Consider the following 115,343-nt stretch of genomic DNA (forward strand, 5'->3'; position numbering starts at 1 on the left):
ACTCCCTTTCTCCGAGAAGAGATAGTCGCTGTGGGAACTTTTGGCTGCTTTTTGTAATTCACCTCGATCGACAATAAGGCTGCAATATTTTCCTTCTTTGACTATCGGGGCTGGTTCGTGCCAAAGTGTAATTTCACTGGCAGAGGCAGAGCCAACTTCCATTGCATGGCTCATAAGTAACATTAATGTAATTGTGGGAGTTTTCATCAGTAAGTTCCTTCTTAATAAGAGTTACATTATAAAGGTAAATAACGATGGTATAATAATATAATACCTACATTTATAGGGGGATACACTGAGTGAACAGGGTCGTACAGTTAAGTATAATACACGGCTAATGACTGAGACTGAAAGCGCTAAAATGGAAATAAACATTTTAAATGCTAATCATTTAATTTTTAATTGATATTTGGTTGTAAATTTCGGGGCTGTAATAGCGATTGGATAAAATGGGGTAATAGGAGTGGTTATGTGAATAGAAAGACGCCTTATGCGCCTTTCGTTGTCAATCATAACGCGCGGCTATTTCTTCTTACGGCCAATAAACTTAGCGACTCCTAATAGGAATATCGCACCAACAAGAATCAGTAATCCATCAACCCAGAATGTCAGTGATGCTAGATTTTCATCATGAATATCAGCTAAACCTGCCGCTATCAAAAATACACCGAAGATAATACCAAAAATTGTTGTTCCCATAATAATACCTATAAATCCACTTTATTGAAAACATGCTAATAATTATAAGATAATAATTAATGTGATAGGATTTTTTTTACTACTATTTAGGCCTTGTTTAGGTTTTTGTGGCTAATGTCTAAACTCATTGAACTCCCCAATCCCGCTATATACGAGAGTGTCTAGATTTTTTTATAAACAACCGCTATCTTAAAAATACGGCTTACAGCCACCGCATTCCTTGTTTTCACTAGGAAGTGTTTACCTTTGGGCAGTGATTAGTCAGCTTTAATCTTTGTAACAATCATTTGAAGAATGTGTGATGCATAGGGCATTACTGTAATTTATAATGCGCTGGACCAAGCACAACCACTCCCAAATAACCTATTTAAGCTGATGAACATGCATGTAAAAATCCGTTCTGCACTATTAAGTATTTTGCTTTTATCTACTGGTATCAGTGCTGTTCCTTTAGCCGCAGCCAGTGGTGGAACGACTGAGATTAAAGGGAAAGCACCTTTGGAACTGGCGTCTGGGAGTGCAATGGTGGTTGATTTACAAACAAATAAAGCCATTTACGCCAATAATGCGGATGAAGTCGTGCCGATCGCATCAATCACCAAGCTGATGACCGCAATGGTGGTATTGGATGCCAAATTGCCGCTTGATGAAATTATCTCAGTCGATATTCATCAAACTAAAGAGATGAAAGGGGTATTTTCGCGAGTCCGTGTAAACAGTGAAATTAGCCGAAAAGATATGCTACTGCTGGCATTGATGTCGTCAGAAAACCGGGCTGCGGCCAGCCTGGCTCATCACTACCCTGGCGGCTATAACGCTTTTATTAAAGCGATGAATGCGAAAGCTAAATCTTTGGGAATGACGAAAACGCGTTATGTCGAGCCAACCGGCTTGTCGATTAATAATGTCTCTACTGCCCGCGACCTGACAAAATTATTGATAGCGACCAAACAGTATCCCCTGATTGGGCAGTTGAGCACCACGACAGAGAAAATGGCGACTTTCCGTGAGCCTAATTACACACTGCCTTTCCGTAATACTAACCATTTGGTTTATAATGATAAATGGAATATTCAGCTGACAAAAACGGGTTTTACTAATCAAGCTGGGCACTGTTTGGCTATGCGTACTGTGATTGGTAATCGCCCCGTCGCACTGGTCGTGTTAGATGCCTTTGGTAAATATACCCATTTTGCTGATGCAAACCGCCTGCGTAGCTGGATGGAAACCGGCAAAGCGGCACCGATTCCGGGTGCTGCGAAAAGTTACCGCCAACAAAAAGATACGCAAGCACGGCTAGCTCAGGTCTCAGAATAAGTATCACAAAGTCATTGAGTGGCAGAATTTGCAGTGAGGGCTGTAAATTCTGCCTATAGCTTTAGTCTGAGTGAAGACAATATAGGGCTAACATTCGGACAACAGCTTATTCGACACGATAAGCAAGTATCACTTTCAATACTGTTATTTTTCTTGCCAGTATTTTAATTTGGACGTTTTACCTATCCCCGGATTAAAACTATTAGTTGGATCTATCTGCTGATAAAACGTCTTCAATGCGTTTTTTGCTATATAAAGATGCCCGACATTATGTTCCGCTGGGTATTCCGCCCCTTTGTCACTCAACAACTCCAGCATTTTTTGCTTCAATGCTTGGGTATCGACGCCTTTTTTCACAATATAATCTTGATGGAATACATGGCAGAGGAAATGGCCATAATAGAGCTTGGCGACCAGACATTGATCTATTTCGGGTGGAAGTGTCTCAAACCACTGATCTTCATTGCGTCGTAAGGCAATATCCAGCGCGAGAATGTCTTCCACTTTGTCGGCGTGGATGGCGTGATAGCGCACCGCTGCACCTGCCGCCGCAAAGCGGTGTAAAAATGCTTTTTTGCCCTCATCTGCGGTGCAAGTGATAAAGTTACCTTCCGCTGTAGCAAAAAAGTCCTTCAAAAATTGCTGTGCTTCAGGGATACCTCCACCTGACATTTTAAGCATCAAATGATGTTCATACTTATGACGATACATTTTGAGGCGCTTAGGGAGATGATTAGGCAGTACTTGACTGAAACCTTGCATTATCCGATCAGTTAAGTGATCAATGAGAAAAGGAACTTTGCTCAGGCGGGCATCAATTTTTCCTTTTAAAGTAAAGAAGTGGGGGATGTTATTGGTCCCCATGCTATTGATCATGACAAAAGTATCTTTGCCGTAAACTTCGGCAATATCAAAAATGTCGCGGTGCATATATTCACCCGCTACGGGCAAATGCTTGAAGTCACGTAAAATAGCGCGACGTAATTCAGTCAATACTTGGGTTTGATTGGTGCCGATATAAAAAACTTGCTGCTGTTTTTCACTCGGAAAAGTATCCAGCCGTACTGCAAATACGGCTAATTTACCGGCGCACCCGGAAGCTTCAAATAATCGTCTGGGATCAGCATTAAAGCGGGAAGGTGTCGGCGCATCAATATCTCTCACGCGAGTGGCATATTCTTGGTCTGAGGTTTGCTGTGTCCCTTGCTTAATATCACTGGCTCGATATTTACCTCGTTCCAGGCGTTGCAGGATTTCTTCTGGCGTATTGCCTAAATTTATTCCTAAGTGATTAATTAATTTTAATTCGCCTTGTGCATCAATTTGCGCATACAGTGCCATTTCAGTGTATGCCGGTCCTCGTTGAACCAAAGATCCACCCGAGTTATTACAAATACCGCCAACCACGGAAGCACCAATACAAGATGAACCAATCACTGAATGCGGTTCACGGTCATAAGGTTTCAGCAGCTTCTCCAACTGATTTAGCGTGCTACCAGGGAAACCAATGACTTGCTTGCCATCATTCAATAACTGAATTTGATTGAGGCGCAAAGTATTTAGTATGACTATCGGTCTGTCGTAATCATCGCCACTAGGAGTGGACCCTTCGGTCAACCCGGTATTCGCTGCCTGCATAATAACAATGATATCGGCTGCCACACAGACTTGCAGTAACTGCCACTGTTGCCATAACGTTGAAGGAAATACGACGGCGAGGGCCGCTCCTACCCCGGAGCGGAAACCCTTACGATATCGCTCGGTTTGCCGCTCGCTGGTGAGCAAGTAGCGTGCACCCACAATCTGCTGTAACTGATCCAGCAAGGTCTGCGTTTTCTCATCATTGGCGTGATTCATTGGCGCGGTTTCCTGTAATGACATTGACTTTTTATATCATCGGGCATGACACCCACGTTCAGATCCCTATGAAACAGAGAGAGTCGTGCCATGATGTAAGCATGAGGGAGGAGAGGCTTTCTCGATAAATCGTTTGCTTTGTGAGAGGCTTCACATTATTAGGCTTAAATGGCTTTCAACTTTCGTTGTCATCACGGTTTTATTGTTAATGAAATTAATGCTTGAGCCAAAAAGTGATTAGATAAATGTGGGTTAGGAAAATTAATTCTATATTTCGATAATATTTTTGATTATTTTCCGATGGGGTATAAAATCTGATTAAATCATTACATGGGGCAGTTAGGTATTTTATGGGTGAGCATTTTGTTGGCAAATATGAAGTGGAGTTAAAATTCCATATTTCGGATATAGACTCAATACATGAACAGCTGAGAATATATCAAGCAATCCCCTTTACGCTTAATAATCATGAAAAAGACATCTATCTGGAAGCTAATGGCGATGATTTAGCCGCTAACAAGATCAGTATGGTTTTGCGGGAGATGAGCCCATCTGGCATACGGTTATGGATAGTCAAAGGACCTGAAACCGAGCGTTGTGAAGCCAGTAATATTGATGATATCGATAAAGTGAAAAGCATGTTGGGCACTTTAGGGTATCAACCCGCTTTCACATTAGAAAAACAACGTAGTATCTATTTTATTGGGAAATTTCACGTCACGATAGATAACTTGGCTGGGCTTGGTCACTTTGCCGAAATAGCCATCATGACTGATGATGCAACGGCGCTTAATAGTCTGGAGAGTGAATGCCGATATTTAGCTGACAAACTAGGATTATTGCCAGAACAACAAGAGCACCGTTCATACCGGCAATTATTGGGTTTTTAACCACTCCATACCCATTAAGCAATATTGGTCGCCATAAATTTGCGACCAGATAGACTTATTTTTTCATCAACGACTTTAGGTTGGCGAATGGATTGTGGGTTGCTACTCCTTGGTCATTCTGGGCGTCATCGCCAGCGATCACGGTTGAACCATATTGATCCGCTTCGGTATATTTAGAATGTTCATGATCATGGCAAAAAAGGCATAACATCTCCCAATTGCTACCATCTTCGGGATTATTACTGTGATCGTGGTCAATATGGTGGACTGTCAGCTCCCGCAGATTGGAATAGACGAATTCCCGAGAACATTTCCCGCAAACCCATGGGAAAATCTTTAGTGCTTTCTCCCGATAACCACTCTCCAGACGGGTGTAATTCTTCGGTATATAGGCCATGTGAACCTTCAATTTGGCGAAAAATAATACCTCTATTTTAGCGTGAAATCTGGTTGTAGACTACCAACTATTGATTATAAATATCTCAATGTCGGTCTATAAATCCCGCAGGGTTACATAGGAATATACTGAATCCAGTATAAAAATAGAAAATGTGGATATTTATCGCACCCAGCAAATTTTTGAGACTTTTGCCAATGCTTTGAAGGACAAGGGCGCTTTACACTGTCACTCAGTTTTACACTATGCCCAAGTTTTACCCTCTCATGCTGTGAGTACCAGCATGTTTACATTATCAGTATAAAGTTATTAGTATGAGATTATCAGTAACCCGCTAATAGACTTATTTTACGGCAGGCATGCAGTGTGTTTCGCCTGAAATCCTTTGCCGATACAGTTGAGGCGATATGAAAGAATCTGAAGTGCTGGCCGAAGTCAGTAATGAAAACCAGACGTTAGTCGCCGTGGTGCAGCAGGACCAGCGAGTGGTGTACTTCTATATCTATCCGCAAGAGGCGTTTGAAGAGCGTTTTCCTGTTCGTGCCTGCTGGGTAAGGAATTTGGTCGCAGCACCTCAATCGGCTGACAATGCGGCCCTCGAACAAGGTTTAGCCCCCCGATTAGCGGCTGAGTTTTGCCGTAATGTGGCTGGTGAGGCAGAACTTGACCCACAATTTATTACGGTAGTCTGGTCTGAAAGTGATGATGGTGCGGCATTGTGGTATCAAGGCCAATTACTGGCGATCATTCCTGGCTGGAGTTTATATATTGACCACTCTATTTGCTATTCTGCCAGCTGTATCAAAGATAACCCCCTAACATTACCTCTTGGCTCAGCGTCAACCAATACTCAATATGCTATTGCACAAAATACACGTCAATTTTGGCGGACTTGGCAGCAGGAAGAGGGGAATCCGTGGCCTGTATTACAGGCCGAATATATTCAATGTTATGAACAGCATTTCGGTCCATCGTTAAAATATTATGCCATCGATCAAGGAAAGTGGCCGCCAATGGCCATTTCCCAGCATGAAAAAGAGGGAATATATTATTTTCTAACATTGGGTATCAGTATTCGCCCTCAGCCATGGGTCGAAATATTATTCAATGATGATGCCGCTAAATACCGGCGTTTGGAGATGGCTATCGCGATCGATGGGCAATATGTCAATGAGGACAATGCCATTCATATGGCGAGTGCTTTAGCTGGATTCTCTCATGTTCCCTGGAGCAAAATAACCTGGTTAGGGGAGGGACATACATTGGAGTCGTCTGTTGCCCCGCAGGGTTACGAAGGCTACATCTTATCGTCAGCATTATATGCTGATGCAGACAATCTTACATTACCTCTACAGCAAGGTGATCCGGTCAATATATATTGGGCCAGCCCTATCTTTACCAGTGAAAGGGAGTTGGCTCATAGTGCCCCAAATGGGGGGATTGATCTGCTGAAAAGGTTACAACAACAGGGTGTTAACCAGATTTTCGTCCCACGTCAGCCCGTTATTTGATTTATGCTGAACATTGTCTGATCTGATTTGCAGATTTTGTTAATCGGGTCTTAACTTAATGATGATGATGATGATGATAGCTGTTTGAGTTTGTAATACAGAGAAACGAAACTCGCTATCAGCGAAGATTAATTTTATGGAGGTGTTTATGGGCATACTATCTTGGATTATTTTTGGTCTTATTGCCGGTATTCTGGCTAAATGGATAATGCCCGGAGAGGATGGTGGTGGCTTTATTATGACCATCATTCTCGGTGTGGTCGGTGCTCTGGTTGGGGGTTATATCAGCACCTTCTTTGGCATGGGTAGAGTTGATGGATTTAACATTGGTAGCTTTGTGGTTGCCGTTATCGGTTCGTTGGTTGTCCTATTTGTCTACCGAAAGTTAAGAAGTTAGCGCTACCTAGCAGACCTGTGATAATGATATAAACTAATCATGACTCACTAAATATATACTCTTAAAAATATCAGAAAGGTGACTATTTTTTGTCACCTTTCTCTCATAAAACTATCATCAATATGCAATAAAAATATCCGTTAATGGCTCATGACTACAGGCAATCTGAGAGACATGACATGGGCCAGGCATTACGTCAATTCACTGTGGCTGATTATCCGGCTGTGGTGCAAGAACCGCGTAAAAAGGTACTTGCCGTTAAAGGATTAGTTAAGGCGTATAAATCACAGCATCGCGTTTTGGATGATATTAATTTTGAACTTCATGCGGGTGAGTTTGTCGCTATTATTGGCCGTTCGGGTGCCGGTAAATCCACATTACTGCATGTCTTAAATGGCACGATTCCCAGCAGTGCGGGTGAAATTCTCAATTATCATGATAATGGTGATACGCAGAATATAGCAGCACTTACCGCAAAGCAGATGCGTCAATGGCGTGCTAAATGCGGCATGATTTTTCAGGACTTCTGTTTGGTTCCCCGTCTTGATGTGATGACAAATGTCTTATTAGGCCGCCTCAGCTACACCTCAACCCTCAAATCATTTTTCAAAATATTCGCTGAGCAAGATCGGGCCAGAGCAATCGAATTATTACAATGGCTCAATATGTTGCCCCATGCCTTACAGCGTGCAGAGAACCTCTCTGGCGGTCAAATGCAGCGAGTGGCTATTTGTCGCGCCATGATGCAGAACCCCCAAATATTATTGGCCGACGAGCCTGTTGCGTCTTTGGACCCCAAAAATACAACACGCATTATGAATACATTACAGAAAATAAGTGAAAACGATATTGCAGTGGTCGTAAATTTACACTCAGTTGATTTAGTTAAGGATTACTGTACACGCGTTATTGGTATTGCACATGGAAGAATTGTTTTTGACGGGCCTCCATCGCAACTGAATGACACTATTATTCAAGATATTTATAGCGATGAGTCTACTGATCTTTTGCATTAATCCCTACTTATCCCTTTACCAGAATAGGTTATTTTAATGAAAAAAGTACTTTGTCTTACCTCATTATTGGCAAGCATGATGGTATTTAATGCCACAGCAGCGGATGCACCTAAAGAAATTAATCTGGGTATTCTTGGTGGGCAGAATGCGACACAGCAAATTGGCGATAACATGTGCGTCAAAGAGTTTTTGGATAAAGAGTTAAATGTAAAAACGAATTTGCATAACGCATCTGATTACTCTGGCGTGATCCAAGGTCTATTGGGTGGGAAGATTGACTTAGTATTAAGCATGTCACCCTCCTCTTTTGCTTCTGTTTATATCAAAGATCCTAAAGCTGTTGATATTGTGGGTATTGCAATCGATGACACTGATAAATCGCGTGGTTATCATTCAGTTGTCGTGGTAAAAGCAGATAGCCCGTATCAGAAAATTGAAGATTTGAAAGGTAAAGCATTTGGCTTTGCTGATCCCGATTCAACATCGGGCTTCTTAATACCGAATCAAAGCTTTAAGCAGAAATTTGGTGGGACACCAGACAATAAATATAACGACTTCTTCTCCAGCGTGACTTTTTCTGGCGGTCATGAGCAAGATATACTCGGGGTTATTAATGGTCAGTTTGCCGGTGCGGTGACTTGGGCATCAATGATTGGTGATTATAATACCGGTTATACCAGCGGCGCATTCACCCGCATGATTCGCATGGACCACCCTGATTTAATGAAGCAGATCCGGATTATATGGCAATCTCCCTTAATTCCTAATGGCCCAATTTTAGTTCGCAGCGCGTTGCCATCTGAATTTAAAGCGCAATTAGTCGCGGCGGTTAAAAAATTGGACAAAGAAGATCACGGTTGCTTTATTAAAGCGATGGGCGGAAAACAGCATATTGGTGAAACATCACTCAGCGAGTATCAAAATATCATTGATATGAAGCGCGAATTAACCAAAGGCGATCGTTAAGTCGAACCAGTAGATAAAACAAAATAGCTCTGGCTTGGCCGGAGCTATTGCTCTTAGGTGGTAACTAATTTTGAATACAGATTTTAACCACTACTATCAGCAGATACGCGGTAAACAGAAACGTGAAACGTTGATTTGGTCATTAACACTGGCAATTATCTATCTTGGCGCGGGAAGTATTGCTGAGTTTAATCTTCATACTGTTTTTATTTCCATTCCAAGTTTCTTTGATTATCTGGCTGAAACCATCCCCATACTTCATTGGCATAATTTGTTTGCAGATGGTCGTACCGAAGGCTCTTTTGCTTATTGGGGCTATCGGCTACCGATTCAGTTACCGCTAATTTGGGAAACACTGCAATTGGCGGTGGCATCAACTATTTTGTCAGTGATAGTTGCCACTATTCTGGCCTTTTTGGCGGCGAATAATACGCAAAGCCCACCTTGGTTGCGCTTGTTTATTCGAACCTTCGTGGCGTTTTTGCGTACCATGCCTGAATTAGCCTGGGCGGTAATGTTTGTTATGGCCTTTGGCATTGGCGCTATTCCTGGTTTCCTTGCACTGGCCTTACACACGATTGGCAGTCTGACTAAGTTATTTTATGAGTCACTGGAAACAGCATCAGATAAACCGATTCGCGGTTTGGCCGCTTGTGGTGCCGGTAAATTGCAACGAATGCGTTTTGCTCTCTGGCCGCAGGTAAAACCTATTTTCCTTTCTTACAGTTTTATGCGTCTGGAAATTAACTTCCGCCAATCAACCATTTTAGGATTGGTGGGGGCTGGGGGGATTGGACAGGAGCTGATGACCTCGATAAAGCTGGATCGTTATGATCAGGTCAGTATGACATTATTGCTCATTATTATTGTGGTTTCATTGTTGGATTATGCATCCGGTAAATTACGGAAGCGAGTTGTAGAAGGAGTGTCATAATGTTGGCTTATCATCTGACAACGGAGCAGATATCAGCGCTCAAACAACAACATCCTCAGCTTTTTTTACAGCAAAAGCGCTATGTCAGGCTGGTTGCTGCTATTGCTATAGTCATTTTTCTCTATTATCTTTTCTTCTTCAAAGTTTTTGGTATTCCGTGGCAGACCTTTACCCACGGAAGCCAGCAAATAAGCCGCTATTTTTTACGAATGTTTGTTTGGCATGATTTTATTAACTGGCCATTTAAATATTATTTCAGTCAGATATTTATCACTTTAGCCATTGTCTTTGCTGGGACACTCACCGCGACATTAATCGCGTTACCCTTATCATTTTTGGCCGCACGGAATGTTATGTCGACACCAGGATTGCGTATTATTTCATTTATGATTCGCCGCTTCTTAGATATCTTTCGAGGTATTGATATGGCCATTTGGGGGCTAATTTTTGTTCGGGCAGTGGGCATGGGGCCATTGGCTGGGGTGCTGGCTATTATTATGCAAGACGTGGGATTACTGGGTAAACTCTATGCTGAAGGGCATGAAGCCGTGGATAAATCGCCTAGTCGTGGGCTGACGGCAATGGGAGCCAATGCACTGCAAAAACATCGCTTTGGTATTTTTACTCAATCCTTTCCAACATTCTTGGCGTTAAGTCTTTATCAAATTGAATCCAACACCCGTTCGGCTGCCGTATTAGGTTTTGTGGGCGCGGGCGGTATTGGTTTAGTTTATGCTGAAAATATGCGGTTATGGAACTGGGATGTCGTAATGTTTATTACATTAATCATGGTGGTTATCGTCATGATTATGGATAAAGTCTCTGCGACTTTACGTCGAAAATATATCCTTGGCGAAGAGGTTTCACTTTATCAGCCCGCCAATAGCATTAAGGCCGGTATCTGATGTCATTATAATAATGAAAGATTAAGATAAGAGTTAAATAACACATTATCTTAATCTTTCATTAGTTAGCTTAATATTCTATTAGTTGTTCTCTATGAATAATAGTGTTAACGGCTGTATATTATCTATTTTGAGGTTTGTCCATCAATCAGATTTACATTGAGAAAATCAACGTTGATCTATACAATACGGCCCGCTAGACGTTAAAGAAATATTTTGTTTTTCTTGCGATTTTCGCCACGTCTAATCTAAATAATAGGAATAGGGCAGTAATATGATGAACAACGATGTGCTCCGTAGTGTTCGCTACATGCTTAACGTCAATGATACCAAGATAACAGAGATCATTAAGCTGGCTGATTTTGATGTGAACAATGCGGATGTCGTTAATTTTCTTAAGAAAGAAGACGAAGCTGGTTATCAGGATTGTCCTGATCTGGTGATGGCACATTTCCTTAATGGCCTGATTTTCTTTCGTCGAGGTAAAGATGACAAGTTCCCCGCACCTGCGGTAGAACCCATCATCACCAACAATATTGTGCTAAAAAAACTGCGTGTTGCATTTGAGTTGAAAGATACTGATATGCATGATGTGTTTAACGCGGTTGAATTCCCAGTATCAAAACCTGAGTTGAATGCCTTGTTCCGTAAAGAGGGCAGCAAAAACTTCCGCCCTTGCGGTGATCAGGTTTTACGTTATTTCCTAAAAGGTTTAACTTTACGTATCCGTGGCCCTAAAAAGTAAAAATAATAATATCGGCCAACAGTTACCATATTGATATAAGTAACTGATACGGTTTAGTAATAAGAAGACAGGAGTGGCAATTCGCCATTCCTGTTTTTCGTTAAAATTCGTGCCCCCATCGCTGAGTTGATTCAAACATTTTTTTCCCCGTACGCCTTAATGGCTCTTCACATTAAGATTCTGATCTTTTGCACTGTCTGTGCCCATACATTGCGCATTAATGGTGCAGATAATTAGCCTATATCTTCGACTAATTGGCCGGAATATATCTATTCTTCAATTAAATTATCAAGATATAAAATTGGCATGGCGATTGCGCAGAGTAATTTGATCTTGTGTTTTTTACTCAACGACCAGAGGTTAACGCTATGCAACATCGTAACTTAATTAAGGTTTTTGCACTTTCGGCTTCGGTTATCAGCATGGGGGTGGCTTTTGGCTCGCTGGCTGCGGATACCATCAAAGTGGGTATTTTGCACTCGTTGTCCGGCACGATGGCTATCTCTGAAACACCATTGAAGGATATGGCTCTGATGAGTATTGATGATATTAATGCTCATGGTGGTGTATTGGGTAAACAACTCGAGCCCGTGATTGTGGATCCCGCCTCTAACTGGCCGTTATTTGCGGAGAAAGCGCGGCAATTGTTAACACAAGATAAAGTCGCAGTGGTATTTGGTGCTTGGACTTCTGTTTCCCGTAAATCTGTCTTACCAGTATTTGAGGAGTTAAATGGCTTACTGTTCTATCCGGTGCAATATGAGGGCGAGGAGATGTCACCGAATGTTTTCTATACCGGTGCGGCACCCAATCAGCAAGCTATCCCCGCAGTAGAATACTTATTAAGTGAAGATGGCGGTGCAGCAAAACGCTTTATTTTGCTGGGGACTGATTATGTTTATCCGCGTACTACTAATAAAATTCTGCGGGCCTTCCTACATACCAAAGGTATTCAGGATAAAGATATTGAGGAGATATATACCCCGTTCGGATATAGCGATTATCAAACTATTGTTGGCAATATTAAGAAATTCTCCGCTGATGGTAAAACGGCGGTTATCTCCACCATTAATGGTGATTCAAATGTCCCCTTCTACAAAGAGTTAGCAAACCAAGGTATCAAAGCAACTGATGTTCCAGTGATTGCTTTCTCGGTGGGAGAGGAGGAATTACGTGGCATTGATACTAAGCCATTGGTGGGTAATCTGGCTGCCTGGAATTATTTCCAATCTGTAGATAATCCGACGAACAAGAAGTTTGTTGAGCAATGGAAAGCCTACGCTAAAGCGCATAAGTTGCCGAATGCTGATACTGCCGTGACCAATGATCCGATGGAGGCGACGTGGGTCGGTATGCATATGTGGGCACAGGCGGTGGAAAAAGCTAAATCAACAGAGGTGGACAAAGTCCGTGCGGCTATGGCAGGGCAAACTTATCCGGCACCTTCAGGGTTTACTCTGACGATGGATAAAACTAATCATCACCTGCATAAACCCGTGATGATCGGCGAAATTGAGGCAGACGGGCAGTTCAACGTCGTATGGCAGACTGATGCGCCAATTCGAGCTCAGCCATGGAGCCCGTTTATCGCAGGGAATGACAAAAAACCAGACCATCCAGTAAAAAGCACTCAGTAGCAGTGACTTTCCAGAGTCGGCTTTTGTTGATGACGGCGAGCTGGCTCTGGATCTCTTTTGCCATATATCAGTGATGAGTGAGCCTATGAAATCATTAATTCCTGTCTGGGGTCGAGCCGCTAATTATGCGCTCAGGCTATTGATTGGCCTGTTATGGGGAATTTCAACATGGACAGTTGCAGGGCCAGCCCATGATTTTGCTGTGGCTAATCGCTCACAACAAGCCACTTTGCTACAGCAATGGGCGACAGAGCCAGATGCCAGTCGATTGCCCTTATTGCAGGCACTGAAACAGGAAACCTTGGTAATGGACAGCACAGGGCAGGTTTTCGTCCAGAGTCATCAGGGGTTCACTCCACTAGAAGGGCAATTACAGCCATCCGATACACCCAAGAAAATCTGGCTTAACAATCGGTTACGCATCTTGATTGCCAATGCATTGGCAGCCCAACGGCTGGTGAGTGAAGATGCATCGGTGCGCTTACAAGCCGCATTGGCGTTACAACAGCAGGCAAAAAGTGAGCAGTTGCCGCTACTTAACCATCGCCTGACATTAGAAACTGATAGCAAAGTCAAAGACGCATTGAGCATCGCACTGGCCAATTTACAGTTGGCTGACAGCAATCCGCAGGTACGGTTAAATGCCGTACAGTTGTTAGGGCAATCCGGTTCACCACAGACACAGTCACGGCTGCAAAACTTAACTGATGCCAAAGTTGAACCTGATGTGCAAGTCCGCGCTGCTGCGGCCACTAGCTTAAAACAGGTACAAAATCGCCTATTGATTAGTGATGTTATCGGGCAGGTATTCAGCGGATTATCACTGGGGTCCATCTTATTACTGGCGGCACTGGGGTTGGCTATCACATATGGTTTATTAGGTGTCATCAATATGGCCCATGGTGAGATGCTGATGCTGGGGGCCTATTCCGCTTATTGGGTGCAATCGCTGTTTCAACAATTTGCGCCGCACTGGCTGGCACTCTATCCGTTGGTTGCTTTACCGGTCGCCTTTTTTATCACTGCCGGTATCGGTATGGCATTAGAACGTACCGTGATCCGGCACCTGTATGGGCGGCCGTTGGAAACGCTGTTAGCGACGTGGGGGATCAGCCTGATGCTGATTCAGAGTGTACGCATGATCTTCGGTGCACAAAACTTGGAAGTGGCCAACCCTGGCTGGCTCTCTGGCGGGCTACAAATTTTACCGAATTTGATTTTACCTTGGAATCGCATTGCTGTGATTGCATTTGTTGTGATTGTTCTGCTGTTCACTTGGTTACTGCTGAATAAAACCCGCTTGGGGCTACAAGTGCGAGCTGTCACACAAAACCGAGCTATGGCTGCCTGCTGCGGCGTGGCGACAGGGCGGGTTGATATGTTGGCTTTTGGCCTTGGCTCAGGAATTGCTGGATTAGGCGGTGTCGCGTTATCGCAGTTGGGCAATGTCGGCCCGGAATTAGGGCAGGGATATATCATCGACTCTTTTCTGGTGGTGGTGCTCGGCGGGGTTGGACAATTAGCGGGCAGTGTCGTCGCAGCGCTGGGGTTGGGGATGTTGAATAAAATTCTGGAACCGCAGATGGGGGCAGTGCTAGGTAAGATTTTGATTTTAGTGCTGATCATTTTGTTTATTCAAAAACGACCACAAGGTCTGTTTGCTCTCAAGGGCAGGGTGAGTGACTAATGAATCAACCTTTAACTATTACTCTGACACAAAAAGCACCTGTCATCACTCTGTCATTAGGGGCCGTGGTGGTGGTGGTGCTGATTATTTTGCCATTCTTGGCGCTGCTGCCAGCGGATAATCCATTGGCCATATCAACTTATACCTTAACACTGATTGGCAAAATTCTGTGTTATGCGGTTGTCGCTATTGCACTCGATCTGGTGTGGGGATATGCCGGATTATTGTCACTCGGTCATGGCCTGTTTTTTGCTCTTGGCGGTTATGCCATGGGGATGTACCTGATGCGGCAGGCGGCAGGTGAGGGGCTGCCCGCCTTTATGTCTTTTCTGTCATGGTCCGAATTGCCCTGGTTTTGGAGTGGCAGCCAATATTTTGTTTGGGCGCTATGCCTGATTGTACTGGTGCCCGGCATACTGGCTTTTATTTTTGGCTATTTCGCCTTTCGTTCCAAAATAAAAGGGGTCTATTTCTCCATAATGACTCAGGCATTGACCTATGCAGGGATGCTACTGTTTTTTCGCAATGAAACTGGCTTTGGTGGTAACAATGGTTTCACGGGTTTCACTACCATGCTGGGTTTTCCGGTCTCAGCAACATCGACTCGTATCGCCCTGTTCCTCGCGACACTCGTACTGTTAATCGCCAGTCTGGCACTGGGGTTTGCATTGGCACGTACCAAGTTTGGCCGAGTGCTGACCGCAGTGCGTGATGCCGAAAACCGCCTGACCTTTTGTGGTTATGACCCGAAAGGTTTCAAGTTGTTTGTCTGGACACTGTCCGCCGTACTGTGTGCTTTAGCTGGTGCACTCTATGTGCCACAGGTCGGCATTATCAACCCCAGTGAAATGTCGCCGACGAACTCTATTGAAGCCGCTATCTGGGTCGCATTGGGTGGGCGCGGAACTCTTATTGGCCCTGTTCTGGGGGCGGGAATTGTCAACGGTGCAAAAAGCTGGTTCACCATGGCGATGCCGGAATATTGGCAATTTTTTCTCGGTTTAATCTTTATTTTAGTCACCTTGTTCTTGCCGAAAGGCGTTATTGGATTGCTGAAACGAGGGAGAGAAAAATGAGTCGATTTCAAATTACGGAACAGCTGATTTATCCCGAGATCATCGATCAGGCACCCGGAGCCATTGAGTATGCGGCTGACAAGTATCGCCAACAACGTGACCCGGTGCTGACATTGGAGAATATCAATGTCAGTTTCGATGGCTTTCACGCGTTACGTGACCTCTCATTGCAGATTGGTGTTGGAGAGTTGCGGTGCCTTATCGGCCCAAATGGGGCAGGTAAAACGACATTAATGGATGTGATAACCGGCAAAACGCGGCCACAGACTGGCAAGATGATGTATGACCAACACCATGATCTGGCAACGATGAGCACGATTGAAATTGCCCAAGCGGGGGTCGGCCGGAAATTTCAGAAACCCACAGTATTTGAAGCGTTAAGTGTTTTTGAAAATCTGGAGCTGGCGCAAAAAAGCACGAAAACCGTTTGGGCGAGTCTACGAGCCAAGTTAAGCAGTGAACAGCGGGATCAAATTGATGAAATGCTGACCTTGTTGCGCCTCAGTGATATGCGGCAACGGCAGGCGGGGCTATTATCTCACGGTCAAAAGCAATTTCTTGAGATCGGCATGTTATTGGTGCAAGACCCCCATTTACTGCTATTAGATGAGCCAGCCGCAGGGATGACGGATGCAGAAACCGCCTATACCGCCGAATTGTTCAATCAATTGGCAGGAAAACATTCGTTGATGGTGGTGGAGCACGATATGGGATTCGTCGAGACTATAGCCGATCATGTCACGGTGTTACATCAAGGGCAGGTGTTGGCCGAAGGGTCATTAGCAGAGGTGCAGGCTAACGAGCAGGTGATCGAGGTCTATCTCGGTCGTTGAGTTACCCCCTTTTGGGTAAACCAGATATCGGGCGAGCCTGAATTGAGTTTTTTGTGACTCACTATTATCCGTTGAATTGAGGGAGAAATATGCTGCAAGTAAATGAACTCGAACAGTATTATGGCGGTAGTCATATCTTGCGTAGCTTATCATTCGAGGCAGAAGTAGGGGAGGTGACCTGCTTATTGGGCCGTAATGGCGTCGGTAAAACTACCTTGCTTAAATGCCTGATGGGATTAGTGCCCCTCAAAAATGGCAGTATCAACTGGGAGGGTAAGAATATAAGCCACCAGTCTCCACACCAACGGGTAAAAAGTGGAATTGCCTATGTGCCACAAGGGCGAGAAATCTTCCCTCGACTCACAGTAGAGGAGAATATCCTGTTAGGGCTGTCACGTTTTCCTGGCTCACAGAGCAAAGTTGTGCCAGAGAGCATTTATCAACTTTTCCCCGTCTTACAAGAGATGAAGCAGCGTCGTGGCGGGGATTTATCCGGTGGGCAGCAGCAGCAACTGGCGATTGGCCGAGCATTGGCTTGCCAACCTCGGTTACTCATTTTGGATGAGCCTACCGAGGGAATTCAGCCCTCGGTTATTAAGGAGATCGGCGTGGTGATTAAGCAACTCGCAGCCCAAGGGGATATGGCCATTCTGTTGGTTGAGCAGTTCTACGATTTTGCCGCAGAACTAGCTGATAACTATTTAGTGATGTCCCGTGGCAAAATTATTCAGCGAGGGCGTGGCACCGATATGGAACAGGATGGCGTCCGTGGGCTGGTTGCTATTTAGCTTTCTTTTACGGGAGGCGAGACTCCTCAATTGGCAAGGAATCCGATGCACCCCATTCGGCCCAAGAGCCGTCATAGAGTGATACCAATGGCGCGTTTAGGGCCGCCAGTCCCAGAACCACGACGGCGGCGGTTACGCCAGAACCGCAACTGGCAATAATAGGTTTGGTTAAATCTACCCCTTGGGCGGCAAAAATTTTTGCCAACTCTTGCGATGATTTTAGATTGCCATTTTCTACCATGCTCCCCCAGGGAATATTGATACTGCCGGGGATACGCCCAAGGCGCAGGCCGGGGCGCGGTTCTGGTTCCTGTGCTTTAAATCTCCCTGCTGGGCGGGCATCTAAAATCTGTATTTCATTATTGCCAAGTGCGGCGATAACCTCATCAACACTTTTGACGGCTGCTTTATTAAAGCTCGCATTAAAAGTCTGGCGGATGGATTTTGCCGGGCCGCTTTCCAATGCATAGCCCGCCTGTAGCCATCCGTTAATACCACCGGCCAAAATGTGTACATTTTTGGCACCGAATATACGGAACGTCCACCAAACTCGTGGTGCAGAAAAGAGGTTGCCGTCATCATAAATCACTAAAGTATGCTGCTCACTGATCCCTAATTGGCCGACCATTTCACTGAACTGCTGTGGCGATGGCAGCATATGAGGTAAGTCGGTGCTGTGATCGGCTATTGCATCGATGTCAAAATAAACGGCTCCGGGAATATGCCCCTGCTCAAACTCGGCCTGAATATCCCTTTTAGGTGTCAATCCTGGCGGTGACATTCTGGCATCCAAAATAGCGATCTTTGCATCGTGCTTATGTTCCGCCAGCCACTGTGGTGTAACCAGAAAAGGTGAGCTCATAGCAAAATACCTGTAGAAGTTAAAAAGGAGCGATTGAGTGACCGCTTCATCGTGGCACTTACTATATAACGATTTTCCGCGATTGAAACCCCGACTTATCAGCACTGCGCAACACTTCGCATTTTTTGAAATCTATTTTTCAACAGATTACATAATGAAAATAAATAATCTATTTTTAGTGCTAGTAGATCTATTTTTGTGAACTCGATACCGAGATTTATCTCTAATTTATGCAAATTTTCATAGGTTAACAATATTCCTCGTACAGCCTCGCAAAAAGAAGTTTTCATTCTATTTTTACCTTGATGGCGAAATTTTAATTTCGTATAACCGTTGGCATCTAAAGCCCCTGATCGGGCCTTAACCTATAAACAAGCAGAGGAATAGTATGCAGAAGGTTCGAATTGGCCTTATCGGCACGGGTTACATCGGTCGTTGCCATGCCATTGCTTATGCGCAGGTCGCGACTGTTTTCCCATTAAAGGGGCGACCCGTATTAGAAATGCTAGCGGAAGCCACCTCAGAACTGGCTCAACAACGCGCCACGGAGTTTGGATTTTCCCGTGCTACTGCTAACTGGCGGGAGTTGGTGGCTGATCCAGATATTGATGTGGTGGATATCTGTGCACCAAACTTCCTGCATAAAGAGATGGCACTCGCCGCTATTAGCCATGGCAAACATGTCTATTCAGAAAAACCGCTGGCACTCAACGCAGCAGACGCCAAGGAAATGGTCGATGCGGCATATGCAAAAGGTGTAAAAACGCTGGTGGGATTTAATTATATGAAAAATCCGACCAGTCAATTAGCACGAGAGATTATCGCCAATGGTGAAATTGGTGATGTTGTTCATTTCTACGGGACTCACAACGAAGATTATCTGGCCGACCCACTGACGCCTTTAGATTGGCACTGTACCAAAGCGCAGGCCGGACTAGGGGCTCTGGGGGATTTAGCTGCGCACATTATTAACATGGCTCATTATCTGGTCGGCGATATAGCGAGTGTCTCTGGTGATATGCAGACCATCATTAAGCAGCGGCCCGATCCGCAAAATCCGTCATTGCTCCGAGCGGTAGAAAATGAAGACCAAGCCAGTGCGCTGGTGCGTTTTGCCAATGGTGCTATGGGAACAATCGAGACTTCACGCATTGCTTGTGGCCGCAAAATGGGGCTGACATACGTGGTCACAGGCACTAAAGGGACTATCAGCTACTCTCAGGAACGCATGGCGGAATTACAGCTCTATCGCCATGATGATCCACTGGCGAGACAAGGGTTTAAAACAATACTCACGGGGCCACAGCATCCTGATTATGCCGCATTTTGTATTAGTGCTGGGCATGGCATAGGGTTTAACGATCAAAAAACGGTCGAGATCCGCGATTTGATTAATGGTATTGCCGCTGGAGATCGCATGTGGCCCGATTTTGAAGAGGGCTGGAAAGTCTCGAAGGTACTGGATGCTATTGCTGTCTCTGCACAAGAGTTGCGCTGGAGAGAAGTCTAAATAGAAATATTTTAGCTATATATAGTGTTTTAAGTTAGTTAGCCGTGGGCGCTATTCAACTGATACTGGCACTCATTATGTCTAGTATGAGCCATTTATATGCCGTCAACTGGCACCCAAAGTGATAACCGTCCTACAAGCATTGCTCACTACCTTAGTGAACAACAGCGGGGGCGAGTAAAGCAGTTGTCTCGCTCTTGCATATGGCGATTGGAATTGCCGACCTGGATACTTATTGGTGTTATTTACACGGGATGGTTTGTCACTGTTGTTTACTGGCAGCAAGTGGGCGTTGTGATGGGTAGCGTACTGCTAATTTTGTTGAGCACTTGGTATATGTCGCTACAGCATGAGTTAATCCATGGGCATCCAACTCGTTGGCGGTGGGTTAATCAGTTATTGGGGACTTTACCGCTTGCGGTGTGGTATCCGTATGGCCTCTATCGTGACTCCCATATACAGCATCATTGTGATGAGAATCTGACCCATCCGGAGAAAGATCCCGAGAGTTATTACTATACAGGTGAGCAATGGAAATACCTTTCTCCATTGTTTAAGCGAATCGTACGTGCCAGCAATACTTTTCTGGGGAGAGTGGTGCTCGGTCCAGCACTGGATATCATTGATACCATCCGCAGTGCCGCCCGCGCTTTTCTTTCCGGTGATCGTCAAGCCATAGCGATGTGGCTGGTTCATTTGGGGTTACTTATCGGCTTGTTTCATTGGATGGCGAGTTATGGCATTTCCACCCTTTTTTATCTTCTGGTGGTGAGTTATCCGGCACTTAGCCTGACCAAAGTAAGATCTTTTTTTGAACACCGCGCAGTTGAAAATAGTGCAGCACGTTCAACGTTGAATGAAGCGGCATGGCCATGGCGTCTGCTATTTCTAAACCTCAATTACCATCTGGTACATCATGATTTACCCTCCTTGCCTTGGTACGGGTTACGACAGATTTATTTGGAAAATCGAGTTGAATACCAGCATCGCAGTGAGCAGTTTGTTGTCCACGGCTATAATCAATGGATTGAAGCACATGCCTTTACTGCGTTGGAAATAGAGGTACACCCTTTTTACGATAGCGGGAATAGAGCTTTGGTAGGGCAGGAGCAGCATGGCGTCATTGAGAATCGTCGTCATGCTCCATCAATCGAAAGCAGCTAATAGACTTAAAGAAGGATGCTGATTTTGACCACAAAGTTCTTTTCAATCTCTCCCGTCACTTGAAATTAACTGTTGTTATATACAGTCATTAATGTAATCTTACTCAAGATCTTGAGTAAGGATATGCTGCTTAAGTACTTAGCAATCATACTGTTGTACCTAAAATAGGTTAGCCTGCTAGGCCAATTTTTAACTAACAATATATTTAATATCAATTGGTTATTTGGCTTGTTTTAGACTAAATCTAATATGGTTACTGATTTGTTAATGGCAACTGTTCTTCGTACTTTCAGATGCCCACGTTCTATAGATAGTCACGTTTGAACTTTAACTAACCCTTGAGCATATAGAGGTAAACATGGCAAAGGCCCTACCCCGTAGCGGGATTTTTGCGCTGCTTGCAGTCATGGTGGCAGCAGTTAGTGGTGTATCTCACGCGGCAGATACTGTCCGTGTTGGCTCAAAAATTGATACCGAAGGCTCATTGTTGGGTAACATTATTGTGCAGGTTCTGGATGCTAATGGGATAAAAACTACCAATAAATCACAGTTGGGTACAACCAAAGTGGTGCGTGGTGCTATCACTGCGGGTGAGATTGATATTTATCCTGAATATACCGGTAATGGTGCCTTTTTCTTCTCTGATGAAAAAGACCCCGCGTGGAAGGATAGTAAGGCGGGTTATGAAAAAGTAAAAGCGCTGGATTACGAGAAAAATAAATTGGTGTGGCTCTCGCCCGCGCCAGCAAATAATACTTGGACCATTGCAGTGCGTCAGGATTTAGCCCAAGCGAATAATTTGAAAACGTTGGATGATCTCGGTAAATGGATTAACGCTGGCGGGAAATTCAAATTGGCGGCTTCTGCTGAGTTTATTGAGCGCCCTGACGCCTTACCTGCTTTTCAGCAAGCCTATGGCTTTAAATTGAATCAAGACCAGTTGTTGTCATTGGCGGGTGGCGATACTGCTGTGACGATTAAAGCCGCCGCTGAGCAAACCTCGGGGGTTAATGCTGCCATGGCATATGGGACAGATGGCCCGGTCGCCGCTTTGGGGTTGCAAACACTGGGAGACCCCAAAGGTGTGCAACCTATTTACGCGCCAACACCGATTATTCGCGAAGCGACACTGAAAAAGTATCCAACCATACCTGAGTTACTCAATCCGGTATTTGCCACTCTTGATGGCCCGACATTACAAAAGCTGAATGCGCGTATCGCGGTTGAAGGCCAGGATGCGAAAAAAGTGGCAGCCAATTACCTGAAAGAGAAAGGCTTCGTAAAAGGATAACTGTGTACGTTAGGGACGGCGCTATAGCCAGTTGTTTGTAGCGCCATCAAATACACAGGTAGTCAGCTATTGCGATAAAGATTACCTGTCATGGAGATGGATTTTTATGGCTGTTAAAAACCGAGTTTTGCTAGCACTTATGATTTTGCTGGTTTTATCTGGGGTAGGGCTCTCTTTTGTCAGCCATGCGCCGAATCGGTTGATATCCGGGCAGGGAGTCTCGCTAACGTCGTTGTTCACTGGGCCGGTCTGGTGGTTGTTAGTTCCTGTGGTGATACTGTTTACCCTCGCCTTTTTTAAACAAAATAGTGTATTGCATTGGTCTACCGTTTTATTTGCCGAAGTGCTGCTATTTGGCTTGCTGTTGCTGGCGGGAAGAACCGCCACACAACTAACAGGAGGTGAAGAGAGCCTCGCCCGCACCTCACTTGGTGGTGGGTTTTGGTTAATGAGTGGATTAAGCTTATTGATTGCTGTGGATAGCTTGTCCCGCGCCATTGTAAACCCTGTTTGGCGCAGTCTGGCCAATGTCTTGCTAGTTTTACCCGTAGTGATATTGCTGGCAACAGGGCAACTTGATCAACTGTCTTTATTGAAAGAGTACGCTAATCGTCAAGACGTGTTTGATGATGCTCTATGGCAACACCTTCAGATTCTCTTGGCTACAGTCGTACCTGCCGTGCTTATTGGCATCCCCCTTGGCTTACTCTGTTTTCGCTCTCGCCGCTTTCAAGGCACTATCTTTTCAACATTAAACATTATCCAAACTATCCCATCAATTGCCTTGTTTGGCTTACTCATTGCACCTTTAGCAGGTCTGGCAGCAGCTATTCCATGGCTAGCTGAGCACGGCATTAGTGGTATTGGTCTGGCGCCGGCAATTGTGGCGCTGGTACTTTATGCACTATTACCGTTAGTGCGCAATGTGGTGGCGGGATTAGAGTCTGTTCCTGACAGTGTTGTAGAGTCAGCCCAAGGTATGGGAATGACACGCAGCCAGCTATTCTTTTGGGTGCAAATCCCTATTGCGCTGCCACTCATTTTGTCTGGTATTCGAATTATTGCCGTGCAAACGGTGGGGCTAGCTGTAGTGGCCGCATTGATTGGTGCCGGTGGGTTAGGGGCGATCATGTTTCAAGGCCTGCTCAGTAGTGCTTTGGACTTAGTGCTACTGGGCGTGATACCCGTGATAGTGATGGCAGTCATGGTTGACTCACTGTTTAAATTCATCGTTATTTTTATGGATACTTCAAACCGATGATTCATTTCCATCAGGTCAGTAAATATTTTGCCGGCAAACGGGCGGTAGACAACCTGACGTTGCAGATTGCCAAAGGGGAGTTCACCGTACTGATTGGGACTTCTGGCTCTGGTAAGTCGACCACACTGAAGATGATTAACCGACTGATTGAGCACGACGAAGGGGAGATCCATTTCGCTGGTGAAGAGATCCGTAACTATAAGCCTGAAGATATACGGCGGCGGATGGGGTATGCCATTCAATCTATAGGTTTATTTCCCCATTGGACTGTGGAGCGCAATATTGCCACTGTGCCACAGTTACTCAAATGGCCACAGGATCGTATCCGCCAGCGGGTTATTGAGTTACTCGAGTTATTGCATCTGGACCCAGAACAATTCCTTCATCGCTATCCCCATCAGCTCTCAGGTGGGCAGCAGCAGCGGGTTGGTGTCGCTCGAGCTTTGGCCGCTGATCCGGAAGTTTTATTGATGGATGAACCATTTGGCGCGCTAGATCCCGTAACCCGAGCAGCGTTGCAGTTCGAAATTACCCGTATCCATCAATTATCGGGCCGGACCATCGTGCTGGTCACCCATGATATTGATGAAGCGTTGAGTTTAGCTGACCGCATTGTCCTGATGGATGAAGGGAGAGTCATACAGCAAGGGACGCCGCTTGAAATGTTAACTCAACCCGCCAATGATTTTGTCCGTGATTTCTTTGGTCGTAGTGATCTCGGTATTAAGCTGCTATCACTGGGATGGGCTGAGCAACGGGTTAGGCGCGGTGAAACGTTTATTGGGTTGCCGATACTCGGTACGACCACTCTGCGTGAAGCGCTTTCCCTGTTTGTATCAAGGCAGACGGATAAATTACCTGTTAGCGATGAGCATGGGCAGCCATTGGGCGTGCTCTATTTCTCTGATTTGGTAGCCGATAAGGGGGGCGTGTGAAACTTGGGGCGACCAAAGCCAGTCATATCAAGAGAGCAGTCTCTAAGCGCGAATCATTTCAGGTACTAAGTTGGTTAAAAGACCCACTCTGCTGGGCTGTGCTTCTGTTAGCGGGTCTAGTTTTTGGCATGACCTCCCTGCACAGTGTTTTCGCTGCACTATTTCCTGATCTCGATAGGCCCATTTATCTGCAAGATACATTTTGGTCACTGGTCGTCGTTCACGTCATGCTGGTACTGGTTTCCAGTATCATCGCTGTTTTGATTGGCGTGGGTGCCGGAATTGCAATCACGCGCCCCGCAGGGAAAGAGTTTCGCTCAGTGGTCGAAACTGTTGTCGCAATGGGCCAAACTTTTCCACCGGTTGCCGTACTTGCCATCGCAGTACCTGTGATGGGGTTTAGCGAAAAACCTGCCATTATCGCTTTGGTGCTATATGGCCTATTACCAATCTTACAAGGCACGATTACCGGTATTGAGTCTGTTTCACGCGGTATCCGCGAGGTGGCTCAAGGGGTGGGAATGAGTACCAGGCAGATTTTGTGGCGGGTTGAATTACCTCTTGCCGCACCTGTTATTGTTGCGGGTATTCGAACATCGGTCATTATCAATATTGGTACTGCTGCTATTGCCTCCACGGTCGGGACGAAAACGCTAGGTTCTCCCATTATTATTGGTCTAAGTGGCTTTAATACCGCTTATGTTATTCAGGGCGCGGTTGTTGTTGCTCTACTGGCAATAATTACGGATATGATTTTCTCTCGTTGGAGTCGACGGTTATCGCGTTGGCGCGAATTGCAAATGCTTCCCGTAGAGAACCGCGGCTGATTATTTTTTTGTTGTTCTGATGAACAGTAGGAACCTATGCTGATTTCACTTCCGATGTACGGTATTCAGCCGCAAGATATCCAGCCTTTTGGTCAACTATTATTGCAGCAATTACATCGCTATGGTGTCACTACATCCGATCAGCAATTAGCCTGGCCCTCGGATTTACTGCAACACTGGCATGATCCCAATCTGCTTCTGAGCCAGACATGTGGCTTCCCTCTGGTGACCCTATTACAGCAACATGTGCAACTGGTCGGTGTATTCAGCTATCAATCACCTTATTGTACGGCAGAGTATTACCGCAGTTTAGTTGTGGTTCGAGCGGATGAAAAAGGGGAAACACTGGCCGATTTTCGGCACCGGCGAGTCGCGTATAACAGCATAGATTCTCAGTCTGGGTACAATGCTTTACGAGCTTTGATTACACCCTTGGCTATTAATGGGCGATTCTTTTCTCATGCATTAGCTTCTGGAAGCCATTATCAGTCAATTGAAATGATCCGACAGCAGCAGGCTGATATTGCTGCGATAGATTGTATTAGCTTCGCGTTATTACAACGGGCAAATCCATCCGTAGTTGCCGGATTAAAGATCATAGCGCAAACAGAAGCCGCACCTGGGTTGCCGCTGATTACTTCGCTGTCGACATCCCCAGAGCAGATGACCCGTATAAGACAAGCAATCAATGACACGGTCAATGCGCCGGAAGCCGCGTCAGCCAAGGATACATTATTGATTAAAGCATTTAGCGTATTACCTTGGTCAGCGTATGACGTCATTAAGCAGATGCAAGCAACCGCTTTTACATCGGGCGTAACAACACTTTAAAGAGGGATATACCCACTGTATATCAAGGTATTGGGATATATCGAGGCATTGGGGCCGTAGCGGTGACGAGTATGTTGGTAACAGACATAATGACAACAGATGTCGCTATAGCGGGGATTTTTTCATGAATCACACGGGGTAATGATTGCTCCGTGTGATTCATGGGCACTACGGAGACTCTTGGCCATTGTTCGATAAGCCCGCAGGGCCAATATCAGACAGTGGGGAGGATTCTGTCGTTTCAGTTTCATGTGGGGTGGTCGAACGAGTATAGATGTTCAGCCCGGCGAGAAAAACGCCGCCTAATGAACTCAGAGCCATTATCGCAATCAGGATAATGAGTGCTTTTCTCAGCATAATTATTTTCACTTTTTATCTAACCAGCGGGAATTATAGCCTGTTCACTCAATGAAACAACTGTGTTGCATTCTTGATGCGAAGAGATTAACGCGGTTTGAACAGAAATTTCCCCAATGTGACCAATACCACTGCAGAAACAATAACGGCCAATGCACACCATTCGGTTGTCGACAAACTTTCACCAGCAAAACCGATACCCAGTAACACAGCAACCACGGGATTCACATAGGCGTAGCTCGTTGCCACCGCCGGACGGACATTCTTCAGTAAGAACATATACGCACTGATGGCGAGCATTGAGCCGAAAACAATTAAGTACAGCAATGAAAGAATGCCGCCCATACTTGGCATTTGGTTCAGCTCTTCGCCACTTAAGGTACTGGCGACTAACAGCACCACCCCTGCAACCAACATCTGCGCAGCACCGGACATTGCACCACTTGGCAGTGCCAGACGTGAACTCCAGACCGAACCAAATGCCCAGCTCGCAGAAGCCAGTAATATCAGGACTGCGCCCATTGGGTTACCCAATAAGTTACTGCCAGTATTCAGCAAGATAATCCCGACCAGCCCGAGTGCAATCCCCGACCATTCCAGTTTTGTGTTTCGCATACCCCATAACATACTGAAACATAGAGTGAATAGCGGTACGGTTGCGACCATGACGGCGGCAATACCAGAAGGGACGTGCTGATGTTCGGCGATGGTGACCAGCCCATTGCCGATCGCCAATAATAAGATGCCGATTGCACTGGCCCCCATCCATTGACGTAATGTGGGTAGGGCATGTCCTCGAATGGCAAGGAAGCTAAACAGCAACACCCCAGCGATCAGGTAGCGTAAGCCCGCCATCATCAGTGGCGGCCAGCTCTCCACACCGATACGAATGACCAGATAGGTTGAACCCCAGACGAAATATAAGGTGAAAAGTGAACCGATCAGTAACCACAGATTACGGCTATTTTGCTTTGGCATAGTTATTCAATAAGAAAAGGGCAGTAAAACAGAGATGCACCAGTAAACATGAGAATAGTGTCCGTAGGCAAAGGTTTTTATCGTTTTTTTACGTTTTAATTTTCCGTCTAAAATTTACGCTAAAACAGGGGCTTATTCTTGAAGTTGAGGGTGGGTGGGCGGATAAGCAGTGACAAAATCTAGGCTTTCCATGCAAGCTAAAAATGCTTCAGGCATGATGCATAAAGCTCGAATCAACGCTTAGGGATGACTTTGTATCTATTTCTGACTATCAGACGAGGCGAATAATTTATGGCTGTAATCTCTTTATCCCAGAGGCGCTTATTGGGTATTAACCCCATCTTTTTGGGAGGTTTTTACACTGGGCTAATGCTGCTATTGATGCTGTTTGCTGTGCCTGCTGATGCCGCGCAAAATGAGTATGCTTTTTTATCAGCCAGTGAGTTACAGCATAATAAACTCACAATTGCACAAAAACAGGCATCGAAGGAGACCCTACAGGCTTATCAGCAGTTATTACAGCAAGCGGATAAAGCGCTGAAACGCCCGGATCAAAGTGTCATGGATAAAAGCATAGTGCCGCCCAGTGGTTCTAAACATGATTATCTAAGTCTTAGCGCATATTGGTGGCCAGATAGCGAAAAAAGTGATGACCTACCTTGGGTGCGCAAAGATGGGCAGATTAATCCGGCGAGTAAAAATGGGGACAGTGATGGTGTGCGCCTTGCTGATTTTACCGCCCAAGTACAAACATTGACACTGGCGTGGTATTTTTCCAGTGAGCAGCAATATGCCGATAAAGCCATCAGCTTGATTCGGGCTTGGTTTATTGCGCCACAAACGCGCATGAACCCGAATCTCAATTTTGCTCAGGGGGTGCCCGGAATCGCTGCCGGACGAGGTACTGGAGTGTTGGATGGGCGCTATTTTGCTACCCGTATTGTCGATTCGCTGATGATGCTACGACAAAATCAGCACTGGACCGCAGAAGATGAGAGTCAGATGCGCCAATGGATGACGGCCTATCTACAGTGGTTACAAAATAGCCCCGCCGGTAAAAAAGAGGCGTCGGCGCAGAATAATCATGGCAACTGGTATACGGCCCAAGTCGCAGGTATTGCCTGGTATCTGCAACAGCCAAAAGTGGTGGCCGAAATGGCTGAATTACTGAAAACCAAACTGGACACCCAGCTAGCCGCCGAAGGGGCACAGCCGCTGGAGTTAGCACGAACTCGCTCTTTCCACTACAGCTATTTCAGCTTACAAGCGGCGGTTTTGATGGCCCAACTGGCCGATAAAGTCCATATCGATCTGTGGCGTTACCAAACACCGAATGGCAGCGGTTTGATTAAAGCGCTTGATTTTATGGCCCCTTTTTCGGATGAACAGAAGAAATGGCCCTATCGCAGCCTTGATCACATCGGCATTCGCTTGGTGCCACTGATGGTTCAGGCGGATAAAGGTTTAGGTGAAAATCGCTATCAGCAATGGATTCAGCGCGCGGATTTTTCTGCTATGGACGATTCGAAGCGAAGAGGTGCGGTCGCTGAGGCACTGCGCGAAACAGCGTTATTGGCTGTGACTACCGCTCAATAGTCTGCTCACAGCGAGTTGTTTGCGGGTAAAATCATCACTTATTGTTAAATAAAGAAGTGTTAAATAAAAAAAAAGCCGGGAGTTATCCCGGCATAATCACAAGTCACATATTAAATTCACAAATCACAATGAAGCATTCAAACAGTAAAGCAATGAGGATAATACCGATGCAAGGTAATTAGAACTGATAAACCAGACCCACAGCGACCACGTTATCGGTATTCAATTTCAACTTATTATTGTCATCCAGTTGGTTGATTTTATAATCAACGTAAGTGGACATGTTCTTATTGAAGTAATAAGAAGCACCAATATCAACATATTTAACTAAATCAGCATCGCCGATACCTTCGATATCTTTGCCTTTAGACTGAACATACGCCAAAGAAGGTTTTAAGCCGAAGTCGAACAAGTATTGTGCAACTAACTCGACGTTTTGTGTTTTATTAGCGAAACCACTCACGCTGGTTGACACATTATTAATCACCGCAGTGCCGGAAATAGGGGTCATATTACGGGTTTCAGCATAAGTTGCTGCCAGATACACACCGTTATCATCATATTTCAGACCGGTAGTCCAAGCGTCTGCTTTATCGCCTTTGCCGAAGGTGCCGTTCTTCTGTGCGGTGGTTCGGTTAGATGAGGCAAAGGCCGCACCCACACTTACACCCGCACCAATTTCATAGCTGGAAGACATGCCGAAGCCGTCGCCATTTTGTTTGGTCGCATCGGCACGGCCGTTGTTGCTCTCGGATTCGCTGCCGTTTTTGCCTTGATATTGCAGCGAGAATTTCAGGTCATCAACCAGACCGAAGAAATCGGTATTACGGTAAGTTGCCACGCCAGTGGTACGGCCAGTCATAAAGTTGTCAGTTCGGGTGTAACTGTCGTTGCCGAACTCAGGCAACATATCGGTCCAAGCGGCGACGTCATATAATACGCCGTAGTTACGACCATAATCGATTGAGCCTAAATTACCGTAACGTAAACCAGCAAAAGCTAAACGCGTTTTATTATCTTTTGTTTCTTGGCTCTCTGCATAGTTAGCGGCAATGTTATATTCCCATTGGCCGTAACCCGTCAGTTCGTCAGTAATTTTGGTGGCACCTTTAAAACCAAAACGGACGTAAGACTTGTCGCCATCACTTTTATTATTGTCAGAGAAGTAATGCAGTGCTTTTACTTTTCCGTATAAATCAAGCTTGTTGCTATCTTTATTATAAATTTCTGCTGCGTGTGACGTAGTGGCAACTAATAAAGCCGGTACTAGGATTGCCAGAATATTACGTTTCATATTTTGCCCTGTTTCTCTTATTTGAAAAAACGCGAATGGTAAATTTTTTTGCTGTATCCAATATCTGTCTGAATTCGTCCAGCGCAGAATTTTTACCGCATCTGTGTGATATATTTATGACAAAATATAAATAACTGCGACATTGCGTAAATTTCATTCCGCTCTCATTGGCACAAGTCGCGGATTTCAACTACTGTCACGCCGCTTTCAGGCTGACGTGAGCGTTGCGGTGTGGGACAATAGGGCAACATCCAGTTTAGATAAGATATGCATGGCGTTGTCCCCAGCAGTAAAAGAACAAATAAGTCAGTGGTATAAGGCGCTTTCGCAGCAGATCCCCGATTTTATTTCTCGTGCGCCACAGCGCCAGATGATAGCCGAAGTGGCGAAAACACTGGCGGGGGATGCTGGCCGCCATTTGGCTATTGAGGCCCCGACCGGTGTCGGCAAAACCTTGTCCTACCTGATTCCCGGCATTGCGGTTGGCCGAGCAGAGAGCAAGCCATTGGTGGTCAGCACCGCGAACGTGGCATTGCAGGATCAGATTTACAGCAAAGATTTACCGCTGCTGAAGAAAATTATTCCCGATCTTAAATTCACCGGCGCTTTTGGGCGTGGGCGGTACGTCTGTCCGCGCAATTTGGCCGCTATGTGCACGGATGTTTCTGGGCAGGGGGATCTCTCCCTGTTTCTCGGTGATGAATTGGCCCCGGCCAATGGTGAAGAGCAAGCCACCTGTCTGGCGCTCTCTAAATCACTGAACAGCTATGTCTGGGACGGGCTGCGTGACCATCATCAGTTGTCGCTCAGTGACAGTTTGTGGGCCAAATTAAGCACCGATAAGGCCAACTGCCTTGGGCGCAATTGCCATTATTTTCGTGAATGCCCGTTCTTTATTGCCCGTAAAGAGATAGAGAGTGCTGATGTGGTGGTCGCTAACCATGCATTGGTGATGGCGGCACTGGAAACTGAATCTGTGTTGCCCAATCCCAAAGAGCTGCTGCTGGTGTTGGATGAAGGTCACCATTTGCCGGATGTGGCGCGGGATGCCCTTGAGATTGAAGGTGAAATTACTGCCGTTTTTGCCAATATGCAGTTGGATATGATTGTGCGGCTGGTGGATCAATGCATGGTGCAGTATCGGCCAAAAAATCCCCCTAGTTTATCCAATCCGGATCGGCTGAAAGACCATTGCGAGCAGCTGCGTGAACTGATGTTGAGTGTCGAGCAGCAAGTGAACCAGTTGCTGCCAGCCGATGGCAGCCCGGCGGTGTACCGCTTTGAAATGGGCGAATTACCGGGCAGTTTGACGGAGGATTGCGCCAAATTATTCAAGCTGACGGATGCCTTACGCGGTTTGGCCGAATTTGTACTCAATGATCTAAGCGAACAAACGGGTAAACACGACATTGTCCGTTTGCATCGTGCAATTATCCAAATGAGCCGGACGCTGGGTTATCTGGAGGCCATGAGCAAGTTGTGGCGGCTGGCGGCGATGGCAAAAGCTTCGAATGCGCCTATTTCCAAGTGGATAACCCGCGACTACCGCGAAAATCAAACGCACCTCTATTTTCACTGTGTGGGCATTCGGGTCAGTGATCAACTCGATAAAATGCTCTGGCGTAAAGTGCCCCATGTGATTGTGACCTCTGCGACACTGCGCTCACTGAATAGTTTTGCGCGTTTGCAGGAACTGAGCGGCCTGAGCGAAAAGGCCGGTGACCGGTTTGAAGCACTCTCATCACCGTTTAACCATATTGAGCAAGGGAAGCTGATCATTCCCAAAATGCGTTTCGAGCCGACCATGGCCCACGAGGCTGAACATTTGGCAGAAATGGCGCACTTCTTCCGTGCCCAGCAAGCCAGTGGGCGGCATAAGGGGATGTTGATTCTGTTCAGCAGCCATCGGGCGATGCAAACTTTCCTCAGCCACGTGACGGATTTGCGCCTGATGTTGCTGGTACAGGGCGATCAACCGCGTTATCGGCTGGTGGAAGAGCATCGTAAGCGGGTCAATAATGGTATCGCCAGTGTATTGATTGGTCTGCAATCATTCGCCGAAGGGTTAGATTTGAAGGGTGAATTATTGACTCAGGTTCATATCCACAAAATATCGTTCCCGCCGATCGACAGCCCGGTGATCCTCACGGAAGGTGAGTGGCTGAAGTCACTGAAACGCTACCCATTTGAAGTGCAAAGCTTGCCAAGTGCCTCGTTTAACCTGATTCAGCAGGTCGGGCGGTTGATCCGCAGTAATGAGTGCCATGGTGAAATTGTGATTTATGACCGGCGCTTATTGACCAAGGGCTATGGTTCACGGTTATTGGCGGCGTTACCTGTCTTTCCGATTGAGCAGCCCGAGATGCCGGAGGGGAAAATTGCGCCAGCACCGACGATACCTGCGAAGACAGCAGGGAAGAGAGGGCGCAAAAAACGGGGATAAAGTTTGATGTTTTTGCTCATTGCTCTCTTTTTGACTGAATAATTCATTTAAGACCTTATATCACTCGAAAACTTTCCCCATCGGTATAAAACCAGTGACTAAGATTAAATAAGCCGCTGGGGAGCTGATCCTGACAAGTTAAGCCTGGTAGTACCTTCGGCGTAAATAGCTGGTGATGGGTTAGCGGCAGCGCTAACTGCTATCGACATATTTATCAGGCAGGGGTGAAGCAGCATGAAACAGCTAATGGCAGAGTTTATTGGCACTTTCTGGTTGGTGTTAGGCGGGTGTGGTAGCGCCGTCTTGGCGGCGATGTTCCCAGTGGCGGGGATTGGATTTCTTGGAGTGGCGTTGGCATTCGGCCTAACTGTCGTCACTATGGCTTATGCATTGGGGCATGTTTCTGGCGCGCATTTTAACCCAGCGGTATCACTGGGCTTGTGGGTTGGTGGCCGCTTCTCTGGTTCACAATTGGTGCCCTATATTGTAGCGCAAGTGCTGGGTGGGTTAGCGGGGGCGGCTATTTTGTATCTGATCGCCAGTGGCAAAGCGGGTTTTGATGTCACTGCCGGATTCGCCAGTAATGGTTTTGGTGCTCGCTCGCCGGGGGGCTATAGCTTACAAGCCGTGCTGGTGGCTGAGGTGGTTCTCACCATGGGGTTTGTGATGGTCATTATGGGGGCGACCGATGTTCGTTCCCCGGCTGTCGCGGCTCCGCTGGCGATCGGGCTATGTCTCACTCTGATTCATTTGATCAGTATTCCAGTGGATAATACCTCGGTAAATCCTGCGCGTAGTACCGGTGTGGCTATTTTTGCCGGAGGCGTTGCCTTGCAACAATTATGGGTCTTCTGGCTCGCTCCTTTGGTGGGGGGAGCTTTAGGCGGTGCAATTTATCGTGTTCTGTTCAGCCCACCGGAAGAACTGGGTAAACCGCGCTAATCTTCTGGCCACTGCCTCTATTTTATTTGGGGTGTGGCCTGTTTCCCCGCCAACTAATGGTTAATAAGTCGATAAGTGACACCGTCACTGGAAGCAACATGGCCGATTGATATCCTTGATCAAATAGCGTGTGAAATCAGCGGAATACCACCGTAACAACTATTTCGGGTATATCTATTACTATCAGTGATAGAGTTTCAGTAATATCTAACCTGATTTATGTTTAACGCACCGTGACAGGGGTAGTGCCGCACCATGGATTACAGCAAAATTATCAAAGAGATTGGACGCGGCAAGAACCATGCCCGCGATCTAGATTATCCGACAGCTTATGCGCTGTACAAAGCCATGTTGGCAGAGCAAGTCCCCGCGCTGGAACTGGGGGGCATCCTGATTGCTTTTCGGATCAAAGGTGAGTCTGAGCAGGAGATTTTGGGGTTTTATCAGGCGATGCAGGAGCAGGTGATGCCTCTGCGTGCACCGGCGGGCCGCCCGCTACCGGTGGTGATCCCAAGCTATAATGGTGCTCGTAAGCAAGCCAACCTGACTCCACTACTGGCTCTGCTACTCTGGCGTCTGGGTCTGCCGGTGGTGGTCCACGGTGTGACGGAAGACAGCAGCCGAGTGACCAGTGCCGAGATTTTCCAACAGCTAAATATTCCGTGGTCACTTACCGCAGCAGAGGCTCAACAGCGTCTGGATGACGGATTGCCAGTATTTATCCCCGTGTCAGCACTCTCCTCGTCGTTGGACAATCAATTGCAGCAACGCTGGCGTATGGGGGTCAGAAACAGCAGCCACACACTGGCAAAACTGGCGACTCCATTCATTCACGACGAAGCACTGCGGCTAGCCAGTGTGTCCCACCCTGAATATATGCAAAAAGTGGGCGGTTTCTTCCAGGCGATCAATGCGCCAGCACTGTTGCAGCAAGGCACCGAAGGTGAGGTCTATGCCAGCCCAGTACGTAGCTCGCCGATTCATTATATTAATGGGGGCGGACAACAAATTCTACTTGATCGCCAATCAGAGCCGGCGGAGTCTGAACTGCCCACGTCGAAAGACGCGGCGATCACGGCAGCTTGGATTGAGCGCTGTGTGGCGGGCGAAGTTCCAATCCCTGAGGCGATTCAAAAACAGTTGGCATGTTGCCTAGTGGCGACGGGGCAGGCCGACTCTGTTGAGCAGGCGCTGGAACACATTAACAGCCTCTCATAGCAAAAAGCCCATCAGATTGGCTGATAGGCTTTCAAGGAGAATAACTATCTCTTTCGGTGCTGTGGTGATGTGCTTATTAGTTATAAATTACCGCAGTACCATGCATCAAATTATTGCCTGTTGCTGAGGTGATAGTGAAGGCTTTAGCACCAGCAGCATCGGCTTTTTCTGCCAGTTGTGCTTTCAAGCTACTCAGGTCAGTTGCGCCGCTGACGGTGATGATTCCCGCTTGTTCTAATTTAGCGGCATCTTGGCTGTTAACGTATTCTGCGGCGAAGCTACCGAAAGACAAAGTAGACAGGGCGATAACTGCAACGAAATTTTTGATGTTTTTCATGATGTATTCCTATTCGGTTTTAAGGTTGAAAGGGCGTTCCCTTTCGATAGGAGCTATAGTACTCCCCTGCCGTTATTTTAAAACCGGATAGAATTGATAATGTCATTCAGTTTTTTTGATTGTTGTGGTGAGGTGCTATTTTGCGCCGTTCTAATCGCGCTATCGCTCCTGGTACCATGCCAATCAGTACAGCACCCGCTTTAGGGCGATTTATGCTATCTTACGCGCCAGAAAATGCCGATCAGAGAGTCAGTACGATGGAAAACAAAAAAGTATTCCCCAAAGAAAAAAGCGGATTGCATCCCCGAAATCGTCATCGCTCGCGTTATGACTTTGATGCGCTTTCAGTGAGTTGCCCAGAGTTAATCCCTTTTTTGGCCCCGACGGCCTACGGTGATATTTCTATCGACTTTGCCGATCCTTTGGCCGTCAAAATGCTGAATCGGGCGCTACTGAAACATTTTTATGGGATTGAATATTGGGATATTCCCGCTGACTTTTTATGCCCGCCAATCCCAGGGCGCGCTGATTATATTCATCATTTAGCTGATTTATTAGCCAGTTGCAATGACGGGGTGATCCCGGAAGGTAAAAACATTGCACTGCTGGATATTGGTGTCGGTGCCAACTGCATTTATCCCATTATTGGTCAGCGTGAATATGGCTGGCGTTTTACTGGGACTGACATTGATCCACAAGCATTGAGCGCGGCAAAAATGGTGGTATCCATGAATCCGACACTGAGAAATACCCTGCGGTTGAAACAACAAAAAGATCCGCAGGCTATTTTCGAGGGTATTTTGGCGGTGAATGAACGTTACGATGCCACGCTGTGCAATCCCCCGTTCCACGGCTCGGCAGAAGAGGCCGCCGCCACGACACGTCGCAAGCTGCACAAATTGGGTAAAGGTGAGGTTGCCGCCAAGCCAGTACAAAACTTTGGTGGCAAAAATAGCGAACTGTGGTGTGAGGGCGGAGAAGAGGGTTTTGTCAGTCGCATGGTGGTTGAAAGCGCGACTAAAGCGAAGAGTTGTTTCTGGTTTACCTCATTGATCTCCAAGAAAACGACGTTACCCGCCATCTATCATGCTTTGCGCTACGCCAATGCAGTTGAGGTTCGTACCATCGATATGGCGCAGGGGCAGAAAGTGAGTCGTTTTGTGGCATGGACTTTTCTGACGCCGGAAGAGCAAGCTCGCTGGAAAGCAGAACGCTGGACCCCTTCGTCCTTGAAGCCGTAGGGTTGTTAGCTGTGCTCACTCACCCGAATCACTGACTTGAGTCAGCTCATCGGGATGAGTTCGCTTGCTGCCTACCTACGACTCCAATGACTTTGGGGTCACCCTTCGATCTTGAGGCCGTAGGGTTGTTAGCTGTGCTCACTCACCCGAATCACTGACTTGAGTCAGCTCATCGGGATGAGTTCGCTTGCTGCCTACCTACGACTCCAATGACTTTGGGGTCACCCTTCGATCTTGAGGCCATAGGGTTGTTAGCTGTGCTCACTCACCCGAATCACTGACTTTATCTTGAAGCCGCAGGGGGTTAGCCTCCTGCAAATCTCAATACTTTAGTCTATGCTGATTAAGATAAATCTTAGTCAGGCAATATAGCCGACAAGTACACGCTTATTTTTGTTCTTTTGTCGTGTTTTGATTTCATCAATGCAAATACCTCATCGTCCAGGGTGAAGAATAAAATCTCAAGGGAAGCCATTAAGGTTCTCCGAGTTTTACCGTGCAAGTTCATTACAAGCACGTTGAAAAGCACATTACGAATTTGCTGCTCAATCATTCACCAGAAGGACTCCACTTATGTTGTTCAACTTCAGCTCATCTCATGCGTCCTCTCGCGCTGAATTAACATCGATTGATAACGCTGTCCCAATGATTATCTTTAAGCCTGATGGCACGGTAAAGCACGCTAATAAGCTGTTTTTACAGGCGATGGGCTATCAGCAGGATGAGGTGATTGGTAAACACCATAAATTGTTTTGTGACCCGCAATATGTGCTCAGTGATGCCTATCGTCGTCACTGGAAATTGCTCAATGAGGGGCGGCCAATAACCGATAATATTAAGCGAATACGTAAAGATGGCAGCACTATCTGGTTGCAGGGGACTTATACACCGGTACTGGATAATCAAGGGCGCGTGATGGAGATTATAAAGATCGCTCATGACGTCACTGAGCGAATTTTGCAATCTCAGGAACACCAGAGTTTATTAAAAGCGCTTAATCGTTCGATGGGAATGATTACCTTCTCCCCGGAAGGTATTATTTTGGAGGCAAACGATAATCTGCTGAGTGTGATTGGCTATTCACTGGCTGATATTCAGCATAAGTCGCATCAGATTTTGTGTACGCCAGAATTTGCCCACTCAGATCAGTACCGCCAACATTGGCAGCGTTTAGCCCGTGGTGAGTTTATTATCGGACGTTTTGAACGTGTGAACAGTCGGGGTCAACCGGTATGGCTGGAGGCGAGCTATAACCCGATAATGGACAATGAGGGGCAGGTGATCAAAGTGGTGAAAATTGCGCAAGATATTACGCAACTGATGCTGCAACAAGAGCATGAGGAGAACCTGATCCGTGATGTGCATCATTTGTCACTCACGACCGACCGATCCGCTTCGCAAGGCGCTGAGATTGTTCAACAGGCCGTGCGCGGTATGCAGGAAGTGGAGTCTATTGCGCGCGAAACCTCGGATGTGGTGAGTGATCTTGGCCGCTGCTCGCAAGAGATTGGCACCATGGTCGAAGCCATTCGGAAAATCTCGTCGCAAACCAATTTATTGGCGATCAATGCCTCGATTGAGGCCGCCCATGCCGGTGAACATGGTAAGGGTTTCTCTGTGGTGGCAAGTGAAGTTCGCTTGCTGGCAGAGCACTCACGTAAGGCGGCAACAGAGATAGAACAGATGACCAAGACCATTCAGCGCGGTGTGATGGCGGCGATGAAAGGCATGGGAACTTGTGTTGAGCAAGCAGGGGGCGGGGTGACGCTAACGCAGGATGCGGGCGAGGTGATCAATCAGGTCAATATTGGCATGCAGGATGTGGTGAAGCTAATGACCGCCTTTGCTCAGGTCAAGAATCAACAAACTCATGTTTGATCGGATGCCATAAGAAACGGGCGGGGATCATGAAGATGCCCGCCCGTTTTGTTTTAGGATGTCAGCTTTGGTTTAGAATAATGCTAAACCGCTCCTCAAGAGACGTGTTGCAGGAATTCCCGTAAACGTTCACTTGGCGGGTTAGTGATCAGACTGTCTGGATCACCATCTTGCGCCACCCGCCCTTTATCGATAAAGATCAGGCGTGATGCCACTTTTTGAGCAAAGCCTACTTCATGGGTGACGATGACCATGGTCATGCCCTCTTCAGCCAGATCTTTCATTACGGTCAAGACTTCATGGCGTAATTCTGGGTCCAGTGCCGAGGTTGGCTCATCAAACAGCATTAGCTTGGGTTTTACCGCCAGAGCACGAGCGATTGCCACTCGCTGCTGTTGACCGCCCGACAATTCTGACGGGAAATGGTGAGCACGATCTGCCAGTCCAACCTTGGTCAATAACTCCATCGCTAGCTTATTCGCCGCCTCTTTAGAGGCTCCACGCACACGGATTGGGCCAAAGGCCACGTTTTCAAGTGCGGTCAGATGCGGGAACAGGTAAAACTGTTGAAACACCATCCCCGCTTCTTGGCGGATCAGGCGCTCATCGACTTTAGGATCATTAACATCCAGACCATCAACAATCAATTGACCACTGGTAATCACTTCTAGCTTATTGATACAACGCAGCAGGGTAGATTTACCCGAGCCAGAAGGACCAATAATCACCACCACTTCTCCCTTGGTGATATTTAGATTGATGTCGTGGAGCACTTGGGTTTTGCCAAAGTGTTTGGAGACGTTTTTGAATTCAATCATATTATTTTCAGCTTTCTTTCTAACCGGCGCAGAACGAAGCTCAGAGCCAAGGTGATTATCAGATAGATTACCGCCACCGCACTCCAGATCTCCATGGCGCGGAAGTTACCGGCGATAATTTCCTGACCCTGACGAGTCAGTTCTGCCACGCCAATCACGATAAACAGTGAGGTGTCTTTGATACTAACAATCCACTGGTTACCCAGTGGTGGCAGCATGCGGCGCAGGGCCAGAGGGGCAATCACGTAACGCAAGGTATCGCGTTTGGATAACCCGAGGGCCAGACCGGCTTCACGGAACCCGTTGTGGATTGACAGCACCGCACCACGGGTAATTTCCGCGATATAAGCGCCTGAGTTAATAATTATCGTCACAACGGCGGCTGAGAAAGGATCGATGCGCACGGGCATCATCATCGGCAATGCAAAGTAAATAAACATCACCTGCACCACGATTGGCGTGCCACGGATCAGCTCAATAAACACTAATGCGACATTTCTGCTTAGCCAACCACCATAAGCGCGGGCAAAACCGGCTATAACCCCAATAATTAGGCCGCCAAGCAACCCTAGGACCGAAATCCATAGGGTTAACTTGGCGCCTTCAAGCAGGATTGGGATGGCGGGCCAAATAGCGCTCCATTCAAACTGCATGGATATTCTCCTGGTCTAAAAACGGCAAAAATGAATTACTTAGGTTCTACGCCGAACCATTTCTTATAAATCGCAGCGTAAGTGCCGTCTTCTTTCAGAGACTTAAGAGCTACGTTAACTTTGTCACGCAGGTCACTGCCTTGCGGGAATGCTACGCCATACTGCTGAGCTTTAATGGAGTCGCCCACCGCTTTGAACTGACCATTGCCAGCTGTTTTGATGAAGTAAAGGATGTTAGGGGTGTCATGCAAAACTGCATCAGCACGGCCTGTTCCTAACTCCAGATAGGCGTTATCGATATTAGGGAATTGGCGTAAGTCTTTGGTTTTGATGTTGGCTTTCGCATAATCAACAGAGCCGGTGCCGCTTTTCACTGCGACGACTTTGCCCGCCAAATCCGCTTCGCCTTTGATTTCGTTGTTGTCAGCTTTGACCATGACCAGCAGGCCGCTGTTGTAATAGCCGTCAGAGAAGTCGACTGCTTTTTTACGTTCGTCGGTGATGGTGATACCGGCCAGTGCCAGATCCACGTTCTTGGTTTGCAGCGCAGGAATGATGCCACTGAAATCCATCGGCTTCAGGGTGTATTTCACATCCAGTTTTTTCGCGATGGCATCCCATAAGTCGATATCAAAACCGACGTATTTATCGCCTTGTTTGAACTCAAATGGGACAAAAGCGGTATCTGTAGCAACAATCAATTCTTTTTCTGCGGCGTGGGAACTAACGGCAAAGGCCAGCGCGAGTGCGGCCAATGAAACTTTAACAAGTGACTTCATAAGTGGGTGTTCCTTTATGCTTTTGTGGATATACCTTTTGTACCGACGTCACGGGTAACCTGCGACGCCAATTGCTTGGGGCAAAGAGATCCATTTTTATATTTCAGGGAGCAATATGAAAAGATCGTGCCAGAAATGCAAGTTATTTAAAAATAAAGAGTTTGATCTAGGTAGTTAGCCTGAAATTACTTAGTTAGCTCTGTTTGCACCATCGTGACTCACCAAAATGGTGCGGCAATGTCATTGTGGTGCAATGGGCTATATGTTTACTTATTATTAACTCGGCAATCAAGAATAAACAATCGATAAACAACACCGATGTAACAATATTGTTAACTGTATCGAATTTTTGTCTGAAAAGAGTGCAGTCTGGGAGAGGGGAGTGCGGGGGAGATAGCAGGGCCGCTTGACCGACCCTGCCTATTATTTTTCAAATACCGATTATCTTTCAACTTATGATGTATTGGATAAAAAATGCGGGTGTTTACTCAATGTTGGCTTCAAGGAACCACAGGAATTTATCCAGATCACGAGATGCGGCGGTGAACATGTCAGCGCTGGCCTCATCGTCGACTTCAGTGATGGCTTTGCGGATGAAGTTTGCGACGACACCATAGCGATCGGCCAACTCTTTTAGGTGCTCTTGCACACTATGAATATGGGTCGGATAGCTCTTCAATGGGGTTTTATCGGTGACAAGTTGTGTAGTACCGAGCGCCACGCCGCCTAATTGAACCGCTCGCTCTGCAAAAGTATCCAGATGGTCGTTAATGGCGGTACGGAAGCCATCCAACATTTCGTGGACTGCGATAAAGTTAGCACCGCGCATATTCCAGTGCGCCTGTTTGGTGATCAGCGACAGGTCAATAAACTGTATAACCATCTGGTTTAATAGCTTAATCGTCAGCGCCTTAGCATGTTCATCAACGTCATTACGTGTATAGATTAGTTCAGAAGATTTTGCTTTTACCAGTTTTGCTGTACTCATAATAGGTATCCCTTTATTGAGTTGATTGCCAATTTCTTCACCGCAATAAGTATAACAAAGATATTTAAGTTTGCAGGTCAGATAGCGCCTATCAATTAAATAGCTAACTACCGAAAGTGTTTGAAAATGTAATTTTTTGTTCCTTTAATAGGATAGTGTCACTTTTAATTTCAGGTCTAATTGATAATGACTATCGCTGTGATTTATATCTATTTTATTATTTAAAAGTTTTCCAATATGTTGAGTGGTTATTTCATGCTGCTACTAAATTCACATGTTTTAAATTAATGAAATGGCAGGACGGTAAGTGAATAATAAATAAAATAATTCACTAGCTAATAGTTTATAATATGGACTATTTTGATGCGGTTTTATCCGTGCGATATACCGGTTAATTAATTTAACCGGTATATATTGTGAGGTTATGGGCGGGCGCGGGCGACGATAAATAAGCGCGGAAATGCCAGTAAGCGTCTGCCATCAACGAGTGGTGGATACGCAGCATCAATGAGGGCCAGATAATCTTGCAGGAAATCCAATCGCATAGCTTCAGAGAGTGGCTCCAGAAACGGTCGTAAGCCAGTGGAGCGTAACCAGTCAACAATCGCTTGAGCAGAAGGCATTGGATGATAATAGGTCGTGCGCCATATATTCACCTGCTCAGCGGCGGGGGCCAGTAAATCATAATATTGGCTGGCAGTGAGCACTTTTGCCCGAACCGCTCCAGCCTCTTGCAATGTCTGTTGCCACGGCCCATTTTCCGCGACTTTTCGCATAGCCCGATGGCTGGGTTGGTCCAGATTATCCGGCATCTGCACAGCCAACACGCCGTTAGGTGCCAACTGAGCAAGTAGATGCGGAAACAACTGCTGGTGATCAGTTAGCCACTGTAATGATGCATTGGCATAGATGATATCTTGTGGCTCCGAGGGCTGCCATTGGCGGATATCAGCCTCAAGAAAGGCGCAATCAGGTAGGCGCTGCTGCGCGCTCGCTAACATCGCTATCGAATTATCAATGCCGACAAGCTGTGCGTTGGGGAAACGGTGGTGCAGTAATTCAGTGGAGTTACCCGGCCCACAGCCTAAGTCACTGATATAGCGTGGTGTCACAACATCAATTTGCGCTAACAAGTCGGTAGCAGGGCGGGTGCGTTCTGCTTCAAATTGGCGATATAAATCAGGGTCCCAGTCTTGCATGCATGGCCTCCGAGATAAAAAATGCGGTGATAGGGATACTTAAATGCTGCGAACAGGCTCGCATTAAAGGCAAGTCGCTGTGCTCAGCAAAAAGCATGCTACAGATTCTGCAATGGCCCGCTAAACAAGACTGCCCCTGTTGGCTGACCCGTTGGGGAACCCCCATGAGGCTCAAGGCTAATGGCCAGCAGTGAATGATCGGCGAGCTGGTTTTCAGCCAATCTTAGTTGGGTCGGCCCTTGGGCATTGAGCAACCCCAATGAGTGCGGCTTTTCACCGGCAGGAATGCTCCATAGCTCAAGGCTATTGTTGCTGCTTACCACGACGGGATTCAGTGGCGTTAAGGTTAAATAGCGGGTCGATTTTTCCAGACTGACGACCCACTGGCTGTTCTGCTGGCTATTCGATAGGACGGCTATCGGTATCGCAGTGGGGGACTCCACCCATAGGCGCGGCACGATGAGGATCGCGGCCAGACAGGCGGCGAGCGCCCAGCCCATATACGACCAACGATTACGTTTGATGTGGCGAATATTGATCAGGGGTAACTCCAACTCTAAGCGCTTCCAAACGCGCTCAGGCGGCTCTAAAGGCGCGAGCTGATTGTCCAGTTGGGTAAACAGACTCTGCCAACTCGCCACATCTGCCGCCAGCCGTGGGTCACGACGAAATCGGCGCTCAAATCGCATTCGGGCCAGACCGCGCAAGGTGCCTAGTGCATATTCTGCGGCCAGTGCTGAGTCATACTCACGTCTGTTTTTCATAAGCCTACACAGCCCTTTAGGTGGTCCAGTGCACGACGTATCCAACTTTTTATCGTACCAAGGGGTTGTTGTAAATGACTAGAGATTTCCCCATGAGAAAGCCCTTGATAATAAGCCAGCATAATACTTTGACGTTGTTCTGTGGGCAGATGCGCTAAACACTCTGCGAGTTGTTTCGCCTCGCCGTCTTGCTGTAATTGCGCCAGAGGTGTTAGCGCATTATCGGTCAGCACATCAGTTTCATCGCCGTCGAGTGTTTGCAGACGATTATCACTGCCGCGCATCAGATCGATTGCCCGATTGCGAACGATATGGGTCAACCAAGTCAGTGGTGCGCTGAGCTGTGCATTGTAGTTATCAGCCCGATTCCAGACGGTAAGAAAACTGTCGTGTAAAACTTCTTCTGCACGGGCGTGGTTACGTAGCATTCGTAAGGCGACCGCGAATAATCGAGGAGAGGTCAGGCGGTAAAGCTTTTCAAACGCGGACTGATCGCCTTTAGCAATGGCTTCTATCAGTCCGATTTGTTGTTCCAGAGAACACTCATTCATGCGCCAATCCCTAAAAAATCCATCAGGTGCAGTGAGACACTGCACCCAGTATAGACGGGATTTATTTAGGCATCAGGACAGTATCAATCACATCGATCACACCATTTTTCTGTTGTACATCATAGGTGCTGATATTAGCGATATTGCCTTTGCCATCTTTAAGCTGAATGTTATGTGGACCATTATTCATAATCCATAGTGGTTGGCCGTTGACGGTTTTCAGTTCAGCGCTGCCGCCACCGGCTTTAATTTTACTCTCTAGCTGCTTCATATCGTACTTACCTGCCACCACGTGATAGGTCAGAATTTGGGTGAGCATGGCCTTATTTTCTGGTTTGACCAAATTCTCAACCGTACCTGCTGGCAATTTTGCAAATGCGGCATTGGTGGGCGCAAACACGGTGAAGGGGCCGGGGCCTTGCAGGGTGTCAACCAACCCCGCAGCTTTAACAGCAGCGACTAATGTGGTGTGATCTTTTGAGTTCACCGCATTCTCAATAATATTTTTGCTTGGGAACATTGAAGCTCCCCCCACCATGACAGTTTCGGACATCATAGCGGCCATAGAAACAGTGCTGAATACCAAGGAAGCACAGATTGCAGTACGGATAAGCGTTTTCATAATGTATTCCTTTTAGGATGGTAGAGGTGAAGTCTTGCCTCACCTCTATCTATACGAATCAGCCTGCCGTTTTGGATGCAAAAAAATGAAAAAAAAAACCATAAAAGAACGCCAACCCGCGAAATAGCTGGGCTGGCGTGTCATAGATAAAAGTGCCTTTGGGAGTCAAAAGGGCAATTAGGGTGAGCTTGGCTCTAACACCCTATGCATCACATAAGCATCGACATAGCCGAGTTGGCGATGGTTAAAAGCTTTTGGCAGGGTGGCAATAATCTCAAAACCTAGCTTTTGCCATAACGCGACAGCTTGAGTATTGGTGCTGACAACAAAGTTAAACTGCATTGCCCGATAACCCAGCGCGGTCGCCTGCTCAATACAGTGAATGCCGAGTGCTTTGCCGATCCCCAAGCCACGCGCTTGCCCATCAACCATAAATGAAGCATTCGCTACATGGGCACCCAAGTCGCGCTGGTTATTGATGAGTTTATACATCCCGACAATCCGCTGTTGGTGCACGGCGACAAAACAGCGAACACCCGTGCCAAACCAGTAGTCGTAGGCATCTTGCTCAGGTGTATCGGGGCTGAAGACGTAGGTGTCTCCGCCACTGATAACAGCCTGAAATAGAGGCCAAATTTCGGCAAAATCTGCTGCTGTTGCAGGTCTAATCTCCACCTTATGCCTCTTGTCAGTTAATGTTATCAAGCTTTGGTTTAGGTCTGATGGTCAGTGTCGCGCCGATAGAGGCGCAGATGATTGATGCCAGTGCCAGCCATTGAATCAACGTCAGATGTTCATTTAAGAACACTAATCCTGAAATTGCTGCCAATGCAGGTTCCAGACTCATTAATGTTCCGAATGTACGAGTGGGAAGGTTGGTTAGTGCAACCATTTCCAATGAATAGGGCAGTGCTGTGGACAAAATGGCGACAGCTAAGGCAATGGGCAAAATTGCGGGGTCAAACAGCGCCATCCCATTATAGGCCACGCCAATAGGGCAGAATACCAGTGCGGCAATCAGAGAACCTACCGCAACGGTTCCCGGCCCATGGTCACCGCCAGCTTTTTGCCCTGAGATGATATAGAGCGCCCAGCAAGCACCAGCACCCAGTGCGCACGCCGCGCCGAAGGGATCGATAGTGCCCACGTTGTGCCCCAGTGGTAGCAGGAACCATAGGCCCAGTACGGCTAATCCCACCCAGATAAAATCTACCGGGCGGCGAGAGGAGAGCATCGCCAAGGCCAAAGGGCCAGTGAACTCTAACGCGACAGCAATGCCCAGCGGCACCGTTTTCAGGGAGAGGTAAAACAGAAAATTCATGCCACCGAGTGTCACGCCATAAACCAGCAGAGGCAAACGGCTACCGGCTGCAAACCGCATCCGCCAGGGCTTAAAAATAACAAACAAGATCAGTGTGCCGATGCCGAGCCGTAGCGAGGTTATCCCCTGTGCGCCAACTAACGGGAACAAGCTTTTCGCCAGTGATGCACCACTCTGGATAGAGATCATGGCGATCACCAGCAAGAAAATAGGGAGCAACGGAAGTGAATGTTTGGATGGGGGAGACAAAGACATCCTTTTGAGCCTCAAAGAAAATTATTAGGTATTAGTCTTTGCCAGTGTAAATGAAATGTCAGCGGAGTGTTTAAAAATCACCAACACGCAGCCAAAAGAGATAAAAAAATAATTATTTTTATCGCTGTTGTTTTTTTACGCTATTTTTGGCGCTTATTTGAGCTTAAAAATTAAGAATAGTCTGGAATGACTTTTGGTGATGGGGGTCACATAAAGGTGTAAGATAGGGGAAAATCGCAAGCGTATTAGTAAGATGGAAGATACTTGTAATTCTTTGTTACACCAAATAAATGATTAGACAATCATTAGTAGGCAGAGTTTCCTACTGATTGTTGTTATAATTTCATGGTGTTTTTGTTTCATCTAAAAATTTGCGTCTTTCGAGGTGGTTATGATTAAAATTACATGTCTTTCAGCGGTAGCAGCTTGTGTATTAGCAGTGACTGCAGGTTCAGCTTTTGCAGGTCAAAGCACCGTTTCTGGTGGTTATGCCCAGAGCGATTACCAAGGTGTTGCTAACAAATCTTCAGGCTTCAACCTGAAATACCGTTATGAGTGGAGCGATTCCCAACTGGGCTACATCACTTCTTTCACTCACACTGAAAAAAGCAGCTTCGGTGACAGCGCGTCTGTTTACAAAAAAGCGCAATATAACGCAATCACTGCGGGTCCAGCTTTCCGCATCAACGATTGGGCTAGCATCTATGGTCTGGTCGGTGTGGGTTATGGTCGTTCCAGCCAGAACTACCCAACGTCTATGAACGACAAAAACAGCACCAGCGATTACGGCTTCACTTATGGCGCAGGTATGCAGTTCAACCCAATCCAAAACGTTGCTTTCGACGTCTCTTACGAGCAGAGCCGTATCCGCAATGTTGACGTGGGTACTTGGGTTGCTGGCGTAGGTTACACCTTCTAAGCAACTGCTTAGGATGATCAGCTTCCATCTTTAACGGTGAAATGCTGTGCTTAATAAAAATCCGCTCTCGGGCGGATTTTTTGCGTTTATCAGTCTCGGGTGGTGATGGGTTTTGAATCTGTACTACGGTCATTTCAGTGTGGTTGTCAGCGCGAAAATTATCTCACTGCGTTCGCCGCATCGGCGATCAGGGCAATGATCTGCTGTGGATGAGAGATATGTGAGGCGTGGCTGGAGGGCAATTCAATCACTTTTTGGGCCTGAATTCGTTTGGCGAACTCGCGCTGTGTTTCCACTGGCAACATTCTATCTTCCGTCGAAACTTGATACCAACAGGGTTTTACCCGCCAGGCAGGCTGGGCAGACTTATCAGTAAAAGTACGTGCCGCTAAGGGTTTTTGCACCAAAGCCATCACCAGTGCTTCGTCTTCATCAACATCGTGGCACATGTTCTCATGGAACTTATCGGTATCGATCCACAGAAACCCATTATCATCGGGACGAATGTATGCCGCACCAATGGGGGCTTTTCGCAATGCAAAAAGAGTCGATAAGCTTTCACCTGCATCGGGAGCAAAAGCCGCGAGATAGACCATACCGACCACATTTTGCAGATGGCCGACCTGAGTAATCACCATTCCACCATAGGAGTGACCGACCAATAATGTTGGGCCATATAAGACGGTTGTCAGCTTAATCGTACGCTCAACATCATCCGTCAATGAAGTTAACGGATTCTGAATAGCCATCACCCGATGGCCCATAGCATGTAGTGCTGGGAGAATATGCCGCCATTGTGAGCCATCAGCCCACGCGCCATGCACTAACAGAATATTAAGCTTAGTCGTCATATTTCCCCCGAGACGGGTATTACCCGAAACCTTGGATAATATATTTATGCAGAAATAGCATTCTTGACGAATAACAACTTCTACTCATTTTCTGGTGATAATTATTTTTTCTAATCCTGTGGGGATGTTATTAGAAATAATGAAATCTGTTATTAGCGTTAAGTATAAAACTCTACTGGCGGGAGGCTCTAGGATTAAGATGAAAATGAAAAGTTTATACATGCTATCCGGTGAGGATTGATGGCATACAAATTGTGGATAACAAAAACCATAAAACTTAAAATAATAAAAACAACGAATTAACAATGCATCCTGTTGAAGACGGCAGTCTAATTTACTGGTAAAAAAAGAATTCTATGACTAACTACTATTAGCTTTGATTTACCGTCACTGTGCTTATCGTGATTCACATATCAAGCTGAATTAAAATAAAAAAACAATAGTTCGTAATAAAACAATAGGTTGCAATAAAAATAGGCTGTAATCATGACGACACTCAGTGAGCAGGTTCCAATCATGCTACATGACACTAAACTTGAACAACAAATTTTACGGCGATCGATTTTTTGTACTTTGATTATTGCCGTTATGGGGATTGTTTTCGGTATTGTTTGTGGTTCGATGTCGATTATTTTTGATGGCATGTTCTCTGCTTTAGATGCGGGTATGTGCAGTTTATCCTTACTGGTTTCCCGCTTACTGGGTCAACCGAATAGTCGGCGTTTTCAATATGGATTTTGGCATGTAGAACCGTTGGTATTGGCTTTTAATGGCAGCTTATTGGCTTTCCTCTGTCTGTATGCATTTGTTAACGCTATTAAAGGTATCATCGATGGCGGTCGGGAATTAGAACTCGGCTGGGCAATTGTTTATGCTCTGGTGGTTAGCATTTTCTGTTTCACCATCTTCTTAAAACAGCGCCGTTTGAATAAGCGGGTTAAGTCTGAGTTAATTGCGCTGGATACCAAGAGTTGGCTGATGTCAGCTTGCATTAGTTCTGCTTTATTGGTGGCTTTTTTACTTTCCTGGAGTATGGAAGGTACTCGATATGAACATTTGATTGTTTATACCGACCCCACTGTTTTGGCACTGTTAACTCTGATACTGATACCTGTTCCGATAAAAACGGTGATTGCAGCAGTGCGTGAAGTATTACAAATGACGCCAGATACATTAGATACCTCGATGGAGAATTTAATGGATAAGCTGATGGCGAAATACAATTTTGTTGATTACTCACATTACGCCACGCGTATTGGCCGAGGCTTATTTGTTGAAATTCATGTTGTTATACCGCCTGAAATGGAAAACAGTGGCGTGCCTTATTTTGACAAAATACGTGATGAAATATCCCATGCGATTGGTGAATCAGGCCCCCATCGCTGGTTAACTATCTCCTTTACCCGTGATGCTAAATGGTTGTAACACAATGCAATAAACCAAAATGTGGTTTTAAATTAACTCACGAGGGTCATTATTGTTATGGATAAGATGATTGCTAAGCGCCAGATAAAACTTAACCCTATTGATACCCCATCAAGATTTAACGCTGTCTCTAAGGTCGCGATTAGCGATAGCACCATTGCTGCTCGGAAAGCCAAAATCATCAGCAATATGGTCCGGGCTGATATCGATTATCTATTCATTTATGCCGATAAAGAGCATGGTGGCAACTTTGAGTATCTGGCTGGATTTATTCCCCGATTTGAAGAGGCGGCGATGGTGTTACATACCTCAGGGGAAATTTATCTATTGCTGGGTAACGAGAATTTAAAATTATCTCACTATGCACGAGTGAAGAATGTCGGGGTTCATGTTCCCTATTTTTCTCTGCCAAATCAGCCGATGGAAAACAGCAAAACAGTGGCTGAATTGTTGGCGGACACCGGCATTCAAAGGGCTAAAAAAGTGGGCGTCGTCGGGTGGAAACTCTTTACCAGCAAACAGGACGATAATAGTCAGCTGTTTGATATTCCCTATTTTATTCTGGAGGCGATTAAGCAATCTGTTTCACCTAGCACGGCGGTTATTAATGCCACCGCACTCTTTATTGGCAGCGATACGGCTGCCAGAGTAATCAATAATGCTAATGAACTAGCACATTATGAATATGGAGCGAATCTGGCCTCTAATTGTATTCTTAATGCGCTGGCTGCCGTCGATATTGGTAAAACAGAAAAACAACTGGGCAGTTATCTGGCTGATGAAGGGCAACCCAATACAGTCGTCATGATTGCCGCGACGGGCGCTCGTTTTGAACAGGCTAATTTGTATCCCGGTGATAAAGTGGTTCAACTTGGCGATAAGATATCGCTGACCACTGGATTTAAAGGGGGGCTGAGTAGCAGAACGGGCTATGCTGTCCATCAGGCAGATGAACTGCCTTTGGCGGAAAGAGATTATCTCGATAGGGTTGCTATCCCTTATTACACCACCGTCGTGGCTTGGCTGGAAAATATTCGTATTGGCATGTTAGGCAAAGAGATGTATTCGCTCGTTGAGGCGGTATCCCCTAAATCACAATATCACTGGTCGTTAAATCCCGGTCATTTAGTGGCTGATGAAGAGTGGTTGTGTTCCCCTATTTATAGTGGTTCTGAAGAGAGAATCAGCAGTGGCATGTTATTCCAAATCGATATTATCCCTTCAGTAAAAGGTTATGCTGGTGTGAGCGCGGAGGAGTGTATTGCACTGGCAGATCAACAGTTACGCCTCGATCTGGCGACCCATTACCCAGAGGTTTGGCAAAGAATAGAGCATCGGCGTCACTATATTAGTCATGTGCTGAATATACGCCTTAGCGAAGAGGTGTTACCGATGTCGAATTCAGTGGGCTATTTACGGCCTTTCTTGCTGGATAAGCAGCGCGCATTGCAATGTTGCGATAAGGCATAGCACTGATAGTTTAGGTGTCTCGCTAGTTAATATAAGGGGCGATTTCGCCTCTTTTTACGTTCTCTAGCGCCGCTGTAATCTCCGCTTAAATCTCCGTTCACTTGCAGAATTGCTCCCTTGCTGAGATTTCGTGCAAAACTGGAGGCGATACTCTCGCCATCTTGTGGCATAATGCGCGCCGAATCACATTTTCTATAATTCTTGAATATCCCTATTCAGAAATCCAATCGAGAGCGAGCTCTGTGCTAAGTACTAACAATATCACCATGCAATTCGGCAGCAAGCCGCTGTTTGAAAACATTTCAGTAAAATTCGGTGGCGGTAATCGCTATGGCCTGATCGGCGCTAATGGTTGTGGTAAATCCACATTCATGAAAATCCTTGGTGGTGATCTGGCACCTAGCGGCGGTAACGTATTCCTTGACCCGAATGAGCGTCTGGGTAAATTGCGTCAGGACCAATTCGCTTTTGAAAACAACACAGTGCTGGACACCGTTATTATGGGTCACGGCGAATTGTGGGAAGTAAAAGAAGAACGCGACCGCATTTACGCCATGCCTGAAATGAGTGAAGCAGACGGCTACAAAGTGGCTGATCTGGAAGTTGCCTATGGTGAAATGGATGGTTACAGCGCAGAAGCCCGTGCCGGTGAATTGCTGCTCGGTGTGGGTATTCCGGTTGAACAACATTATGGTTTGATGAGCGAAATCGCTCCCGGCTTTAAATTGCGTGTGCTGTTGGCGCAGGCCCTCTTCTCAGACCCGGAAATTCTGTTACTCGACGAACCTACCAACAACTTGGATATCGATACTATCCGCTGGTTGGAACAAGTTCTGAACGAACGTAGCAGCACCATGATCATTATCTCCCATGACCGTCACTTCCTGAACATGGTGTGTACCCACATGGCGGATCTGGATTACGGCGAACTGCGTGTTTATCCGGGTAACTATGACGAATACATGACGGCTGCGACTCAAGCTCGTGATCGTCTGCTCTCTGATAACGCTAAGAAAAAAGCCCAGATCTCTGAGCTGCAATCTTTCGTTAGCCGCTTCAGTGCCAACGCCTCGAAATCTAAACAGGCAACTTCGCGCGCCCGTCAGATTGATAAAATTCAGCTTGATGAAGTGAAAGCCTCTAGCCGCCAGAACCCGTTTATCCGCTTTGATCAGGATAAAAAGTTGTTCCGTAATGCGCTGGAAGTTGAACTGTTGACCAAAGGTTTTGATAGCGGTCCTCTGTTTAAAAAGCTGGATCTGCGCCTGGAAGTGGGTGAGAAAGTGGCTATCCTCGGGCCGAACGGTATCGGTAAATCGACTTTGCTGAAAACGCTGGTAGGGGATTACGAACCCGATTCTGGCACCGTGAAATGGTCTGAAAACAGCAGACTCGGTTATTACGCGCAGGATCATGCCAGCGATTTTGAGATCGAACTGACAGTATTTGACTGGATGAGCCAGTGGAAACAGGAAAAAGACGACGAGCAGGCTGTGCGCAGTGTGCTGGGCCGTTTGCTGTTTAGTCAGGACGACATCAAGAAGAAAGTCGGGGTCTTGTCGGGTGGTGAGAAAGGGCGGATGTTGTTTGGTAAGCTGATGATGCAGCGTCCTAACATTCTGGTGATGGATGAGCCAACCAACCATTTGGATATGGAATCAATCGAAGCGCTTAACATGGCATTGGAAATGTACGAAGGCACATTAATCTTCGTTTCCCATGACCGTGAATTCGTTAGTTCATTGGCGACCCGCGTGATTGAAATGACACCTAGCAAGCTGATTGACTTTACCGGTAACTACGAAGATTATCTGCGTAGCCAAGGTATTCAGTCCTGATTATTTGACGGTGTATCGATAAGAGAGCTGATGCATTGCATCAGCTTTTTTTATGCCCTGAAACCCGCTAAACCTTGCTGCAAACCTCACAATGGGCATCTTTTGTCAGTGTTAAACTGCGAAATTCTGCCGTCATGGCGTCATACATCAATATCCGGCCCGAGACCACTTTCCCATAATCTGTCAGTAATTTTATGGCTTCCATCGCCTGCAAGTTACCAATAATTCCCACCAATGGGGCCATCACCCCAGCTTCAACACAGGTGAGCGCGTTATTGCCGAACAGCCGACTAAGGCAGCGATAACAGGGCTGATCCTCCTGATAGGTAAAGACAGTGACTTGCCCCTCCATCCGAATCGCCGCCCCTGAAACCAGCGGTTTACGCTGGGCATGGCACAGACGGTTCAATTGTTCTCGGCTGGCGACATTATCGGTGCAATCCAACACCAAGTGGTGCCCAGCAATGGTGGCCGCGAGTTGATCGTCATCTAGCTGACCATCAATGGTTTTCAGTGACAGATATGGGGTCATCTCTGACAGTGTGAGTGCGGCAGAGGCGACTTTAGACATCCCGATGCGGTTGTCGCGATGCAGAATTTGCCGCTGCAAGTTGGAGAGAGAAACGGTATCAAAATCCAGCAGTGTAAGATGGCCCACCCCTGCCACTGCCAGATATTGTGCTGCCGCACAGCCAAGACCGCCCAATCCTACGATTAACACCTTGGCTGCGTTAAGCTTTTCCTGTCCGTCAAAATCAAAACCACGCAGGACGATTTGCCGGTTGTAGCGCAGGGCTTGTGCATCGGAGAGTTCAGGCAGCATATCAGCCCCCTAACAGCGCGTTAAATAGCTCTATTTCGACGGTTTCGCCAACCGCTACCGAGCCGCGCTCCCGCTCCAGTACAATGAAACAGTTGCCTTGGCTAAATGAGCTGAATATATGAGACCCTTGATGGCCCGTGGTGCGCACTTCCAGCTCGCCGTTGGTATTGGTAGAGAAAATCCCACGCTGGAAATCCAAACGGCCAGGGGATTTTTTCAATTTTGTCACTGCTTTTGCTTTTAAGCGGACTGGCGGATGCCACTCTGAGTGACCTGAGAGTTTAGCAATCAACGGTTGCACTAACTGATAGAAGGTGAGGGCAGCCGAGACCGGATTACCCGGTAAGCCGCAGAACCAGGCGTGATCCAATTTGCCAAAGGCAAAAGGTTTGCCGGGTTTGATCGCTAATTTCCAGAAACCGATATCGCCCAGCTCTTCCAACATCTGTTTGGTGTAGTCCGCTTCACCGACAGAGACGCCACCGCTGCTGATGACCAGATCAGCAACGCCATCGGCTTGCTCAAATGCTTCGCGTAATGCCTGTTGATCGTCACGGATGACACCAAGATCAATAATTTGGCAGCCTAATTTTTGCAGCATTAAGTGAACCGCAAAGCGATTAGTGTCGTAAATCTGCCCTTCGCCCAGTGGCTGCCCGATCGCTTGTAACTCATCACCCGTAGAGAAAATAGCGATTTTTAATGTTCGGAAAACAGCGACATCGGCGATACCCAGTGATGCCAGCAAGGGGAGTTGTGCGGCACCTAATTTTACGCCAGCAGGGAACACCGCCGCACCTTGCTCAATATCTTCACCCGCCAGACGGATGTTTTGCCCGAGCTGCGCACTGCCAGTAAATGTGATGCCTTGTTCGCTCACCACAGCCTGTTCTTGCATGATAACGGCATCGGCTCCCACAGGAATCGGCGCACCAGTCATAATGCGGACACAGGTGTTGGCAGGCCATGCCTCTTTAAAAGGCGCACCTGCAAAAGCCTTTCCGGCCACCGGAAGTGGCACTCCGCTGCTAAGCTCATTACAGCGCACAGCATAACCGTCCATCGCCGAATTGGCGAAAGGTGGAACGGCAATGGGGGAATTGATTGCACTGGCTGTGATACGCCCCGCAGCATCCGCGAGTGGGACGATTTCTGTTGCTTGCAATGGCGTGACCCGTGACAGCATTTTAGTCAGTGCTTGTTCCAGAGAGAGTAAGTCCGAGGTATTACAGTGATCCATGCTGAGCTCCGTGGTCGGTGCGCACCCTTGCTAAAAGGTATGAAGGGGGCAGAACTACCTATAAAATAAGAGCGCCATTATGGCAGAGATTGTATGGTGGGTGAATGGATGGAGGCCACAGACTGAGACGGTCTTGATGGGTACAACTCTTTTTCACTGATATTTATCGTCGTCTGACGAAGCAGGGGTATGACATGGACTATCAAAAAATTCTTAAGTTCTGGTTTAGTGAAATGGATTCGGCGTTGTGGTTCAAAAAGGATGAAGATTTTGATGCCCATTTACGTCAGCATTTTGGTTCAGTTTGGCAAGCTGCATCAAAGGGAGAACTGGCGCATTGGCGACAAAATATCGAGGGACGTTTGGCTGAAATACTGGTATTGGATCAGTTCAGCCGAAATATGTTCCGCGATTTACCCACCTCTTTTTCTTGTGATGGTATGGCGTTAGTCTTGGCCCAAGAGGCTGTCAGTAGTGGTCAGACAGGGCTATTATCTGATGTACAACGCGGTTTTCTCTATATGCCATATATGCATTCAGAGTCGGCACTAATTCATCAACAAGCGCTGGCGCTCTATACCGAATTAGGCGATGAACTCCAGTTGGATTATGAATTACGCCATAAAGCGATTATTGATCGTTTTGGCCGCTACCCGCACCGAAATCATATTCTCGGACGCGTCTCCAGCGCGGAGGAACAAGCTTTTCTGTTACAACCCGGCTCGGCATTCTAGGCCGAAATGACCCAACAGATAATTGGTCAGTGAAGCACGGATTCTGGCCAGTTATCATTTCCGCAATATGATCAGCCATTGTTGATATCTGAGTTCATCCTCACAAAAACAAATTCGCCATACACGCGAGATACATCATTGTGTAACTGAAATCACAGGGAAATGTGAGTTTATTCCTAAACTGTCATCTCGAAGGCAACACCAATTGAAACGATATTGTTACCAATATATAACAACATAACAATATATAAATGAGTGCTTATGCGGGCATAGGCACTCAACAAGATGACGGACACATCAAATGGCAGAAACAACATCCATCGAAACAATATCGGCAGAAAATGCAGCACAATCAGCACGCTTGACAGAGAAAGCTGATACCCGGCAGAGAATTCGCGCTATTGTTGGTGCCTCCTCTGGTAATTTGGTTGAATGGTTCGACTTTTATATTTACTCATTTTGTGCCCTCTATTTCGCACCTCTTTTTTTCCCCAGTGATAATCCAACGACTCAATTAGTGCAGACTGCGGGGGTTTTTGCCGCCGGATTTCTCATGAGGCCAATAGGCGGCTGGCTATTTGGTTATATTGCCGATAAACATGGACGTAAACTCTCCATGCTTATTTCCGTCTATATGATGTGTGCGGGTTCGCTAATGATTGCCTGCCTGCCAACCTATGCTTCCATCGGCAGTCTGGCACCGATTCTGTTATTAGTGGCTCGCTTATTCCAAGGCCTATCTGTTGGCGGGGAGTATGGCACCAGTGCGACTTATATGAGTGAAGTTGCAGTGAAAGGGCGCAAAGGTTTTTATGCCTCTTTCCAATATGTCACCTTGATTGGGGGGCAATTACTGGCCCTATTAGTGCTGGTGCTATTACAGCAAACCTTGTCATCAGAAGTATTGCACAGTTGGGGCTGGCGAATTCCATTTGTGTTGGGAGCATTGCTGGCGGTGGTTGCTCTCTATTTACGCCGTTCACTGAATGAAACCTCCGATGAAAAAACCCGAAATAAGAAAGATGCCGGGAGTTTGAAAGGTCTGTGGAAGAACCGCCGTGCATTTATTATGGTGCTGGGCTTCACGGCGGGTGGTTCTCTCTCTTTTTATACTTACACCACCTATATGCAGAAGTATTTGGTTAACACTGCCGGAATGGATGTGAAAACTGCCAGTTTAGTGATGACGGCTGCATTGTTTATTTTTATGCTGATTCAGCCACTGTTTGGCGCATTATCTGACCGCATTAGCCGCCGTACCTCTATGCTGACTTTTGGCCTATTATCAATGTTGCTGACGGTGCCTATTTTGCATGCCCTCAAGGGGGTCACTAGCCCTTATATCGCTTTTATGCTGATTGTTACTGCTTTGATTATTCTTAGCTTCTACACCGCTATTGGTGGGTTACTGAAAGCCGAAATGTTTCCACCGGAAGTTAGAGCGCTGGGAGTGGGGCTATCTTATGCCGTGGCGAATGCGATGTTTGGCGGTAGCGCTGAATATGTGGCGCTGTCGCTCAAGTCTTTTGACATGGAAAATAGTTTCTTTTGGTATGTTTCAGCAATGTGTTTCCTAACCTTCTTGGTCTCCTTGCGTTTACACCGTAAAGGAGAAGAGGTCGAGTTATAGCGCTGAAAATAACTCAGCACTGAGATCATGCTTGTGTGGTTTCAGTGCTCGTTGAGTTGAGCACTATCAACATTTTTAATCGATATAATATGGCGATTTATACAATTTACCCATCAGATGAAATTGCCATCTTTCATGGTAATGATTCTGCTTCCATAGGTTGAGGCTTCATCTGAATGGGTGACCATAATAATGGTTGTACCTTTCTTATTGATATATTTTAATTGCTGAAGTACGCCACGTGCATTTTTACTGTCCAAATTGCCGGTGGGTTCATCTGCCAAGAGTAATGCCGGTTCGGATACCATCGCTCTGGCAATAGCCACCCGCTGCTGTTGGCCGCCTGACAACTGCATCGGTTTATGATCTCTCCTGTTGTCGATACCGAAAATATTTAAAACTTGATTGACTCGTTCAATGCGCTCCTTTTTGGCAATGCCACGATATTTCAGCGGCAACGCGACATTATCAAAAATGGATAAATGGGGAATCAGATTAAATGATTGAAATATATATCCTATCAACTCTCGACGTAACGAAATTTTCTGTGAATAATTTAGGTTTGTAACCTCTCTCCCCGCTAAGGTAAGTGAGCCTCTGTCCAGAGAGTCAAACATGCCGATAATATTGAGTAATGTTGATTTACCCGATCCTGATGGCCCCATGATAGAAACGAAGTCACCTTTTTTTACGGTAAGATTGAGATGATTTAAAGCCTTGGTTCTAACCGTTTTGGTTGTGTGGAACTTGTCCGCATTCTGCATATTTAGCATGTTATTTGAACTCAACAATATTGTACTCAGTACTATTCTTCTCTGGGAGTATAACTATGCATTCCCCCGCCTTTAATCCTGATGTAATTTCTGTTTTCATGGCATTTCTTCGTTTTACTTCAACTTTTGTTTTCATCGCATGATCAAATTTTTCCTGATAAATATAGAGGTAACTGTTTCCATTTTTGTCTGAAATAATGCTCTCGCTAGGCACTAGCAATACGCTATTGTTTTTCTCTTGCAATGGAATGTGTATTTCAATGGATTGCCCCCTTTTAAGTTCGAGAGAGGTTTCGTCAACGGGAATGAGTTTAGCTTTGAACTGACCATTTTCTACAATGGTGGATACTGACTCAATAAAAAGGGGGGTATCCTGCCCACTGATTTGTGACGCGATGTGGCTCTGCGGCTTGATTTTATCGAGATAATACTCACTGAAATAAGCATTGAAGTAATAAGATGTTAAATTATCTATTACGGCGATTTTCTCACCCGGTTTTATTTGCTGCCCTAGTTCGATATCGAGAAAAGATAACGTCCCATCAATAGGTGCGGTTATAACGAGTTGCTCCAAGCCACTTTCAACCATCTTCATCATTCTTCCAAGTAATTGAATGGATTCCTCGATGTGCTTAAACTGTGCTGGAATTGATTTTTTATTCGCATCATTATGTTGGTTAAATATTTCACTCTTGATTTTCCAATGCCGGAATAGATCGAGCTGATACTCTACCTCTGACTTTGCAATCAGTGAGTTTTTATCGAGCGCTTGATGCCTTGCCAAATTCTTAGAAATTATCTCTAATTGATGTTGAGCCTCTTGCAAATTAACTTTTGTGTCGCGATTATCTTGCTCCAATCGCATCTTCATATTACGTAAGTTATTTGTTTGCTCTGTAATATCAGCCATCTTAGATGTTGTTTCTAGCATGAAGTCATAATTAGATAAACGAGCGATCACATCGCCTTTTACGATGCGCGCAAAAGCGGGCTTGACGATTTCAATGACTTTCCCTCCACGCTCACTCGATACAATAATACTCTCCTTGGGGACAGTTATGGCGCGGGTAATCAATGTCTCTTGATAAGCTTCCGGTTGAACCGTATGAAAGGTGACATCCTCCCGTGAAATTAACAAGGTGCTTTGCAGTGTGGATAATCGGATGATATAAAAAACACATGCAATAAGCATAAGCAATGTACAGAATACAATTAATTTCGCATTTCTATTTGTAGGCTTTTTTTTCTTGATTTGTATATCCATATAATCTGTTCTTTGTTTTCCGTATTTAAGGTATTTTTATTGAGAGTTTTTTTTGGAAAATGTGTTATTGAAAAATAAGGTGGCACACATAACCATGATAATAGTAACGATGAATGCTAAGAGTGCAGCCATGGCATAGATATATGACAGTCCATTGACAATAACATATTGATTAAGCCAGAGGTTCAGTAAAAACTGCCCTGCAGGGAGAGAGATTATGACTGCAACAAAGACCGGTGCGATATTTTGTTGTATAAAGAAAACTATGTTCGTGTAAATAGATCCACCTATTGCGTCCATTATTCTTAAGGTCTTTTCGATTCGTTTTGTCTCTGACATGCTAATGATAACTGTACTTATCAATATCAATGCCATTGACAGTAAGGTCAGGTTATTGACGGTTGTTTGTATTAATTTACTACTGCTTAAGCTCTCTTGATGTAGAGAGTTAACTGATTTTATTTGTTCAGGAGTGATGTGATAACGCTCAAGGACTCTTTTTGTCATGGCAATATCGTGACTGGTTTGTAGTTTTAGTGCGCCATATTGTTGCGTTTTATCTTCAATAAATATGAGTTGTGGCGTCACTTTTTCATTTTGTTCGGCAAGATAAAAATCATTTACGACACTAAGGATGCGTATTTTACGTTGTGCATCACCGCTGTATATATAAAATGTCGTGTTAAGCACCTCATCATAGGATGCAAATCCCATTGCAGAAATAAAAGACTTTGTCACTATGGCATGATAAAGGTCATCACTATCACTTGGTACAAGAGTATGTTCATTGCCAGCTAATGTTTTTAAACCCCAAACATCGACAAAGTTTTTATTTGCATTAAGAATATTTATAGACACTAACTTATCTTTCTCTTGCTGATTTTGATGAGATATTGAAGAGCTGTGTCTTGACCTATTAAAGGGTTGCCAACTGCTTAATGAGAGTGCCTTTACCCCAATAGTGCGTTTAAATTCATCTTCTAAGTTATTGATTGATGCTGTGGTGCTCAGCTCATCACTGAGAGGGAATGTTATAATATTGTCTTTTTCATAGCCAAAGTCATGACGTTGTATAAAGCTGTTTTGTGTCATGATACCTGCCCATAAATAGATGATGACACCCGCAATAATTATTTGAACGCATAATAGACCTTGATAGATGTAACGCGATAACGGCTGATCATTATAGTAATTACTGTGACTGGATGGGTTGGGAAAGACGACAACATAGAGATAAGTTAAATGGGATGCTATCACTGCGGCATAGATGGACATCAATACCGGCAGGAGTGCGTGCCATAAATAGCTAATGCCCTGAATTAGGATTAGCGTTTTGATATTAATAGACAGAGAGATCAGAATTACCAAAAGGATGATTGCTGATATCAGTATGCACAGTGTTTGTAATGTTGCGATGTAAAATGACTCTGTTAGCAGTTGAGCATGAGATGCACCCACTGACTTTTTTATCTGAAAACTGCTTTTTTTATTGCTATTGATGACATTATTAACATTGAAAAAATTCATGACCGTGGTTAAAAAGATAAAGATACCCGCAGCATACAACGTATATATATAGGATTTTGAAATTACTGTACTCATTTCATCAGGCAACGAATTGTCGTAATGAATATCAGTGATGTTGCGTGCCGATAGCTGAATAAATTCTTCGGGGCTAACGATAAATGGTGCGCCAGGAAGGCGGGGGACATGTTGAGTAATCAGTGTATTCAATTGCTCGGTAGTGAGTTTTGTACCGGGTTCTATAGTGACAAATGCATAGACATGCATATCGTACCAATCATGCCGTTTGTCATGGTAGCCATCAATCATCTCTGGAGAAAAAGCAATAACCGCCTGCGTGTTAAAACGGCTGGCGTTATTGAGCTCAACCACCTCTTTTATTACGTATTGGTGTTTCCCCCCTAATGTAATGATCTGCCCTTTAGGGTTATCCAACTGAAGGTATTGGCGATTAAACTCAGGCGTGATAATAATTTCATTCCGGGCCAGAGGGGGGATTTTTTGCGAGTAGGGCATGACGATATTGAAAAAGTTTGGGCTAACAGCATAGATATCGACTTTGTTATATACTCGGGCATTGACTTGCAAATTTGTGAATAATCGAAACGTGTAGGCTATTTTCTGAATGTTTTTCTCATTTTTTAATACGGATAATAGAGGCAGTGCCACTTGAGCGGATGTAATTTTGTCACCGCTAGGCAGAGTCAATTGAGTTTCTAGACGATAAGTTTGCGAATAATGACTATGATGTTTTTCAATATTGTTATCTGTTAAATAAAGCACTAATACTAAAAATGATGAAACCATTCCCAATGTGGTTATTGTTATGGCTAATATACTAGCCATTGGGCTGAGTTTTACATCATTGAAGAATTCACTTATAAGCATGCGGGAATATCTCGCTTTATTTATCTGTTTTAATGGCTTTGTTGTTACGCGGTTCGATAATTAATTATCTCGCGCTAATACTTCTCCGCTTATTTGTAATTCTTTTTGATCTGATTATCAATGTTTTTTGGTTTTTATTATTCTTGATCTTAATAATGATTAATTACCGCCGCTACTAATTGTTGCTATAATCGATATTAATTAATATTGAACGTTACCGTTATTGCCCACTATATATAATAAATAAAGCCCCCGTAGGGGCTTGAGGTATTTAATGATTATTAATCAGGTTAGTTATTACCGTTATAGATGTAAATACTCTGCATGGAAGCGCAGATGATCTTCAATAAATGTCGCTATAGTGAAATAGCTATGATCATAACCTGGCTGAATACGCAAAGTCAGCGGCCAATCACGTTGGCGCGCCAGTTCGGCTAATTTTGCGGGTTGTAACTGTTCAGCAAGGAATTGATCGCCATCGCCTTGATCGACCAACATCGGCAACTGAGCTTGTGCATGGGTCAGTAGATGGCAACTATCGTATTGCAGCCATTGGCTCTCATCCGTGCCCAGATAGGCCGTAAAAGCTTTACGGCCCCAAGGTACCTGGCACGGATTCACGATCGGCGCAAAAGCTGAGGCCGACTGATATTGCTGCGGGTTGCGCAGCGCCAGCATCAGTGCCCCGTGACCGCCCATTGAGTGACCACTGATAGATTGACGTTCACTCACACTAAAATGCTGGCGGATCAGTGCTGGCAACTCTTGGCTGATATAGTCGTACATCCGAAAATGTGCCGACCAAGGCGCTTGTGTCGCATTCAGATAAAATCCCGCCCCCTGACCCAAGTCATAGCCATCATCATTAGGAACGCCATCACCGCGTGGGCTAGTATCTGGCATCACCAGCACCAATCCGAGTTCAGCGGCAATGCGCTGCGCACCGGCTTTCAGTGTGAAGTTTTCATCATTACAGGTCAGCCCCGACAGCCAGTAGAGCACTGGCGGTGGGTTATCATCCCGTGGTGGCGGCAGATAGATGCTGAACGTCATATTGCAATTCAGGCTGCTAGCGGCATGGCGATAGCGCTGCTGCCATCCGCCAAACATCCGGTGCTCTTCGAGAAGTTCAAGTGACGTATTCATGCGTTGTCTGCCTTCTTGCTCTATTTGTTTTTTGAAGAATGATCAAAATGAATCACAGTACGAATAGATTTGCCTTCATGCATCAAGTCAAAAGCTTCGTTGATCTGATCCAAGCCCATGGTATGGGTAATGAAATCGCTCAGGGCAAATTTGCCATCCAGATATTGCTGCACAATGCCCGGCAATTCTGAACGACCCTTGACGCCACCAAATGCAGAGCCACGCCATACACGGCCTGTCACCAACTGGAATGGGCGCGTGGAGATCTCTTCACCGGCACCGGCGACACCAATAATCACGGATTCGCCCCAGCCTTTATGGCAGCACTCCAGTGCCGAGCGCATGACATTGACGTTACCAATACATTCAAATGAGAAATCAACGCCGCCATCGGTCAGCTCGACAATCACATCTTGGATAGGTTTATCATAATCTTTCGGGTTGATCAGGTCAGTCGCGCCCAGTTTGCGGGCCAGCTCGAATTTACTGGTATTGAGGTCGATCCCGATAATTCGGCTAGCACCCGCCATTTGTGCGCCAATAACAGCGGACAAACCAATGCCACCCAAACCGAAGATGGCGACGGTATCACCTGGTTTCACTTTGGCGGTATTCATCACCGCACCCATGCCAGTGGTGACGCCACAGCCCAATAAGCAAACTTCTTCTAATGGCGCTTCTTTATTGATTCTTGCCAGTGATATTTCCGGCACTACGGTCAACTCAGAGAAGGTTGAGGTACCCATATAGTGGAAGATGGGCTGACCATTTTTAGAGAAGCGGGTGGTGCCATCCGGCATCAAGCCTTTGCCCTGTGTGCTGCGAATTGCTTGGCACAAGTTGGTTTTACCGGAACGGCAGAATTTACATTCGCCACACTCCGGTGTGTAGAGGGGAATGACGTGATCACCCACGGCAACACTGGTCACGCCTTCACCAATCGCTTCGACAATCCCGCCGCCTTCATGACCTAGAATCACGGGGAAAATCCCTTCAGGATCTTTGCCCGATAGGGTGTAGGCGTCAGTGTGGCAAACCCCACTGGCGACAATCCGTACCAGCACTTCGCCCTTTTGTGGCGGCATCAAATCAACTTCTTCAACGGATAGCGGCTGGTTTGGCCCCCATGCGACTGCGGCGCGAGTTTTAATCATCTCCATGGTGTTGCTCCTATAGCTTCTGCATGATGTGTGTTATATAAATATATTCTTTATGTATCATATATGTTGCGTGTGATCTCTCGAGATAACTGCAACCTATTCTTGTATAGATTATGGCGGGAAGCCGCGGTTTTGCTTGCTCAATCAATGCGTCTCAATTTGCTCGATGATCAGCTCTTTTAGTGCGCGGACATTGGGGCTAAAGGCATCTTTGCGCCAAATAAGCCAAGTAGCGGTATCGGCAATATCCGCAGGTAATTGATGGACTTGCACTCCTTCATGGCCCGGCAATAGCGTCAATACGGCGTGAGGGATCAGTGCCAGCCCCGCCCCGCTGGCTACACAGGCGAGCATGGCATGGTAGGACTGAATTTCCATGATTTGCCCCGGCAGGACACCCGCCTGACGGAACCAACTCTCCAGCCGTAGTCGGTAAGAGCAACTGGGGCGGAAGGCGAACAGGGTCTCGTCCACGGCATCACGGGCTTGCAGAATTGGCTGGTGATCCAGACAGGAGATGATCACCAGTTGCTCCTCGAAAGAGCGGCAGCCGTGCAGTTCATCGTGCTGAACTGGGCCATCGACCAGTGCGGTCGCCAATGTACCGGCACGGACTTGTTCAATGATTTCACCTGACGTGCCGGTGATCAGTGACAAAGAGACCTTGGGGTAGCGCTGATGATAAGCCGCCAGCAGATTGGGCAGGCGGGTGGCCGCCGTGCTCTCCATTGAGCCGAGCGGGAAGTTACCTGCCGGTTCGCCAGCATGAGTAATGCGCATCGCCTCTTCACTCAGCGCCAAAATCCGATTGGCGTAGCAGAGAAAATTATGGCCCATGGGTGACAAGCGCAGGCGCTGTTTTTCGCGGATAAACAGGTCCGCGCCCAGTTCAATTTCAAGCTGGCGCAGGCGTGTCGTTAAATTTGAAGGGACGCGGTGCATCTGCTCCGCTGCTCGGGCAACGGAGCCGGTTTCCGCCACGCAACAAAACATGCGTAGCTGAGTCAGGTCCATAAGTGTTCTCTTTTTGTGATGAACTTAGTGACTATTATTCATTTTTTGTGATTCTAATGCTCAGGCATGATATTGGCAACTTTCTTTTAACCGACTGACAGAGCAATCCGCTGGCAGAGTAATGAATGGGTGGAGTGGATGGCATTAAGAATAGCAATAAGTGGCTTTCTGGCATTGGTCGTCGCCATGGGGATTGGGCGTTTTGCTTTTACGCCACAAGTGCCACTGATGATTGCAGAACATCAATTCACCTTGACCGGCGCAGGGCTGGTGGCGGCCTTTAATTATCTGGGATACCTGTTTGGTGCCTTTGATGCTATGCGGGCCAGCCGCCATGTTGAACGGCGCTTATGGCTGGGGCTATGGGGAGCGGTCGCGCTCACTCTGCTGTCGGCGGTGGTGGATGGCGTGTGGTGGCATGGCGTGGTGCGTTTTGCCATTGGCTGGGCCAGTGGGTGGTCTATGGTGCTGATTGCGGCCTGGACGAATGAGCGTCTGGCGCATTTTGGCCGCCCCGCGCTCAGCGCCGCAGTTTTTGCCGGGCCGGGTGCCGGTATATTCATCAGCGGTATGCTCGCTGTGCTTATCCATAGCTATGAGTTATCAGCCGCGCAAGCCTGGACGGTGTATGGCGTATTGGCGCTGATGATTATTGCTGCGATTAGCATCAATCTGCCGCGCAGTGGGGAGTTGCATCGACCGCACATTGCTGCGGTTCCACTGACCTTAACCCCCGCACTCAAACGCTTGGTGTGGAGCTACAGTTTGGCGGGATTTGGCTACATTCTGCCCGCGACTTTCTTGTCACAAATGGCGACCGCGCGCTTCCCTGAGAGCCTGTTTGCCCAGTTCGTCTGGCCTGTTTTCGGTGGGGCGGCGGTGATCGGGATCACCATTGGTATTTTGACTCGCCACTGCCTGACCTCACAAACCCGTCTGGCGTTAACATTATGGGTGCAGGCGCTGGGTGTCCTGTGCGCAGAGCTAGTGCCGGGAGTGAGCGGGTTGGCATTGGGCGCACTATTGACTGGTGGCGGATTCCTCAGTGTGGTTCAGCTCTCATTGCAGCATGGCCGTGAATTGGCCCCCGAGCACACTCGCTATATGGCGGGGCTGCTGACCACGGGGTATGCCATCGGGCAACTGGTTGGCCCGATATTATCGGCAATCTCTACCGCATTGACTCACCGACTGGAACCGGCGCTCTATGTGGCGGTGGTGGCACTGATTATTGCCGGTGCGCTAGCGATTAAAACGCCCGCACGCGCCCGTGAAGCGGTGGTGGGGTGATGGGGTGCTCAGACACAAGCAGAACAGCACGCTCATCATGATGGAAAGAACAGTTGGTTATGAATAACAATCACTGGATAATCATTTTGCTCTCAACTACAGTGGGGAGCAAAATCCGGGTGTGATCTGCATCATGTTTATCTCGTCCGGACGCGTAGCCTGTTGGAGAAAAGAATGTCATCGCTAAGTAAAGAAGCTGAGCTGGTTCATGAAGCGCTGCTGGCTCGTGGCCTCGAAACCCCATTGCGCAAGCAAGAGTTAGATGCCGAAACGCGCAAGACCCGGATTCAAGAGCATATGACGCAAGTCATGCAGTTATTGAATCTCGATTTAACCGACGATAGTTTGGCCGATACGCCAAGACGCATCGCCAAGATGTATGTTGATGAGATTTTCTCCGGACTGGATTACGAAAATTTCCCCAAAATTACCTTAATTCAAAATAAAATGAAGGTCGATGAGATGGTGACGGTGCGGGATATCACCCTGACCAGTACCTGCGAGCATCATTTTGTGACGATCGATGGTAAAGCCACAGTGGCGTATATTCCTAAAGACAGTGTGATTGGGTTGTCCAAAATCAACCGTATCGTGCAGTTCTTCGCCCAGCGCCCGCAAGTGCAGGAGCGACTGACGCAGCAAATTCTGTTGGCGTTACAGACGCTGTTGGGCACGAATAATGTCGCTGTTTCGATTGATGCGGTGCATTATTGCGTCAAGGCACGGGGCATCCGTGATGCGACCAGTGCTACCACCACCACTTCATTAGGCGGATTGTTCAAGTCCAGCCAGAATACCCGTCAGGAATTCCTGCGCGCGGTACGTCACAACGGCTAATTAGCCTTTTGCCAGAGAGGGCACCAATGGGTGCCCGTACACAGGATGTCGGGTATGCGTCAACGCATCGCAACGTTAGACAGTGCGCGAGGGCTGGCCATTCTTGGCATTCTGCTGCTCAATATCAGTGCGTTTGGCCTACCAAAGGCCGCTTACCTCAATCCCGCTTATTTGGGCCTCCCCTCACTGTCAGATAGCTGGACTTGGGCCATTCTCGATATTGTGGCGCAGGCGAAATTTCTCTCCATCTTTGCCATTTTGTTTGGCGCGGGCCTCGAACTGCTGCTTAAGCGGGGTAAAGGCTGGATACGGGCGCGTCTTTCCCTGTTGCTACTGCTGGGATTGATTCACGGTATCTTCTTCTGGGATGGAGATATTCTATTTGCTTATGGTTTGATTGGCTTGGTGTGTTGGCGAATGATCCGGGATGCCAAAGATGCCGCCAGCTTATTGCGCACCGGAGGGGTGCTCTATCTGCTTGGCGTCGCCGTACTCTTGCTGCTGGGGTTTATCAGCAGCGGGGAACCGGGCCGCTTTTGGCAACCAGGGCCAGCAGACCTGCAATACGAGGCATTCTGGAAGCTGCAAGGTGGGATCGAGGCATGGAAGAATCGGCTGGACTTGCTGTCATCCAATTTGATTGCTATCGGCGCACAATATGGCTGGGAACTGGCGGGTTCTATGCTCTTTGGGGCCGGATTGATGCGCTCAGGCTGGCTGCGCGGTGAGTTCAGCTTGCGCCACTACCGACTGATTGCGGCCTGTTTGATACCGCTTTCATTGCTCATCCAGATTCCGGGCGTGGCCCTGCAATGGGGGGGGGGCTGGGATTACCGTTGGACGGGCTTTTTACTGCAAGTTCCCCGCGAGTTGGGTGCCCCTTTGCAGGCGGTGGGGTATCTGGCGCTACTCTATGGCTTCTGGCCGACCCTATCCGGCTGGCGTGTTAGCCATTGGTTGGCGCAGGTGGGTCGAATGGCGCTAAGCAACTATCTACTGCAAACATTGATATGCACACTGATCTTCTATCATTTCGGCTTATACCAGCAACTTGACCGCTTGCAATTACTGGCAGTGGTTCCGTTGGTCTGGTTGTGTAACATCCTCTTCTCACTGTTTTGGCTACGTTATTTCGCCCAAGGGCCGGTCGAATGGCTATGGCGAAAATTGACTGCGTATGCCTGTGGTCAATCGTTACAACCTCGCAACACTAAGCCCTGAATACGTCCGCAATATAAAAATGATTGGGCGGGTTACAAATTTGTATGTAAACGTTTTCTTTCTTGTGACGTATTTCACGTGGCAAATTCAACAAACTGGGTAGGATAGGCCACCTGCCATGCCCAGTTGATACCAACGCGAGCATGGTGACTTATTGATGAAATAATGTTCACAGGATATGTCATGGCCGCTCAGCACTCATCTGGCAACAGTATCACTATTCGCGATGTGGCCTCACGGGCGGGCGTTTCGTTGGCGACGGTATCCCGCGTGCTCAATAATAGCGCCGCTATCCGGCCCGAAACCCGCGCCGCTGTGCTGAAGGCGGTGTCTGAACTGGGCTACCGCCCGAATGCTAATGCGCAGGCGCTGGCGACACAAAGCAGCGATACGGTTGGCGTAGTCGTCATGGATGTTTCAGATCCCTTTTTTGGTGCATTGGTGAAAGCGGTAGACACTGTGGCTCAACGGCATCAAAAATACGTGCTGATTGGCAATAGCTACCATCAGGCGGATAAAGAGCGCCATGCCATTGAGGTGCTACTTCGTCAGCGCTGTAATTCGTTGGTTGTCCATGCTAAGGCATTGAGTGATGGCGAATTAATAGGTTTTTTAGAGCAAGTTCCGGGTATGGTTCTGATTAATCGAATTATTCCTGGCTTCGAGCATCGTTGTGTAGGATTAGACAATGTTAGCGGTGCGCAAATAGCGTGTCGTCAACTGCTCAAGCAGGGCCATCAGCGCATCGGTTTCCTCGGTTCCAATCACCCCATTGATGATGTCATGCAGCGCCAGACTGGCTACCTGAATGCGCTTGAGGCTGCGGGTATCACGGCTCTCGACAGTTGGCGCGCCTATGGCACGCCAGACTTAGCAGGGGGGGAGCGCGCCATGATTGACTTGCTGGGGCGCAATTTGCAGCTTAGTGCGGTGTTCGCTTACAACGACTCAATGGCGGCGGGGGCATTGGCCGCGCTGAAAGAGAACGGTATCAGTGTCCCTGAGCAGTTCTCGCTGGTGGGCTTTGATGACATCCCCATTGCTCGCTATACCAGCCCCAAACTCAGCACCATCCGCTATCCGATTGTTTCCATGGCAACTTTAGCCACGGAACTGGCCCTCGAAGGGGCAAATCGCCCACTAGATCCTCACGCGACCTACTGTTTCACTCCGACACTGGTGCCACGGCATTCTGTCGCAATTTGTGGTGTTGCTCACTAGTTAGGGATTTATTCTTGTGTAACCGTTTTCAATCTGTGAGAAAATTCACAGATTCTTAACAACGAGCCGTCTATGCTCTAGCTGTTTTCTACCTGAATGTATCAATATGTCATCAGTTACCGGATAAAAAAACCAACGGTAGCGGGTTTTAGAATAGCGATTTACAGACATCTGTTCCGCAAACGATTTGTTTGTAAATGACATGGTTTATGACGACTCAGGCGGCTTTTTCGGAGTGGAGTGCGCTCAAGGACGATAAATATTCAGTGTCAGCCGCTTTACGACAGTTTTCTCTCGTTAGGCGATGGTGTTATCACCCTGTACTACCCTACATAAACCCGGAGATACAAATGAATAAGAAGGTTTTCACATTAGCAACCCTGGCTGCCAGCATGTTGTTTGGCGCGGCTGCTCAAGCTGATACCCGTATTGGTGTCACCATCTATAAATATGATGACAACTTTATGTCCGTGGTCCGTAAAGCGATAGAGAAAGATGCCAAAGCATCTCCTGACGTTACCTTACTAATGAATGACTCCCAGAATGACCAGTCCAAGCAAAACGATCAAATCGACGTGTTGTTGGCCAAGGGCGTCAAAGCGCTGGCAATTAACTTGGTTGACCCCGCAGCCGCACCCGTGGTGATTGATAAAGCCCGCGCCAACGATGTACCGATTGTGTTTTATAACAAAGAACCTTCACGTAAAGCCTTGGATAGCTATGACAAAGCTTACTATGTTGGTACTGACTCCAAAGAGTCCGGTGTTATTCAGGGTGAGTTGATTGCTAAACACTGGCAAGCCAACCCAGCATGGGATCTGAATAAAGACGGCAAAATTCAATTTGTGCTGCTGAAAGGCGAACCGGGTCACCCAGATGCTGAAGCGCGTACCACTTACGTCATTAAGACATTGAATGAAAAAGGTATTCCAACTCAACAGTTGCAGTTAGATACCGCGATGTGGGATACCGCACAGGCTAAAGATAAGATGGATGCATGGCTATCTGGTCCTAACGCCAACAAAATCGAAGTGGTTATTGCTAACAACGATGCGATGGCGATGGGCGCAGTAGAAGCACTGAAAGCGCACAACAAAACCAGCGTTCCTGTGTTCGGTGTTGATGCCTTGCCAGAAGCATTAGCGATGGTGAAATCAGGCCAAATGGCCGGTACCGTCTTGAACGATGCCAACAACCAGGCTAAAGCGACCTTTGATCTGGCTAAAAACTTGGCTGCCGGTAAACCTGCTGCTGAAGGCACCACGTGGAAAATCGACAACAAGATCGTACGTATCCCGTATGTTGGTGTTGATAAAGATAACTTGGCTGAATTTACTAAGTAACAGTCGAAACACGTTTTACACCCAAGTCTAAAGGGTAGAGAGTCATTAACCTTCAGGCCCGGCACCGAGAATTCGGTATACGGAGCTTGGCTCCGGGGCTGAAGGTTTTCTGTTGCATTGATCCTTATTTTAGAGTGCGCGCTGATGGATGGGTGAATGATATATCCAGCAAGTCGGTGGCGGTTCTTAGCCAGGTATAACTATGGCCGATATTAATACAGCACAACCTCGCGAGTGGTTGCTGGAAATGAGTAATATCAATAAATCATTTCCGGGTGTAAAGGCGTTAGATAACGTAAATCTTAAAGTGCGGCCAAATTCGATCCATGCATTAATGGGAGAAAATGGTGCAGGTAAGTCAACGTTATTAAAATGTCTGTTTGGTATCTATAAAAAAGACTCCGGAAGTATTATCTTTCAGGGGCAAGAAATAGAGTTTAAAAGCTCGAAAGAAGCATTAGAACATGGTGTCTCTATGGTGCATCAGGAATTAAATCTGGTGTTACAACGTACCGTGATGGACAACATGTGGCTGGGTCGTTACCCAACCAAAGGTTTCTTTGTCGATCAAGATAAAATGTACAAAGATACCAAAGCTATCTTTGATGAATTGGATATTGATATTGATCCTCGCGATAAAGTCGCCACGTTATCAGTATCTCAGATGCAAATGATCGAGATAGCCAAGGCATTCTCTTACAATGCCAAAATCGTCATTATGGATGAGCCGACTTCCTCATTAACAGAGAAAGAAGTGAATCATCTCTTTACGATTATCCGCAAATTAAAAGAGCGTGGCTGTGGAATTGTTTATATCTCCCATAAAATGGAAGAGATATTCCAGCTATGTGACGAAATTACCATACTGCGTGATGGTCAGTGGATTGCTACCCAGCCGCTAGAAGGGCTGACCATGGATCAAATTATCTCCATGATGGTGGGGCGTTCACTGAGCCAACGTTTCCCTGACCGCCTAAATACGCCGGGTGAAGTTATTCTGGAAGTCAAAAATCTCACCTCGCTACGCCAACCCTCTATTCGTGATATCTCCTTTGATTTGCATAAAGGTGAGATTTTGGGGATTGCCGGGCTGGTAGGGGCAAAACGAACTGATATTGTTGAAACCTTATTTGGTATCCGCGAAAAAGTCGCCGGAACCATTAAGCTACATGGCAAAAGTATTAATAACCACAGTGCCAATGAAGCCATTAATCATGGATTTGCACTGGTGACTGAAGAGCGCCGTTCCACTGGGATTTACGCTTATCTCGATGTAGGTTTTAACTCCCTTATCTCTAATATTCGTAATTATAAAAATAAATTTGGGCTGCTGGATAATACGCGCATGAAGAGCGATACCCAATGGGTTATCGATGCGATGCGAGTCAAAACGCCCGGTCACCGTACCAGTATTGGTTCATTATCGGGTGGTAACCAGCAGAAAGTAATTATTGGCCGTTGGCTACTGACTCAACCAGAAATATTAATGTTGGATGAGCCGACTCGGGGGATTGATGTCGGTGCGAAGTTTGAAATCTATCAGTTAATGACTGAACTAGCGAAGAAAGACAAAGGAATTATTATTATCTCCTCTGAAATGCCTGAGCTATTAGGGATCACTGACAGAATTTTGGTAATGAGTAATGGTCAGGTTGCGGGAATTGTTGAAACTAAACAAACCACGCAGAATGAAATATTACGTCTTGCATCCTTGCATCTCTAATCCAGTCGAAGGTTCTTATTATGAATGCGTTAAATAAGAAAAGTATGCTCACTTACCTTAAAGAGAGCGGGATTTACGTCGTATTATTCGTATTACTGGCGATTATTATTGTCAAGGACCCGACATTTTTAAGTCTGATGAACTTGAGTAATATTCTGACCCAATCCTCCGTGCGTATTATTATTGCTCTCGGTGTTGCAGGTCTGATTGTCACTCAAGGGACGGATCTGTCAGCTGGCCGTCAGGTGGGGTTGGCGGCGGTCGTTGCGGCAACCATGCTGCAAGCCATGGACAACGTGAATAAAGTTTTCCCTGATTTACAGACCGTGCCTATCCCAATCGTTATCTTAACCGTCTGTTTAATCGGGGCGATTATTGGCTTGGTCAACGGTATTATTATCGCTTATCTTAATGTGACTCCGTTTATTACCACATTGGGTACGATGATTATCGTTTACGGTATTAACTCCCTGTATTACGACTTCGTCGGCGCATCACCTATTGCAGGTTTTGACCCTGCTTTCTCAACCTTTGCGCAAGGATTCTTGCGGTTTGGTGATTTCAAACTCTCTTACATTACCTTCTATGCGCTAATTGCCATCGGCTTTGTTTGGGTGTTGTGGAATAAAACGCGCTTCGGCAAAAATATCTTTGCCATCGGCGGTAACCCAGAAGCGGCAAAAGTTTCTGGTGTGAATGTGCCCCTGAACCTGATCATGATTTATGCGCTGTCCGGTGTGTTCTATGCCTTCGGCGGGATGTTGGAAGCGGGCCGTATTGGTAGTGCGACCAACAACCTTGGATTTATGTATGAGTTAGATGCCATCGCGGCTTGCGTGGTGGGCGGTGTTTCATTCAGTGGTGGTGTGGGTACGGTCATCGGCGTTGTGACGGGGGTCATTATCTTTACCGTTATTAACTACGGCCTGACTTATATCGGCGTGAACCCTTACTGGCAGTATATTATCAAGGGTGCCATCATTATCTTTGCAGTCGCACTGGACTCACTGAAATACGCCAAGAAGAAATAATCGATTATTGTCTGTTAAGGTAACAATAAAATAGAAGCCAGTCTGGGATTATCCTGACTGGCTTTTGACTTTTAATGAGATGGGTATGCCTAAGCAGTTATGACTAATAAATATCGCAATATCGATATGCATATATTTATATAGCGATGGTGCAAGATTACACTAACTCTTGTGAGGTGTAACGCTAGATAACTCAATGTTTGATTTTCGATGTAAATGAGACGTGATTTCAATAGGCGGGAGAATCAATAATTACAGATGAAGTTGTTTATTAACCCAGATCAAGCTTATCGCGGGTTAATATATATATTCTGATTTCAATATCTTAAAGTAACTGTTATCTATTTTTGGGCTGAATGACGTTGGGAATATAATGGATAGCGCAAAAAAACTACCCCGTCCCACATTGGCTCAGGTTTGGCAAGATACCCTGTTTGCGGTATCGAAAAGATTATTATTACTCCGAGATATCACCGATTTAGTGAATGAGCTAAGAAAGCTCTCTTTTTCTATCGTGCGTTTTCAGCGTGTCAATTTATTGCTGCTTAACCCGCTGTACAACCAAATGACTCTTTATACCCATGATGATGCCACCAACACCGTCGTGGGAGCACAAAATATCCTGTTTGCAGAAGGGCCAGGCGCTCTGGCATGGCAACAACAAATACCGTTGCGGAGTGATCATCAGCGTATGCAACGGGAGTTTTCGGCTGTCTGCAATTTAGAGCCTTATCAGGCACTAAAAGCGGGCTGTCATTTTCCCTTGGGCCATGATAATCACTGGTCAGGCTGTGTTGAGTTTATTAAGACCGATGACAGTGAGTTTGATGAACAAGCCATTATCTTTCTGGGATTACTGTCTGATGTGGTTGCTATCGCGGTGGATAATATCGCTGAAATAAGCCGAGCCTGCTCTGAACGTGAAAAACTGCGCTTTGAGCGGGATCACTACCGGATATTAGTCGATGTCACCAATACGGTTATTTCTAAACTGGAATTGGATGTATTAGCAGCCGAGGTTTCGAAAGAGATACATCGCTTTTTCAATATCGATTACATCAGTCTGGCAATATGTGGCACCCAAGACGATAAAAATAAGCTGAATGTTTTTTCTACCCGCTACCAAATAGGTAAAACGGTGCAGCATCAGCAAGCTTGGATCGATATCACCGGCACTTTAACCGGGCAGGTGTTACACAGTCGGGAGTTATTACTGGTAAATCTGGCGGATATCTCGCTCTTGGCACCCGAAGATAAGCAACTGGCGAGTATGCTGGATGAGGGTTTGCAGGTGGTTTGTTTGCTGCCCCTTTTTTTCGGCCATAAGATGCTGGGCATATTAAAACTGGCGCAATGTCAGAGTGATATTTTCACCGACAGCAATCTCAAGTTATTACGACAAATTGCGGCCCGTATTGCTATCGCCGTCGATAATGCCTTGGCTTATAACGAAATTACCCGCCTGAAAGACTCACTGGTCAATGAAAATCTCTATCTGACGGATCAGATTATTCATAATGAGGAGTTTGGCGAGATAATTGGTCATAGCGCCGGTATTAAAGCGGTGCTGGAACAGGTCGAAATGGTGGCTTCCAGTGACTGCACGGTTTTGATTCTCGGCGAAACCGGCACCGGTAAAGAGTTAATTGCTCGTGCAATCCATAATTTAAGTACCCGTAAGAATAAGCGCATGGTGAAAATGAACTGTGCGGCGATTCCCTCTGGCTTAATGGAGAGCGACCTGTTTGGTCATGAGAAGGGCGCTTATACCGGAGCATCAGCACAGCGTATTGGTCGGTTTGAGATGGCCGATGGCGGGACACTATTTCTTGATGAAGTCGGGGATATTCCCCTTGAACTGCAACCGAAACTCCTGCGGGTATTACAAGAGCGGGAAATAGAGCGCTTGGGGGGCAGTAAAATTATTCCGGTTGATGTACGGCTAATTGCGGCAACCAATCGTGATTTAAAATTGATGATGGTTAATCGAGAATACCGCAGTGATCTCTATTATCGACTCAATGTTTTTCCTATTGTGATCCCCCCGCTGCGTGAGCGGCCAGAAGATATCCCCCTATTAGTGAAATTCTTCACTCAGAAAATAGCCAAACGCATGAATCGCGTCATCGATACGATTCCCAGTGAAACATTACGTTTACTCAGCCGTTTACCTTGGCCGGGGAATATTCGCGAACTGGAAAATGTGATTGAACGGGCGGTGATCCTCAGCCGAGGCACCACGCTGAATTTGCAGTTACAAGAGCTGGAATATCATTTATCGCCGCTAGAAGTGACCAAACCCACCCCAGAACGGACCATTCGCAGGCCGCTATTACCGGAAAGCGAAGAGCCGGAGTTTTCAGAGTCTGAGCGGGCGCGCATTATTCGCGTATTACGTGAAACCAACGGGGTGGTCGCGGGTGCCAAAGGGGCAGCCATTAAGCTGGGGTTAAAACGTACCACCTTGTTATCCCGCATGCAGCGACTCGGAATATCAGTAAAAAGTATCGAAGAAGAAGATGGGATGGCGGAGTAAGCCTATTTTTGTCAGGGCAGATGATCTATAAAGTTGAACCAAGGGGAAACACGCCGTTGGGGTCGTCGCGGTGTAAACCGCCGAAGTGCCCCTAGGCGTGGTCAACCCTTGGCTCACAATACATATCAGGAGCGAAGTCGCCGTTAAGCTTCAACCTCCCGCCGTAGGCGTGCCTTCAACTGGCTATACTCTTGCTGAACATAATTCTCCGCCCATCCTTGATCTGGTATGGCTTCCAGCTTCACTGCACAATATTTGTACTCTGGCGTTTTGGAGATCGGATCAAGATGGTCCAGCGTCAATTCATTGCAGGCACCAATCCACCACTGGTAAGTCATATAGACCGCACCGACATTAATGCGCTCACTGACCGAAACCCGCGTGATCACCTTGCCGCGCCGCGATTCAACCCAGACCAGCTGTTGATCCCGCAACTGCATTTTATCTGCATCCTGCGGACTGATTTGCACATAACCCGGCTCATCAGCCAATGTTTGCAGCGCTGAGCAGTTACCGGTCATTGAGCGACAAGAGTAGTGGCCTACTTCGCGCACGGTACAGAGCACCAGTGGATACGCGTCATCCACCAGCTCCATAGGCGCACGCCACTCACTGGCAAACAGCAATCCTTTACCGCCGGGGCGGTCAAACTTATTACCGGCATATAACCACGGTGTACCGGGGCTATCTTCGGTGGTACAGGGCCACGGAATATAGCCCAATCCAGCCATTTTCTCGTAGGTTGCGCCATAGTACAGCGGGCATAGTTCGCGCAGTTCATCCCAAATCTCTTTGGTATTGTGATACTTCATCGGATAGCCAAGAGCGGTGGCCATCAAGCTGATGATCTCCCAATCCGGTTTCACATCTCCTTGAGCATCAACCGCTTTTTCAAAGCGCTGGAAACCCCGGTCGGCGGCGGAATAGACCCCCTCATGCTCTCCCCACGAGGTAGCAGGGAAAATCACATCCGCCTCGGCGGCGGTTTTGGTCATGAAAATATCTTGCACAATCAGCAGCTCCAACTCGCTGAAAGCTTCGCGCATCATCGACAGATCCGGCTCAGTTTGCAGCGGATCTTCGCCCATCACGTAGTTGGCTTTGATTTTTCCCTCTTTCACTTTGTGCGGCACGTCAGTCAGTGAATAACCAATTTTGTCGGACAGGGAAGGGACGCCCCATGCTTTGGCAAACTTCGCCAGTGTGGCGGGATCAGTGACAGGTTGGTAGCCGGGGTACATATTGGGCAGTGCACCCATATCGCAGGCACCTTGCACATTATTCTGCCCACGAACCGGGCCGACACCCACATTGGGGCGACCGAGGTTGCCGGTCAGCAGCGCCAATCCTGATAATCCCTTAACCACATCCACGCCTTGACCCCATTGAGTCACCCCCATGCCCCACAAAATAGTGGCCGAAGGGGCGGCGGCATAGATGCGCATGGCTTCGCGGATGGTCTGCGCGGGTAGGCCCGTGATGCTCTCGACATATTCCGGGGTGTATTTGGCGACAATCTCGCGATATTCATCGAAACCCTCGGTATAGCGCGATACATAATCTTTATCGTATAACTCTTCAGTAATCAGCACATTGGCAAAGGCATTGACCAGTGCCATATTCGAGCCATTTTTCAGCGGTAGCCACAGGTCCGCAATCCGTGCTGTTTCGATATGGCGCGGGTCGCAGACAATGACTTTTGCCCCTTTCTCTTTGGCTTTGAGGATGCGGCGGGCGACGATCGGGTGGGAGTCGGCGGCATTGTAGCCAAACACTAAAATGCATTTTGTGTCTTCAATCTCACAGATGGAGTTGCTCATCGCGCCATTGCCCAGAGTCACTTGCAGACCCGCCACTGACGGCCCGTGACACACGCGAGCGCAGCAATCAATGTTGTTGCTGCCGGTCACTGCGCGGGCAAATTTTTGCATCACATAGTTGGTTTCATTGCCCGGCCCACGGGAGGAACCGGTGTGCATAATGGCTTCTGGGCCATATTTTTCTTTGATAGCCCGCAGTTTGCTACTGGCAAACTCGATGGCTTCATCCCAAGAGACCGCTTCCAGTTTGCCGCCTTTTTGGCGACGGATCATCGGCTGTTTCAGGCGTGGCGTCAGCAGCTTGGTATCATTGAGGAAATCCCAGCCGTAGTAGCCTTTCAGGCAGAGTTCGCCTTGATTGGTGACCCCATTAGCGCCTTCCGCGCCAACGACTTTACCGTTTTCAACCAGTAAGTTGATTTTGCAGCCGGAACCACAGTAGGGACAGACAGTGAGTGCCTTATACATTATTAATTATCCTTCGTTCTTGAAGCCGCAGCGGTGTTAGCTGCTCTCGTTCACCCGAATCACTGACTTGAGTCAGCTCATCGGGATTCGCTCAATTGCTGCCTTGCTGCAACTCCAATAACTTTGGCTAATTGTCTCGTTAGCTTCTAAAGTTGCGGCAATATCGGCTTAAAAATTCATCTCGTTAGCTTCATCCAGCGCGGCGCGCATCTGTTTTTTGCGCAGCATGGCTTGCATAGTGTCGCGGCCAATCATATGGAGCGCGTGAGTGGGGCAAACCGAGATACAGGCGGGGCCAGCCGCACGCCCTTCGCACAAATCACATTTTTGCGCTTCGGCTTTGAGGCAAAAGCCCTGCGAGAGGCCGTTGAACATGACTTCGACCTGTTTGGTCACTACATTCATGGCCCCATAGGGACAGGCCACGACGCAGGTTTTGCAGCCAATGCACTTCTCTTGCAGCACCTGAATGCTGTCCGCCGCCCGAATAATCGCGCCGTTGGGGCAGACATTGGCGCAAGGAGCGTCTTCGCAGTGACGGCACATAATGGTGGTACTGACATTCAACCCCTTGACCACTTTCAGTCGTGGGGCAAAATTGGCCTTGGTCATGGTCTCCAATCGGCCACCATTGTGTGCCAGCACGCAGGCGACCTCGCAGGTGCGACAGCCGATGCATTTTTTGGGGTCGGCTATTATGAATCGGTTCATTGCTTTCTCCTTACCCTTCATCTTTCAAACCGCAGATGCGTTGGCTGCTTTCGTTCACCCGAATCACTGACTGATGTCAGCTCATCGGGACTCTCTCACTTGCCGCCTTCCTGCACTTTGAAATCTATTGGGTAACTCTATTGTCATCTTTCAAACCGCAGATGCGTTGGCTGCTTTCGTTCACCCGAATCACTGACTGATGTCAGCTCATCGGGATTCACTCATTTGCCGCCTTCCTGCACTTTGAAATCTATTGGGTAACTCTGTTGTCATCTTTCAAATTGCAGGTGTGTTGGCTGCTTTCGTTCACCCGAATCACTGACTGATGTCAGCTCATCGGGATTCACTCATTTGCCGCCTTCCTGCACTTTGAAATCTATTGGGTAACTCTGTTGTCATCTTTCAAACCGCAGATGTGTTGGCTGCGCTCGCGCGTCCGAATCACTGACTTGAATACATTCACCCACATGTTGCATGGTTTATGCCAAGTTGGTCCTGTGACATGAAAGTGAATGAATGCTATTGTTTTATAAAGGATTAATCAGTTTTGGTGATTGGCGAAGAGAGCTGGGGGAACTGTCGGCGGGTGTGACGTCGGCAAATTTGACGACGCCACGCCGTCACTGATCTATAGATGCGCGAAACCGCCGTCACCCTGCCAGTGGGGTAGCTGTTGATAGACGATCTCCACCGCCTGTTTGACGATATCAGTCATCGGGAAGTAGAACGCGACCAATGTCGGTTGGATGCCGACAAAAATTACCTCGCGGATATCCTCCTTGAGCTGATCGATCAAAAAATTGAGCGGCAAATTATGGGTGCTCATGATGAACATCTCAGCAATCCGCTCCGGGTCAATGATTCGAATCTCCCCTGGGGCCAGCTCCATCTCCGCTGCATCAACAATAATCAGCCGCGAGGGTTGCAAGGCGCGGACACGATGCACTACGTTTTCCGGTGCTGAACCGCCGTCGATTACCTGCCAATCGGTTAAGGGCTGCTGAGTCATGCGCTCGGCCAACAACGGGCCTGCGCCATCATCACCCATCATGCTGTTGCCGACGGTTAAAACGACATTAGTGACTGTATTGGGATAGCTCATGGGCGGCGTTTCACCATTAAGTAGATGGCCGGTTCCTGCTCGATATCGTACAGAATTTGCAGCAGTTGTTGGCTCCATGGCTGGTGCAGCGAGGCCGCGTCTTCAGCCAGTGGCGCAAAGGCTTTCGCCAGCAATTGGGTATGGGTACTGTCGATGGTGATCTCACCAAACTTCAGCAGGCCCGCCATTTTGCGGCGCGCTTCACCCTCAGGGAGTTGGCTAAACCACTGCTCATACTCTGCCAGCGGGCAGGCCAATATCGCTTTCAGGCAATCAATCACCCCCACATGGTGGCCGATCGCCAAGGAGTAATACATCACCTGCCGCGCCTGCTCGGGCATGTCGTCGTCACTGTCGAGGAACTTCTGGTTCAGCGCATAGAAAATCACCTTAGCGCTCATAGGTGACACCTCCTGCCAGTTGCATCATGGCTATCTGTTGTAGGCAAGCAAAGATCTCGCTCAAGCGCGGATCATCTTGCTGGCTGAGGTAGCTCTGGCAGCGCTGATCTAACCCCTGCAAGGGCTGATTGACCAGCAGTGACAAAAAGCGATCGGTGATCTCCCGCCCGTGACGATATCCCGCCATGCGGCGGGCTTCGCGCTCCAGCAACACGCGCAGTGTCAGCGGCGCATCCGGGTGAATCAGTGCCACCCGCTCGTCGGCTGCCTCCTGATGATCCTCCCCCTTGAGTTTCTGCTCCAACAGGCCGAGTGCTACCGCAAAGCCATAAATAGTGGCGGCAGGGGTCGGCGGGCAGCCGGGGATATAAACATCAATCGGTACAATGGTGTCACTGCCGCCCCAGACACAATAGAGGTCGTGGAAGATGCCGCCGCCACAACCGCAAGCGCCGTAAGAGACACAGATTTTAGGATCAGGCGCAGATTCATAAGCGCGCAGTGCCGGGCTACGCATGGCGCGAGTGACAGCCCCGGTGAACAGCAAAATATCCGCATGGCGCGGCGAGGCGACCACTTTGATACCGAAGCGCTCGGTGTCGAACAGCGGCGTAATCGAGGAGAAAATCTCAATTTCGCAGCCGTTGCAGCCACCGCAATCCACCCGATAGACATAGGCGGAGCGCTTGATATCTTTCAGCAGTTTGCTTTTTAACTGCGCGACAGCGGGGTCCAGTGGCACGGGCTGGCTAACATGATGCCCCCAGATAGATTTTGTTGGCGTTGGCTGACTCATAGGTGACTCCCCTCATCAGGGTGCGGATTGAGTATCACATTGTGATTGATGACAATATTCTGTTGACGCTTGCACTCCGGGCAGGTTTCAAAATGGGGCCGTTGCTGCTCAATATCCTCCGCACTCATCCCCGAATGAATCAGCAGTGCCATGACATAATCCACCTCTTTTTTCGGTGCGAAAGCGCTCTGGCACTGCTGGCAATGGGCGAGGGTGAAGCTGGCGCGTTGATAGAGATCCGCTTTGTTGAACACCGCCAGCTCGAACTCTTGTGACAGCACAATGGCGCGCGTCGGGCAGACCTCCTCACAACGGCCACAGAAAATGCAGCGCCCGAGGAACAACTGCCACTGGCGAGTTCCGTTGGCGATATCGGTCTCCATCGTCAGTGCATTCGCCGGGCAGGCGAGGGTGCACGCGCCACATGCAATGCACTGCTCGGCATCATATTGGGGTTTGCCACGAAAACCCTGACTGACCTCGAGCGGCTTAAACGGGTATTTCACCGTGGTATCGCCGACTTTTCGCAGGATTTTAAACAGTTTTAACATTCTTCATCCCTCTATTTGAGCGGCGAATGAGTGCGCTCGATGCCATAACGCTCGATCTCTTTGTACGGCACGGTGACGGATTTCTGCTTGCGCACATCCACCAAAGTGACCCGGTCAGTACAGGAGTAGCAAGGATCGAGGCTGCCAATAATCAGCGGCGCATCAGAGACGGTATTGCCACGCAGCATATAGCGCAGCACTGGCCAATTGGCATAGGTGGCGGCACGGCAGCGCCAGCGGAACAGTTTCTGGTTGTCGCCGGTCATGCTCCAGTGAACATCTTCGCCACGGGGGGCTTCGGAGAAACCGAGAGCAAATTTGTACGGCTGATAGTGGACCTTCTCCTCCAGTAACGGGCCGCCCGGCATATGGTTCAGGCCATATTCAATCATCACCAGCGAGTCAAAGAACTCGCGCACCCGCACCAACAGGCGCGAATTCACGTCGCAACCCTCCAAGCTAAACAGCTCTTTCGGCACGTTGGCATAGTTGGCGTAGGGGTGGTCGTGGCGCATATCACGGGCATAACCACTGGCGCGGATCATCGGGCCGACCGGGCTGAAATCGCGGGCAATTTTGCGATCCAACAGGCCCACCCCCACGGTGCGCTGCTCAATGTTGGCGGTGCTCATCAGCATATCCACCAACTGGCCGATATCGGCGCGCATCTCGGCCACCAACTGAAGGGTTTTGAGGCGGTCGGCTTTTAGAATATCGCGGCGCACCCCGCCAATCAGATTCAGGCCGTAGGTTTTACGCGCTCCGGTCAGCATCTCGGCGATGGTCATGGCTTTCTCGCGCACGCGGAAAAACTGCATAAAACCGGTATCAAAACCGACAAAGTGGCAAGAGAGGCCAATATTGAGCAGATGACTGTGCAGCCGCTCCACCTCCAGCAAAATGGTGCGGATCATCTGCGCCCGTGGCGGCACGATAATGCCCAGTGCATTCTCAATCGACGAGGTGTAGGCCACACTGTGAGTGAAGCCGCAAATGCCGCAAATGCGGTCAGAGAGGAAAGTGACGTCGTTGTAGCCCATGCGGGTTTCAGCCAATTTTTCCATGCCGCGATGGACATAAAACAGGCGGTAGTCGGCATCAATAATGTCTTCGCCATCGACGAACAGGCGGAAGTGGCCCGGCTCATCGGAGGTGATGTGCATCGGGCCGATCGGCACTACGCGGCTGCTACTGCCCGCTTCATTTTCAAACTGATAAGTTTCGGTATCCCCCGTGGGGGTGGGGCGCTGGCGATAATCCATGGTGTCTTTGCGCAGCGGATAGAGGTCATCCGGCCAATCATCGGGCAGCACTAAACGGCGCTCATCGGGCAGACCCACCGGTTGCAGGCCATACATATCGCGCACTTCGCGCTCACCCCAGACGGCCGCCGGAACGCGCGGTGTCACTGACGGGAACTCAGGCCGTTCGGGGCTGATCAGCGCTTTGACGATCACCCAGCACTTGTCACCATAGTGTTTGCCAGTCTCCGCGCCGTACTGTTCGCGGCCCTCCATCGACAGCACATAGTAAATGGCAAAATAGCCATTTAGAGTGCGCTCATCATTGCCGAACAACACCGATAGCCAGCCGCCTTGCTGATAATAGAGGTGCTCCACCACCTCCGGCAGGCTGTTGAGCTTAATGGTGATAGTCAATTGGTCGTGGGTCTGCCACTCCTCATCAAGGATCGCCGTCGGAAATTGTTCACGTAGGCGGGCCACATAGGCGGCACCTAATTTTTCACCGCCGTGTGGCTGACCTGAAACGGGCTGGCCTGAAGCCGGAATAGCTGAAATGGGCGTTTCGTGAGTCACGTTACATCTCCTGACGTGTCGGGGTAAGTTGCAGGGCGGTTTGCGTCTCAGCGACAGAAGGGGCCGCCGGAGAAATCTCTGTTATTGGGGGGCGCGATTGCCACGGCAACAGAAAGGGTTGCTCAATAGGGGCGCTGTTGTCGCCTTTGAGCACAATTTGTGTCGCATCAGTCAGTAAGCGGGTCACTGGCGAGGGAATATGCACCCCCAGTAGCAGCATCAGCAGCAATAAGATCACCATCGGCGCGGTAGTGAGAATCCCCAGTTCACCTTTGCTGACCGCTTCCGGCGGGGTGCCCAGCACGGTGCTGGCAATCATGCGCACCAATCCGGCCAGCACCAGTGTCAGCAGCAAGAGCAGTGCAATCACCAACCCGATATGCCCGGCTTTAATCGCCGCTGCCACCACCATAAATTCGCTGATAAACACATTAAATGGCGGCATCCCCGCCAGCGCCAATGCGCCCCCGGCCAATAACACGGCGGTAAGTGGAGCGACACGAATAATGCCTTTAATCGCCCCCATATCCCGCGTGCCATATTTCAGCAGCACGTTACCGGAGCCACAGAACAGCAAGGTTTTCGCCAGACTGTGATTCAAGGTGTGGAACAGTGCAGCCAGCACCCCCAGCGGGCCACCAATTCCCAGCGCCACGGCGATAAGCCCCATGTTCTCGACACTGGAGTAGGCCAGCAGACGTTTCATATCGCGCTGCGCCAGAATAAAGAACGCGGAGACCGCCACCGACATCATGCCGAACACCAACAGCAGCATTTGCGGGAAGTGCGGCCCGATGGCGGCGCTGATAATGATGTAGTAGCGGATGATTACCAGCAGGGCGCAGTTGAGCAGCACCGCCGATAGCAAGGCGCTGGTGGGGCTAGGTGCTTCACTGTGGGCATCCGGTAGCCATGAATGCATCGGGAACAGGCCAGTTTTGGTGCCAAAGCCAATTAGGATAAAGACAAAGGCCAAATGCATCAGGCTGGGGTCTAGCTCTTTGGCGTGCTCGGAGACTACGGTCCAGAAAATGGCGCTCCCCGGATCCGCCAGTACATTGGCGGCATTGGCATACACCAACACCGTGCCGTACAGCCCGAATGCCACCCCCACGGTACAGATAATAATGTACTTCCAAGCCGCCTCCAGTGAGGATCGCTGACCATATAGCCCCACCAAAAAGGCTGAGCTGAGGGTGGTGGCTTCGATGCCCACCCACATCAGAATCAGGTTATTGCTGGTGACCACCAGCAGCATGGTGAACAGGAATAGATGGAAGAAACCATAATAGTTGCACAGGGTGCCCACGGTGATTTCGCCATTATTCACTTCATGGCGCATATAGCCGAGGGAGTAGAGGCCAGTGATAAAACCGATAATGCCCAGAATGGCGAGGAACAGGGCACTGAGGCTGTCGATATGCAGCCAATCATGGGCGGCCAGAATGTCTCCGCCGAGCGCCACCCGACACACCACCGTCAAGGCCACGACTAGCAACAGACTGATACCGACAAAATGAACCCCAGTGGTTGCCATGCGGGCGGCACTGCCCAAGGCGCGACAGGCAAAGGCCAGCAGTGAGGTGATTAGCGGTATCGCCAGCAGCAATAACAGCAGGTCAGTATGACTCATTTCATTACCCCTTTAGCGCCGTCAGTTGTTTAACATCCAGCGTGTGCAGCGTGCGGTAAATCTTGCGCGCCATGAACGTCATCACAATCACCGCGAAAATAGCATCAGTGGCAATGCCAATCTCGACCAGCTCCGGTGCGCGGAAGGCCAGCAGCGCCAGCATCAAATGCGCGCCATTCTCCATCAGGCAGTAACCAAAGATATTTTTCAGGATATTGCGCTGGGTAACGATACAGAGCAGGCCAATCAGGAAATGCCCCAGAGAGACTGCCAGTGCGGGTTTCAGCGCGCTGACCATCGGCAACTGCACCGGCTCGACTACGAAGTAGCTCAGCAAGATGATGATGGCGGCGATAAAAATCAGGCTGGCGGTGCCAATCACCCCGCCGTTAGCTTTGGGGTCCTCCATCTGGCGAAAGGCGCGGTACATAATCCACGGCACCAGCACCACCTTGGTGATAAAGGCGGTGAGCGACCAGAGGTACAGTTCGTGGGCGTTGAGTGTCTCGGCCAATACCAGAAAAATCAGCACTAACACCAGCGACTGCAAGGCATAAAACAGCGCTGAAGTGGCGGGTTTCTTCACGATAATCACCAGCAGCGAGGTGATGATCAGCAGCCCAGCCAGATTGTTGACGACAAGAGTGTTGATGAGTAATGGTGTTCCGGTCATGATTTTTTACTCCCTTATCCGAGCCAGGCGACGGCAATGAAGCTTGAGCACACTGACATGATCACCAAAATCACCAGCACCCCCTGCATCGCCAGCGGCAGCGGTTTGGCACTGGCGATCGCCTCGGATGGCTTACCGGGCACGGTCTGCCCGAACCAGTAGAGGAACCAGCCGAAACTCGCCACCGACTCAATCAACGCCAATACCAGCAGCGGTATTAGCAGCCAATGTTCGTGAGAGAGCGAGAAGCCCGCGGCGAAAATAGGGAATTTGCTGAAGAAGCCGTTGAACGGCGGTACCCCGGTGATCGCCAGTGCGGCGACACAGAATCCCACCCCCAGCAGCGGCATTTTGCCCATCATGCCCTTGAGTTTCGGCAACATGCGGGTGCCACAACTGTAGCTCAGCGCCCCCGCGACCAAGAAGAACAGGCTCTTGGCGAAAGCATGGTTGAAGATGTAAGCAATGCCGCCGTCAAAGGCCATTTTCGAGCCGTAGACCGACAGTGACAGCGCGAAGAAGATGTAGGAGAGCTGGGTAATGGTGGAGTAGGCCAGCAGCCGTTTCATATCTTTTTGCGGCAGATACATAAAGAAGCCATAAATCAGCGTGATAACCGCCATCACCATACCCACAGTACCGATAATCTGCGGCACATCACCTGCGGAGTAGATGGCGCGGGCGAAGATATAGACGCCCACTTTGACCATCGAGGCCGCGTGAAGATAGGAGCTGACGGGGGTGGGCGCTTCCATCGCATCGGGCAACCAGATATGCAGCGGTAGCTGAGCTGATTTCCCCCACGCGGCGAACAAGATGCCGCCGAACACGATGATCTTAGTGGTGTGATCCAGTTGTGCCAGCGCCGTCAGGGCAAAGGTGCCCGTATTGACCAGCAGCACCGCCGCCGCCAAGTAGAGGCCGATGGCCGCCACATGGGTTACTAACAGCGCTTTGAGTGCGGATCGCAGTGACTTTTGGCTCTGGTAGTAACCAATCAAGCCCCATGAGCAGCCGCCCGTGATTTCAAAGAAGAAGAGCTGGCCCAGCAGGGTGGATGATAAAACCAAGCCAGCCATTGCACCGATGAATACCAGCAGCAGCGCGTAGTAGCGGTTGGTGCCTTCGTGTGGATGCTCGCGGTTGCCCAGTGTCAAATAACCGGTGGAGTAGATGCTCACCAGCAGCCCGAGGAAGACCACGGCGAAAGCAATCAGGGTGCTGATACGGTCGATCGTCAGGCCGAATAGCGCCATATCACCGTAATGAATCAGATCAAAGGTGACATCAATCTTCCCGCCGGTTAAGTAGCCATAGGCCAACAGCACCGTCCCCAAGGTGGCCAGTAGCGCAAAGAGGCTACAGGACCATTTCGCCATGCGCTGAGGTAGACAGGCGGTGAGGATCGCCCCGGCAAACGGGACCAATATAGTCGCAAAGGCCGTATTCATAAGGGCTATATTCATAAGAGCCATGTTCTCCATGATGGGTTTATTAGCTCCTTAAAGACCGGTGAGATAGAAAACCAAGGATAGGGTGGCAACACCAAACCCCAGCCAGGTAATACGGGAGGTCAACAGGAAGCGCCCACGGGCGATACTGTTTTCCACGAGGGAGGCGAGGACAAACAGCAGCGCCAATTTGACCACGCAAGCCACCAGCGCCCATAACAGACCCGGCCCGCTGAGCACCGCCAGCTTGCCGAACGGGATAAACACCGCAAGGAATAACTGTGCCACCACCACCTGTTTTAGGCTGATGCCCCATTTGACCAGCCCCAGCGATGCGCCGGAGTACTCTGTCAGCGGCCCCTCCTGTAGCTCTTGCTCCGCTTCGGCGACATCAAACGGGATTTTTCCCATCTCGATAAATACCGCGAAACCACAGGCCAGCAGCGCCAGCGCGGTGGCGGTCGGCGACTGCCAGTGGCCCTCCGACAGGGCGGTGCTGATGGTGCCGATATTGGTGGAGCCGGCAATCAGCCCGACCACTAACAGGGAGAGGATCAGGGTCGGTTCGACCAGCACGCCCAGAGTTAGCTCACGGCTGGCCCCGATACCGGCGAAGATGCTGCCGCTGTCCAGACCCGCCAGTGAGAAGAAGAAGCGGAACAGTGCGAACAGGTAGAGCAGGGCGATCAAGTCGCCCGCCACGCCAAATGGCGATGACAGAGTGAAAATCGGCAGCGCCATGGCAATCAGCAACATACTGCCCAGCAGCACATAGGGCATCAGGCGGAAAATAATGCCCGCGTTGGCCGGAGCCACATCTTGCCGTTTCAGCAGCTTGGCTAAATCACGATACTCTTGCAGCACCCCCGGCCCACGGCGGGAGTGCATTCGGGCTTTCACCATGCGGGAGATACCCGACATCAGCGGTGCCAGCGCCAGCATGAAAAGCGCCTGCCCAAAGGCGAAGGCCATCATAGAGACTGTCGGCATATCAGTAGTTGGCATTGCTCGTCTCCTTAAATCGCCGCCACAATCAGCAGAATCACCAGCGCGGCGACCACATACAGACAGTAGAGGCGGAAATCACCCTGTTGCAGCCATTGAATTCGCTGGCTGAGCCATTGGATCAAGCGGATAAGCGGGGCCACAATTTTGTCGTCCCATAGCGGTTCCACCCGCGTCGCGCCGCTGATGGAGTGCTCCAGCGCACTCTGCATCATCGGGGCGGGATCCAGCTTTTTGCGCATCCGGTAGAGCGGGGCGAACATCACCCGCAGCGGCTGAGTAAAGCCCCCTGCGGAGACGGTCATTGCCTGCTCGTAGGCATAGCCGCAAGCCCAAGGGTCGCCGCCATGACGAAATGCCAGACGGCTGCCTTTGTAGAGGCTGGCGACCAGCAAAATCACCAGCGGCAAGATCAGTAAACCGAAGAAGATAGCGAGGGTGGAGAGCATCGCCTGAGAACTCTGTTGCGGGAACAGCACCGCGCCTTGTGCCACTTGTAAAGTCGACACTGACGGTGCGGCTATCAGGCTAGCGGCAATGCGGCCAATGACCGGAGCCACCTGGGTAGCACCTATCCCCAACAGCAAACAGAGCAACGCCAGCAGCAGCATGGCGGTGGTCATTGGCCACGGGACTTCCCGCGCAAGGGATGCTTTTTCTGTGCGCGGCAGGCCGCAGAAGCTGATGCCGTACACTTTGACGAAGCACATCGCCGCCAGTGCGCCAGTGATCGCCAGCATCACAATGGCAATCGGCCCAGCGAGACGAATGATAAAATTGCCCTCTTGGGTCATGGTAAACAGTGATTGATAGGTGAACCATTCACTGACGAAACCATTAAACGGCGGCAGGGCCGAGATAGCCATACAGCCGACCAAAAAGGCCAGCGCGGTGTAAGGCATGGCTCTGGCGAGTCCGCCCATCTTCTCCATATCTTTGGTGTGGACGCGGTAAATCACGGCACCCGCGCCGAGGAACAGCAGCCCTTTGAAAACGGCGTGGTTGAGCAGATGGTAGAGCGCGCCGAGCAGGCCAAGGGCGGCCAATATGGGCTGGTGGCTGGCAATCCCTATCATGCCGACCCCGACGCCCATCAGGATAATGCCGATATTTTCGACTGTGTGATAAGCCAGCAGTCGTTTGATATCGTGCTCGGCCAGTGCATACAGCACCCCCAACACCGAGGAGACCGCGCCGAATCCCAGCACTACCACGCCCCACCAGAGTTGGCTGGCACCGAGTAGATCAATGCCCACTTTGATGATGCCGAAAATACCGATTTTCACCATCACACCGGACATCAGGGCCGAGGCATGAGAGGGGGCGGCGGGGTGCGCACGCGGCAGCCAGCCGTGGAGTGGCAACATCCCCGCTTTGGCACCAAAACCGAAAAAGGCCAACAAGAAGATGATCGAGGCCATGATGGGTTGCGGATTGGCCTGCCGGAAAGCAGCAAACTCCAGACTGCCACTGAGACGATAGAGCAGGAAGAAGGCAATCATAATCAGCACCGAACCGGCATGGGCAATCAGAAAGTAGAGCAAGCCCGCACTGATAGCATCGTCATCCTGATCGGAGATCACCAAGAAATAGGAGGCCAGTGACATCATCTCGAAGAAAATGATGAAATAGAAAGCGTTATCCACCACCACCAGCGCCACCATCGAGGCGATGAAGAGATTCATAAATACCCCCATCGCCCACGCCCCGCGCCCTTTGTACTCCTGCACATAAGCCAATGAGTAGAGTGCGGTTATCACTACCAGCAATGAAATGACCAGCAACATAAAGGCGGCCAAGGGGTCAAGTCGTAGACTGAATGCCGCGAAGGGGAATGGACCCGCCGTGACGAAGGTAATAATCCCGCCACCCAGTAAGGTGGGGGCGGCGGCCAACAGACCCGCTACACCGCCAAGCAGCGACGCCAGCCCCGAGGCATAAATCGCCAGCGTTTCGCGCCGTGCTAACAGCAGGGAGAGCAGCGCGCCCGCTAGATAGAGCAATAAAGAGAGCCACAATAGCTCCAGCGACGTCATCATCTTTTCTGCTCCTCGTGAGAGAGGGTGGGCGAGCCGTCCACGGCCATAAAGGGCAGGTCATTGGCAAACCAACGAGCCGCCGCCATGCGTTTAGCCTGATTCGCCAGCTCGATGCTCTGCTCATCCACCAGCATCAAAGCATGGGTCGGGCAGACCCGTACACACTCTGGCCCTTCAGGCCGGAAGTGGCATAAATCACATTTCACCGCCACGGTGCGCACCCCCGCATTCCAAGCAAGGAAGGGGTTCATATTGGCTGGGCTGAACGGCACATCGGAGAGTTCGCTCATCGGAATGTATTCCGGGAAAGTGTCTGGCACCGCCAAGGGTTTACTGCCCGCAGGGGTGATAGCACCAAATGGGCAGGCGATGCCACAAAGCTTGCAGCCGATACAGGTGGTCTCATCCAATTCAACCGAGTTATTGGTCAGGGTGATGGCATTGACTGGGCAAACTCGAGCACACCACGCATCCTCGCAGTGGCGACAGAGAATCGGTGCCGTCACCGTGGCGTTACGCATCACGGTCAATCTGGGATGCTCTTGTAAACCCTCGGCTTTATGCACTTGGCTGCATGCAGCCATGCAGGTGTTGCATCCAATACAAAGCCTCGGCTCCGCAATCACAAAGCGGTTCATAGCCATACCCTCCGGGACAAAAATCTGGTGACAGTCAGGCTGATAGCGATCATTTCCCAGCTCTAAAGCATATTTTGTGCCAGTACGGCAGCGGCGGTGGAAAAAGCCCTGTAGAGACCCTCCGGCTGGGGGGGCGGTCAATTACAGAGAGTGCGTCGAGAGGTAAAAGGCCGTCAAAACAGGATGATTGCCACCCAGAATGTCGACATTAGTGACGAAAACCCTGCTCGGTGATGACACTTCGACAGTGATTATTTACCTGATGAATTTCCAATCTATCCAATCTGATTAATGGCTTTATTTATCAGTATGTTATGTGGAGTGATAAACAGTGAAAAAGCACTGTATTGCTGGCATCTTCTTTGCATCGCTTTGGCGAGAGAGATCACTACAGGAGCAGCACACTCATGCATGAGATCACCTTGTGCCAAAACGCCATTACCTTGATGGAGCAGCAGGCCCGACTGCATGGCGCGCAGCGGATTACCGGGGTGTGGTTGGAAACTGGGGCCTTTTCCTGTGTCGAGCCGCAGGCATTGACGTTCTGTTTTGAGCTGGTGTGCCGTGGCACGATGGCGGAGGGCTGTGTTTTGCACCTGAGCCAACAGCCGTCGCAGGTGTGGTGCCATGATTGCCAGCAGGACGTTAATTTACTCAGCAGCAAAGTGACGCGCTGCCCATTGTGCGCGGGTAGCCACTTACGAATTGGTGCAGCGGATGATGGGGTGATGATTAAGCGGCTGGAGGTGCAATGAATTTACTTTTTCTTGCTGAAACAGGGCGATGGGCTGACACCGAGGTCAGATTATGTGTATAGGCATTCCGGGGCAAATTGTGGCATTGGATGAGACGCAGGCGGGCACGGCTTGGGTTGATGTGTGCGGCGTGCGGCGCAGTGTCAATATTATGCTGGTGGCCGAGGATGCGCAGGCCAGTGCCGCATTGATCGGCCATTGGGTGCTGGTGCATGTGGGGTTTGCCATGAGTCGGTTGGATGAGGATGAGGCACTGGAGACGTTGCAGTTGTTGCAGGAGATGGGGGAGGTTGAGGCGGATGTGGGGGCGTTTTTGGGACAAAGGTGAGGGGGAGCAGGTTTCGGTTGATGATTTGGTGCTGATGCTTGGGATAAATGCTTGGTGCTTATGTTCGGTTGTCAGAGCTTCACGGCTCACTTGATCTCCGATGTACCAACCGCCAAAGGGGGCGGCGGCCCCCTTGTGGAATCCCGCGCTGGCGCGAAAGATTACTGCTGTTTGCAGTGCCCTCCGGCAGTTTGCGGGCTATTCGAACCGGGGCTGACTCGCTCCCAGCTCGACAGCCCCTTTCGCCGGATATTCGTCCCATCCATGGGACTCACCCCTTTGGGGCCGCTGCAAACAGCGTTCAAATCTGCTCCCAGCAGATTTGTCCTTGCGGCTCATTCGGCCCGCAATCTTTGTCGGTAATCATTTCTGATTGCGCTTTAGGTCAAAAGAGAAAGGCAAAACCAAACCAAGCCAGAATTTATTTTGGCGCGGGTTCTGGGGTTGGGGTGGTTTTCTGTTTCTCTGCCGCCAGTCGGTGTTCTAGCTCGACGAGTTGTTCAGGCGAGACGGCGGGGTAGCCTTGGGCATCATCCGGTATGACGTGTACTGCCGGAATCGGGATTAATGGCCCGAGGAAGCGCGGTTCACGTTTCAGGAGGTAGAGATCGGATAGTGCACCGAGGCGGGCGAAGATTTCGCGTACCCGCACGCTAAGCATATCTTTGGGGGATGGTACGGCGAAACATTGCGCCTGAATCCCCATATGCAAGGCGATAAATAGTGCCCGTTCACAGTGGAAGCGCTGGGTAATGATAATAAAATCATTGGTGTCAAAGACTTTTCGGGTGCGGACAATGGAGTCCAGTGTGCGGAAACCGGCGTAATCCAGCACGATATCCGCTGGCGCGACACCCGCAGCGATCAAGTCACGGCGCATGGTCATCGGTTCGTTATAACTTTGCAGGGCGTTATCACCACTGAGCAGCAAGTAACTGACCTTGCCGCTATTATACGCGTTTATCGCACCTTGAATACGATATTTATAGAACTGATTGATGCCACCCGCGCGATAATATTTAGCGGTGCCTAGTACCACGCCAACCTGTCGATGGGGCAAATCTTGTAGTTCGTCATAGATAAAGGGGGCTGTTTTCCAACTGATCCAGCGATCGAGCACAATAGCTGTGACCATCAGCAACCCTGCGATGATAATTAAGCTAATAATCAGGCGTTTCCACATTCTCGGGCCTTCGATGCATTCTGCTCACTGGTGATAATTTCAAGGCTACTGTACCTGATCCCCATCATCTTTCAAGCCGTAGGTGTGTTGGCTGCGCTCGGTCACCCGAATCACTTACCGATGTAAGCTCATCGGGATTATGAGCCTCACCAGAGGCTCACCCTGCGGGCCAGCGCAAGCGCTGTTCAAAGTGGTTTACAACCAATTTGTCTCTTGCTTGCCGCCTTCCTGCAACTCGAAATCTATTGGGGATAATTTTCCTCTTTCAAGCCGCAGGTGTGTTGGCTACGCGCGATCACCCGAATCACTGACAAAGTGCTCGAATGGTGAGGATAAGCAGATCGTAAAGACGCCGTAGATCCATCCATGGAGGCTCGAGCCGCGCCATCCTTGGCGCGGACGCTTTACTCTTCTGCCTGTCCTCACCACTTGAGGTCAAGTCGCTGAGGTTTGTCAGCGGTCTGGCAGCCCATACCGAAGCACAGGCCGGATAAGGTTTAGAACGAAGTCCGTTTATAGGTGCGGTACTGCGGTTGCCAGTAGTTGTGCTCAATGGCTTTCGCCAGTGCTTCTTCTGAGGTCACAATGGCGACACCTTGCAGTTGTGCTGCTTTGCCGACTTGCATCGCAATGGTTTTTGAGACGGCTTGGATATCATCGATATTAGGCAGTAACGCGCCTTCACCGTTGAGAGCCAGTGGTGAACACTCTGCTAATGCACGGCTGGCGGCCATCAACATACCGTCGGTGACGCGCTTGGCACCGGATGCCAGCACACCTAAACCAATACCGGGGAAGATATAGGAGTTGTTGCACTGGGCAATGGGATAGAGTTTCTCTTTGTAGCTGACTGGTGAGAATGGGCTGCCAGTCGCGACCAATGCGGCCCCCTCAGTCCAGTTGATGATATCTTCTGGCCGTGCTTCAACCCGCGATGTTGGGTTAGAGAGTGGCATCACAATTGGCCGTGGGCAGTGCTTGTGCATCTCTCGGATCAGCTCTTCCGTAAACAGCCCTGGTTGGCCTGATACACCAATCAGCACGGTGGGTTTGGCATTGCACACCACATCCAGCAGCGAAATTGAGTCACTGGCCAGATTCCAGTGTTGCAGCGCATCACTTTTCTGTACCAGCTTGCTTTGGAAATCCAACAAATTTGGCAGCTTATCAGTTAGCAGGCCGAAGCGGTCAACCATAAAGACCCGCCCACGCGCTTGCTCTTCACTCAGACCTTCGGAGATCATCTGCGCGATGATCTGCTCTGCAATCCCGCAACCCGCTGATCCAGCACCGAGGAAGGTGACGGTTTGGTCGCGCAATTGGCTACCTGCCGCGTGGCTGGCGGCAATCAGGCTGCCGAGTGTGACGGCGGCTGTCCCTTGAATGTCATCGTTGAAACAGCACAGCTCATCGCGGTAGCGGTTCAGCAGCGGGGTGGCATTGTTCTGAGCAAAATCTTCAAACTGTAACAACACATTCGGCCAGCGGCGTTTTACTGCCTGAATGAATTCATCGACGAAAGCATAATATTCGTCACCGGAAATGCGCGGATGACGCCAGCCCATATACAGCGGGTCATTCAGCCGTTGTGGGTTGTTGGTGCCAACATCTAATACCACGGGCAATGTATACGCTGGGCTGATACCACCACACGCGGTATACAATGACAGTTTACCGATGGGAATGCCCATGCCGCCAATGCCCTGATCACCCAGGCCGAGAATGCGCTCGCCGTCGGTCACCACGATCACTTTAACATTCTGTTTGGTGGCGTTTTGCAGCATATCGTCAATGTGTTCACGATTGGGATAGGAGATAAATAGCCCGCGTGCACGGCGATAAATATCCGAGAAGTGTTCACATGCCTCGCCGACCGTCGGCGTGTAGATAATCGGCATCATCTCGCTGAGATGCGCTTCCAACAGGCGATAAAATAGGGTTTCGTTGGTGTCTTGAATGTTGCGCAGATAGATATGTTTATCGTCGTCGTTTTTGAAATCCTGATACTGGCGGTAAGCACGCTCTGCCTGCTCTTCAATGGTTTCAACCGCTTCCGGCAACAAGCCGTGTAAGTTGAAGTGGTTGCGTTCTTCATTGGTAAAGGCGCTGCCTTTGTTCAGCAGAGGGAATTCTAACAGGATAGGACCGGCGTAGGGGATATAGAGGGAGCGCTTACTTTCGTATTCAAGTTCCATGAGTTTTACTCTTAGACGTTATCAGGTAGTTGCCCCCGATCCTAAAAGATAAGAGAAATATGTACAGCTTTTGTTAGTTAAATATGTGGGGCACTGGTAGAAATGCGAGTTATCTTGCAGATTTAGTCATTAGTGGCGGGAATGTGTTGTTTGGTGAACTGGGGTTAGCAATATAACCCCAGAAAATTGACTTAGATTAGCTTAAAAAGTGACGCGGCTGACGTCTGAGCAACCCAAGGCCGCCAGTGTGGCATGAGTGGCATCCCACTGACTTAATATTGCGTTATTACCCTCCACCAGCACGGCACGGCGGATAGCGCCACAGGCTTTGCCGGACAGATTGGTCAGAATCAAGGCTGCTTGTAGCGGGGGCAGGCTAGGGTTGAATGCTGCGTTTTCAGCATAACGGCCCGTGTAGATCGTGCCATCCGCCAGCTCTACAGCTACACCGCTGTGAGAGAGGCTATAAGGGGCATGACTGAGATTGGCAGCATCAAGTGCGGCTTGCGTCAGAGGGTCGGTTTCTGCGATAGAGTAGCCATGGTTTACCGGGTCCATCAGCAGGGTGGTGATAGCCAGATCTTTCGGGCCGAATGCATCTGGCAGATAGTGACCCAATGTAGACGCAGGGCGGCCGGGCAGATGAATATGTAAGTCAGTGCCACTGTTTAGCTCATTCATAAACTGGCGGCAATGACCACAAGGCGTGTAATTGACTGTAATCGACACCAGACTCGCTTCACCGCGTAGCCAAGAGTGAGTGACCGCACACTGCTCGGCATGGATAGTTTGCTGCAAGGGCGTGCCGCTGAACTCCATATTGGCACCGAAATAGAGATTGCCGCTTTTGCCGCGAGCAATGGCACCGACCATAAAGTGGGAGATGGGCGTCAGTGCGCAGGCGGCCGCTAGGGGTAACAAGGCAAAAGCCAACGCATCATCATCTAACCCACTGATCTCTTTTACCGTTTTCACTTGCTCGGCGGTCAGCATGGCAGGGAAATCGTTTGCGCTCAGAATAGGTTCAAGTGCGGATTGCAGTGCAGCGGGCAGCTCAGCCCAAGGGGCGTGAAAACGTGCTTGCATGGGATTTTCTCCAATTGTAACGGGAAGCTATTTTAGGCAGCTTAGGGCGCTAATGGTGTGATGTAGATCCCGTTATGTATGAAATCTATGCAAGTAAAATGACTAATGAGCGATGTATCTCAAATTTATGCATTAATTCTGGTGATAAATCCTCGTCAGGAGCTGGGGATCAACCAAATAGATGCAACAGCACCGGAAATAGGAACGGGGCTACCAACGAGGTGATAATCCCGCAAATAACCAGCGCCAGTGAGCTGAACGCGCCCTCCTGATAGTCCAATTCAGCACAGCGGGCGGTGCCCAGCGCATGGGAAGCGGTCCCCATTGCCAAACCTCGTGAGGCTTTGGTGGTGATTTTCAATACATTCAGCAAGCTGTGACCAAAGACCGCCCCCAGAATCCCGACAAAAATCACACAAACTGCACTGATGGCGGGCAAGCCATGAATAGATTCGGCTACCGCCATGGCAATAGGGGTTGTCACGGATTTAGGTAATACTGACGCGGCAATCTCGGGGGTTGCCCCCATCCACAGGGCAACAGCGGTGCCACTGACCATAGCCGTGATACTGCCGATAAAACAGATGGTTATGATGGATTTCCAGCGCGCACGGATTTGATGCAACTGTTCATACAGCGGAAAAGCCAATGCCACCACCGCAGGCTGTAGCAGGTCATTCAGGACTTTGCTGCCAGCAAAATAGTTGGCATAGGGCATGTGTGTCACCAACAGCAGTGGGATGATCACGACCATAGATATCAGTAATGGATTTAGCAGTGGCATTTTCAGCCAGCGGGCCAGATAGCGCGCGCCGAAGAACACAATTAAGGTCAGTGGCAGTGACCACCACAAGTTGCTGATCATTTGTCATCCTCCGTCTGAGTTGGAGAACCGATCACCTTGCGTTCGCGGTGGACATAATGTGAGCTATAACCCACCACTAACATCACAATCAGAGTGCTGACAAAGCAGGAGACGACAATCGGGCCGAATTGCTTGGTGAGCTGGTCGTAATATTGCATCACGCCGACACCGATCGGGACAAACAGCAGCGCCATGTAGCGGATCAGTATCTGGCATCCGGGTTTGACCCAAGTTGAAGGCAAGAGTTGCAAAGAGAGTAGGGTAAACAGAATCAGCATACCGATGATACTGCCGGGGATAGTGATGGGCAGTAGCAAGGCCACGAATTTACCGACAAATAGGCAGAGGTAAATAAGGGCAAAAGCCCGCAGGTACTGCCAGCAAAGTGAAGTCACATTGCGCATAGTCATCGTCCTGAGTTACGGAATATATTCATCATACAATTAACTTCAATTATGTGCTAGCCATCACACTATGAATTATAACCCTATCCTCTTTCAGGCTCCGTGTTTGATATCTATTGGCTATGCTCTGAGACCTGATGGGATTGAGTTGTCTGCGCTTTGGCGAGCAGATAACCGCGATAGAAAAAGGCTAGCCCTAAAATAGCCGCGATAATCAGCATATAGAACATCATCTGCGGTGCGGCGTAGGCTAACAAGAAACCACAAAGTACCGGATTAACGGCCCCGCCCAGTTGGCCGAGATTCTGCGCTCCATAGTAACTGCCTTTAAGATTCGCTGGCGCAATAAAATCGATAAACAAGTACTCGACCGGAATAACAATAATCTCGCCCAATGAGAAAATCGCCATTGCCAACATCCATAACGGGATTGAGTCCTGAGCGACCATAAATCCGAACAGACCGATGATAAAGAACAGGGTGCCGAGCATCAACCAGCGCATTAAATTTTGCTGGTTCATGCGGTGGCTCAATAGGTATTGCAGGGTAATCACAATCACGGCATTCACGGTCATGACGGCACCGATCACCTGATAGGCAAATTGGGCATCGGCAACGGTAATCAGATATTGCGATAGATAGCCGGAGAACTGGCCGAAAACAATCGCGCTGAACATGCCTCCGAGGGTGAAATAGATCAGCCGCTTATCGTGGCGCAAGATGCGGAATGTTTGGCGAAAATCGGGTGCGGGTTCAGTCAGTGTGGGTGAAGAGAGTGACATGTCGGCACTGTTTATTCTGAATTTCAGAGTGATGGCGACCAGCAACGCCAGTGCACCTGAAATGATAAACGGCACTTGTGGGCCGATGTTGACGACCAAAAAACCTAATGCCGGGCCGACCGCCCAACCGACATTGACCAGCGTGTAGTTAGCGGAAAAGGCTTTGATGCGTTGATTGACCGGTAGCCAGTCGGCAAAACAGGCTTTAATCGCGATAGCGTAGACCGAGTAAGCGCAGTTTAGCAGGGCCAGAATCAAGATGATCCAAGCGGGATGTTCAACCCAGGGTAAGGCAAAAAAGGTGGCCGAAAAGATCATGATTGCCAGCAAGATCAACCGCTTTTTATTGAATTTATCCACCAGATAGCCGCCATACAGACTGACGATAATACCCAATGTCAAACTTGCTCCTAGCACTAACCCAACCTTATCGGGTGAGAGTTGAAAATGCTCAGCCAGATAGATGGTGATGAAGGGCAGGGTAACGGCTCGGCCGATAGTTAACACCAGCGAAGCAATCAGCAGGTTGGTGACACGCGATGGAAATCCTTTCATGGTATTTTCTTATTTTTAATTATTTGAATAATTGACTGTTTCTGTACGGTTTTTTTGATAAAAAAGTGACTCGCACAGCATAACGACAGCAGCTCAGCCAGTTACATTAGACTATTGCAGGCAGAAGAGAGAGGGGGGCGCAGAAATATATTTGCAAACAGCAGGTCGCGTTGAGCCGACCTGTGATTAAGATATTTGCCCTTCGTCATTGGAGTTGCAGCTAACAACCCTGCAACTTCAAGGACGAAGGGGGAGATTTAGCCTAAATACTCGATGATAGACAGCCCGCCATTATAATCGGTGCTGTAGATAATCCCCTGCGCATCAACAAAGACATCACATGACTGAATGACTTGCGGGCGACCGGGGCGTTTATCCATCATTTTTTCTGGTGCGGCGGGCACCAACGCGCCGGCCTCCTTCGGCTGATAGGGATTGCTGATGTCATAAGCGCGGACACCGGCATTCTGGTAAGTGGCAAAAATCAGTGATGAGCTGATAAAACTGCCCGGACGGTTCTCATGCAGATTATGTGGGCCAAAATGTGCGCCTTTTTTCACATAATCCCGCTCATCGGGCACTGGGAAGGTCGAGATACTCACCGGATTGCTCGGCTCGCGAATGTCAAATAGCCAGATATGCTTCTCACCATCTTCTTGATTGTCCAGCACTGCTTCATCCAGTACCACCAATAGGTCGCGATCCGGCAGTGGCAGCGCGGTATGGGTGCCACCGCCAAAAGGGGGGCTCCAGTTGCGATGACTGATGAGTTTAGGCTCTTGTCGATCACTAACATCCAATAGGGTCAGCCCGCCGTCGCGCCAACTGCCATAGGCGGTGTCACCACTGATAATGGCATGGTGCAGGGCGTAGCGTTTGCCCTCTGGCCAGCTTGCTTGTTCACCAGCGGCAGTATGCATGCCGGGCAGCGCATAACGGCCTGCGACTTGGGGTTTTTGTGGATCAGCCAGATCAATGGTGAGGAAGATATAATCACTGTAGCCATCAAGTAGCGCAGAAACATAGGCCCAGCGCCCGCCGACGTACCAGATGCGGTGAATGCCAATGCCATCGAGGGGCAAGAAGCTGATTTCACGCGGTTTATCGGGCGTCGAAATATCAAAAATGCGTAAACCGGCGCTCCAACTGCGACCCTCCTGACGGGTGCTGACGGTCTGTGCCACTGAGCGGGTGTAATACACTTTTTCTTCGGCAAAACTGGCGTCAGCAAACAGGTCACGGGCATTAATCACCAGTAGTAGGTCATCATGGGCCTGTAAGTGTACATTCCAAGTATTGGCGGGGGCGGCGATAAAACCCGCAGGGCGCGGGTTTTTCGCGTCCCGTACATCAATAATGGATACTCCTTGTGACACCATATGGCCGACATAGGCGTAACCACGGTGCACCATGACTTGCACACCGTCGGGTTTACCCCCCTGATCGCTATGACCAATCAGCCGCATATTGCGGCTGTATTCTGGTGTCGGCAAGGTTCCTTGCGTTGCCATCTCTTTCACTCCAAATCAATCGGCCCTATTGGCCTTTGCTGTTGGCGATTACTGCGCGTTTTTAGCCGCAAGGGTGGCAAACCACGGTGAGTTGAAATCATCAGACTGGCCCCAACCCGGAATGATTTTACTCAAACCCGCCACATTCACTGGGCCGGGTTGGCTGGCGAGCAGAGCTTGAGGAATGGAGGCTGCACGGAACTCATAGCTGGCTGGTGTAGCTTCTCCAGCAATTTTCTTGGCGACCAGACGCAAGTTCACCGCACCGATCAGTTTCGGATCGACGGCGACACTGACTTTCCACGGGCTATTAGCTTCACGCATCAGTTGCAAATCCTGATTCGAGATATCAATGCTGTACAGTTTGATTTCGGTGCGACCATTCTCCTGTAAGGCTTTATAAGCGCCTTGAGAAAATGCATCCCAAGTTCCCCAGATAGCGTCAATCTTGCCTTTCGGGTATTTCGCCAACACCGCACCGACTTTATTGGCTGTGTCACCTTGAACATCTGAAGAGACCGCGCCGATAGACTCCAGCTCATTAATACCCGGATTCTGTTTCAGCAGTGCTTGATAAGCCGCCTGACGGCGTTCCATTGGCGGGAAGCCAGCAACCCAAAGTTTGATGATATTGGCTTTGCCATTGAAGTCTTTGACCAATTGACCAAATGATTCATTGGTTAGGGAAGCATCATCCTGCTGAGTCACTGTCAGGCCGGGGATCTCGCCCTGAATCGCGGTATCAAATACCGAGACTGCAATGCCGCTGGCCGCAATGCGCTTCACTAACTCCGTTGAGTAAGGGTCGCGGCCCTGAGAAAGAATAATGCCGTCATATTTTTGGCTGATGGCTTGATTCACGAAGTCCTGAAAACGGGCGTCATCGCCGTTGCTCAAGAAGGTGTCCACTTTGAAACCGAGCTTTTTGCCCTCTTTCAACACGCCAGAGAGAAACTGTGTGGTGTTGTCGTCAGAACCCAAATTACGGATGACCGCGATTTTAATCTGCCCTTGATGTTTGGCGATAGCCTCAGGGATGGGGGCGAGTGTGGCGGTGTCCGCAGCGAATACCGGCAGTGCCGTCAGCAGGCTCAAGGCCAGTAAAGGGGAAGCAATTTTTTTCATCCGGAACTCCGTCATGGTGTCGATAAGTTATGCAATGTGTGCTGCAATCATTTTTATAGCTATCATCATTTATAGCTGTCTTTGTGTCTAGACGTCTATCTGTCTCTGTACAGCATCATAACCATAACTTTTTTGATAAGGAATTAACTTTGTTATGAATTTTTGGATCGCGTTATATCCTTTAGTTTGGATAGTGCAAATAAGCAGCAAAAAGGCGGGGCGGGGATAGTAGGAGGTTTGGGCTGGGGTGATGGGCGCAATGGAAAAGCATCGCGGAAAAGGCGAAAAAAATGCCGATCAGGTTTCCCTCATCGGCACAGTGAAAAAATCACGGTGATTGATAACAAACCCGATATCAAGTCAGGTGCGTCAAGGGGCGACTGTCCCTTGGGGCGCTTCGGTCGCTTACGCGACTACGACCCCCACGGCATATTTCCCCTTCAATCAACTTTGTCAGCAATCTGGTGACAAAATCACTTTATGCTACTTCACTTGCATGCCCGGCTGAGCACCCGCGTCTGGGCTGAGCAGGAAGATATCCTTGCCGCCAGGGCCTGCGGCCATCACCATGCCTTCAGAGAGACCAAAGCGCATTTTGCGGGGAGCCAGATTCGCCACCATCATGGTTAAGCGGCCTTCCAACACTTTTGGATCGGGGTACGCCGAGCGAATGCCGGAGAACACTTGACGGGTTTCACCACCAATATCCAGTGTCAGTTTCAGTAGCTTATCTGAGCCTTCGACAAATTCTGCTTGTTGAATCAGCGCGATCCGCATATCCACTTTAGCGAAATCATCAAAGCTGATGATGTCCTGAATGGGGTCATCGGCTAATGGGCCAGTTGCTACCACGGCTGCCGCCATATCCTCTTTAGAAGAGGCGACCATTTCGTTTACCTTGTCCAGATCGATACGGTTAAACAGCGCTTTAAAGGTATTAATCTGGTGGCCCAACAGCGGCTGCTCAATGCTATCCCATGTCAATTCGGTATTGAGGAAAGCCTCAGTACGCTCATTCAGGGAGGGCAAGACCGGTTTCAGGTAAGTCATTAGCACGCGGAACAGGTTGATGCCCATGGAGCAAATGGCTTGCAACTCGGCGTCACGACCCTCTTCTTTTGCTACTACCCACGGCGCTTGCTCATCAATATAGCGGTTGGCAACATCAGCCAGCGCCATGATTTCGCGGATGGCTTTGCTTGATTCGCGGCTGTTGTAGGCATCAGCAATGCTCACAGCGGCATCGGTGAAGGTTTTATACAGAGCTGGGTCTGCAAGCTGGTCAGCTAACTTGCCCGCAAAGCGTTTGTTGATAAAACCGGCATTACGGGAGGCTAGATTCACCACTTTGTTGACGATATCGGCATTAACGCGCTGGACAAAATCTTCCAGATTCAAATCGATATCATCAATGCGCGAAGAGAGCTTCGCGGCATAGTAATAACGCAGGCAATCGGCGTCCAGATGCTTCAGGTAAGTGCCTGCTTTGATGAATGTGCCACGGGATTTTGACATTTTTGCGCCGTTGACCGTGACATAACCATGGACGAACAGGTTGGTTGGCTTGCGGAAGTTACTGCCCTCCAGCATCGCCGGCCAGAACAGGCTATGGAAGTAAACGATATCTTTACCGATGAAGTGATAGAGATCTGCGTCAGAATCTTTACGCCAAAATTCATCAAAATCTAAATCGCCGCGCTTATCGCACAGATTTTTGAACGCCCCCATGTAGCCGATAGGGGCATCAAGCCAGACGTAGAAATACTTACCTGGCGCATCGGGTATTTCGAAACCAAAGTAAGGTGCATCACGGGAGATATCCCACTGTTGCAGACCTGATTCGAACCACTCCTGCATTTTGTTGGCCACTTGCTCTTGCAGTGCGCCGGAACGGGTCCAAGCTTGCAGCATGTCACTGAAGGCTGGCAGATCGAAGAAGAAGTGCTCCGATTCGCGCATCACCGGTGTCGCACCGGAAACGGCAGATTTCGGGTCGATAAGTTCAGTCGGGCTATAAGTTGCGCCGCAGACTTCGCAGTTATCGCCGTATTGGTCTGGCGATTTACACTTAGGGCAGGTGCCTTTAACAAAACGATCGGGCAGGAACATGCCTTTCTCAGGATCATAGAGCTGAGAAATTGTGCGATTTTTGATATAGCCATTCGCCTTCAGGCGGCTGTATATCAGGCTCGACAGTTCACGGTTTTCATCACTGTGCGTGGAGTGATAGTTATCATAGCTGATAGCGAAACCGGCGAAATCCTGTTGGTGCTCCTGACTCATTTCGGCAATCATCTGCTCCGGTTCGATACCCAGTTGCTGAGCTTTCAGCATGATTGGGGTGCCGTGAGCATCATCTGCACAGATAAAATGAACCTGGTTGCCGCGCATTCGCTGGAAACGGACCCAGATGTCTGCCTGGATGTGCTCGAGCATGTGGCCGAGATGAATTGAACCGTTAGCGTATGGTAGCGCGCACGTCACCAATATTTTTTTCGCGACTTGAGCCATAGTGGGAAATTGCTTTCTTTATGTCGATTAAAGGGTCTTTGATGTTAACCGATAAGCCGGTTTGTCGCTAGGGTAAGGCAGCAGGCATCTTGCCTTAAGTCATAACGGGTCCGTTTTCGCCCATTTTCAGTCTATTTGGTTATTAACCCTGTCGGTAATGTGGCCTGAGCCGATTTTCTCTCTATTCGGCCCACACAGGGGCTGACGAGTTCTGGTACACTATTGATATTATCCATAGGTTAATAACGATAAATTCAAGGAGCCGGGATGAGCCCAAAATCCCCCGAGCAGACCACCGCGGACCTGCTGCAATCAGAAATTTCAAAAATACTGACAGCCTTTACCCATCCAACCTTGCAAAAGGATCTCGGTGCGCTGCGCGCCATTCATCACTGCGCCTTATTGGACAATGTGCTCCACATTGAGCTGGTGATGCCTTTCGCTTGGCAGTTTGGTTTTGATGTGTTGAAAGAGACGGTCAGCAATGAGTTGCTGGCGGTGACGGGCGCTAAAGCTATTGACTGGAAGTTGTCCCACAATATCACCACGCTAAAACGCGCCAATGACCAGCCGGGCATCAAAGGGGTGCGCAATATTCTGGCAGTCAGCTCCGGTAAAGGTGGCGTGGGCAAATCGAGCACGGCGGTTAATCTGGCGTTGGCATTGGCGGAAGAGGGGGCGAAAGTCGGTATTCTAGATGCTGACATCTATGGCCCTTCCATCCCGAACATGCTCGGCACCATGAATCAGCGCCCCACCTCACCTGATGGTAAGCATATGGCCCCGATTATCGCCCACGGCTTGGCGACGAACTCCATCGGCTATCTGGTGACTGACGAGAATGCCATGGTGTGGCGCGGCCCAATGGCCAGTAAGGCATTGATGCAGATGTTGCAAGATACGTTATGGCCGGATCTGGATTATCTGGTGATTGATATGCCACCGGGCACGGGTGATATCCAACTGACACTGTCGCAAAATATTCCGGTAACGGGCGCGCTGGTGGTGACCACCCCACAAGACATCGCCCTGATAGATGCCATGAAAGGCATTGTGATGTTCGAGAAGGTGCATGTGCCGGTGCTGGGTATCGTTGAAAATATGAGTATGCATATTTGCAGCAATTGCGGCCATCTGGAGCCTATTTTCGGTACTGGCGGTGCTGAAAAACTGGCGCAGAAATACCATTGCAAACTGTTGGGCCAGATCCCACTGCATATCTCACTGCGCGAAGACCTTGATCGCGGCGAACCGACAGTCGTGAGTCATCCTGATAGTGAATTTGCGGACATCTATCGCCAGTTGGCATCCAATGTGGCCGCTGAAATGTACTGGCAAGGCGAAGCCATCCCAACAGAGATCTCATTCCGCGCAGTCTAAGCGCGTTTTGACTGATATACCGACGTTATTGAAATTACAGCAGCCAACACCGCTGTAATTTCAAGTACGCAGGGTCATTACCCAAAGAAATTGGAATTACAGGTAGGCGGCAAACGAATAAACCCCGATGAGCTGACACAGGTCAGTGATTCGGGTGAGCGAGAGCAGCCAACACCGCTGTAATTTCAAGTACGCAGGGTATAGGGCTGGCATCGAACCGGCTAACTCCTTATAATTGGCGCGCCCGAAGCACCTCGCGTGCTTCGTCTCCCCTCACACTTCGTAATCAGGTCTTTAATTTTATGACTGACAAAGCACACCAGTGCGTCATTATTGGGATAGCCGGTGCCTCTGCCTCCGGAAAAAGTCTTATCGCCAGCACTTTGTATCGTGAATTACGCGATCAGGTCGGTGACCAACATATTGGTGTCATCCCCGAAGATGGTTATTACAAAGATCAGAGTCATTTGTCGATGGAAGAGCGGGTCAAAACTAACTATGACCACCCCAGCGCTATGGACCACAACTTATTGCTGGAACACTTGCAATCGTTAAAAGCGGGTAAGTCTGTTGAACTGCCGCTTTACAGCTACACAGAGCACACTCGTAAAAAAGAGACCGTCCATTTAGAACCGAAGAAAGTCATTATTCTGGAAGGGATTTTGTTGTTGACTGATCTCCGTCTGCGCCAGGAGATGAACTTCTCAATCTTTGTCGATACCCCACTGGATATCTGTCTGATGCGCCGCATGAAGCGTGATGTTAATGAGCGTGGCCGCTCGATGGATTCCGTCATGGCTCAATACCAGAAAACTGTGCGCCCAATGTTTCTGCAATTTATAGAACCTTCCAAACAATACGCTGACATTATTGTTCCGCGCGGTGGCAAGAACCGAATTGCGATCGATATTCTAAAAGCGAAAATCAGTCAGTTCTTTGAGTAATGTTCGTCTGGACCTTTGCTGCTTAGTATGGCAGCTTTCGTAGTCTGTAAGTTGTAACATGTGAATTTTGATGGGGATTTTAGCAATGAGACTGTGCGATCGTGACATAGAAGCCTGGCTGGACAGCGGTAAATTAGGGATTGATCCTCGCCCACCAGTAGAACGTATCAATGGTGCCACGGTCGATGTTCGCTTAGGGAATCAGTTTCGTGTTTTCACCGGTCACACGGCGGCATTTATTGACTTAAGCGGCCCGAAAGATGAAGTCAGTGCCGCGCTGGAACGGGTGATGAGTGATGAGATTAATCTGCCAGAAGGGGAGGCATTCTTCTTGCATCCGGGAGAGTTGGCGCTGGCGGTGACATTAGAGTCAGTGACTATCCCCGATGATCTGGTAGGCTGGCTTGATGGTCGCTCCTCATTGGCCCGCCTTGGGTTGATGGTGCATGTGACCGCACACCGCATTGATCCCGGTTGGCAGGGCAAGATCGTGCTGGAGTTCTATAATTCAGGTAAGTTGCCGTTGGCGCTGCGCCCAGGGATGCTTATTGGCGCACTGAGTTTCGAACCCCTCTCCGGCCCGGCCGCCCGCCCTTACAATAGCCGTCAGGATGCAAAATATCGTGGGCAACAGGGTGCTGTGGCCAGTAGGATAGATAAAGACTAGCCATTTTTTCGCTGAAATTTCAGCCTGTTTAGACTTTTTAGCTTGTTTAGACAAGAGGATGTCATGAGACGATTACTGACGACGTTAATTATTCTGCTGGTTGTCATCGTGGCAGGAATGAGCGCATTAGTATTGCTGGTAAATCCTAATGACTTCCGTGCTTATATGGTCAAACAGGTTGAGAAGAAAAGTGGCTATCATCTGCAATTGGAAGGTGACCTACGCTGGCATGTTTGGCCGCAACTGAGCATTATTGTTGGCCGAACGGCACTGACCGCACCGGGTGCGACAGCACCTATTGTCAGTGCTGAAAACATGCGGCTTGATGTCAAATTGTGGCCACTGCTGTCACATCAACTTGATGTCAAACAGGTGATGCTGAAAGGGGCGGTTGTCCGCTTAACGCCAGACAGCGAAGCCCAGCAGCAGCCGGGCGCACCGGTTGCGCCCTCCGGCAGTGCACCCATCAATGAACACCGAGCTTGGAAGCTCGATATCAATAAAGTCCAAATAGCCGATAGTCTGCTCATTTGGCAGCGAACAGATAATGATCAGGTCAATGTCCGCGATCTCAATCTTGAACTTAAACAAGATGATCAGCGCCAAGTGCATATCACTCTCTCCAGCCGCGTTAATCGTAATCAGCGGGATGTCACTTTCTCCATGGTGGCGGATGCAGATATGCGTCACTACCCGCAGCAATATAGCGCCAATATCAGCCAATTTACCTATAAATTGGAAGGGGCGGATGTGCCTGTCGGCGGCGTGAGTGGCGAGGGGACACTACAAGCCAGCTATCAAAGTGATATTCAGCAATTACTGCTAAATCAGCTAAGTTTCTCTGCTAATAACAACCAGTTGACGGGAAGTGCCAAAGCCACACTGGGTGACGTCCCCGATTATGCTATCAATCTTGCTGCCGATAATCTCAATCTAGACACCATCTTTGGTTGGCAACCGAAAAACGCCGCAGTCAGCAAAGATGCTAGCAAGCAGTCCGCCGTGACAGCTCCGGTGATTGCGATTCAGGCTGATGAGGATGTCGGGCAGGATTTGCAGGCGTTACGTGACTTTACCGCACAAATTTCGCTTACGGCGAATAATCTGGTCTATCGCGAAATTGCCGTCAAGCAATTGAATCTGCAAGGGGCAAATCAGCGCGGTGACGTGCAGATTAGCCGATTGACCGGCAGTGGATTGGGCGGTGATTTCTCACTGCCGGGATCACTGGATGTGACGGGTAAAAAGGTACTTGCTAGCATTAATCCCGTGATCAATCACATGGAACTGGGGCCAGTATTACAGGCGGCGGGTTTACCTATGGTCATGACAGGGAAATTCTCCCTACAAGCGCAATTGTCGGGTGATGGCCTCAATGTTGAGTCATTCAACCGCCGCTGGAGAGGGGATGCGCAGTTCAGCATGAACAATGCACGACTGGAGGGGCTGAATATCCAGCAGCTTATTCAGCAAGCGGTCACCCGCAGCTCCAGTGATGTTAAAGGCCAAGACCGTTATGAGCGCTACACTGAGGTTAAACAGCTACAAGCGAATCTGGCTCTCAATCGTGGGGCGATGAAAGTGAGTAATCTCATCGCGGATTCTGAGTTAATCGCCATTAAAGGTAGCGGGACACTTAATTTGCCGGCACAACAATGTGATATGAATCTGGCAGTGCGAGTAATGCAAGGCTGGAGTGGGCAAGATAACTTGGTCAGGCTATTACAAAATACCGATATTCCGCTGCGAATTTATGGGCCATGGACTCAGCTCAATTATCAATTGAATGTTGAGCAACTGTTGCGGGGTGAACTACAGCAGCGCGCTAAAAAAGCACTCAACGACTGGGCGGAACGTAATCAGCAGAGTCGTGGCAGTAAAGATCTTAAAAAGCTGATCGATAAGCTCTAAGGCGTGAGCCGTCTCCGATAGGCATCGCGGCTCATCGGAGACGAGCGCTTTTGTTCTATTTCTAGTTGTTATCTCTCTGTTGTACTCTTGTTCACCAATCTCGTTGTTCTAAACATAAAATTCTCTCTTCTGCTCACAATCTGATATTTGTTTCTAAAATCTCTGCGAATAATTGATAGATGTCATAAACTCGCCCATGGACTTTGGGCAGAGTGCAGAGCTATTTCTGCGTTTTAACAATAATAATGACTTATACCTAAAGTAATTGGCGTATCGCGAACAATATTGCAGCGCCAAAAATGCAGGGTATACACAGCAACAGGCGAGTATTCGGGAAGAGGGATTATATGTTAGATCTTTTGATTGGGGTTGTCGTGGCCATCGGTGTAGGCCGCTATATCATTAAAGGCTATTCAGCAACAGGTGTGCTGATGGTCGGTGGCTTACTGCTATTAATTATCAGCGCCCTAATGGGCAAAAACGTACTACCTGCCAGTGCAACTTCCACGGGGTGGCGTGCGACGGATATCGTCGAGTATGTCAAAATCCTGCTGATGAGCCGGGGTGGTGATCTCGGCATGATGATCATGATGTTATGTGGCTTTGCCGCTTATATGACACATATCGGTGCTAATGATGTGGTGGTCAAAATTGCGTCCAAGCCACTGCAAATGATCAACTCGCCTTATTTACTGATGGTTGCCGCTTATATTGTGGCGTGCTTGATGTCTCTGGCGGTCTCATCCGCAACAGGGTTGGGCGTGCTACTGATGGCGACACTGTTCCCGGTGATGGTCAATGTGGGGATCAGTCGCGGTGCAGCAGCGGCCATTTGCGCCTCTCCGGCCGCCATTATTCTGGCCCCGACATCTGGTGACGTGGTACTGGCGGCGAAAGCCTCTGAAATGCCACTGGTCGATTTCGCTTTTAAAACCACGCTACCTATCTCTATTGCCGCGATTGTCTGTATGGCTATCGCCCACTTCTTCTGGCAGCGCTATCTGGATAATAAAAGTCAGGAAAAGCATGAGATGATGGATGTCAACGAGATCACCACCAACGCGCCTGCTTTTTATGCCATTTTACCCTTCACGCCGATTATTGGCGTGCTGATCTTTGATGGCAAATGGGGGCCAGAGCTGCACATTATCACCGTCTTGGTTATCTGCATGTTGGCTGCCGCAGTGATTGAGTTCATCCGCAGCTTCAGCGCAAAAACCGTATTTACCGGCCTTGAGGTCGCTTACCGTGGTATGGCTGATGCCTTCGCCACGGTCGTGATGCTGTTGGTTGCGGCTGGGGTATTTGCGCAGGGGCTGAGCACCGTTGGTTTTATCAGCGGCTTGATTGGATTGGCCCAATCTTTCGGCACCGGTGGCATTATTATGATGCTGGTACTGGTGACTATTACCATGCTGGCGGCCATGACAACCGGCTCAGGTAACGCGCCGTTTTATGCGTTTGTTGAATTGATCCCGAAACTGGCAGCGCAAATGGGTATCAACCCAGCTTATCTGGTGATTCCGATGCTGCAAGCCTCAAATCTGGGACGCACTTTATCCCCGGTGTCGGGCGTGGTGGTGGCGGTCGCTGGGATGGCAAAAATTTCACCTTTTGAAGTGGTGAAACGCACCTCTGTACCGGTTCTGGTTGGGCTGGTGGTGGTGATTGTGGCAACTGAAATTCTGGTGCCTGTGCACTTATAATATCGGTGCGTTCATCGTATTTACGCTATAAATAAAAAGCTGGGCGGCAATATGAACTGCTACCCGGCTTTTTTGTTATCTAACTATCTAGTTTGTGGGCTTATTCTCGCGCTCAGCCAGTTAGACTTCATAATCAGGATCTGGCACTTTCAGCGGGGTTATTTTCACCTTCAAGATACGGTGGCTGCTCACTTCCAGCGGTTCGAACAGATAGTCACCAATCTTCAATTGTTCGCCCACCTGAGGTATCCGCTGGGTGTACTCCATCAATAATCCGGCCAATGTATGATATTCACGTTTATCATCAATTGGCAGTGGCAGGTAGAGTACCAAATCCTCCAGTGGCATATAGCCATTGGCAATCCAGCAGCCATCCTCGGTTTGCTGGATATCGTGGCGGGCATCCAACTCTTCACCGGCTACCGGTAAATTACCGGCGATCGTCTCCATGACATCAGTCAGGGTCACCACCCCTTCGATGGAGCCGAACTCATCGACCACAAAGGCAAAATGGGTCTGCGCCTGACGAAATTGCTCCAATGCCATCAGCAGTGAAACTTGCTCAGGGAAAATTAATGGCTGACGAATTAGCGCCCGCAAATCGAGTTTTTCACCTGATAACTGCTGCTTCAACAAATCAATGACGTGAATAACACCCAGCGGTTCATCTGTTGAACTATCTTCAGTGACCACAATTCGGGTATGCAGATTTTTCGTCAGGAGCTGAGTCAGCTTTTCCGGTGGATCATTAAGGTCCAGATATTCCACATCATGGCGTGATGTCATGATGCTGCTGACCGTGCGCTGTGCCAGCCCCAAGACCCGCTCGATCATCCGGCGTTCCTGCTCATTGAACACCTCCTGACCCCCACTGCTGCTGTCTGCAATTAGATTCGCGGTGTGGTTATCCAGCTCAGCCTCTTCGTGTTTACCACTGAGCATCCGCAGCACAGCTTCTGCGGTTCTTTCCCGTAGTGGCCGAACAGTTGATAAGAAGCGGCGGCGGTTGAATTGCGAAAACTGATTCAGTGATTCAATGATTACGGAGAAACCAATTGCGGCGTACAGATAGCCTTTCGGAATATGGTAGCCAAAACCTTCAGCCACTAAGCTGAAGCCGATCATTAGCAAGAAACTCAAACAGAGAATGACAATGGTGGGATGGGCATTCACGAAGCGAGTCAATGGCTTGCTGGCTAATAGCATCAAACCAATTGCAATACAGACCGCAGCCATCATCACCGCGAGGTGATCCACCATACCGACGGCGGTAATCACAGAGTCGAGTGAGAATATGGCATCCAACACCACAATCTGCGCCACAACAGGCCAGAACCGTGCGCCTTTGCGCTGCTGATTTTGCTGATGATCTTTGCCCTCAAGGCGCTCATTAAGCTCCATGGTGGCTTTGAATAGCAGGAATATCCCCCCGACGAGCATAATCAAGTCACGGGCACTGAATGGATGTCCAGAAAGAGTCACCAGTGGCGCAGTTAATGTGGCTAACCACGAGATGCAGGCCAACAGTACCAAGCGCATCAACAATGCGCACAGTAAACCCGTGACTCTGGCTTTATCTCGTTGATGACGAGGAAGTTTTTCTGCCAAAATGGCAATAAATATCAGGTTATCAATACCTAACACAATTTCGAGCACAACTAGCGTCGCCAGCCCTGCCCAAATAGTAGGATCTGCGATCCATTCCATATTTCCAATTTCACCTTTTATTTCTACGGCTTATGCCGCCAGCATGAATAATGGGCGCTGATAGGCTAAAATTCAACATGCAATCATGTAATAAGCTATGTCATTGACAAATAGCGTGAATAATTAATAAAAATCAAGATAACAACTATCGCTGCAATGGATTGAGAAATAATCAATTTAGTGCAAATAGTATTTTAGCTTTGAATCGAGTCAGTGGGGATATTCTTAAAATGCATTAATGAGTCCTATAAATCGGCAAATTGCTGAGGGTTGGCTTAACAAAATGTTAATGTGGAATATAATAAGCCATTGGACGCTAATTTTTTTGTGGTTAAATCATCACAATGATGCGTTGGTAACACATTGAAATAATATATAAATGTGGAAGTTTTTAGATTTGGAATACAGTCTTGCGCGATGACATTTAGGGTATGACCAGATCGTGTTTGTATCTATTCAAAGGCCCGCGAAACGGCCACCCCAGAAAAGGTATGGTAGATGGAAAAGAAATTGAAGGCTGTGATTCCCGTCGCTGGGCTTGGCACCCGTATGCTGCCAGCGACCAAGGCGATCCCAAAGGAAATGCTGCCGGTGGTCGATAAGCCGCTTATTCAATATATCGTCAAAGAGTGTGTTGCTGCTGGCGTGAAAGAGATTGTGCTGGTCAGCCACTCCTCCAAAAATGCGATAGAAAACCATTTTGACACTTCATTTGAACTGGAAGCGGCGCTGGAATCACGTGTTAAGCGGCAGCTCTTAAAAGAGATTAAGAACATTTGCCCACCTGACGTCACGATCATGCAAGTGCGTCAAGGTCATGCTAAAGGGCTTGGGCATGCGGTCCTCTGTGCGCAACCTATGGTGGGTGATAACCCGTTTATCGTACTGCTGCCGGACGTCTTACTTGATGATTCAACGGCGGATTTATCGAAAGAAAACCTTGCCAGCATGATTCAGCGCTTCGAGGAAACCGGGCGTAGCCAAATCATGGTAGAGCCAGTGCCGAAAGAAGATGTCTCCAAGTACGGTATTGCCGATTGCGGCAATGTGGATTTGGCACCGGGCGAGAGCACCCTGATGACGGCTGTCGTCGAGAAGCCTTCAATGGCTGATGCGCCATCCAACCTTGCGGTGGTTGGGCGCTATGTATTGTCGAAGGATATCTGGCCACTGCTGAAAAAAACGCCACGTGGTGCGGGTGATGAAATTCAGCTTACTGATGCCATCGCGATGCTCATGGAACAAGAGCCAGTCGAAGCTTTCCATATGACAGGTAAATCTCACGATTGCGGCGATAAACTAGGATATATGAAAGCCTTTGTCACTTATGGCGTTCGTCATAATACCGAAGGTGAAAAGTTTACCGCTTGGCTGAAACAGCAAATTGACTAAATTCGGCTTAGTTGCCTAATAGATGAAGATTTTTAAATTCGCCTTAAGAAATCAGTAGGTTAATTATGACCAAATTGAAAGCAGTGATCCCAGTAGCTGGTTTAGGCATGAGAATGCTTCCCGCCACGAAAGCCATTCCAAAAGAAATGCTGCCCATTGTTGATAAGCCATTAATCCAATATGTGGTCAACGAGTGTGTTGCTGCCGGTATTAAAGAGATCATTCTGATCACCCATTCATCAAAGAATGCGGTAGAAAACCATTTCGATACCTCTTATGAATTGGAAGCCATGCTGGAGGCTCGTGTTAAGCGCCAGTTGTTGGACGAAGTACAATCTATCTGCCCGCCGGGTGTGACCATTATGCATATCCGCCAAGGGCATCCTGAAGGTTTGGGCCACGCTGTGTTATGTGCCAAACCACTGGTGGGCGATGCGCCATTTGTGGTGCTACTGCCGGATGTTCTGATTGATGATGCAAAATCAGATCTGACCCGAGATAACCTTGCTCAATTGGTCAAACGCTTCGAAGAGACCGGTCATAGTCAGGTATTGGTGCATTCAGTCGAACCAGAGGCATTATCAAACTACTCTGTCATCTCATGCGAAAAGTCTATTTTGGCCCCTGGCGACAGCAGCCGAATCAAGGCGATGGTTGAGAAGCCACAAAGCCCAGTCGATCTGCAATCAAATCTGTCTGCGGTGGGGCGCTATGTGTTGTCTGCTGACATTTGGCCGCTGTTGGAAAAAACCAAGCCAGG

101 protein-coding genes (2 of these 101 cut by a window edge) are annotated in these 115,343 nt (G+C 48.5%); 50 read left to right on the forward strand and 51 right to left on the reverse strand.

Features of this window, described 5'->3' with window-relative positions; all coding sequences use genetic code 11:
* Positions 1-207 carry the start of a hypothetical protein gene (locus tag HRD69_RS12435; RefSeq protein ID WP_032815361.1) on the reverse strand. Its footprint begins 426 nt before the window's first position, so the window shows 207 of its 633 coding nt (coding positions 1-207); it begins with the start codon at positions 205-207; its stop codon lies off the left edge, out of view.
* 315 nt (positions 208-522) lie between these two features.
* Positions 523-699 (reverse strand): hypothetical protein, encoded by a 177-nt coding sequence (locus HRD69_RS12440; protein ID WP_004877136.1) that lies wholly within the window; start codon positions 697-699, stop codon positions 523-525.
* A gap of 381 nt (positions 700-1,080) precedes the next feature.
* Between HRD69_RS12440 and pbpG the strand changes: the two genes are divergently transcribed.
* Positions 1,081-2,016: a D-alanyl-D-alanine endopeptidase gene (gene pbpG, locus HRD69_RS12445; protein WP_032815359.1), complete on the forward strand. Its 936-nt coding sequence runs from the start codon at positions 1,081-1,083 to the stop codon at positions 2,014-2,016.
* A 144-nt stretch (positions 2,017-2,160) separates the two neighbouring features.
* Here pbpG and dld read toward each other — a convergent pair whose 3' ends face one another.
* Positions 2,161-3,873 (reverse strand): D-lactate dehydrogenase, encoded by a 1,713-nt coding sequence (gene dld, locus HRD69_RS12450; RefSeq protein WP_032815358.1) that lies wholly within the window; start codon positions 3,871-3,873, stop codon positions 2,161-2,163.
* A 350-nt stretch (positions 3,874-4,223) separates the two neighbouring features.
* Between dld and cyaB the strand changes: the two genes are divergently transcribed.
* Positions 4,224-4,763 carry a class IV adenylate cyclase gene (gene cyaB / locus HRD69_RS12455; protein ID WP_004877130.1) on the forward strand — a complete coding sequence of 180 codons (540 nt, stop codon included), beginning with the start codon at positions 4,224-4,226 and terminating at the stop codon, positions 4,761-4,763.
* Positions 4,764-4,818: 55 nt separating this feature from the next.
* Here cyaB and yajD read toward each other — a convergent pair whose 3' ends face one another.
* Positions 4,819-5,160, reverse strand: coding sequence for an HNH nuclease YajD (gene yajD / locus HRD69_RS12460; RefSeq protein WP_005189583.1), 342 nt, complete (start codon positions 5,158-5,160; stop codon positions 4,819-4,821).
* A 407-nt stretch (positions 5,161-5,567) separates the two neighbouring features.
* Between yajD and HRD69_RS12465 the strand changes: the two genes are divergently transcribed.
* From HRD69_RS12465 to urtE, 12 genes are all read left to right on the forward strand, one after another.
* Positions 5,568-6,671: a suppressor of fused domain protein gene (locus tag HRD69_RS12465; RefSeq protein ID WP_004877126.1), complete on the forward strand. Its 1,104-nt coding sequence runs from the start codon at positions 5,568-5,570 to the stop codon at positions 6,669-6,671.
* Between the two features lie 148 nt (positions 6,672-6,819).
* On the forward strand, positions 6,820-7,068 hold the full coding sequence (locus HRD69_RS12470; protein ID WP_032815356.1) for a GlsB/YeaQ/YmgE family stress response membrane protein: 249 nt from the start codon (positions 6,820-6,822) through the stop codon (positions 7,066-7,068).
* A gap of 179 nt (positions 7,069-7,247) precedes the next feature.
* Positions 7,248-8,084: a phosphonate ABC transporter ATP-binding protein gene (phnC, locus tag HRD69_RS12475; RefSeq protein ID WP_004877121.1), complete on the forward strand. Its 837-nt coding sequence runs from the start codon at positions 7,248-7,250 to the stop codon at positions 8,082-8,084.
* 36 nt (positions 8,085-8,120) lie between these two features.
* Positions 8,121-9,050 carry a phosphonate ABC transporter substrate-binding protein gene (phnD, locus tag HRD69_RS12480; RefSeq protein WP_032815355.1) on the forward strand — a complete coding sequence of 310 codons (930 nt, stop codon included), beginning with the start codon at positions 8,121-8,123 and terminating at the stop codon, positions 9,048-9,050.
* 70 nt (positions 9,051-9,120) lie between these two features.
* Positions 9,121-9,984, forward strand: a complete 864-nt coding sequence (gene phnE / locus HRD69_RS12485) for a phosphonate ABC transporter, permease protein PhnE (RefSeq protein ID WP_032815354.1) — start codon at positions 9,121-9,123, stop codon at positions 9,982-9,984.
* The gene (phnE, locus tag HRD69_RS12490; RefSeq protein ID WP_004877117.1) at positions 9,984-10,889 is read left to right on the forward strand and encodes a phosphonate ABC transporter, permease protein PhnE; all 906 of its coding nucleotides are present in this window, start codon (positions 9,984-9,986) and stop codon (positions 10,887-10,889) included. Before phnE (HRD69_RS12485) ends, phnE (HRD69_RS12490) begins: the two co-directional genes overlap by 1 nt.
* A 274-nt stretch (positions 10,890-11,163) precedes the next feature.
* Positions 11,164-11,634: a YehS family protein gene (locus HRD69_RS12495; RefSeq protein ID WP_032815352.1), complete on the forward strand. Its 471-nt coding sequence runs from the start codon at positions 11,164-11,166 to the stop codon at positions 11,632-11,634.
* Positions 11,635-12,002: 368 nt separating this feature from the next.
* Positions 12,003-13,271 (forward strand): urea ABC transporter substrate-binding protein, encoded by a 1,269-nt coding sequence (gene urtA / locus HRD69_RS12500; RefSeq protein ID WP_004877113.1) that lies wholly within the window; start codon positions 12,003-12,005, stop codon positions 13,269-13,271.
* Positions 13,272-13,356: 85 nt separating this feature from the next.
* Positions 13,357-14,958, forward strand: coding sequence for an urea ABC transporter permease subunit UrtB (gene urtB, locus HRD69_RS12505; protein WP_004877112.1), 1,602 nt, complete (start codon positions 13,357-13,359; stop codon positions 14,956-14,958).
* Entirely contained in the window at positions 14,958-16,034 is a 1,077-nt protein-coding gene (urtC, locus tag HRD69_RS12510; RefSeq protein WP_172984617.1) for an urea ABC transporter permease subunit UrtC, read from the forward strand. The genes urtB and urtC overlap by 1 nt, the downstream gene beginning before the upstream one ends.
* Positions 16,031-16,867, forward strand: coding sequence for an urea ABC transporter ATP-binding protein UrtD (gene urtD / locus HRD69_RS12515; protein WP_032815434.1), 837 nt, complete (start codon positions 16,031-16,033; stop codon positions 16,865-16,867). Before urtC ends, urtD begins: the two co-directional genes overlap by 4 nt.
* An 89-nt stretch (positions 16,868-16,956) precedes the next feature.
* The gene (gene urtE / locus HRD69_RS12520; RefSeq protein ID WP_004877413.1) at positions 16,957-17,655 is read left to right on the forward strand and encodes an urea ABC transporter ATP-binding subunit UrtE; all 699 of its coding nucleotides are present in this window, start codon (positions 16,957-16,959) and stop codon (positions 17,653-17,655) included.
* Positions 17,656-17,662: 7 nt separating this feature from the next.
* Here the strand turns inward: urtE and sseA are convergent, their stop codons facing one another.
* A complete protein-coding gene (gene sseA, locus HRD69_RS12525) occupies positions 17,663-18,517 on the reverse strand; it encodes a 3-mercaptopyruvate sulfurtransferase (protein ID WP_004877412.1) in 855 nt (284 codons plus the stop codon).
* Between the two features lie 388 nt (positions 18,518-18,905).
* Between sseA and HRD69_RS12530 the strand changes: the two genes are divergently transcribed.
* From HRD69_RS12530 to HRD69_RS12560, 7 genes are all read left to right on the forward strand, one after another.
* Positions 18,906-20,027 (forward strand): Gfo/Idh/MocA family protein, encoded by a 1,122-nt coding sequence (locus tag HRD69_RS12530; RefSeq protein WP_004877411.1) that lies wholly within the window; start codon positions 18,906-18,908, stop codon positions 20,025-20,027.
* Positions 20,028-20,126: 99 nt separating this feature from the next.
* Positions 20,127-21,191, forward strand: a complete 1,065-nt coding sequence (locus HRD69_RS12535; protein ID WP_032815433.1) for a fatty acid desaturase — start codon at positions 20,127-20,129, stop codon at positions 21,189-21,191.
* Between the two features lie 358 nt (positions 21,192-21,549).
* On the forward strand, positions 21,550-22,482 hold the full coding sequence (gene osmF / locus HRD69_RS12540) for a glycine betaine ABC transporter substrate-binding protein OsmF (protein WP_032815431.1): 933 nt from the start codon (positions 21,550-21,552) through the stop codon (positions 22,480-22,482).
* 106 nt (positions 22,483-22,588) lie between these two features.
* Positions 22,589-23,743 (forward strand): ABC transporter permease, encoded by a 1,155-nt coding sequence (locus HRD69_RS12545; RefSeq protein ID WP_032815430.1) that lies wholly within the window; start codon positions 22,589-22,591, stop codon positions 23,741-23,743.
* The gene (locus tag HRD69_RS12550; protein WP_032815429.1) at positions 23,740-24,678 is read left to right on the forward strand and encodes an ABC transporter ATP-binding protein; all 939 of its coding nucleotides are present in this window, start codon (positions 23,740-23,742) and stop codon (positions 24,676-24,678) included. Before HRD69_RS12545 ends, HRD69_RS12550 begins: the two co-directional genes overlap by 4 nt.
* Before the next feature lie 128 nt (positions 24,679-24,806).
* Positions 24,807-25,505: an ABC transporter permease gene (locus HRD69_RS12555; RefSeq protein ID WP_004877404.1), complete on the forward strand. Its 699-nt coding sequence runs from the start codon at positions 24,807-24,809 to the stop codon at positions 25,503-25,505.
* Positions 25,506-25,541: 36 nt separating this feature from the next.
* Positions 25,542-26,336 carry a phosphate/phosphite/phosphonate ABC transporter substrate-binding protein gene (locus HRD69_RS12560; protein ID WP_004877402.1) on the forward strand — a complete coding sequence of 265 codons (795 nt, stop codon included), beginning with the start codon at positions 25,542-25,544 and terminating at the stop codon, positions 26,334-26,336.
* Positions 26,337-26,504: 168 nt separating this feature from the next.
* On the opposite strand, the gene HRD69_RS12565 is transcribed toward HRD69_RS12560, so the two are convergent.
* Both HRD69_RS12565 and yedA read right to left on the reverse strand, forming a co-directional pair.
* On the reverse strand, positions 26,505-26,693 hold the full coding sequence (locus HRD69_RS12565; protein WP_032815427.1) for a hypothetical protein: 189 nt from the start codon (positions 26,691-26,693) through the stop codon (positions 26,505-26,507).
* A gap of 87 nt (positions 26,694-26,780) precedes the next feature.
* Positions 26,781-27,671: a drug/metabolite exporter YedA gene (gene yedA / locus HRD69_RS12570; protein ID WP_004877399.1), complete on the reverse strand. Its 891-nt coding sequence runs from the start codon at positions 27,669-27,671 to the stop codon at positions 26,781-26,783.
* A gap of 369 nt (positions 27,672-28,040) precedes the next feature.
* Here yedA and HRD69_RS12575 point away from each other — a divergent pair, with 369 nt between their 5' ends.
* Positions 28,041-29,267 (forward strand): alginate lyase family protein, encoded by a 1,227-nt coding sequence (locus tag HRD69_RS12575; protein ID WP_004877398.1) that lies wholly within the window; start codon positions 28,041-28,043, stop codon positions 29,265-29,267.
* Between the two features lie 178 nt (positions 29,268-29,445).
* Here the strand turns inward: HRD69_RS12575 and ompF2 are convergent, their stop codons facing one another.
* Positions 29,446-30,561, reverse strand: a complete 1,116-nt coding sequence (gene ompF2, locus HRD69_RS12580; RefSeq protein ID WP_004877397.1) for a porin OmpF2 — start codon at positions 30,559-30,561, stop codon at positions 29,446-29,448.
* A 271-nt stretch (positions 30,562-30,832) separates the two neighbouring features.
* Between ompF2 and dinG the strand changes: the two genes are divergently transcribed.
* The 3 genes from dinG (at position 30,833) to ybiB (ending at position 35,164) form a co-directional block, all read left to right on the forward strand.
* Positions 30,833-33,004 (forward strand): ATP-dependent DNA helicase DinG, encoded by a 2,172-nt coding sequence (gene dinG / locus HRD69_RS12585; RefSeq protein WP_004877395.1) that lies wholly within the window; start codon positions 30,833-30,835, stop codon positions 33,002-33,004.
* Between the two features lie 234 nt (positions 33,005-33,238).
* Positions 33,239-33,946 (forward strand): aquaporin Z, encoded by a 708-nt coding sequence (gene aqpZ / locus HRD69_RS12590; protein ID WP_004877393.1) that lies wholly within the window; start codon positions 33,239-33,241, stop codon positions 33,944-33,946.
* A 255-nt stretch (positions 33,947-34,201) separates the two neighbouring features.
* Positions 34,202-35,164: a DNA-binding protein YbiB gene (gene ybiB, locus HRD69_RS12595; protein ID WP_004877391.1), complete on the forward strand. Its 963-nt coding sequence runs from the start codon at positions 34,202-34,204 to the stop codon at positions 35,162-35,164.
* A 76-nt stretch (positions 35,165-35,240) separates the two neighbouring features.
* Here ybiB and bhsA read toward each other — a convergent pair whose 3' ends face one another.
* Positions 35,241-35,501 carry a multiple stress resistance protein BhsA gene (bhsA, locus tag HRD69_RS12600; protein ID WP_004877389.1) on the reverse strand — a complete coding sequence of 87 codons (261 nt, stop codon included), beginning with the start codon at positions 35,499-35,501 and terminating at the stop codon, positions 35,241-35,243.
* Positions 35,502-35,758: 257 nt separating this feature from the next.
* Here bhsA and rlmF point away from each other — a divergent pair, with 257 nt between their 5' ends.
* The gene (gene rlmF / locus HRD69_RS12605; RefSeq protein ID WP_172984645.1) at positions 35,759-36,742 is read left to right on the forward strand and encodes a 23S rRNA (adenine(1618)-N(6))-methyltransferase RlmF; all 984 of its coding nucleotides are present in this window, start codon (positions 35,759-35,761) and stop codon (positions 36,740-36,742) included.
* A gap of 573 nt (positions 36,743-37,315) precedes the next feature.
* Complete coding sequence (locus HRD69_RS12610; RefSeq protein WP_004876351.1) at positions 37,316-38,620, forward strand: methyl-accepting chemotaxis protein; 1,305 nt, start codon at positions 37,316-37,318, stop codon at positions 38,618-38,620.
* A gap of 95 nt (positions 38,621-38,715) precedes the next feature.
* On the opposite strand, the gene glnQ is transcribed toward HRD69_RS12610, so the two are convergent.
* From glnQ to rhtA, 10 genes are all read right to left on the reverse strand, one after another.
* Complete coding sequence (glnQ, locus tag HRD69_RS12615) at positions 38,716-39,438, reverse strand: glutamine ABC transporter ATP-binding protein GlnQ (RefSeq protein ID WP_032815118.1); 723 nt, start codon at positions 39,436-39,438, stop codon at positions 38,716-38,718.
* Positions 39,435-40,091: a glutamine ABC transporter permease GlnP gene (gene glnP / locus HRD69_RS12620; RefSeq protein WP_004876347.1), complete on the reverse strand. Its 657-nt coding sequence runs from the start codon at positions 40,089-40,091 to the stop codon at positions 39,435-39,437. The genes glnQ and glnP overlap by 4 nt, the downstream gene beginning before the upstream one ends.
* 35 nt (positions 40,092-40,126) lie before the next feature.
* Positions 40,127-40,870, reverse strand: coding sequence for a glutamine ABC transporter substrate-binding protein GlnH (glnH, locus tag HRD69_RS12625; RefSeq protein ID WP_004876345.1), 744 nt, complete (start codon positions 40,868-40,870; stop codon positions 40,127-40,129).
* Between the two features lie 484 nt (positions 40,871-41,354).
* Positions 41,355-41,858: a DNA starvation/stationary phase protection protein Dps gene (gene dps / locus HRD69_RS12630; RefSeq protein WP_004876342.1), complete on the reverse strand. Its 504-nt coding sequence runs from the start codon at positions 41,856-41,858 to the stop codon at positions 41,355-41,357.
* Positions 41,859-42,280: 422 nt separating this feature from the next.
* Positions 42,281-43,057, reverse strand: a complete 777-nt coding sequence (gene tam, locus HRD69_RS12635; protein ID WP_004876338.1) for a trans-aconitate 2-methyltransferase — start codon at positions 43,055-43,057, stop codon at positions 42,281-42,283.
* A 98-nt stretch (positions 43,058-43,155) separates the two neighbouring features.
* Positions 43,156-43,821 carry an anti-sigma factor gene (locus HRD69_RS12640; protein ID WP_032815117.1) on the reverse strand — a complete coding sequence of 222 codons (666 nt, stop codon included), beginning with the start codon at positions 43,819-43,821 and terminating at the stop codon, positions 43,156-43,158.
* Complete coding sequence (locus tag HRD69_RS12645; RefSeq protein WP_004876334.1) at positions 43,818-44,372, reverse strand: sigma-70 family RNA polymerase sigma factor; 555 nt, start codon at positions 44,370-44,372, stop codon at positions 43,818-43,820. The genes HRD69_RS12640 and HRD69_RS12645 overlap by 4 nt, the downstream gene beginning before the upstream one ends.
* Before the next feature lie 61 nt (positions 44,373-44,433).
* Positions 44,434-44,994, reverse strand: a complete 561-nt coding sequence (locus HRD69_RS12650; RefSeq protein ID WP_004876333.1) for a fasciclin domain-containing protein — start codon at positions 44,992-44,994, stop codon at positions 44,434-44,436.
* A gap of 177 nt (positions 44,995-45,171) precedes the next feature.
* Positions 45,172-45,669 carry a GNAT family N-acetyltransferase gene (locus tag HRD69_RS12655; protein WP_004876330.1) on the reverse strand — a complete coding sequence of 166 codons (498 nt, stop codon included), beginning with the start codon at positions 45,667-45,669 and terminating at the stop codon, positions 45,172-45,174.
* Between the two features lie 13 nt (positions 45,670-45,682).
* Positions 45,683-46,570, reverse strand: coding sequence for a threonine/homoserine exporter RhtA (rhtA, locus tag HRD69_RS12660; protein WP_032815116.1), 888 nt, complete (start codon positions 46,568-46,570; stop codon positions 45,683-45,685).
* A gap of 391 nt (positions 46,571-46,961) precedes the next feature.
* Between rhtA and ompX the strand changes: the two genes are divergently transcribed.
* A complete protein-coding gene (gene ompX / locus HRD69_RS12665; protein WP_032815114.1) occupies positions 46,962-47,489 on the forward strand; it encodes an outer membrane protein OmpX in 528 nt (175 codons plus the stop codon).
* Positions 47,490-47,647: 158 nt separating this feature from the next.
* Here ompX and HRD69_RS12670 read toward each other — a convergent pair whose 3' ends face one another.
* Positions 47,648-48,340: an alpha/beta hydrolase gene (locus HRD69_RS12670; RefSeq protein WP_004876326.1), complete on the reverse strand. Its 693-nt coding sequence runs from the start codon at positions 48,338-48,340 to the stop codon at positions 47,648-47,650.
* A 486-nt stretch (positions 48,341-48,826) separates the two neighbouring features.
* Here HRD69_RS12670 and HRD69_RS12675 point away from each other — a divergent pair, with 486 nt between their 5' ends.
* From HRD69_RS12675 to HRD69_RS12685, 3 genes are all read left to right on the forward strand, one after another.
* A complete protein-coding gene (locus tag HRD69_RS12675; RefSeq protein ID WP_004876324.1) occupies positions 48,827-49,765 on the forward strand; it encodes a cation diffusion facilitator family transporter in 939 nt (312 codons plus the stop codon).
* Between the two features lie 57 nt (positions 49,766-49,822).
* Positions 49,823-51,235 carry a M24 family metallopeptidase gene (locus tag HRD69_RS12680; protein WP_004876322.1) on the forward strand — a complete coding sequence of 471 codons (1,413 nt, stop codon included), beginning with the start codon at positions 49,823-49,825 and terminating at the stop codon, positions 51,233-51,235.
* A gap of 242 nt (positions 51,236-51,477) precedes the next feature.
* Entirely contained in the window at positions 51,478-53,073 is a 1,596-nt protein-coding gene (locus tag HRD69_RS12685; RefSeq protein ID WP_071984862.1) for an ABC-F family ATPase, read from the forward strand.
* A 67-nt stretch (positions 53,074-53,140) separates the two neighbouring features.
* On the opposite strand, the gene moeB is transcribed toward HRD69_RS12685, so the two are convergent.
* Together moeB and moeA are read right to left on the reverse strand one after the other, a co-directional pair.
* Entirely contained in the window at positions 53,141-53,896 is a 756-nt protein-coding gene (gene moeB, locus HRD69_RS12690; protein ID WP_004876319.1) for a molybdopterin-synthase adenylyltransferase MoeB, read from the reverse strand.
* A gap of 1 nt (position 53,897) precedes the next feature.
* Complete coding sequence (gene moeA / locus HRD69_RS12695) at positions 53,898-55,136, reverse strand: molybdopterin molybdotransferase MoeA (RefSeq protein ID WP_004876317.1); 1,239 nt, start codon at positions 55,134-55,136, stop codon at positions 53,898-53,900.
* A 194-nt stretch (positions 55,137-55,330) separates the two neighbouring features.
* Here moeA and HRD69_RS12700 point away from each other — a divergent pair, with 194 nt between their 5' ends.
* Both HRD69_RS12700 and HRD69_RS12705 read left to right on the forward strand, forming a co-directional pair.
* Positions 55,331-55,870, forward strand: coding sequence for a DUF924 family protein (locus tag HRD69_RS12700; protein ID WP_004876315.1), 540 nt, complete (start codon positions 55,331-55,333; stop codon positions 55,868-55,870).
* Positions 55,871-56,171: 301 nt separating this feature from the next.
* Positions 56,172-57,500, forward strand: coding sequence for an MFS family transporter (locus tag HRD69_RS12705; protein ID WP_004876311.1), 1,329 nt, complete (start codon positions 56,172-56,174; stop codon positions 57,498-57,500).
* A 113-nt stretch (positions 57,501-57,613) separates the two neighbouring features.
* Here HRD69_RS12705 and darD read toward each other — a convergent pair whose 3' ends face one another.
* The 6 genes from darD to ptrR all read right to left on the reverse strand — a co-directional run bounded on the left by darD (position 57,614) and on the right by ptrR (position 65,269).
* Complete coding sequence (gene darD / locus HRD69_RS12710) at positions 57,614-58,273, reverse strand: darobactin export ABC transporter ATP-binding protein (protein WP_032815113.1); 660 nt, start codon at positions 58,271-58,273, stop codon at positions 57,614-57,616.
* 1 nt (position 58,274) lies between these two features.
* Complete coding sequence (gene darC, locus HRD69_RS12715; RefSeq protein ID WP_032815112.1) at positions 58,275-59,537, reverse strand: darobactin export ABC transporter periplasmic adaptor subunit; 1,263 nt, start codon at positions 59,535-59,537, stop codon at positions 58,275-58,277.
* A 36-nt stretch (positions 59,538-59,573) separates the two neighbouring features.
* Positions 59,574-61,949, reverse strand: a complete 2,376-nt coding sequence (gene darB / locus HRD69_RS12720; RefSeq protein ID WP_004876304.1) for a darobactin export ABC transporter permease subunit — start codon at positions 61,947-61,949, stop codon at positions 59,574-59,576.
* Positions 61,950-62,252: 303 nt separating this feature from the next.
* Complete coding sequence (gene fghA / locus HRD69_RS12725; protein ID WP_004876303.1) at positions 62,253-63,095, reverse strand: S-formylglutathione hydrolase; 843 nt, start codon at positions 63,093-63,095, stop codon at positions 62,253-62,255.
* Positions 63,096-63,115: 20 nt separating this feature from the next.
* Positions 63,116-64,255, reverse strand: a complete 1,140-nt coding sequence (locus HRD69_RS12730; RefSeq protein WP_004876301.1) for an S-(hydroxymethyl)glutathione dehydrogenase/class III alcohol dehydrogenase — start codon at positions 64,253-64,255, stop codon at positions 63,116-63,118.
* A 144-nt stretch (positions 64,256-64,399) separates the two neighbouring features.
* A complete protein-coding gene (gene ptrR / locus HRD69_RS12735; RefSeq protein ID WP_004876298.1) occupies positions 64,400-65,269 on the reverse strand; it encodes a putrescine utilization regulator PtrR in 870 nt (289 codons plus the stop codon).
* Between the two features lie 138 nt (positions 65,270-65,407).
* On the opposite strand from ptrR, the gene HRD69_RS12740 reads away from it, so the two are divergent.
* The 8 genes from HRD69_RS12740 to flhA all read left to right on the forward strand — a co-directional run bounded on the left by HRD69_RS12740 (position 65,408) and on the right by flhA (position 76,471).
* Positions 65,408-66,559, forward strand: a complete 1,152-nt coding sequence (locus HRD69_RS12740) for a YbfB/YjiJ family MFS transporter (RefSeq protein WP_032815111.1) — start codon at positions 65,408-65,410, stop codon at positions 66,557-66,559.
* A gap of 174 nt (positions 66,560-66,733) precedes the next feature.
* The gene (folE, locus tag HRD69_RS12745; protein ID WP_004876294.1) at positions 66,734-67,396 is read left to right on the forward strand and encodes a GTP cyclohydrolase I FolE; all 663 of its coding nucleotides are present in this window, start codon (positions 66,734-66,736) and stop codon (positions 67,394-67,396) included.
* Positions 67,397-67,450: 54 nt separating this feature from the next.
* The gene (gene yeiB, locus HRD69_RS12750; protein WP_004876292.1) at positions 67,451-68,617 is read left to right on the forward strand and encodes a DUF418 domain-containing protein YeiB; all 1,167 of its coding nucleotides are present in this window, start codon (positions 67,451-67,453) and stop codon (positions 68,615-68,617) included.
* Positions 68,618-68,800: 183 nt separating this feature from the next.
* Positions 68,801-69,838, forward strand: coding sequence for an HTH-type transcriptional regulator GalS (galS, locus tag HRD69_RS12755; RefSeq protein WP_004876290.1), 1,038 nt, complete (start codon positions 68,801-68,803; stop codon positions 69,836-69,838).
* Between the two features lie 350 nt (positions 69,839-70,188).
* Entirely contained in the window at positions 70,189-71,181 is a 993-nt protein-coding gene (gene mglB, locus HRD69_RS12760; RefSeq protein ID WP_005273836.1) for a galactose/glucose ABC transporter substrate-binding protein MglB, read from the forward strand.
* Positions 71,182-71,383: 202 nt separating this feature from the next.
* Positions 71,384-72,904: a galactose/methyl galactoside ABC transporter ATP-binding protein MglA gene (mglA, locus tag HRD69_RS12765; RefSeq protein ID WP_004876286.1), complete on the forward strand. Its 1,521-nt coding sequence runs from the start codon at positions 71,384-71,386 to the stop codon at positions 72,902-72,904.
* Between the two features lie 20 nt (positions 72,905-72,924).
* On the forward strand, positions 72,925-73,935 hold the full coding sequence (mglC, locus tag HRD69_RS12770; protein WP_004388732.1) for a galactose/methyl galactoside ABC transporter permease MglC: 1,011 nt from the start codon (positions 72,925-72,927) through the stop codon (positions 73,933-73,935).
* Between the two features lie 373 nt (positions 73,936-74,308).
* Positions 74,309-76,471 carry a formate hydrogenlyase transcriptional activator FlhA gene (gene flhA, locus HRD69_RS12775; protein ID WP_004876283.1) on the forward strand — a complete coding sequence of 721 codons (2,163 nt, stop codon included), beginning with the start codon at positions 74,309-74,311 and terminating at the stop codon, positions 76,469-76,471.
* Between the two features lie 143 nt (positions 76,472-76,614).
* Here flhA and fdhF read toward each other — a convergent pair whose 3' ends face one another.
* The 13 genes from fdhF to HRD69_RS12840 form a co-directional block, all read right to left on the reverse strand.
* Complete coding sequence (fdhF, locus tag HRD69_RS12780; RefSeq protein WP_004876281.1) at positions 76,615-78,759, reverse strand: formate dehydrogenase subunit alpha; 2,145 nt, start codon at positions 78,757-78,759, stop codon at positions 76,615-76,617.
* 168 nt (positions 78,760-78,927) lie between these two features.
* Positions 78,928-79,470 carry a 4Fe-4S binding protein gene (locus HRD69_RS12785; RefSeq protein WP_032815704.1) on the reverse strand — a complete coding sequence of 181 codons (543 nt, stop codon included), beginning with the start codon at positions 79,468-79,470 and terminating at the stop codon, positions 78,928-78,930.
* A gap of 628 nt (positions 79,471-80,098) precedes the next feature.
* Entirely contained in the window at positions 80,099-80,572 is a 474-nt protein-coding gene (gene hycI / locus HRD69_RS12790) for a hydrogenase maturation peptidase HycI (RefSeq protein ID WP_032815529.1), read from the reverse strand.
* Positions 80,569-80,973, reverse strand: a complete 405-nt coding sequence (locus HRD69_RS12795) for a formate hydrogenlyase maturation HycH family protein (RefSeq protein ID WP_032815530.1) — start codon at positions 80,971-80,973, stop codon at positions 80,569-80,571. The genes hycI and HRD69_RS12795 overlap by 4 nt, the downstream gene beginning before the upstream one ends.
* The gene (locus tag HRD69_RS12800; RefSeq protein WP_032815531.1) at positions 80,963-81,769 is read right to left on the reverse strand and encodes an NADH-quinone oxidoreductase subunit B family protein; all 807 of its coding nucleotides are present in this window, start codon (positions 81,767-81,769) and stop codon (positions 80,963-80,965) included. The genes HRD69_RS12795 and HRD69_RS12800 overlap by 11 nt, the downstream gene beginning before the upstream one ends.
* The gene (hyfH, locus tag HRD69_RS12805) at positions 81,766-82,320 is read right to left on the reverse strand and encodes a hydrogenase 4 subunit H (protein WP_004877795.1); all 555 of its coding nucleotides are present in this window, start codon (positions 82,318-82,320) and stop codon (positions 81,766-81,768) included. Before hyfH ends, HRD69_RS12800 begins: the two co-directional genes overlap by 4 nt.
* Before the next feature lie 11 nt (positions 82,321-82,331).
* Positions 82,332-84,137: a hydrogenase large subunit gene (locus HRD69_RS12810; RefSeq protein ID WP_004877798.1), complete on the reverse strand. Its 1,806-nt coding sequence runs from the start codon at positions 84,135-84,137 to the stop codon at positions 82,332-82,334.
* 1 nt (position 84,138) lies between these two features.
* A complete protein-coding gene (locus tag HRD69_RS12815; protein WP_004877801.1) occupies positions 84,139-85,770 on the reverse strand; it encodes a hydrogenase 4 subunit F in 1,632 nt (543 codons plus the stop codon).
* A 4-nt stretch (positions 85,771-85,774) separates the two neighbouring features.
* The gene (gene hyfE, locus HRD69_RS12820) at positions 85,775-86,443 is read right to left on the reverse strand and encodes a hydrogenase 4 membrane subunit (RefSeq protein ID WP_004877802.1); all 669 of its coding nucleotides are present in this window, start codon (positions 86,441-86,443) and stop codon (positions 85,775-85,777) included.
* Between the two features lie 14 nt (positions 86,444-86,457).
* Entirely contained in the window at positions 86,458-87,909 is a 1,452-nt protein-coding gene (locus HRD69_RS12825) for a hydrogenase 4 subunit D (RefSeq protein ID WP_425273813.1), read from the reverse strand.
* 36 nt (positions 87,910-87,945) lie between these two features.
* Positions 87,946-88,899: a respiratory chain complex I subunit 1 family protein gene (locus HRD69_RS12830; protein WP_032815536.1), complete on the reverse strand. Its 954-nt coding sequence runs from the start codon at positions 88,897-88,899 to the stop codon at positions 87,946-87,948.
* A gap of 11 nt (positions 88,900-88,910) precedes the next feature.
* The gene (gene hyfB, locus HRD69_RS12835; RefSeq protein ID WP_032815537.1) at positions 88,911-90,938 is read right to left on the reverse strand and encodes a hydrogenase 4 subunit B; all 2,028 of its coding nucleotides are present in this window, start codon (positions 90,936-90,938) and stop codon (positions 88,911-88,913) included.
* Positions 90,935-91,576 (reverse strand): 4Fe-4S dicluster domain-containing protein, encoded by a 642-nt coding sequence (locus HRD69_RS12840; protein WP_032815538.1) that lies wholly within the window; start codon positions 91,574-91,576, stop codon positions 90,935-90,937. The genes hyfB and HRD69_RS12840 overlap by 4 nt, the downstream gene beginning before the upstream one ends.
* Before the next feature lie 407 nt (positions 91,577-91,983).
* Here HRD69_RS12840 and hypA point away from each other — a divergent pair, with 407 nt between their 5' ends.
* Positions 91,984-92,331 carry a hydrogenase maturation nickel metallochaperone HypA gene (gene hypA, locus HRD69_RS12845; protein ID WP_004877812.1) on the forward strand — a complete coding sequence of 116 codons (348 nt, stop codon included), beginning with the start codon at positions 91,984-91,986 and terminating at the stop codon, positions 92,329-92,331.
* 52 nt (positions 92,332-92,383) lie between these two features.
* Positions 92,384-92,659 carry a HypC/HybG/HupF family hydrogenase formation chaperone gene (locus HRD69_RS12850; protein WP_004877814.1) on the forward strand — a complete coding sequence of 92 codons (276 nt, stop codon included), beginning with the start codon at positions 92,384-92,386 and terminating at the stop codon, positions 92,657-92,659.
* A gap of 421 nt (positions 92,660-93,080) precedes the next feature.
* On the opposite strand, the gene sanA is transcribed toward HRD69_RS12850, so the two are convergent.
* The 9 genes from sanA to metG all read right to left on the reverse strand — a co-directional run bounded on the left by sanA (position 93,081) and on the right by metG (position 104,876).
* On the reverse strand, positions 93,081-93,842 hold the full coding sequence (gene sanA / locus HRD69_RS12855; RefSeq protein WP_004877817.1) for an outer membrane permeability protein SanA: 762 nt from the start codon (positions 93,840-93,842) through the stop codon (positions 93,081-93,083).
* A gap of 497 nt (positions 93,843-94,339) precedes the next feature.
* Positions 94,340-96,037: an NAD-dependent malic enzyme gene (locus tag HRD69_RS12860; RefSeq protein WP_004873682.1), complete on the reverse strand. Its 1,698-nt coding sequence runs from the start codon at positions 96,035-96,037 to the stop codon at positions 94,340-94,342.
* A 201-nt stretch (positions 96,038-96,238) separates the two neighbouring features.
* On the reverse strand, positions 96,239-97,123 hold the full coding sequence (cdd, locus tag HRD69_RS12865; protein ID WP_004873681.1) for a cytidine deaminase: 885 nt from the start codon (positions 97,121-97,123) through the stop codon (positions 96,239-96,241).
* Between the two features lie 169 nt (positions 97,124-97,292).
* The gene (locus HRD69_RS12870; RefSeq protein ID WP_032813102.1) at positions 97,293-97,988 is read right to left on the reverse strand and encodes a CidB/LrgB family autolysis modulator; all 696 of its coding nucleotides are present in this window, start codon (positions 97,986-97,988) and stop codon (positions 97,293-97,295) included.
* Positions 97,985-98,392: a CidA/LrgA family protein gene (locus tag HRD69_RS12875; protein ID WP_032813101.1), complete on the reverse strand. Its 408-nt coding sequence runs from the start codon at positions 98,390-98,392 to the stop codon at positions 97,985-97,987. Before HRD69_RS12875 ends, HRD69_RS12870 begins: the two co-directional genes overlap by 4 nt.
* A gap of 113 nt (positions 98,393-98,505) precedes the next feature.
* Positions 98,506-99,729, reverse strand: coding sequence for an MFS transporter (locus HRD69_RS12880; protein ID WP_004873678.1), 1,224 nt, complete (start codon positions 99,727-99,729; stop codon positions 98,506-98,508).
* Between the two features lie 257 nt (positions 99,730-99,986).
* A complete protein-coding gene (locus HRD69_RS12885) occupies positions 99,987-101,240 on the reverse strand; it encodes an LVIVD repeat-containing protein (RefSeq protein WP_032813099.1) in 1,254 nt (417 codons plus the stop codon).
* 48 nt (positions 101,241-101,288) lie between these two features.
* The gene (locus HRD69_RS12890; RefSeq protein ID WP_004873676.1) at positions 101,289-102,365 is read right to left on the reverse strand and encodes a sugar ABC transporter substrate-binding protein; all 1,077 of its coding nucleotides are present in this window, start codon (positions 102,363-102,365) and stop codon (positions 101,289-101,291) included.
* Between the two features lie 483 nt (positions 102,366-102,848).
* The gene (gene metG / locus HRD69_RS12895; RefSeq protein WP_032813098.1) at positions 102,849-104,876 is read right to left on the reverse strand and encodes a methionine--tRNA ligase; all 2,028 of its coding nucleotides are present in this window, start codon (positions 104,874-104,876) and stop codon (positions 102,849-102,851) included.
* Positions 104,877-105,143: 267 nt separating this feature from the next.
* Here metG and apbC point away from each other — a divergent pair, with 267 nt between their 5' ends.
* The 5 genes from apbC (at position 105,144) to dcuC (ending at position 111,484) form a co-directional block, all read left to right on the forward strand.
* Positions 105,144-106,256 carry an iron-sulfur cluster carrier protein ApbC gene (gene apbC, locus HRD69_RS12900; protein ID WP_004873674.1) on the forward strand — a complete coding sequence of 371 codons (1,113 nt, stop codon included), beginning with the start codon at positions 105,144-105,146 and terminating at the stop codon, positions 106,254-106,256.
* A 302-nt stretch (positions 106,257-106,558) separates the two neighbouring features.
* Positions 106,559-107,200, forward strand: coding sequence for a uridine kinase (udk, locus tag HRD69_RS12905; protein ID WP_004873673.1), 642 nt, complete (start codon positions 106,559-106,561; stop codon positions 107,198-107,200).
* Between the two features lie 85 nt (positions 107,201-107,285).
* The gene (gene dcd, locus HRD69_RS12910; protein WP_032813097.1) at positions 107,286-107,867 is read left to right on the forward strand and encodes a dCTP deaminase; all 582 of its coding nucleotides are present in this window, start codon (positions 107,286-107,288) and stop codon (positions 107,865-107,867) included.
* 63 nt (positions 107,868-107,930) lie between these two features.
* On the forward strand, positions 107,931-109,778 hold the full coding sequence (gene asmA / locus HRD69_RS12915; RefSeq protein WP_004873671.1) for an outer membrane assembly protein AsmA: 1,848 nt from the start codon (positions 107,931-107,933) through the stop codon (positions 109,776-109,778).
* 347 nt (positions 109,779-110,125) lie between these two features.
* Positions 110,126-111,484: an anaerobic C4-dicarboxylate transporter DcuC gene (gene dcuC / locus HRD69_RS12920; protein WP_004873670.1), complete on the forward strand. Its 1,359-nt coding sequence runs from the start codon at positions 110,126-110,128 to the stop codon at positions 111,482-111,484.
* Positions 111,485-111,604: 120 nt separating this feature from the next.
* Here dcuC and HRD69_RS12925 read toward each other — a convergent pair whose 3' ends face one another.
* Positions 111,605-113,191 (reverse strand): TerC family protein, encoded by a 1,587-nt coding sequence (locus HRD69_RS12925; RefSeq protein WP_004873669.1) that lies wholly within the window; start codon positions 113,189-113,191, stop codon positions 111,605-111,607.
* Between the two features lie 498 nt (positions 113,192-113,689).
* Between HRD69_RS12925 and galU (HRD69_RS12930) the strand changes: the two genes are divergently transcribed.
* Together galU (HRD69_RS12930) and galU (HRD69_RS12935) are read left to right on the forward strand one after the other, a co-directional pair.
* Entirely contained in the window at positions 113,690-114,583 is an 894-nt protein-coding gene (gene galU / locus HRD69_RS12930) for a UTP--glucose-1-phosphate uridylyltransferase GalU (protein ID WP_004873668.1), read from the forward strand.
* Between the two features lie 65 nt (positions 114,584-114,648).
* A protein-coding gene (gene galU / locus HRD69_RS12935; protein ID WP_004873667.1) for a UTP--glucose-1-phosphate uridylyltransferase GalU crosses the window boundary here: on the forward strand, positions 114,649-115,343 show its 5' portion. 199 nt of this gene lie beyond the right edge of the window; 695 of the gene's 894 nt are visible here — the first part of the coding sequence; the start codon lies at positions 114,649-114,651; its stop codon lies beyond the right edge, outside the window.

This window comes from Yersinia mollaretii ATCC 43969 (assembly GCF_013282725.1).
GTDB lineage: Bacteria > Pseudomonadota > Gammaproteobacteria > Enterobacterales > Enterobacteriaceae > Yersinia > Yersinia mollaretii.

Coding starts and splice junctions, on each gene's coding strand:
- HRD69_RS12440 (WP_004877136.1), bottom strand. CDS start 699: ATGGGAACAACAATTTTTGGTATTATCTTCGGTGTATTTTTGATAGCG.
- pbpG (WP_032815359.1), top strand. CDS start 1,081: ATGCATGTAAAAATCCGTTCTGCACTATTAAGTATTTTGCTTTTATCT.
- dld (WP_032815358.1), bottom strand. CDS start 3,873: ATGAATCACGCCAATGATGAGAAAACGCAGACCTTGCTGGATCAGTTA.
- cyaB (WP_004877130.1), top strand. CDS start 4,224: ATGGGTGAGCATTTTGTTGGCAAATATGAAGTGGAGTTAAAATTCCAT.
- yajD (WP_005189583.1), bottom strand. CDS start 5,160: ATGGCCTATATACCGAAGAATTACACCCGTCTGGAGAGTGGTTATCGG.
- HRD69_RS12465 (WP_004877126.1), top strand. CDS start 5,568: ATGAAAGAATCTGAAGTGCTGGCCGAAGTCAGTAATGAAAACCAGACG.
- HRD69_RS12470 (WP_032815356.1), top strand. CDS start 6,820: ATGGGCATACTATCTTGGATTATTTTTGGTCTTATTGCCGGTATTCTG.
- phnC (WP_004877121.1), top strand. CDS start 7,248: ATGGGCCAGGCATTACGTCAATTCACTGTGGCTGATTATCCGGCTGTG.
- phnD (WP_032815355.1), top strand. CDS start 8,121: ATGAAAAAAGTACTTTGTCTTACCTCATTATTGGCAAGCATGATGGTA.
- phnE (WP_004877117.1), top strand. CDS start 9,984: ATGTTGGCTTATCATCTGACAACGGAGCAGATATCAGCGCTCAAACAA.
- HRD69_RS12495 (WP_032815352.1), top strand. CDS start 11,164: ATGATGAACAACGATGTGCTCCGTAGTGTTCGCTACATGCTTAACGTC.
- urtA (WP_004877113.1), top strand. CDS start 12,003: ATGCAACATCGTAACTTAATTAAGGTTTTTGCACTTTCGGCTTCGGTT.
- urtB (WP_004877112.1), top strand. CDS start 13,357: ATGAAATCATTAATTCCTGTCTGGGGTCGAGCCGCTAATTATGCGCTC.
- urtC (WP_172984617.1), top strand. CDS start 14,958: ATGAATCAACCTTTAACTATTACTCTGACACAAAAAGCACCTGTCATC.
- urtD (WP_032815434.1), top strand. CDS start 16,031: ATGAGTCGATTTCAAATTACGGAACAGCTGATTTATCCCGAGATCATC.
- urtE (WP_004877413.1), top strand. CDS start 16,957: ATGCTGCAAGTAAATGAACTCGAACAGTATTATGGCGGTAGTCATATC.
- sseA (WP_004877412.1), bottom strand. CDS start 18,517: ATGAGCTCACCTTTTCTGGTTACACCACAGTGGCTGGCGGAACATAAG.
- HRD69_RS12530 (WP_004877411.1), top strand. CDS start 18,906: ATGCAGAAGGTTCGAATTGGCCTTATCGGCACGGGTTACATCGGTCGT.
- HRD69_RS12535 (WP_032815433.1), top strand. CDS start 20,127: ATGCCGTCAACTGGCACCCAAAGTGATAACCGTCCTACAAGCATTGCT.
- osmF (WP_032815431.1), top strand. CDS start 21,550: ATGGCAAAGGCCCTACCCCGTAGCGGGATTTTTGCGCTGCTTGCAGTC.
- HRD69_RS12545 (WP_032815430.1), top strand. CDS start 22,589: ATGGCTGTTAAAAACCGAGTTTTGCTAGCACTTATGATTTTGCTGGTT.
- HRD69_RS12550 (WP_032815429.1), top strand. CDS start 23,740: ATGATTCATTTCCATCAGGTCAGTAAATATTTTGCCGGCAAACGGGCG.
- HRD69_RS12555 (WP_004877404.1), top strand. CDS start 24,807: ATGACCTCCCTGCACAGTGTTTTCGCTGCACTATTTCCTGATCTCGAT.
- HRD69_RS12560 (WP_004877402.1), top strand. CDS start 25,542: ATGCTGATTTCACTTCCGATGTACGGTATTCAGCCGCAAGATATCCAG.
- HRD69_RS12565 (WP_032815427.1), bottom strand. CDS start 26,693: ATGCTGAGAAAAGCACTCATTATCCTGATTGCGATAATGGCTCTGAGT.
- yedA (WP_004877399.1), bottom strand. CDS start 27,671: ATGCCAAAGCAAAATAGCCGTAATCTGTGGTTACTGATCGGTTCACTT.
- HRD69_RS12575 (WP_004877398.1), top strand. CDS start 28,041: ATGCTGCTATTGATGCTGTTTGCTGTGCCTGCTGATGCCGCGCAAAAT.
- ompF2 (WP_004877397.1), bottom strand. CDS start 30,561: ATGAAACGTAATATTCTGGCAATCCTAGTACCGGCTTTATTAGTTGCC.
- dinG (WP_004877395.1), top strand. CDS start 30,833: ATGGCGTTGTCCCCAGCAGTAAAAGAACAAATAAGTCAGTGGTATAAG.
- aqpZ (WP_004877393.1), top strand. CDS start 33,239: ATGAAACAGCTAATGGCAGAGTTTATTGGCACTTTCTGGTTGGTGTTA.
- ybiB (WP_004877391.1), top strand. CDS start 34,202: ATGGATTACAGCAAAATTATCAAAGAGATTGGACGCGGCAAGAACCAT.
- bhsA (WP_004877389.1), bottom strand. CDS start 35,501: ATGAAAAACATCAAAAATTTCGTTGCAGTTATCGCCCTGTCTACTTTG.
- rlmF (WP_172984645.1), top strand. CDS start 35,759: ATGGAAAACAAAAAAGTATTCCCCAAAGAAAAAAGCGGATTGCATCCC.
- HRD69_RS12610 (WP_004876351.1), top strand. CDS start 37,316: ATGTTGTTCAACTTCAGCTCATCTCATGCGTCCTCTCGCGCTGAATTA.
- glnQ (WP_032815118.1), bottom strand. CDS start 39,438: ATGATTGAATTCAAAAACGTCTCCAAACACTTTGGCAAAACCCAAGTG.
- glnP (WP_004876347.1), bottom strand. CDS start 40,091: ATGCAGTTTGAATGGAGCGCTATTTGGCCCGCCATCCCAATCCTGCTT.
- glnH (WP_004876345.1), bottom strand. CDS start 40,870: ATGAAGTCACTTGTTAAAGTTTCATTGGCCGCACTCGCGCTGGCCTTT.
- dps (WP_004876342.1), bottom strand. CDS start 41,858: ATGAGTACAGCAAAACTGGTAAAAGCAAAATCTTCTGAACTAATCTAT.
- tam (WP_004876338.1), bottom strand. CDS start 43,057: ATGCAAGACTGGGACCCTGATTTATATCGCCAATTTGAAGCAGAACGC.
- HRD69_RS12640 (WP_032815117.1), bottom strand. CDS start 43,821: ATGAAAAACAGACGTGAGTATGACTCAGCACTGGCCGCAGAATATGCA.
- HRD69_RS12645 (WP_004876334.1), bottom strand. CDS start 44,372: ATGAATGAGTGTTCTCTGGAACAACAAATCGGACTGATAGAAGCCATT.
- HRD69_RS12650 (WP_004876333.1), bottom strand. CDS start 44,994: ATGAAAACGCTTATCCGTACTGCAATCTGTGCTTCCTTGGTATTCAGC.
- rhtA (WP_032815116.1), bottom strand. CDS start 46,570: ATGTCTTTGTCTCCCCCATCCAAACATTCACTTCCGTTGCTCCCTATT.
- ompX (WP_032815114.1), top strand. CDS start 46,962: ATGATTAAAATTACATGTCTTTCAGCGGTAGCAGCTTGTGTATTAGCA.
- HRD69_RS12670 (WP_004876326.1), bottom strand. CDS start 48,340: ATGACGACTAAGCTTAATATTCTGTTAGTGCATGGCGCGTGGGCTGAT.
- HRD69_RS12675 (WP_004876324.1), top strand. CDS start 48,827: ATGACGACACTCAGTGAGCAGGTTCCAATCATGCTACATGACACTAAA.
- HRD69_RS12680 (WP_004876322.1), top strand. CDS start 49,823: ATGGATAAGATGATTGCTAAGCGCCAGATAAAACTTAACCCTATTGAT.
- moeB (WP_004876319.1), bottom strand. CDS start 53,896: ATGCTGCCTGAACTCTCCGATGCACAAGCCCTGCGCTACAACCGGCAA.
- moeA (WP_004876317.1), bottom strand. CDS start 55,136: ATGGATCACTGTAATACCTCGGACTTACTCTCTCTGGAACAAGCACTG.
- HRD69_RS12700 (WP_004876315.1), top strand. CDS start 55,331: ATGGACTATCAAAAAATTCTTAAGTTCTGGTTTAGTGAAATGGATTCG.
- HRD69_RS12705 (WP_004876311.1), top strand. CDS start 56,172: ATGGCAGAAACAACATCCATCGAAACAATATCGGCAGAAAATGCAGCA.
- darD (WP_032815113.1), bottom strand. CDS start 58,273: ATGCTAAATATGCAGAATGCGGACAAGTTCCACACAACCAAAACGGTT.
- darC (WP_032815112.1), bottom strand. CDS start 59,537: ATGGATATACAAATCAAGAAAAAAAAGCCTACAAATAGAAATGCGAAA.
- darB (WP_004876304.1), bottom strand. CDS start 61,949: ATGCTTATAAGTGAATTCTTCAATGATGTAAAACTCAGCCCAATGGCT.
- fghA (WP_004876303.1), bottom strand. CDS start 63,095: ATGAATACGTCACTTGAACTTCTCGAAGAGCACCGGATGTTTGGCGGA.
- HRD69_RS12730 (WP_004876301.1), bottom strand. CDS start 64,255: ATGGAGATGATTAAAACTCGCGCCGCAGTCGCATGGGGGCCAAACCAG.
- ptrR (WP_004876298.1), bottom strand. CDS start 65,269: ATGGACCTGACTCAGCTACGCATGTTTTGTTGCGTGGCGGAAACCGGC.
- HRD69_RS12740 (WP_032815111.1), top strand. CDS start 65,408: ATGGCATTAAGAATAGCAATAAGTGGCTTTCTGGCATTGGTCGTCGCC.
- folE (WP_004876294.1), top strand. CDS start 66,734: ATGTCATCGCTAAGTAAAGAAGCTGAGCTGGTTCATGAAGCGCTGCTG.
- yeiB (WP_004876292.1), top strand. CDS start 67,451: ATGCGTCAACGCATCGCAACGTTAGACAGTGCGCGAGGGCTGGCCATT.
- galS (WP_004876290.1), top strand. CDS start 68,801: ATGGCCGCTCAGCACTCATCTGGCAACAGTATCACTATTCGCGATGTG.
- mglB (WP_005273836.1), top strand. CDS start 70,189: ATGAATAAGAAGGTTTTCACATTAGCAACCCTGGCTGCCAGCATGTTG.
- mglA (WP_004876286.1), top strand. CDS start 71,384: ATGGCCGATATTAATACAGCACAACCTCGCGAGTGGTTGCTGGAAATG.
- mglC (WP_004388732.1), top strand. CDS start 72,925: ATGAATGCGTTAAATAAGAAAAGTATGCTCACTTACCTTAAAGAGAGC.
- flhA (WP_004876283.1), top strand. CDS start 74,309: ATGGATAGCGCAAAAAAACTACCCCGTCCCACATTGGCTCAGGTTTGG.
- fdhF (WP_004876281.1), bottom strand. CDS start 78,759: ATGTATAAGGCACTCACTGTCTGTCCCTACTGTGGTTCCGGCTGCAAA.
- HRD69_RS12785 (WP_032815704.1), bottom strand. CDS start 79,470: ATGAACCGATTCATAATAGCCGACCCCAAAAAATGCATCGGCTGTCGC.
- hycI (WP_032815529.1), bottom strand. CDS start 80,572: ATGAGCTATCCCAATACAGTCACTAATGTCGTTTTAACCGTCGGCAAC.
- HRD69_RS12795 (WP_032815530.1), bottom strand. CDS start 80,973: ATGAGCGCTAAGGTGATTTTCTATGCGCTGAACCAGAAGTTCCTCGAC.
- HRD69_RS12800 (WP_032815531.1), bottom strand. CDS start 81,769: ATGAGTCAGCCAACGCCAACAAAATCTATCTGGGGGCATCATGTTAGC.
- hyfH (WP_004877795.1), bottom strand. CDS start 82,320: ATGTTAAAACTGTTTAAAATCCTGCGAAAAGTCGGCGATACCACGGTG.
- HRD69_RS12815 (WP_004877801.1), bottom strand. CDS start 85,770: ATGAGTCATACTGACCTGCTGTTATTGCTGCTGGCGATACCGCTAATC.
- hyfE (WP_004877802.1), bottom strand. CDS start 86,443: ATGACCGGAACACCATTACTCATCAACACTCTTGTCGTCAACAATCTG.
- HRD69_RS12825 (WP_425273813.1), bottom strand. CDS start 87,909: ATGAATATAGCCCTTATGAATACGGCCTTTGCGACTATATTGGTCCCG.
- HRD69_RS12830 (WP_032815536.1), bottom strand. CDS start 88,899: ATGCCAACTACTGATATGCCGACAGTCTCTATGATGGCCTTCGCCTTT.
- hyfB (WP_032815537.1), bottom strand. CDS start 90,938: ATGATGACGTCGCTGGAGCTATTGTGGCTCTCTTTATTGCTCTATCTA.
- HRD69_RS12840 (WP_032815538.1), bottom strand. CDS start 91,576: ATGAACCGCTTTGTGATTGCGGAGCCGAGGCTTTGTATTGGATGCAAC.
- hypA (WP_004877812.1), top strand. CDS start 91,984: ATGCATGAGATCACCTTGTGCCAAAACGCCATTACCTTGATGGAGCAG.
- HRD69_RS12850 (WP_004877814.1), top strand. CDS start 92,384: ATGTGTATAGGCATTCCGGGGCAAATTGTGGCATTGGATGAGACGCAG.
- sanA (WP_004877817.1), bottom strand. CDS start 93,842: ATGTGGAAACGCCTGATTATTAGCTTAATTATCATCGCAGGGTTGCTG.
- HRD69_RS12860 (WP_004873682.1), bottom strand. CDS start 96,037: ATGGAACTTGAATACGAAAGTAAGCGCTCCCTCTATATCCCCTACGCC.
- cdd (WP_004873681.1), bottom strand. CDS start 97,123: ATGCAAGCACGTTTTCACGCCCCTTGGGCTGAGCTGCCCGCTGCACTG.
- HRD69_RS12870 (WP_032813102.1), bottom strand. CDS start 97,988: ATGATCAGCAACTTGTGGTGGTCACTGCCACTGACCTTAATTGTGTTC.
- HRD69_RS12875 (WP_032813101.1), bottom strand. CDS start 98,392: ATGCGCAATGTGACTTCACTTTGCTGGCAGTACCTGCGGGCTTTTGCC.
- HRD69_RS12880 (WP_004873678.1), bottom strand. CDS start 99,729: ATGAAAGGATTTCCATCGCGTGTCACCAACCTGCTGATTGCTTCGCTG.
- HRD69_RS12885 (WP_032813099.1), bottom strand. CDS start 101,240: ATGGCAACGCAAGGAACCTTGCCGACACCAGAATACAGCCGCAATATG.
- HRD69_RS12890 (WP_004873676.1), bottom strand. CDS start 102,365: ATGAAAAAAATTGCTTCCCCTTTACTGGCCTTGAGCCTGCTGACGGCA.
- metG (WP_032813098.1), bottom strand. CDS start 104,876: ATGGCTCAAGTCGCGAAAAAAATATTGGTGACGTGCGCGCTACCATAC.
- apbC (WP_004873674.1), top strand. CDS start 105,144: ATGAGCCCAAAATCCCCCGAGCAGACCACCGCGGACCTGCTGCAATCA.
- udk (WP_004873673.1), top strand. CDS start 106,559: ATGACTGACAAAGCACACCAGTGCGTCATTATTGGGATAGCCGGTGCC.
- dcd (WP_032813097.1), top strand. CDS start 107,286: ATGAGACTGTGCGATCGTGACATAGAAGCCTGGCTGGACAGCGGTAAA.
- asmA (WP_004873671.1), top strand. CDS start 107,931: ATGAGACGATTACTGACGACGTTAATTATTCTGCTGGTTGTCATCGTG.
- dcuC (WP_004873670.1), top strand. CDS start 110,126: ATGTTAGATCTTTTGATTGGGGTTGTCGTGGCCATCGGTGTAGGCCGC.
- HRD69_RS12925 (WP_004873669.1), bottom strand. CDS start 113,191: ATGGAATGGATCGCAGATCCTACTATTTGGGCAGGGCTGGCGACGCTA.
- galU (WP_004873668.1), top strand. CDS start 113,690: ATGGAAAAGAAATTGAAGGCTGTGATTCCCGTCGCTGGGCTTGGCACC.